Consider the following 113,553-nt stretch of genomic DNA (forward strand, 5'->3'; position numbering starts at 1 on the left):
TCGTCACTGAACAGCTGGTCGAACGGCAGCCCCGAGGCGAGCACCGGGACCTCCCGGTCGTACAGCCGGTCGGCCAGCACCACCAGGCGCAGCGCGGTCGACTGGTCGGGCACCGCCGTGACCCCGGTCAGGCAGACCGCGCCGATGTCGTCGGTCAGCGCGCCGTACCTGCTCGGATGGACCCGTGCCAGGTGGTCCAGCAGCCCGGGGAAGTCGTCGAGGGACGCGCCCGGCGTGGCGTACGCGGCCCGGGTGACCTGCTCGTCGTCGTACGGCGGCGGGGCCTCGGGCAGACCGCGGTGCCGGTAGTCCTCGCCGTCGATGCGCAGCGGGCGGAAGTGCGCGGACAGCCCCTGGATCTCGCGCAGGAAGTCGGCGGCGGCGAACCGGCCCTCACCGAGCTTGCCCGGCAGCGTGTTCGAGGTCGCGGCGAGCGCCACCCCGGCCTCCACGAGCCGGCTGAGCAGCGAGGACACCAGCACGGTGTCGCCCGGGTCGTCCAGCTCGAACTCGTCGATGCACAGGAGCCGGTGCCCGCTGAGGGTCCGTACGGTCTGCTGGAAGCCGAGGGCGCCGACCAGGTTCGTCAGCTCCACGAACGTGCCGAACGCCTTCAGCGACGGCTCGGCGGGCGTGGCGTGCCAGAGGGAGGCCAGCAGGTGGGTCTTGCCGACGCCGTAGCCGCCGTCGAGATACACCCCGCGCGGCCCGGTCGGGGCGGCCGGCTTCCTGCCGAACCACTTGCGGCGCCCGGAACCCGTCGCGTGGGCCCCGCCGAGACCGGCGGCGAAGTCCGCCAGGACCGTGACCGCCTCGCTCTGGCTGGGCTGGTTCGGGTCGGGGACGTACGTGTCGAAGCGCACCGAGTCGAAGCGCGGCGGCGGCACCATCTCGGCGACCAGACGGTCTGCGGGGACGTGCGGTTCGCGGGCGCACAGGGACAGCGGGGCCGCTTCGGCAAGGGGGCTCTGCCCCGGAAACGCGGTGGATGACGACACAACGGTCCACCCTAAGGCCCATGCCAGACTGCATCCCATGCGAAGCCTGTTCCCTGTGACGGACCTGACAACGACGAACCCGGCGGGCGCCCCCGGCGGCGAGGTCCGCACCGGCCCGCCGGCCGACCGCGAGTGGAGCCTCGACGAGCTCGCGGACGCCTACGCCTACCCGGTCGGCCCCAAGGCCGGCGCCCCTTGGCTGCGCGCCAACATGGTCTCCACCCTCGACGGGGCAGCCCAGCACGACGGCCGCTCGCAGGGCATCTCCTGCGCGGCGGACATGCGGATCTTCGGCACCCTGCGGGGCCTGGCCGACGTGGTGATCGCCGGGGCCGAGACCGTACGCCTGGAGGGGTACCGTCCGGCCCGCGCCCGGGAGGCGTTCGCCGCGCGGCGGGCGGGAGCCGGGCAGGGCCCCGCCGCCGCCGTGGCGGTGGTGACGGGCTCCCTGGACCTCGACTTCTCGCTGCCGCTGTTCACCGAACCGGTCGTCCCGACCCTCGTGGTGACCGGGGCCGGGGCCCCCGCCGACCGGATCGAGGCTGCCCGGAAGGCGGGCGCCGAGGTGGTGATCGCGGGCGAGGGCGCCCGGGTGGACCCGGCCCGTGCCGTGCGGGAGCTGGCGGACCGGGGGCTGACCCGGCAGCTCACCGAGGGCGGGCCCCGGCTGCTCGGCCAGTTCGTGGCGGCCGGTGTGCTGGACGAGCTGTGCCTGACCGTCTCCCCGATGCTGACCGCCGGCGGCGCCCAGCGGATTGCGGGGGGCCCCGGGGTCGCGGTGCCGGAACGTTTTTTCCTGGCATCGCTGCTGGAAGAGGCCGGGTTCCTCTTCACTCGGTACCGTCGGACCGACAGTTAGCGGAATTTCCCGTTCCGCTTAGCTCCGGCTGGGCACACTTATCCCTGCAGTCCCCGTGGAACCACGGGGAAGGATGGTTTCAGCAAACGACCGTCGACGGTCGAGCCGGCAGTCGACGAGACGAAGAAGCGGAAGGGCGCCTGTCGTGTTCACAAGCGTTTTGATGATCGAGAAGCCGCTCACTCCCGAGGACGTGGAATTCGTCACCACCCTCCACGGCGAGGAGCGGATCTCGTTCGTCGTTCTGTTGCAGCCGCGCGGCGACCAGGCCGATGTCCTGCTGCGCGCGATCGACGACGTGGCGATGGGGGAACTGAAGGAAGCGGTCCGCGAGGCGGAGAAGCCGGAAGGCAAGGAGGCCCGCGAACCCGCCGAGATCGGTCTTGAGTACTCTCTACGGGCCCTGCGCGAGGCGGGCTCCGAAGCGGTCGGACAAGTGATCGAGGATCACCCTCTGGACAAACTGACGACCGTCGTCGAGGAGGCCGGCGCGGACGAGGTCATCGTCCTGACCGCCCCGCACTACGTGGAGGAGTTCTTCCACCGCGACTGGGCCTCCCGCGCCCGGCACAAGGTCGGCGTCCCGGTGCTCAAGCTCTTCGCGCACAGCGAATAGGCTGGGCGCGCGGTCCGGGTCGGCCCCCGGCCGCACGTCCGAACCGCAGCGACCACGCAGGAGCACAGATGGCACCCGGCATTCCCGCCGCCATGGAACGACCCCACTTCATCGGCATCGGCGGCGCCGGAATGTCGGGCATCGCGAAGATCCTCGCCCAGCGCGGAGCGAAGGTGGCGGGCAGCGACGCGAAGGAGTCCGCCACCGCCGAGTCCCTGCGGGCGCTGGGGGCGACCGTGCACATCGGACACGCCGCGGCCCACCTGGCCGACGACGCGTCCTGCGTGGTCGTCTCCAGCGCCATCCGCGCGGACAACCCGGAGCTGCTCCGGGCGAACGAGCTGTCGATCCCCGTGGTGCACCGCTCCGACGCGCTGGCCTCCCTGATGAACGGCCTGCGCGCCATCGCGGTCGCCGGCACCCACGGCAAGACGACCACGACGTCGATGCTGGCCGTCGCCCTCTCCTCGCTGGGCCTGTCCCCCTCCTACGCCATCGGCGGCGACCTGGAGGGCCCCGGCACCAACGCCACCCACGGTGAAGGGCCCATCTTCGTCGCGGAGGCGGACGAGAGCGACCGCAGCTTCCAGAAGTACGACCCCGAGGTCGCGATCGTCCTCAACGTCGAGCTGGACCACCACGCGAACTACGCCTCGATGGACGAGATCTACGACTCCTTCGAGACCTTCGTCGGCAAAGTCGTCCCCGGCGGCACCCTGGTCGTCTCCGCCGACCAGCCCGGCGCGGTCGAGCTGACCCGCCGGGTCCGCGACCTCTCCGACCTCAAGGTCGTCACCTACGGCTCCGCCGAGGACGCCGACGTCCGCGTGCACAAGGTCACCCCGCGCGGCCTGACCAGCGAGGTCACGGTCCTGCTGAACGGGAAGCTCCTCACGTTCACCGTCTCCGTACCCGGCAGCCACTACGCCCACAACGCCGTCGCCGCACTCGCCGCCGGGGTCGCCCTCGGCATCCCGGCCCACAACCTGGCCTCCGCGATCGGCAGCTACACCGGGGTCAAGCGCCGCCTCCAGCTCAAGGGCGAGGCGGCGGGCGTGCAGGTCATCGACTCCTACGCCCACCACCCCACTGAGATGGCCGCCGACCTGGAGGCCATGCGCGGCGCCGCCGCGGACGCCCGCATCCTGGTCGTCTTCCAGCCGCACCTGTTCTCCCGGACCCAGGAGCTGGGCACCGAGATGGGCCAGGCCCTCGCGCTGGCCGACTCCTCCGTCGTCCTGGACATCTACCCGGCCCGCGAGGACCCGATCCCCGGCATCACCAGCGCCCTGATCATCGACGCGGCGAAGGCGGCGGGCGCCGAGGTCACCGCCGTCCACGACCAGGCCGACGTCCCCGCCGCCGTCGCGGGAATGGCGAAGCCCGGCGATCTCGTTCTCACCATGGGAGCGGGCGACGTCACCGACCTCGGCCCGCGCATCCTGGACCACCTGTCGAGCTGAGGAGCGGGACGTGTCGTACGACGTCGAGAAGCCGGACGAACAGTGGCGGGCCGAGCTGAGCCCCGCCGAGTACGCGGTGCTGCGCCAGGCCGGAACCGAACCCGCGTTCAGGGGTGAGTACACCGACACCAGGACGGCGGGCGTCTACTCCTGCCGGGCCTGCGGGTCGGAGCTGTTCCGCTCCGACACCAAATTCGAGTCCCACTGCGGCTGGCCGTCCTTCTACGACCCGAAGGACACCGACGCGGTCGAACTGGTCGAGGACCGTGCCCACGGGATGGTCCGCACCGAGGTGCGCTGCGCCCGCTGCGGCTCGCACCTGGGCCACGTCTTCGAGGGCGAGGGCTACCCGACGCCCACGGACCAGCGCTACTGCATCAACTCGATCTCGCTGACGCTGGCGCCGGACGAGAGCTGAGCCCGGACGGCAGCGTGCCCCCGCCCCGGAACACAGGGCGGGGGCACGCTGCCGTCCGGGGGCGCGGCCACCGGACGGTCACCCCTCGCCGTCGCCGCTCCCGGCCGCCTCGGAGCGCAGGAGCGGGTGGATCACGCCGGGGAAGACCCTGGCCCGTACGACCTCCTCGGCCGACCCGCCCCGCACGACGGTCTCGGCGACCCCCCAGGGCCGCCCGGCCAGGTGGACGGTCAGGGTGTAGAAGGCGGAGCAGCCGGTGCACTCGTAGCGGTCGGCCCAGGTCTCGACCTCGGTGGTGGAGCCCGGGTAGCGCTTCACATGGCGGTGGGTCGCGTGACACCGGTCGCAGGTCTCGCCCGGCTCACAGGTCCCGCCGCACGGACAGGGAACGTCGAAGGAGTCCGCGGGCGTCCAGCGCTGGACGAGGACGGCCTCGCGGGTCGCGCCCATGTCCTTCATGGCCTTGAGGTTGCGGGCGGCGACGACGTAGGACTCGCCGGTGGCGGTCATCCGGTCACGGATGACGTCCTTGCGTCCACGGTTGGTCGTCATGTTGCTCCTCCTGGGTTCACGCAGCCCGCCAGGAGGCCCATGAGTCAATCAGTCAGTACCTCTTTACGTTACCCGCCCGGCACCGGCGCACCGACCGGGCCTTCCGCCGGTCGGTGCGAGCTTCGAAGCGCGTCGAGGTTCATGGCGACGGGGACGGCGTGGGACCCGGCTTCGCGGGGTGCGCGCCGTCCGGGAAGACGTGGCCGGGCGCGGCGGGGCGGGATCGGCGGGGCCCGCGCTGGCTCGGCCGACGCCGAGGACGGAGCCGTACGCGCCGCTGGCCCCAGCGCGCGATGGTGGCACTGGTGTACTGCGCGAGCGCACCACACCCGGGGACTGGCTGACCGTCCTCTGTCTGCCAGGCAGGCATACGCACCCGACCTCACCCCGCCGAAGGCATCTGCTCCCCATTGCGTCGCGGCCGGCTCTCCGACGACACCACGAGCCGAACCTCAGTGGTCGGCGCAGATGTCCTCGACGGGAAGACTTGCGCGTTCCGTGCCCGGCTCGTGGATCCCCGCCACTGGCCTGGCGTACAGGCCCTCATACTGGGGCAAGCTGTCCCAGCGGCACATGGCGTCGGCCCAACGGTCGGCCCACTTCTGCAGCTCCTGGAGCTTGGTGGCCTCGGCGAGCTCGGTAAGGCGCTTTACGTGGACCGAGTGATACACGTTGGTGTTCTTGCCGTCGATCTTCTTGACGAAGTTCGTCGGGTAGACAGTTTTGTTCACCACGTCCCAGGGGACCTGAAGATCAGGAGAGTCCGGGCCTACCTGTCCGATCTCAATCCACTCGCCCTTCACAGGGGACGACGACAAGGGATCGTACTCTCCGACGTATGCCTCGACGGCAGTGCTTTTCGAGACGTCGATCGACAGGGTGTTCTTCTTCGGGAAGGATGCCTTTGACAAGACCAGGTTGACCTGCCGTTTATCAACGCGATGGTTCTGCCACCGTGACGGCTCCTTCGCAGAGGCGAGACCGAAATCGCCTTCTCCTGGCACGGAAACGGTGACATCCTCAAGATCGCTGCCCACTGTGCGGACGTAGAGGAACCCGGTCAGACCGTACCGGGAATTCGCCACGTCTGGCGCATCGTAGAGCGGCAGTAGTTTCGCCATGGTCCGGGAGGACTCCAGGACGAGATCACGTGCGCGTTCGTCTCCGGAAGCGAGCCAGTACTGCCAGGAGGAGGCCAGTGCTGACTGCCACCCGTTGAGGATATAGCTGTTGGGTTGCTGCGGTACCTCGGCGATGGAGACACCATGCGAGTCCCGGTACAGCACGCCGTCTTTCTCTGCCGGGACGGTGAGCGCAAGGAATGCCTTCTCCGCCGCGTCCAGCAGTTCCTGGTCCTTCAGGAGTGCGCCGACATCGTGCAGGCGGTTGGCGTAGTAGCCCTGAGTGAGCGCGGAGTAGTGGCGCTCGTAGAGTCGGCTGCCGCCTCCCGGTTCATACCAGAATACAAGGGAATTCTCGTGCGGCACCATTCTTTCCACGGCAGCGTGGGCGACTGTGCTGAGAGCCTTCTTGAGGGCGGGTGTGGGATTGTCCTGATACTGCTTCAGGTAATCCTGGAGCACGTAGGTCGGGTAGATCGGGTGCTCGTAGACAGTTCCGTCGCCCGCATCCTTGCCCGGGTATCCGTCTTCTGTCCAGGCGATCTTGTAAAAATCCTTAGCCATGTAGGAAAAGCCGTCCGAGAAGGCTGGCATTGCCTTTTCGCGACTCGCTGAGATAGAGGTGCCGGCTTCCTCGGGTGCCGTGTCCCCCATGGTGCAGCCGGACGCAATCATAAGTGCAGCCACCGCTGTTGCGGCGAATCTCGTACGTATCATGCGGCTCCGCCTTTTTTGAGGAGAATTCATATGTAGCTGCCGTGTTCCTTGAGGGTCCTCCATCTTAGCCTCGATCTTGCGTGAGGATCCGCAGACGGAACGGGTGGTCCTTTCGCTTTCCGGGGCCGGTGGTGGGAAGGCCGGCGGCCCGGGCGGCCCGGATCCGGTCCTCCGTGCGGGCCCGTAGCCGGTGACGGGGCTGGAGCTCGGCGATCGGCCGGACGGGGCTGTTGGTCAGGAAGCGGGTGATCCGTATACCGTCCGTGTCCGTGTTCCCCAACTGGGCCCCGGAGTGGGGGTGTTCCTTTCGGGCGAGCAGTCGCATGCGGAGGGCCTTGTCGGGATCGTGGACGCCCCACGGCTTCCGCCACGGGCTCCATGCCTGGGACATGGTCCGGTCGAGGGCGGTCTCACGGACCGCTTCGATCAGCAGGACCGCCCCGGCCTGCGAGACGACACGGCGGCTGTCGTCCTGGCGCGGACACGGGGTCGGTCCAGGCATGGCTGCCGGGAACGGTCGCCTCTGATGCCGACCCGAGTGGGTCGGACCGTTTCGCCGAGGACCTTGCGGCCTTCATCGCAATACTGTGGGACGCCGAGACGTGGGGGCGGCGTTTTTGTGGCGAGAACCGTGGCGGCGTTCCCGCTCACCACGACGATGGGACGGCGAAGACCTTCGAGGAGAGTGTGGGGCTGCTCGACGTGCCCAGGCTGCACCGAGTATGCGGTAAACGCCGGGAGTTGCCACGCACGGCCGCCAACGTGATGAGCCATGGTGACTTGATTCCCGGCAACGTACTGGTCACGGGAGAGCGGCTCAGCGGCGTACTCGACACCGGCGACTTCGGCCCGGCCGGCCCTGCGCCGGATCTGACCAGCGCCTGGCACCTGTTGCAACCGGGCCCACGGGAAGTGCTCCGGCGGGCGCCGGCATGCGACGATCTGGAGTGGGAGCGTGGCAACGCATGGGCCTTCGCGCAGGCGACGGGTCTTGTCCGGTACTACGTCGAGAGCGATCCGACGATGAGCAGAATGGGGCGCCGGACACTCGACCGCATTGCTGCACCATCTCCATGCCATGACAACGAGGGCCCCGGCCGGCCGTGGGCAGGGGATGTGGCCGATGCCGGCATGGACGTCTTTCCCGTACGCATCATCGAGGGGCTATGACCGATTACCTGCAGGCTGTCTTCGCCATGCTCGGGCCGGGAGCGGAACGCTTCGCCGACCCTGCGGCCTGGCTCAGTCTGGAGGAGGAACTCGGCAGGAAGCTTCCGGCGGACTACAAGCAGATCGTCGACGCCTACGCACCCGTGCAGATCAACGGACACCTCTGCCTTTCGCATCCGGCGTCCGAGTGGTGGAATCTGGGCGAGGAGATCCGCCGGGCGTCAAAGTCCTGGTCGGAGAGTGCATGGGAGTCCCACGTGACGGGGCCTGACGACGATCCACGCGTCTTCTGCCATCTCCCACAACTCAGCTTCGGCACCGCCGAGGGCCTGGTCCTCCTCGCCGCCACCGATCAGGGAGCCGCAGTCTTCGGAGCCCGGCAGGTCCACGGGTCCTCAAACGGTGTGGTGGTACAGGGAGAAGAAGGCGACTGGGCCGGGCACTCCATGACCTTCGCCGAGTGGCTGTACCGCTACCTGATCGGCGAGGAGATGACCGGCTGGGGCAGCGCGACCTTCTACCCAGGGCCCGTCCTGCTGGAGTACCCGTCGACCGGGCCGGGCCAGCACACCCGCGACGCCCACGGCCCGGAGCGCGGCATGTGAGCGGCACACCGCACGAGACGACCTCCTACGGGACAGCCATCAGCATGGGGCAGACGTGGCTCAGTCCCTGCGGTTGATGCTCTCGTCGCCGCCGGTCCCACCATCGCCTCCGCGCCGATCGTCGGCCCCTTCGGCCGGACCTTCACCCTTGCCGACTCCGACGGCTGCCAGGTGACGCTCCACGACCGCGCCCGAAGTGCCGGTCGAGCAGAGATGCGCGGACGGCGGAGGCCCGGCCCGGCCGGCGCCGCCGCCCCGCCGTGCGGCCGGTCCCGGCGGTCCTGGGCGGGTCAGCGCGTTGAGCGGGCGGCGTGGGCGGCGTCGAGGAGCTGGCGCAGGCGCAGGCCGTCCGCGGCGACGGCGGTGACGAGCGCGGCGGGGCCCGCGAGGGGGGTGAGGATCGCCAGTCCGTCCTGCGAGGCGTCGGCGAGGACCTGGGCAGCGCGTGGTTCCGCGTCGAGGGCGGGGTCCACGACGAGGACCTGGCCGGTCGCCCGGTGTCGGCCGAGCACCGCCGGGCCGTCCCAGCCGACGGCCCCCGGCCCGTAGTCCGCCTCCTGGTCGAGGAGTACGTCTCCGCCGCGACGGACGGTGAGCCGGGTGGTCACGCGGCCGGGTGGCTCGCCCGTGCGTCCGAGCACCTGCTCCTCGCGCAGGACGAGCCGTGCGGTGGGGGCGAGGTCGATCGTCCAGCTCTGCCGCAGATTGCTGCCGGCGGCGCTGATCAGGGGTTTGGGCAGCCAGCGGAGTTCCGCGTGGTCCGCCACGGTCAGGTGTACGTCATAGGTGGCGGGCGCGGCGGTGGGGCCTCTCAGGGCGAGGGTCGCCGCCGCGGAGGTGACGTGCAGGGAGGCGCCCTGCTGGGCGGTGGCTTCGATGCGCAGCCGGTCGCCGCCGAGCGGGGCGCTCATGGCCCCGACGACGCACACCCGCGCTTCGGAGCCTCGTGAACGCAGACGCCGGAGCTCGAAGGGACCGTCGCCGTCGAGGACGGGCAGGACGGTGCCGCCGCCCCTCGCGGCGGCCGTGATGCGGGCCGTGGCCCGTACGCCGATGGCGGCTGCGACGGGGTCCGTCGGCGCGGAGGGTGCGGTGGCGAGGGTCATGCGGAGCCTGCGGCCCAGCCGGTGAGCCGCTCGCGGACCCAGTCGGCGACGGGCTTCACACCGCCCTCCTCCTTGAGCGAGGTGAAGGCGACCGGGAGGCCGCCGCGCTGGGCCTCGGCGTCGCGCGCCATGGCTTCCACGTCGGAGCCGACGTAGGGGGCGAGGTCGGTCTTGTTGACGACGAGGAGATCGGCGGTGGTGACGCCGGGGCCGCCCTTGCGGGGGATGTCGTCGCCGCCGGCCACGTCGATGATGAAGATCTGGGCGTCGGCCAGGCCCTTGGAGAAGGTGGCGGTGAGGTTGTCCCCTCCCGACTCCACCAGGATCAGGTCGAGGGCGCCGACCGTCTCCTCCAGTTCCTCGACGGCTTCGAGGTTGGCGGAGATGTCGTCGCGGATCGCGGTGTGCGGGCAGGCCCCCGTCTCGACGGCCTGGATGCGCTCGGGCGGCAGGACCGCCTGCCGGAGCAGGAAGTCGGCGTCCTCACGGGTGTAGATGTCGTTGGTGACCACGGCGATGGACACTTCGGTGCGCAGGGCCCGGCAGAGGGCGGCGACGGTGGCGGTCTTGCCGGAGCCGACAGGGCCGCCGAGGCCGATGCGCAGGGCACGGCGGGTGCCGTCGGGGCGCTCGGGGGAGGGGGCGCTGTAGGTGTGGCGGTGCGGGTACTTCGCGTCGAGGTCGTGGTCGAGGTGCATCCGGATTCCTTGGGTGATGTCTCGTGTCGCGTCGGGTGGGGTCAGGAGGCGAAGAGGCGTGCGGGCCGGGTGGCGTGCGACTGGGCGCTGATGTCCAGCAGCGGCGCTGAGGCCGCGGGCAGGGCGTCGATTCCGTCCGCCGGGACGCGTCGGGCCGCGGCGGTGGCGGCCGCGGCGACGCGGTCGAGTTCCGGAGCCAGGCGGGCCAGCACCGTAGTGGCGTCGAACGGGTCCAGGCTCAGCAGCCGGACCGTCGCGGTGGCCGGCCCGCTGACGGTCTCGTACACCGCCGCGTAGGCGGCGTCCCCCGGTTCGAGTCCGGCCGACCGGGCGGCCACGCCCAGCACCACCGGCTGGTGTGCGCCCCGGGGGCGGGCCGCCGCGAGCGCGTCGAGTTCGGCCGACGGCCATGTGGCGCGGGCCGCCCGCATCATCTGCCGGCCCAGCTTGCGGGCGGTGTTCCGCAGAGCGGCCACAGGAGTGCGGGCGTCGGCCGCCCGGTCCAGGGCCACGGGATCGTGCCCGGCGGCGGCCGCGGCGGCCAGTGCCGCCGCGACTAGCCCGGTGGTGTGCAGACGCCCCCGGCAGAACTCCTCCAGCGTGCCGGCGTCCTTGATCCGGCCGGCCGTCACCGCTGGTTCGGCTCCGCCCGAGTGGGCGTGACCGCCGGCGGGGAACCGCCCGTCGGCCAGGATGAGCAGCGCGGCGCGGTTCATGCTTCATTCCTCTGGTTGACGGCTCGCCTCCTGGCTCCGGGAGGCGCGGTACTCCTGTGCCGCGGAAGGCTCAGAAGAGGAAGTAACGCTGAGCCATGGGGAGTTCGGTGACATAGGAGCGGTCGACGATGTGGCCGTCGACGAAGGTCGTCACGTCGGTCACCTTCGCTCCGCCGATGACGACCTCATAGGTGTCGGGATCGATGCGGACGTGCGGAGTGGCGTGGTTCTCCTTCATGTCCGCCTTCTTGACGTCGCGCGTACCGGTGATCGCCTTGAACCGCTTGTTGAGCTTGGAGCCCTCGGCCAGGCCGTTCCCGATGGCCCGTTCGGTGACGAAGTTGTAGGAGAGGGAACCGGGCGCCAGGCCGGTGGCCCCCCACACGGGGCGGGGGAGGACGGGCTGAGGGGTGGGGATGGACGCGTTGGCGTCGCCCACCTGCGCATAGGCGATCTGGCCGCCCTTGATGACCAGGTGGGGCTTGACTCCGAAGAACTTCGGTTCCCACAGGACCAGGTCGGCCAGTTTCCCGGTCTCCACGGAGCCGACGACGGCGTCGATGCCCTGGGCGAGCGCCGGGTTGATGGTGTATTTCGCGACGTACCTGCGGGCGCGCCGGTTGTCCGCCAGGGGCGGCCGGGGCTCCGGGGTGGTGTCCGCCGCCGTTGCGTCCCGCGCCGCCTCGGCCTTCGGGGCGGTCTCCGGCTCGTCCCGGGGCTGGTCTTCTTCGAGGAAGCCGCGGCGGACCTTCATGACGTGGGCGGTCTGCCAGGTACGCATGACCATTTCACCGATGCGGCCCATCGCCTGGGCGTCCGAGGACATGATCGAGATGGCGCCGAGGTCGTGGAGGATGTCCTCGGCGGCCATCGTGGAGGGCCGGATGCGGGAGTCCGCGAAGGCGAGGTCCTCCTCGACCTTCGGGTTGAGGTGATGGCAGACCATCACCATGTCGAAGTGTTCCTTGACCGTGTTGACGGTCAGGGGGCGGGTGGGGTTGGTGGAGGCGGGCAGTACGTTCGGCTCGCTCACCATCTTGATCATGTCGGGAGCGTGGCCGCCTCCGGCGCCTTCGACGTGGAAGACGTGGATGGAGCGGCCGTCGATGGCGCCGATGGTGTCCTGGACGAACCCGGCCTCGTTCAGCGAGTCGGCGTGCAGGGCGAGCTGCACCCCGGTCTCCTCGCACACCTCCAGGCACCGTTCGATGACCGCCGGCGTGGCGCCCCAGTCCTCGTGGATCTTCAGGCCGAGGACACCGGCGTCGATCTGGGCGAGCATCGACTCCTTCGACATGGTGGCGCCCTTGCCGAGCAGTCCGATGTTGACCGGTGCGCTATCCAGCGCCTCGAACATACGGCTGACGTGCCACGCGCCGGGAGTGACCGTGGTCGCCGTGCTGCCCTCCGCCGGGCCCGTGCCGCCGCCGATGAGCGTGGTGACACCCGCCGCCAGTGCCTCGCGGACCTGGTCGGGGCAGATGAAGTGGACGTGGGTGTCGATCCCGCCGGCGGTGAGGATTCTGCCCTTGCCCGAGATGACCTCGGTGTCCGGGCCGACGACGAAGTCGGTGGGCCGGGGGCCGATGCCGTTGTGCGGCTCCGCGCCCTCGTGGAGGGGGTTCATGGTCTCGGGGTTGTACGCCTTGCCCAGGGCGACGATGTTCCCGTCGCGGAGGGCGACGTCCGTCTTGACGATGCCCCAGTGGTCCAGCACGACCACGCCCGTGATGACCGTGTCCGGAGGGCCGGCCATCGCGGGGCCGGCCGGCTTCCCGGACGGGGCCGTCATCGGGTCGCGCGGCACGACGGACTGCCCCATCGACTCGCGGATCACCTTGCCCCCGCCGAAGACCATCTCGTTCCCGCTGCGTCCGGGGCCGCCCGACCAGTCGTCCTCGATCTTGATGCTCAGCGCCGTGTCGGCGAGACGGATACGGTCACGGGTCGTCGGCCCGAACCGGTCCGCGTAAGCCGGGCGCGTCAGCGGATCGAAGGCCGTCGGCTCCTCCCGGCAGCAGGAGCAGTCCGGGCACTGCGCGGTGGTACTCACACCTGCTCCTTGGAGAACGAACCCTTGACCTTGTCGAGCGAGCCGTTGACCTTCTCGGGCAGGCCCTCGACCCTGCCGCGCAGACCGTGGACCACACGGGCGCCTTCGATGGGGACGAGCTGGACCTTCTCGGTGATGCCGGGCTCGAAACGCACCGAACTGCCGGCGGGGACGTTCAGACGCCTGCCCCACGCCTCCTTGCGGACGAACGACAACCCGTCGTTGGCCTCGGCGAAGTGGTAGTGGGAGCCGACCTGGATGGGCCGGTCGGTCGGATTGGCGACCATCAGCTCCGTCACCCGGCCCTGCTGCCTGCTGCGCTCGTTGAAGATCACCACCTCGTCCTCCTTCGCGGGGGAGAAGCCGACCTTCCCCGGCCAGGTGGCAGGCTCCTCGTCCTGGCCCGCCTCCGGGAACGGGCCGTGAACAGTGACCAGCTTCGTCCCGTCGGGGAACGTGGCCTCCACCTGGACGTTCTCGATCATCTCGGGGACGCCCTCCATGACCTCCTCCCGCGACAGCACCTTGCGGCCGGACGACATCAGCTCGGCCACGGTCCTGCCGTCCCGCGCCCCTTCGAGCACATGCACGATCAACAGCGCCATGGTCTCGGGGTAGTTGAGCAGCACGCCGCGGGCCCGGCGCTTCTCCGCCACGTCGGCGGCCACGTGCATCATCAGGCGTTCTTGTTCGTGTGGGGTGAGGTGCACAGATAAGTCCCTGCATCGGCTTCCGCCCAGGACTCCTGTCCTGGGCCGCGAGTAGGAGACGCGGCCCCACGCGCAACCACTGCCCGGGAGGCTCCACGGCCTTGTTTCCGGTGCTCCGGACGCGGCGCGGCGCGGATGCCATCCCTGACTGTCCTTGGCCGTCCTGGCCGTTCAGCCCCGACTCGACGTGGGTCCATCATGATCACGCGGACAGTGCCGAAACCACGTACGGCGCATGGGGCACCCGAACGAGTGACTGGCGGGGTGGGGGAGTTGACGGCAGAGGGCGGCAGGGCCGGGGGCCGTCCGGCCGTTCCGCCCGCGTGGTCGGGGACCGTCCGGCCGGCGATGCGGGCGGGACGGCCGGCCATGGGCCGCCCGCCCGGAAGGGTCTTGTCCGGCCGGACGGCCCGGCCGGTTCGCGGCACACCGGGCCGACGGTGTCCATCCCTCCTGGGTGGCACCGGGTTCCGGACAACCGTCTTCCCGGACGCGGGCTCACCGGCCCGGCGGAGCGGAGGCGCCATCGAATCAAACATCGCTTTTCAGATGATCTGGGTTGCTGATCGGGATATTGAACCGTTTGGGACGTCTTCCCGCCCGCCAAATACCTCCTTGCAACATCCGGCAAGAAGAACGGGTTCGACATGGCTGAGTGGAAGCAGATCTCCGGGTCGCTGAAGGCGATCGACGCCGGGTCCCGGACCAGCGTGTGGGGCGTCAACTCCGGTGACGGGATCTACAGTCACACCAACAACGACAGCAAGCCGTGGGTCTCCGTCCCCGGCGCTCTGAGCGATATCGGGGCCGGGACCGACGGCACCGTGTGGGGTGTCAACGCCGGCGGGAACATCTACCGCTACACCGGCGACCAGAGCGCCACCCACTGGAAGCTGATCAGCGGTTCGCTGGCCCGCATCGCTGTCGGTTCACGGACCAACGTGTGGGGCGTGAACTCCGGCGGCGGGATCTATCGGTACACCAACAACGACGCCGCACCCTGGGTGAACATCCCCGGGTCCCTCAGCGACATCGGTGTCGCGGCGGACGGCACCGTGTGGGGCGTGAACGCCGGCGGGAACATCTACCGCTACACCGGCGACCAGAGCGCCACCCACTGGAAGCAGATCAGCGGCTCGCTGTCCCGGATCTCCGTGGGCTCCCGGACCGCTGTCTGGGGCGTGAACTCCGGCGGCGGGATCTATCGGTACACCAACAACGACGCCGACCCGTGGGAGAACGTCGCCGGGTCCCTCAGCGACATCGGCGCGGCCGCCGACGGCACCGTGTGGGGCGTGAACTCCGGCGGGAACATCTACCGCTACACCGGCGACCAGCCCAGCTGACCGCCTCGCCGGGCGGCGGTGCCCGGCAGGAGCACTGCCGAGGCTCCGCCGCGCTGCCGGGCCCGGCGGGCGGACCGTGCGCTCCCGACCGGGCGCCCGCGCACCTTGTCCAGCGGCGAACGCCTGCGTCCGCTTCCCCACCGCTTCGCCCGGTCGGGCCATCAGGATCTTCTCGGCGTACGCGAAGGATGTGTGGGCGCCCGCCCGTCGCAGAGCTCAGCGCTTCGCCCCGCCCCCCGCCGCTCCCGGCCCGTCCCCCTATCCGGCCCGGCCCGGTCCGGCCCACCCTCGATCCGGCCAGGCCCGCCCCTTCCGGCGCCCGTCCCCGATCACCCGCCGCGACCGCGCCCGCTCACCCCCGCCGCACCCGCCCGGCGATCCGGCGGCCCAGCCGGCCCAGGGCGCTGACGCGGTTCCAGTCCCGAAAGGCGTCGGCCCGGCCGCTGCTGCCCGTGCGGCCCACCGTCTCCGCCACCTCCGCGACGGCCTGCGCCGTCATCCCGCGTACGGCGGGGCGCAGCACCTCGTCCAGGAGGGCGGCGGCCGTGGTCGTCCAGGCGGCTCCGGCGTGCGGATGGGCCGTCCAGACGGTGAAGCAGTCCGCCGCGTAGGCCGGCTGGGTGCGCAGTCGGGTTCGCACCGCTTCCGCGCGGGCGGTGCGGTCGTAGGCGGCGATGAGTTCGGCGTCCGCGCCGTGGACGAAGTCGTACAGCTCGGCCCCGGGGCGGTCGGGAGCCAGCAGCCGCTCGACCAGCGCGGCGTACGCCCGCTCCCGCAGCGCCGGTTCGACCGGCTCCGCCTGGGCGCACAGGGTGCGGACCCGCTCCGCCCAGCCGGGCTCCGGCGCCCCCGTGCGCAGTTCGCGGACGAGGTCCAGCAGGAGGAGGCCGGCCCGTTCGCGGCCGTCGATCTCCGCGGGGAAACCGCGCAGCAGGTCGTGGGCGAGCCCGGCCGCCTCGTCCGTGGCGGCGGCGGGCGCGCTGAGTGCCGCGTCGACCAGGCGCGCCCAGGTTCCGGCCGCCCGGTGCGCGTCCGAGGTGGCCGCGTCCAGCAGCAGCCGGGCCTCCTCGACCGTCGGGGCCCGGTCCTCCCAGACCAGGCCGGCCGCCGTGCGCAGCACGAGGGGCTCGGCGAAGGGTGAGATGCCGGCCGCGCGCAACACCCGGTGCCACACCGCCGCCCGGTCACCGCCCAGCGTGGCCATCGCCCCCGGCACCTCGGCGCACATCCGCAGCTGCGGCAGCGTCTGCGTCCCCGTGAACGGCAGCGGAACCCGCTCCAGGAACCGGGCCACCGCCCCGGGGTCCCGCGGCGCGGTCCTGTCCAGCGCACCGAGCAGCGCCGTCCGCACCTCGAACTGCTCGTCGAGCAGCTCCAGCAGGGCCGGTGCGAACGCCGGAGGCCCCGCGGGCCCCGCCGACGGCTCCGTGTCGCCGGCCGCGGCCTCCGCCAGGAGCGCGGGAGCCAGCCTGGCCGTGACGTCCGGCAGCAGCTCCGTGACGTCCACGTCCAACAGGCGGGCCACGCGCAGAAGTTGCACGGTCCGGGCCACCGAACGGGAGTCCGCCGGTTCGCTCAGCTCGGTCAGGGCCTCCGGCCCGAGCACCGCGGCGACCTCCGCCCCCTCCGGCCCCGTGAACGCGTCCCGGCGCGGAAGTTCCAAGGAGCCGTTGCCGCCCCGTACCGCCTCCGTGACCAGCATCGCCGCGAGCGGGGCCGTCACGGACGCCGGGCAGCGGCCCTCCAGCGCGCCGAACAACCGCCCCAACGCGTCGAATTCGAGGCCCGTACGGTCGTCGATCCCGGGGGAGGCGAGAGCCTCCACCAACTGGCCCGTCCGCTGGGCGTCCAGTGCGTACGGCCGTTCGGCGGCCCAGCCGGCCGCCGCCGCGCGCCCGCCGGGCCCGAGTGTGATCCCCGCGCACAGCGCCGTCACCGCCAACGGACCCGCGGCGAAAGGGGGTCCGGGGAGTTCGCGCGCCTGCCGGAAAAGCTCCGGCGACCGGCTCCGCCAGACCCGCGCCGCCGTCGTCGCCCACAGGTCTTCCGTGCCGCCCACCGGGGCCCGGCCCGCGCAGGTGTGCACCCGCAGCCCCGCGGCCCGTGCGGCCTCCGCGTCCTCGGGCAGCACCCCCGCCACCCGGGCGCCCGAACTCCCCGGCCGCCGGGTGTACGTGGTGAACGTCAGCCGCTCCGCGCTCTCCCTCGGCAGGGTGACGGAAGCGAGACCCAGCCACCGTGCCACGTCCGCGCACCGCCGCTCCACCAGCACCACAGGCAGCCCGTCGGCCCCCTCCGCGTCGCTCGCCCGGCGCAGATCCGCCAGGACGGCCGCGAGCCAGGGGCCGCGCGAGACGGCGAAGTCGTCGAGACCCTCGGAGACCGCCGCCGGACCCGGCGGCAGCGCCAGCGGGTCCGGTATCGCCCCGCCGGGCGTCACCGCCACCCAGTGCGGCGACCGCCACGCCTCGACCGGCAGCCGGCCGCCCGGCATCGGAACCCCCGGCGGCAGACGCACCGCGTGCGCGTGGAACCCGACGCGCCCCGCGCCGGCGACCCGCACCGGGACCGACCGGCACACCAGCCTGCTGCCGTCGGACAGTACGGCGGAGAGGAACATCTGCGGCAGGGAGCGCAGTTCGCCGTCGGACGGCCGGTCGGGGACGCCCTCGGGAAGCTCGTAGCGCACCAAGGGCTCGATCTCCGCCAACAGGGCCCCGGACACCCCCGGGCCGACCGCCGTGAACCGGCCCGCCGTGTCCCCGTCCCCCGGCGCGGCGGAGGTGTAGTGCACCTGTGCAAGGCTCATCTGTCGGCCCTCTTCGTCCTGCCGCGCCCGGTCCCCGTGCCCACCCCGTACGGCTGGGGTCGGGGGAGAAGTCCGCAGCCGCTGGGCGACGTTATCAAGGACGGGGGCCCAATCCCTACGCTGCGTCAAGCGCTGCCCCGAGGACCCTCGCCCTGCGTTGACCGCATGAGCGACGTGAGGCTGTCCGCGGGGGTGATCGAGCACCACGACACCGGTGGCGGCGGGCCCGCCGTCGTCCTCCCGCACGGGTGGCCATGGGCGGCTCGCCGCACGCTGACCCCTCGGGACCGGCCGGACGCCCTCGTCGAGCACATCGGCGCCTTCCCGGCGGAAACCGCCCGACGCCCGGCCCGGCGCCCCGGGAGGCGGCGCCGCCCATGTCCCGACGAGGTAACAGTCCCCCCGACGACCCCTGCCCGCCACGCCGCTCAAACCTATGATCGATGCGGCGTCGAGGAAGAACGGGGAAACGCTGTGACCTGTCATATGCCGTTAGGAGGGGCCCGGTTCGCGTTGCCCCTGGCCCTGGCGACCGTACTGCTCGCCGGCTGCTCCGGCACGTCGGACGAACCCGGCGGAGTGGAGAAGGGCGACGCTTCGGCGAGCGCGAGTCCCGGCCCCGGCGGCAAGGGGCCCGGGCCCTCGGCCAGTGACCAGGACGCATCCGAGCCCGACCCCGCCCGGCTCCCGAAGACCCGGGCCGAGGCACGCGACCTCATCGGCCGCGTCATCGCCGGCCCGGACAGCTTCGGGCCCGGCGTGGTGAAGCGGAATCCGTACGAGAGCGACCCGGCCACCTGGCCCGTGCTCGGGACCGACTGTGTCTGGCAGCAGCGGAAGCCCGGCCACAGCGTCCTGGCCACTCTCACCCGGTCGTTCGAGGCGCCCGCGGAGCCGGGCAAGGGGCCCGTGCGCCTCGCCGCCGTCGTCACCGTGCACCGCACCCGCGAGGACGCGACCTGGGAGATGGCCGAGTCGATCGAGGAGACCATGCGCTGCCCCACCCAGCAACTGCGCAAGGGCGAGACGATCGGATCCATGGTCGCCGCGGCGCTCCTCGGCGGTGAGAGCGCCCAGGACCACTCCGAGGACTTTCTCAGCGAGGTCGGGGAATTCCGGAGCGCCGAGCTGGGCGGGCCGCACTACTACGCCTGGCAGCAGGCGCAGACACTCCAGTTCACCGTCGCCGTGACCGGCAAGGGAGCGAAGGGCCGTACCGAGGACGAGATCGACACCTTCGTCAGCGAAGCCCAGGGCACCATGCTGTCCCGGCTCGAAAACGCCGTCGAGAAGCAGAGTTGAGGCCGGCGATGGACGACCTGCGATCCACTGATCCCGCCCGCATCGGCGGACACCGGCTCCTGGGCCGCCTCGGAGCGGGCGGCATGGGCGTCGTCTACCTCGGGCGCACCGACGCCGGCGCGCTCGCCGCCGTCAAGGTGATCCTGCCCGAATTCGCGGGGGACGAGGACTTCCGGACCCGCTTCCGACGCGAGGCGGAGGCCGCCCGCCAGGTCGACAGCCCCTGGGCCGTGCCCGTCACCGGCGCCGACACCGAGGGCGAACGCCCGTGGCTCGCCACGGAGTTCGTGCCCGGGCCGACACTGTCAGACGTCGTCGCCCGACGCGGACCGCTGCCCGTACGCAGTGTCACGGTGCTCGGCAGGCTGCTGTCCCGGGCCCTGGCCGCCGTGCACGCCGCCGGACTCGTCCACCGCGACGTCAAACCCGGCAACGTCCTGCTGACCGCCGACGGCCCCCGGCTGATCGACTTCGGGATCGCCCGCGCCGCCGACGCCACCGCCCTGACCGCCACCGGACTCGTGGTCGGCACCCCCGGCTTCCTCCCGCCCGAGCAGGCGTCCGGGAACACCGCCGGGCCCGCCGGCGACGTCTTCTCGCTCGGCTGCCTCCTCGCGTACGCGGCCACGGGCCGGCCGCCCTTCGGCAGCGGAGCCGTCGACGCCCTGCTCTACCGCACCGTCCACGACGCGCCCGACCTCGACGGCATAGCGGAGCCCGGGCTGCGCGCACTGCTGGAACGCTGCCTCGCCAAGGACCCGGCCGCCCGCCCGGAGGCCGCCGACCTCGACAGGCTGATCACCGAGGAGGCGCCGGCCGCGGAGGGAACCGACTGGCTGCCCGAGGACGTCGTCCTGGTCATCGCGGACAAGACCGCCGCCGTGCTGGCCCTGCCCGGCATCGACGCCACCGTCACCGAGGAGGCCGGCCCGCCGGAGCCCGCCCCCGGACGACGGCGGTTCCTGCTGTTCGCGGCCGGCGGCGCGGTGGCCCTCGGCGCGAGCGCCTTCGCCGCCGTACGGATCGGCGCCGAGGGGTCCGGCGGCGACGGCTCGGACGGCGCCCCCGGCGGCCGTCGCTGGATCATCGGCGTGCACGCCGACCTGACGGGGCCCCGGAGCGCCGCCGGACGCGCACAGGAGCGCGGTGTCCGGCTCGCCGTCGACCGCTTCAACGCCCAGGAGGGCCGGCCCTTCAGGCTCGCCGTGAAGGTCCTCGACGACGCGGGGGACGCCACCCGCTCCGCCCGAGTCGCCGAGGAGTTCGCCCGCGATCCGGAAGTGGCCGCGGTCGTCGGTCCCACGGACAACGCCACGACCGGGGCGGCGCTGGCCACGTACGACGACGCCGTCCTGCCGGTGCTGACGGTGTCGGCCCTGCAGATCACCTTCCCGCCACGGGCCAACGGCTCCTTCTTCCAGGCCGGTCCCTCCTACGCCTCCCTCTCGGCCCCCATCATCCACCGCCTCCTGCTGCGCCCCGACGTCGAGCGGCTGGGCATCCTGATCGACCGGTCCGGCGGGCAGGCGGCCTACCAGGCGGGCTATGCGACCAACCTGATGACCCCCAACCTCACCACCGGCACCACCCACCCCCGCGTGGTGCCCGCCGGGACGACCGAATTCGACCCCGTCGTCACCGACCTCCTCTCCCACCGCAGCGACGCCCTCTTCTACGCCGGTGACGCGGCCGGAGCCGCCCGGGTCGCCCGCGTCACGGCCGACCTCTCCTTCCCCGGACCCCGCATGGCCCAGCACACCGTCATGGGACCGGAGTTCCTGGAGCGGGCGGGCCCGGCGGCCGAGGGCTGGGAGTTCATCACACCCTTCACCGACGCCGGGGCCCCCGCCGCCGCGACGTTCGCCGCCGCCCACCGCAAACGCTTCGGCGCCGCGCCCGCCGCCTGGTCGGCCGAGGCGTACGACGTCGCCGGGCTCGTCGCCCGCGAACTGGCCGCCCTGGCCGAGCCGGCGGCGAAGAGCGCGAAGCCGGGCGCCGGGCCCTCGGGAAGCGGTCGCCCCACCCGTGCGCAACTCACCGCCGCGATCGCCGCCTCCCAGTACGAAGGCGTCTCCCGCACCTACGCCTTCGACAAGGATCGGCAGCAACTCGTGGGACAGGACGCCCACATGTACCGGGTGAAGGGCGGACGGTTCCGCTACCTCGGCGCGGCCCCGAAGCCGAAGGGCTGACGTGCGCCCCCTCATCACCGAAGACCCCCGTGCCGTCGGCCCGTACCGCACGCTCGCCCGGCTCGGCGCGGGCGGCATGGGAGTGGTCTATCTGGGGCGTTCGACGGGCGGGGCGCTCGCCGCGGTCAAGGTGATCCGCGCCGAGCACGCCGCCGACCCGGGGTTCCGGGCCCGCTTCCGCCGTGAGGCCGAGGCCGCCGCCCGGATCACCGGCCCGTGGGTGGTCCCGGTGCTCGGCGCGGACACCGAGGCCCGTGAGCCGTGGCTGGCGACCGCCTTCGTCCCCGGGCCCTCGCTGGCCGAGGTGGTCGCAGCCGGGGGCGGGCTGCGGCCCGCCACGGTGCGGGCGCTCGGGAGCCGGCTCGCCGCCGCGCTCGCCGCGGTGCACACGACCGGGCTGATCCACCGTGATGTGAAGCCCGGCAACGTGCTCCTCGCCCTCGACGGGCCCCGCCTCATCGACTTCGGGATCGCCCGCGACGCGGGCGCCACCGCTCTCACCGCCACCGACGCGGTGATCGGCACGCCCGGCTACCTCGCCCCCGAACAGGCGTCGGCCGGGCCGGTGGGACCGGCGTGCGACGTGTTCTCGCTCGGCTGCGTCCTGGTGTACGCGGCGACGGGCCGGCGGCCCTTCGGGGAGGGCGGCGGGGCAGGCGTCCTGTTCCGTACGGTCCACGAGGAGCCGGACCTGACGGGTGTGCCGGCCGCGCTGCTGCCCCTCATCGCTGCCTGCCTCCGCAAGGACCCGGCCACCCGGCCGCCGGCGAGCCGGATCGGCGACGCCCTGGAGGCGGCCGGGGCGGCGGATCGCGGCGGTCCCGGGCCGAGCGCGGGGCCGGCCGGCTTGCGGGCACCGGACCCGCGTGCGGCCTGGGCTCCCCGGCCGGCCTCGGCCGGGGAGCCCCGGGCGGCTCCCGCCGGAGTTCCTCACCGGGACCCCGGCGCGGACCGGGACCGGGGCCCCGGCGGGCCCCCCGGCCGGGACCGGGCCGTGGAGCCGGACGCCGCGCCCCCGGGCTCGTGGCCCGCCCCGCCCGGACTCGCCGCGCTGATCGCCGAACGTTCCGCCGCCGCCCTCGCACTGCCGGACCCCGAGCCGCTGCCCGTCACGCTGGTCCCGGACGACGAAGCGGCGGCCCCGGCGGCCGGCCTCACCCGGCGACGGCTCCTGACCGCCGGGGCCGTCGGGGCCGTCCTCGTCACCGGCGGATCCACCGCGGCGTGGTTCGCCGGGCGGCGGTCCGCCGGGAGCGGCGGCTCCCCGTCCGGCTCCGGCGAGCCGCCCACGTACACGATCGGCCTCCACGCCGACCTCAGCGGGCCCGGCCGGGGCACCGGCCTGGCGCACGAGCGCGGTGTCCGGCTCGCGGTCGCCGACCACAACGCGCGTACCGACCCGGCGTTCCGCCTCGACGTGCGGATCGAGGACGACGCCGGGGACCCGCGGCAGGCGCTGCGGGCCGCCGGACGACTGGGGGCCGACCCCGGCGTCATCGCCGCGATCGGACCGACCGGCGACGTGCTGGCAGCGGACGTCGTCCAGCGGTACGGCCAGGAGCGGCTCGCCCTCGTCGTCGTCGCGGCAGGCTCCACCACGCTGTCCGAAACACCCCGCCACCTCTGTGTGACCCGCCCGTTCGACCGCCTGCTCGCCACGGGCCTCGTCGGCTACGTCGTCCGCGCCCGCCCCGCCGCCGACCGCGTTCTCCTCGTCCAGGACAGGGGCGGCACCGGCCTGGGCGCAGAACTCGGAAGCGCGTTCCGCGACGCCCCACCGGTCGGCACCACGCTCATCGAGCACGCCCTCCCACGGGGCGACGCCGGTTACGGGGCGGCGGCCCGCAAGGCCGTCAGGAGCAGGGCGGACACCCTGGTCCTCGCCGGCGGCGACGCGTCTCGGACCGCCCGCCTGGCCACCGCGCTCGCCGACGAGGGCTTCACCGGCTCCCGGGTCGCCGCCGGCCCCGCCCTGGGCCCCGCCTTCCTCAACGGTGCCGGCCGGGCCGCCGAGGGCTGGGTCTTCGCCGAGGCGTACGCCGACCCCGCGGCCATCGACTCGGCCAGATCGTTCACCGCCGCCCACCGCAAGCGCTTCCGGGCGCCACCGGCCACCTGGGCCGCCGAGGCGTACGACGCGGTCGGGCTGATCGCCCGCGCCGCCGGGTCCGCCGGGGCCGTCGGCGCCCGGGAACAGGTGCGCGGCGGCATGGCCCGGCACCTCCTGCGTACCGAACACCGGGGGATCGTGCGCCCGCTCGCCTTCCGGCCCTCGATCCGCCAGGTGCGCTACGAGAACGGGATCTTCCTCTACCGGATCGAGAAGGGCCGCCCCCGCTTCCTGGGCCCCTTCGGCGAGGTGTGAGCTCTCCGTGTGAAGCCGCGGACCGCAGCGCGCGGTGAAGCCACGGCCAGGTGTGAAGATCTCCTGCTGCGGCGCTTAAGAAATCCTCGATGGACCCGGGACCTCGCCGTACGGCAGCCTTCTGCGTGAGGGCCGTGGACGGCGCGTGGAGCCTCACGAGATGCCCCGTCCCGCCCCGCCGAACCCCCACCATGGGGGGTGCCCCGAAGATTCCACCCGGGCCGCAGGGTCCATCAGCCCTGCCCCGAGGCCCGGGGCACCCACTCGCGTACCGACGTCAGGGAGCCACAGCCGTGAAGGCACTCGTCAAGCAGAAGGCCGAACCCGGGCTGTGGCTCATGGACGTGCCGGAGCCGGAATACGGCCCCACCGACGTCCTGATCAAGGTCCTGCGGACCGGCATCTGCGGCACCGACCTGCACATCCGTGCCTATGACGGCTGGGCCCAGCAGGCGGTCACCACCCCGCTGGTCCTCGGCCACGAGTTCGTCGGCGAGGTCGCCGCGACCGGCTCCGACGTCGCGGACATCGCGGCCGGCGACCTGGTCAGCGGCGAGGGCCACCTCGTCTGCGGCAAGTGCCGCAACTGTCTCGCCGGCCGCCGCCACCTCTGCCGCTCCACCGTCGGCCTCGGCGTCGGCCGGGACGGGGCCTTCGCCGAGTACGTCGTCCTGCCCGCCTCCAACGTGTGGGTGCACCGGACCCCCGTCGACCTCGACATCGCGGCGATCTTCGACCCGTTCGGCAACGCCGTGCACACCGCCCTGTCCTTCCCGCTGGTCGGCGAGGACGTCCTGATCACCGGCGCCGGACCGATCGGCATCATGGCCGCCGCCGTCGCCCGGCACGCCGGGGCCCGCAACGTCGTCATCACCGACGTCAGCGAGGCCCGCCTCGCCCTCGCCCGCAAGGTCGGCGTCAGCCTCGCCCTCAACGTCGCCGACCGGACCATCGCGGACGGACAGCGCGAACTCGGCCTGCGCGAGGGCTTCGACATCGGCCTGGAGATGTCCGGCCGCCCCGAGGCGATGCGCGACATGGTCGCGAACATGACGCACGGCGGCCGGATCGCGATGCTCGGCCTGCCCGCCGAGGAGTTCGCCGTCGACTGGTCCCGCATCGTCACCTCGATGATCACCGTCAAGGGGATCTACGGCCGCGAGATGTACGAGACCTGGTACGCCATGTCCGTCCTGCTGGAGGGCGGTCTCGACCTGGCCCCCGTGATCACCGGCCGGTACGGCTTCCGCGACTTCGAGGCGGCCTTCGACGACGCCGCGAGCGGCCTCGGCGGCAAGGTCATCCTCGACTGGACCGTCTGACCCTCCGACCGCACCTCTTAAGGAATCCCGCATGTTCGACTCCGTACGCGACGACCTGCGCACCACCCTCGACGAGATCCGCGCCGCCGGGCTGCACAAGCCCGAGCGCGTCATCGGCACCCCGCAGTCCGCGACCGTGGCCGTCACCTCCGGCGGACGCGCCGGCGAGGTCCTCAACTTCTGCGCCAACAACTACCTGGGCCTCGCCGACCACCCCGAGGTCGTCGCCGCCGCCCACGAGGCGCTGGACCGCTGGGGCTACGGGATGGCCTCGGTCCGCTTCATCTGCGGCACCCAGGAGGTCCACAAGGAGCTGGAGCAGCGGCTCTCGGCCTTCCTCGGCCAGGAGGACACGATCCTCTACTCCTCCTGCTTCGACGCCAACGGCGGAGTCTTCGAGACGCTGCTGGGCCCCGAGGACGCGGTCATCTCCGACGCCCTCAACCACGCCTCCATCATCGACGGCATCCGGCTCTCCAAGGCGAAGCGCCACCGCTACGCCAACCGCGACATGGCCGACCTGGAGACGCAGCTGAAGGAGGCGTCCGGGGCCCGCCGCCGACTGATCGTCACCGACGGCGTCTTCTCCATGGACGGCTACGTCGCTCCGCTCCAGGAGATCTGCGACCTGGCCGACCGCTACGACGCCATGGTCATGGTCGACGACTCCCACGCCGTCGGCTTCGTCGGCCCCGGCGGACGGGGCACGCCCGAACTGCACGGCGTCATGGACCGGGTCGACATCATCACCGGAACCCTCGGCAAGGCGCTCGGCGGAGCCTCCGGCGGCTATGTCGCGGCCCGCGCGGAGATCGTCGCCCTGCTGCGCCAGCGCTCGCGCCCGTACCTCTTCTCCAACTCCCTCGCCCCGGTCATCGCCGCCGCCTCCCTCAAGGTCATCGACCTGCTGGAGTCCGCCGGAGACCTGCGCGAGCAGCTCAACGCCAACACCGCGCTCTTCCGCACCCGGATGACCGAGGAGGGCTTCGACGTCCTGCCCGGCGACCACGCCATCGCCCCCGTCATGATCGGCGACGCGGGCAGGGCGGGCCGGATGGCGGAGCTGCTCCTGGAGCGCGGGGTGTACGTGATCGGGTTCTCCTACCCGGTCGTCCCGCAGGACGCGGCCCGCATCCGGGTCCAGCTCTCGGCCGCGCACTCCACGGCCGACGTGAACCGTGCCGTGGACGCGTTCGTCGACGCCCGGGCGGCGCTGGAGGCTTAGCACCGCTCACCGGGCCGGGCCTCGGCCGGGACCTGGGACAATGGGTACATGATCGATGCTCGGCGGCTGCGAATCCTCCGTGCGGTGGCCGACCACCGCACCGTGACCGCGGCCGCCGCCGCGTTGTACCTGACGCCCTCCGCCGTCTCCCAGCAGCTCGCCGCCCTGGAGCAGGAGACCGGCCACCGCCTCGTCGAACGCGGCGCGCGCGGCGCCCGGCTCACGGCCGCCGGGGAGATCCTGCTGAGCCACACCAATCTGGTCCTGGCCCAGCTGGAACGGGCCGAGGCGGAGCTGGCCGACTACAGCGCGGGCGTCGCCGGCACGGTCACGGTCGCCGCGTTCGCCACCGGCATCGGCCTCGTCCTGGCCCCCGCCCTCATGGAGCTGGCCCGCACCGCGCCCGGTATCCGGGTCAAGGTCCAGGACGCGGAGGGCGACGCGAGCGTGCCGATGGTGCTGGACCGGCAGGTCGATGTGGCGGTGGCCGTCGAATACCGGGGCGCACCCGCCGAGGACGATCGCCGGCTGACCCGCGTCCCGCTGTACTCGGAGCCGTTCGACGCGGTGCTCCCGGTGGACCACCGCCTCGCGGACCAGGCCCAGGTGGCGGTCGCCGACCTCGCCAAGGACCCGTGGATCGGCCCCTACCCGGGCAACCCCTGCCACGACGTGGTGGTGCTGGCCTGCGAGTTCGCCGGGTTCGCCCCCAGCCTCGAACACTCCTCGGACGACTTCCGCGCCGTGGTCGCCCTGGCCGGGGCGGACGCCGGGGTGGCCCTGGTGCCCCGCTCCGCGCTGCGCGGCATGGAGCTGACCGGGGTGGTGGTCCGCCCCGTCGAGGGCAGCGCGCCCACCCGCCGCGTCTTCGCGGCCGTACGGCAGGGAGCCGAGGGCCATCCGCTGATCCGGCCGGTGCTCGACGCGATGGAGGCGGTGGCCGTACGGGAAGCGGGCCTGGCACGCACGTGAGCGCCTCCCCCGCACGGACGGTGCGGGGGAGGCGCGCGCCCGAAGCCGGGGCCGGCCTGCCTGGAGGGCCGCGGCGGGTGCTGAGCGGCGCCGGGGACCGGAGATTCAGACGGCCGGCTGGAGCAGGTCCCAGCGGTTGCCGTACAGGTCCTCGAAGACCGCGACCGAGCCGTACGTCTCGTGCCGGGGCTCCTCCAGGAACCGCACCCCGGCCGCACGCATCCGCTCGTGGTCGGCCGCGAAGTCCTCGGTGTGCAGGAAGAAGCCGACCCGGCCGCCCGTCTGCGCCCCGACGGCCGTGGCCTGCGCCTCGTCCTTCGCCCGGGCCAGCAGCAGCCCCGTGCCGGGAGCGGCGCCGCGCGGGCGCACCACCAGCCAGCGGGTGCCGTCGCCCCGGTCGGTGTCCTCCACCAGCTCGAAGCCGAGCGCGTCGCGGTAGAACGCGAGCGCCTCGTCGTAGTCGCGGACGACCAGGGTGACCAGGGCGATACGGGACATGGCGGGGGAATCCTTCCATCGATGAGGTTATACGTAACACTAACGCCGGAGCCCTCCGCCGCCGCACAATGCCCCGCATGGACATTCTGGACGGCACGAGCACCGGCGGCCTGGCCGCCCTGATCGACCGGGCCCGCGCGCTCGCGGACACCGGAGGGCGACGCGTCCTCGGGGTCGTGGGCCCGCCCGGAGCCGGGAAGTCCACGCTGGCGGACCGGCTGGTCGCGGCCCTCGGCGGGCGCGCCGCCCTCGTCCCGATGGACGGCTTCCATCTCGCCGCCGCCGAGCTGGACCGGCTCGGCCGCGCCGACCGCAAGGGCGCCCCCGACACCTTCGACGCCGCCGGCTACGCGACCCTGCTGCGGCGGCTGCGCGACCCGGACCCGGTGCACACGGTCTACGCCCCGGCCTTCGACCGGTCCCTGGAGGAGCCGGTCGCCGGTGCGCTGCCCGTACCTCCGGGGGTCCCGCTCGTCGTCACCGAGGGCAACTACCTGCTGCTCGACGACGGGCCCTGGGCGCCGGTACGCGGGCTGCTGGACGAGGTGTGGTTCCTGGACCTCGACCCGGACGTCCGGGTGCGCCGGCTCGTCGACCGCCATGTGCGCCACGGCAGACCCCGGTCCGGTGCCGAGGAGTGGGTGGCCCGCTCCGACGAGGCGAACGCCCGGCTGGTGGAGGGCGTCCGCGACCGGGCCGACCTGATCGTGCGCCTCTGACCGGCCGGGTGCTCCCGCCACCCGACGCGCGAGAGAGGCGCCGGACGAGCGACGAAAACGCCCGACACGCTTTGATCAAGCCGGTCGCGTGCGTCCCGCCGGGCGGGCAGGATGCTGTGTGCCGTGTCGCACCGCCAGGAGGCCATGATGACCAGCCCCAGCCCGTCCGCCCAGCACTCCGCCCCGCCCCCGCCCTTCACCGCCGACGACTACCGGGCCCGGATGGAGCGGGCCGCCGAGTCCGCCGCCGAGGCCGGACTCGCCGGGGTGATCGTCGCGCCCGGCCCCGACCTGGTCCACCTCACCGGCTACCGCCCGTCGAACACCGAACGCCTCACCCTCCTCGTACTGCGGGCCGGCGAGGACCCGGTCCTGGTCGTCCCGACCCTGGAGGCCCCCGACGCGGCCGCCGCCACCGGCGCGCCCGCCCTCACCCTGCGGGACTGGACCGACGGCAAGGACCCGTACGCGGTTACCGCCCCGCTGCTCGACGCCCGGGGCCGCTTCGGCGTCAGCGACAACGCCTGGGCGATGCATCTGCTCGGCCTCCAGCGGGAGCTGCCGGGTACCTCCTACACCGCGCTCACCGAGGCGCTCCCGATGCTCCGCGCGGTGAAGGACGCGGCCGAGCTGGAGCTGCTCACCGCCGCCGGCGCCGCTGCGGACGCCACGTACGAGGAAATCCTCAAGGTGCGCTTCTCCGGCCGCCAGGAGGCCGAGGTGGCCGCCGATCTCGCCGCCCTGCTCCGCTCGTTCGGGCACTCCCAGGTGGACTTCGCCATCGTCGGCTCGGGCCCCAACGGGGCCAACCCGCACCACGAGGCGGGGACGCGCACCATCGAACGCGGCGACATGGTCGTTCTCGACTTCGGCGGTCTGAAGCACGGTTACGGCTCCGACACCTCCCGTACCGTCCACGTCGGCGAGCCCACCGCCGAGGAGCAGCGGGTCCACGACATCGTCCGCGAGGCGCAGCAGGCGGGCTGCGCCGCCGTCCGGCCCGGCGTCGCCTGCCAGGAGATCGACCGGGCCGCCCGCGCGGTGATCACCGAATTCGGCTACGGCGACCGGTTCATCCACCGCACCGGCCACGGCATCGGCGTCACCACCCACGAGCCGCCCTACATGATCGAGGGCGAGGAGCAGCCGCTCGTCCCGGGCATGTGCTTCTCCGTGGAGCCGGGCATCTACCTGCCGGGCCGCTTCGGCGTCCGCATCGAGGACATCGTGGCCGTCACCGAGGACGGCGGACGGCGGCTCAACACCACCGCCCGCGAACTCGCCGTCGTGGAGTAGCGGCCGCGGGGCAGCCCTCGCCGGGCCGCCCCCGACCCAGCCGTCGTGATCCTCCCGGGTCGCGCCGGCCCGGTCGCCAAGGCCCTCCCGGGGTCCGCCCGGCTCAGTCGTCGGCCAGCACCACGCACGACTCCGGCGGCAGCCGCAGCACGCCGTCCGCACCCGGCGCCTCCACCGGCTCCCAGGCCGCCACCACCCGTCCGACCGCCCGCCGGTGACGGCCGGAGCCCAGCGGGACGGCGGCCGGCCGGTCCGCCAGGTTCACCGCGATCCGCAGATCGCCCCTGCGGTAGGCCAGCCAGCGCGCGTCCTCGTCGAACGCGGTCTTCACCGAGGCCAGGTCGGGATCGTGCAGATCCGGCAACGTACGCCGCAGAGCGATCAGTTGGCGGTGCCAGGCGAGCAGCCGCGCGTGCGGTTCGCGCTCCGGTTCGGTCCAGTCGAGGCACGAACGGTCCCGGGTCGCGCGGTCCTGCGGGTCCGGGACGTCCTCCTCCGCCCAGCCGTGGGCCCCGAACTCCCGCCGCCTGCCGGTGCGTACGGCCTCGGCCAGCTCCGGGTCCGTGTGATCGGTGAAGAACTGCCAGGGGGTGCGCGCCCCCCACTCCTCGCCCATGAACAGCATCGGGGTGAAGGGGCCCGTCAGCACGAGGGTGGCGGCGCACGCCTGGAGACCGGGGGAGAGGGAGGAGGCGAGCCGGTCTCCCTGGGCCCGGTTGCCGATCTGGTCGTGCGTCTGCGCGTAGCCGACGAAGCGGTGCGCCGCGCTGCGCGTGACGTCGACCGGGCGGCCGTGGGTGCGGCCCCGGAAGGTGGAGTAGGTCCCGTTGTGGAAGAAGACGGACGTCACCGTCTTGGCGAGCGCGGCGAGCGGGGCGCGGGCGAAGTCGGCGTAGTAGCCCTGCGACTCGCCGGTGAGCGCCGTGTGCAGGGCGTGGTGGAAGTCGTCGTTCCACTGGGCGTGCAGCCCGAGGCCGCCCGCCGTGCGCGGGGTGGTGGTGCGCGGGTCGCAGAGGTCGGACTCGGCGATCAGCCCCAGCGGCCGGCCCACCTCGACGGCCAGCGTGTCGACCGCCGCCGAAAGCTCCTCCAGGAAGGTGAGCGCCCTGGTGTCGGCGAGCGCGTGCACCGCGTCGAGCCGCAGCCCGTCGAGCCGGTAGTCGCGCAGCCAGGCCAGGGCGCTGCCCAGAAGGAAGGCCCGTACCTCGTCGGAGCCCGGAGCGTCCAGATTGACCGCCGCGCCCCACGGGGTGTGGTGGGTGTCGGTGAAGTACGGACCGAACGCGGGCAGGTGGTTCCCGGACGGGCCCAGATGGTTGTGGACGACGTCCAGGACCACCCCGAGCCCCAGCCCGTGTGCCGTGTCGACAAAGCGCTTCAGCCCCTCGGGGCCGCCGTACGGCTCGTGCACCGCCCACAGGGAGACGCCCTCGTACCCCCACCCGTGGACGCCGGGGAACGGGCAGACCGGCATCAGCGACACATGGGTGACGCCCAGCTCGGCCAGGTGGCCCAGCCGCGCCGCCGCCGCGTCGAAGGTGCCCTCGGCCGTGTACGTCCCCACGTGCAGCTCGTACAGCACCGCGCGGTTCAGCCGCCGCCCCGCCCACGCGTCGCGCCAGGCGTACGCCCCCTGATCGACCACCGCGCTCAAGCCGTCGGGCCCGTCCGGCTGTCGCCGCGAACGGGGATCGGGCAGCAGCGGGCCGTCGTTCAGCCGGAAGCCGTACCGGTCCCCGTCAACGACCTCCGCCTCCGCCGTCCACCAGCCCTCGCGCCCCACGGCACGCTCCATGGGGACCCGGACGTCCGCCGCCTCCAGCACGACCGAGTCCGCCTCGGGGGCCCACACCTCGAACTGCATCCACCACTCCTCGTCCCTGGGCGGGGCGCGCGGCAGCCCGGGGGCGGGCTCCACGATCCACGCGACGGGCTCTGTTGCCGCCCGCCACCGGCGATTAAGGTCTGGTCCTGATCATTGCCCGGCCGGGTTCCCGCTCATACAGGTTTTGCTCACACGTACTGGTTCCGCTCACACGTACGGCTGCTGGAGGCCGCGATGACCCTGCCGATGTTCCCGCCCGGCTTCCTCTGGGGAGCCTCCGCCTCCGCCTTCCAGACCGAGGGGGCGGTGGACGCGGACGGCAAGGGCCCCTCGGGATGGGACGCCTTCGCCGCCCGGCCGGGCCGCATCAAGGACGGCACCGACACCACCCGGGGCACCGGCTTCCACGCCCGCTACCGCGAGGACGTGGCACTGCTGGCCGGCCTCGGGGCCGACGCCTTCCGCTTCTCCGTCAGCTGGCCCCGCGTGGTGCCCGGCGGCAGCGGAGCCGTCAACGCCGACGGGCTCGACTTCTACGACCGGCTCGTCGACGCCCTCTGCGCGCACGGCATCACCCCCGCCCCGACCCTCTACCACTGGGACACCCCGCTCCCGCTGGAGGAGGCGGGCGGCTGGCTCGACCGGGACACCGCCTACCGCTTCGCCGAGTACGCCGGCATCGTCGCCGAACGCCTCGCCGACCGGGTCCCGATGTGGATCACGATCAACGAGCCGGCCGAGGTCACGATGCTCGGCTACGCGCTGGGCGAGCACGCCCCCGGCCGCACCCTGCTCTTCGACGCCCTGCCCGCCGCCCACCACCAGCTCCTCGCCCACGGCCTCGCCGTCCGCGCCCTGCGCGCGGCGGGCGCGGACAACATCGGCGCCGCCCTCTCGCACGCCCCGGTCTGGACGGCCGGGGACACCGACGAGGACCGCTTCGGCGCGGAGCTGTACGACACGCTCACCAACTGGCTCTTCGCCGATCCCGTCCTTACCGGCCGCTACCCGGACGAGAACCTCGCCGCCCTGATGCCGGGCCCGGTCGCCGACGACCTGAAGGTCATCTCCACCCCGCTCGACTGGTACGGCGTCAACTACTACAACCCGACTCTCGTCGGAGCACCCAGGCCCGAGGCCCTGGACACCTTCTCCGGCTTCACGATGCCCGCCGGACTCCCCTTCGGCATACGGGAGATCGAGGGGTACGAGAAGACCGGCTTCGGCTGGCCCGTCGTCCCCGAGGGGCTGACCGAGATCGTCACCGCGCTCCACGCCCGCTACGGCGACCGCCTCCCGCCGCTGTACATCACCGAGAACGGCTGCGCCCTGGACGAACCGCACGCCGACGACCGCCGCATCGCCTACCTGGAGAGCCATCTGACCGCCCTGCGCGCGGCGATGGACGCGGGGGCGGACGTGCGCGGCTACTTCACCTGGTCGCTCACCGACAACGTCGAGTGGACGGAGGGCGCCTCGCAGCGCTTCGGCCTGGTCCACATCGACTACGAGACGCTGACCCGGACGCCCAAGCGGTCCTACGCCTGGTACCGGGACCTGATCCGCGCACAGAAGCGGCAGACGGGGAACGAAGCGGTCTGAGGGGCTTACGCGGCGCCGCCCCGATGATCGATACTTCCCGCCATGGTCGCTTCATGGTGGTCCCGGGCCCAACTGGGGATCTTCGTTCACTGGACACCCGCCTCCGTCCCGGGCTGGGCCCCGCCCTACGTCCCCGCAGCCGAACTCCCGGCGGCGGGCCGGCGCGCTCCACTGGGCTGGACCTCGTACGCGGAGTGGTACGAGAACGCGCTCCGCTTCCCCGGCTCCCCGGTCGCCGCCCACCACCGCGCCACCTACGGCGCCCGCCCCTACACGGACTTCGGCCGCGACTTCGAGGACGGGCTCAGCAGCTGGGACCCGGCCGCCTGGGCCCGCTCCTTCCGGGAGGCGGGGGCCGGGTACGCGGTCCTGGTCACCAAGCACCACGACGGGTTCTGCCTCTGGCCCTCGGAGACGAAGAACCCGCACCGCGGCGGCTGGCACACCACCCGGGACGTGGTGGGCGAGTTCGCCGAAGCCGTACGGGCCGAGGGCCTGCGCTTCGGCGTCTACTACTCCGGCGGACTCGACTGGACCTTCGACGACCGGCCCATCGGCACCGCCGCCGACATGTTCTCCGCCGTCCCGCGCGGCAGCTACCCCGCCTACGCCGACGCGCAGCTGCGGGAGCTGATCCGCCGCTACCGGCCCGACATCCTCTGGAACGACATCGCCTGGCCCGCCTCCGCCGGCGAGATCCGCTCCCTGGTCGACTTCTACCGCTTCACCGTCCCGCACGGGGTCGTCAACGACCGGCTGCTGCCCTACGCCCCGCACTGGCGGGGCCTGGGCCTGCCGGGAGCGAAGGCGCTGTACAACTGGTGGGACCGCCGGACGGTGGCGCAGGGCGAGGGCTTCGTCCCGCGCACACCGCCCGTCTTCGACTTCCGCACCCCGGAGTACGCCCGCTACGAGGGGCCCGACCCGTACGAGATCACCCGGGGCGTCGACCACAGCTTCGGCTACAACCGGGCCTCCGGGCCGGACGCCTTCATCGGCCGCGAGGCGCTGACCTCTCTGGTCCGCGACACGGCAGCCGACGGCGGGAGGGTCCTGCTCAACGTGGGGCCGCGCGGCGAGGACGCGACGATCCCCGCCGAGCAGCGGCTCCGCCTGGAGTGGCTGGCCGAGGAGGCCGGGGCCCTCACACCAGATGGATCCATTCCTGGGTGACCGGATATCCGGCGCGGGCGAACGCGGCGGCCATCGGCACGTTTCCCTGGTCCGTCGCGCCCGCGACGAACTCGGCGCCCTGCTCGACCAGGAAGCGCGTGCACTCCACCAGCAGGTCGTAGCCGTACCCGTGCCCGCGTGCCTCGGGCACGACCCCGATGAAGCCGACGCAGGGCCCCGACGGATTGTGCGCGGGCACCTGGATGCCCGCCACCTCGCCGTCCGGCGTGTACGCGAGCCGCCACCACTCCCTCGGCGAGGGGCACCAGTGGAAGAAGTCCAACTCCTCCCGGGCCGCCGCCTCCAGACCTCCGGGGCCCTCGATGGCCTTGCGCGCGTGGGCGTCCAGCGTGGCGGAGTGGACCCGGCGCAGCACGTCGAGGATGACGGCGTCGTCCGGCTCCGCACGGAAGGTGAGCCGGCCCGTCCGCTCGGGCAGCGGACAGCCGGGCGTCCACCGGTAGCGGTAGCGCTCGACGAGCGGCTTCATGCCGGCCGCCGTCGCGGCGGCGACCCGCTCCTCGACGGCGGCCCGCACCGCCGGGTCGTCCCGCCAGCCGGCGGGCGCGATCAGCTCGTACTCCTGGTCGAACGGGGCGCGGCGCAGGAGTTCGGCGCCCGCCTCCGCCTCCCCGTCCGCGAAGTCGAACCAGTTGAGCACGACGGGCTCGGTGTCGTCCGGCCCGCCCCACCAGGCGGCCCTGGCGACCACGGTGTTCTCGCGCAGGGCGACCCAGGACCACTCGGGGCGGTACTCGCCGCCGTCGGCCGTCGAGGTGTAGCCGTGGCCGAAGGCGGCCCGGCCGACGAGGGTGCTGTCCTGGAACGTGGTGAAGAGTGCGGCGTCGCTCGGCGTGAGCGCGCGGATGACCGTATCGGTCATGGTGATGTCCTCCGGGGCGGAATGCCGCGCTCCCGGTCAGACGAGGTCCGACACCGCCCGGCGGACGGGGCGGGAGCGCGAAGGTGACGTACTGCGGGTGTTGGTGCCGCTGTTCCTGCGCACGATTTCGCCCCCTTCCACGACCGGTGCCGATGTCGGTGCCGACCGTAGCCGCCCTCCGTGCCCGCCGTCCACCGATATTCGCCGGACCTCCCCGGCGGTGCGCCCCGGCCCCCGCCTCTCACCCCTGGCGGCGGCTCCGGCGCCGCAGCGCCTCACGGCGCTTGCGGAGAGGGTGCCCTCCATCACCGGCGCCATCAGCGCGAGCAGCTCCTCCCGGCCGGCGACCGCACGGAACACCAGCCGGCCGGAGTCCTCCGGCACCGGCGGACCGGCCCGCCACTCCAGCCGCAGCCGTTCCACCAGCATCCGGGCCCCGGTCTCCTCCATCACCCGGATCCGCGCCCCGACGACGTCCCGGGCGACCGGGTCCTCGTGCCAGTCCGGCGGCACGACCGCCCGTATCCCGGGCCGCTCGGCGCCGGCGGGCAGCACGGCCGCCGTCTCCAGCAGCCGTACGCCGACCGCGACGCGCTCCGGGGCCGGAAGGGCGTCGTCCAGGTCGAAGAAGTCGAGCGCGAGGGGCTTGTTGCCCGCCGCGTCGGTCCACCAGGCGGCCCTGGCGACGACCCGCTCACCGTCCAGGGCGACCCACATCCACTCCGGGACGCGGCGTCCGGTGGCGAGGTCGTCGGCCAGCTCGTGGCCGAGAACATACGAAAGGCGGCAGAACAGGCCGAGTTCATCGGCCCCGGACAGCGGACGGACCGTCAACCGTGGTGCAGCACAGGTCGCAGAGTCTCCTCGTGATGGATGAGCGCCAGACCCCAGCAAGGGCCCGCGCCGGGGAGCGGCGCAGGTCAGCGAGGGAGGAAACACGGCCTCGTCTGGACACCCCGGGCCCCTCGGCCCGACAATCGACGACGTGACGTCCTCCTTCGAGTTCCACACGTATCCCGCGCGGCTGTCGGACGCCCAGCGCGACCGTGTCCTCGGCGTGCTCAGAGAGGGTGCCGCGCAGGGCAAGCTGTCGCACGACACCTTCATGCGGCGCATGGAGCTCGTCCTCGTCGCCCGCCGCCCCGAGGAGCTGGCGGCCCTCACCTCCGACCTGGAAACCGGCGGACGCTGGTCCCACGGCCTGGTCCGCGCGGTGGGCGGGATCTCCGCCTTCCCGGGGCGGCTGCGCCGGGCCTGGCAGACCGAGCGGCTGCCCAAGCTGCTGCTCCCCGCCCCGGGCCCGTACCCGCTGCTCATCGGCCGCGACCCGGCGAACGGACTGCGCCTCAACCACGAGACCGTGTCCCGGCTGCACGCCGAACTCTCCGCCCGGAACGGCCGCTGGGTACTGCGCGACCTAGGCTCCACCAACGGCACCTGCGTCAACGGCCAGCGGCTCGTCGGCTCCATCCCGGTGCGGGACGGGGACCAGGTGAGCTTCGGCCGGATGAGCTTCCGCCTCACCGCCCCCTCCGTTCGCCCGCCCGAACTGCCGCCGCCCGCGCCCGGATCGTCCGCACGCCCGCCCGAACTGCCGCCGCCCGCGCCCGGGGCGTCCCCCCGCCCACCCGAGCCGCCGCCCCACGCGCCCGGGGCGTCACCCGGCCCGCCCCACGCGCCCGGGGCGTCCCCCCGCCCACCCGAGCCGCCGCCGAGGGGCCCCGGCCTTCCGCCCGCCTGACTCCCCTGCCGCATTCCCCTGTCCGGTCCCGCCGGGGCGGCGCTGCCGGGTCGCTGTGCGGACCGTTCCGGCGGCCCGCACCGAACCGCTCGTCCTCTGCCCGCCGCCGGAGCAGGCCCCCGCAGCCTGCCGCACCCTCACCCGAACGGCCGCACGCCGACTGCGGCGCGCCCCCGGCGGTGGTCCGCTGGGAGGGTGCGCGCCGACAGCCGGCGCACCGATCCCAGGGGGTGCGGGATGCCGGTCGAACGCCCCGACGCCCTGCCGGCCGCCCGCCGCCCGCACCGTCTCGCGGGCGGGCAGCCGGGACTGCTCGCGCCGGGCGCCACGACGGACCCCTACCGGCTGCGCCTCTACCGCCTGCTGCGGACCGACTACCCGCTCGGCTACGACCCCGGCCTCGGCGCCTGGCTGCTGAGCCGCTACGGGGACGTGGCCCTGGCCCTCACCGACCCCCGGTTCACCGGCTACCCGCACGACGGGGCGCCGCGCGGCCTGGCCCCCGTCCCGCTCGGCCTCTGCCGGGGCAGCCTGGTCTGCGTCCCGCCCGCCTCCTCGTGCCGCACCGCCGAACCCGCCGTCGAGCGCACCGCGTACGTCCTGGCCCGCCGGATCGCCGGGCGCGACCGGGCGGACCTGGTCGCCGACTTCTGCCGGTGGCTGCCCGCCGGCGCCGCCGCCGCCCCGGCGGCCGGGCTCCCCTCCCCGGACCCCGGCGCCCCGCGCCGGCCCGCCCGCCACCGGCGGACCGGCGACGAGCCCGGTGACTGCGCCGGGCCCACCGCCCTCCGCGAGCGCGCCCTCGCCTCGTTCCTCGCGAACATGCTGGACGATCCCGATCTGCTGGCCGCCGCGACGGCCGGAGACGTGCCCGGGACGCTGCTCGGGCGGGCCTGGGCCGAGACCCTGCGCCGCGACCCGCCGGTCCAGATCGTGCTGCGCCGCACCCGTACCGAGGTGGTCGTCAGTGGCGGCACACTTCCGGCCGACGCGCCCGTCGCCTGCCTCATCGGCGCGGCGGGCCGCGACCCGGCCCGGTTCGGCGCGCCCGACCGGTTCGACCCGCTGCGCGCCGACGCCGACCCGCTCCTCACCGGCCCCGCCGGCTGCCCCGCCGCGCTCCTCGGCAGGCTGGAGGCCGAGCACGGCCTGCGCGCCCTGCTGACGGCGATGCCCGGCATCCGCTGGGCCGACGGCTTCCGCCCGGTGGCGAGCGGCCTGCTGGTCCGCGGACCGCGCACCCTGCTCGTCCGCCCGTCCTGACGGGCACACCCCCCGAACCGGCCTCATCCCCGCACCCGCCGCAGCAGCGCCACCGGCCGCTCGGCGAACAACTCGGCCGCCGCCACCGCGCCGCCCGTGAACGCCCGGCCGGGCGTGGCCGACAGCAGGTCCCGCCAGGAGCCCGCGTCCGGCAGCTCCAGCACCGTGTCCCGCCAGCCGCCGCCCTCCGCCAGCCGCAGCGACAGCCGGGTCACCGCCGTGACCACCTCGCCCGACCGGCAGAACGCCGGCAGATGGGAGGCGGCCGGGCCACGGGCTGCCAGGGGCGCGTACGTCCCCGACTCCCCGAACACGTCCGGCAGTTCCCGCCGCAGACCCAGCGCGACCGCCGTCAGCGCCTGCTTCTCGTCCGGGACCGCGGGCCGCCGGAACGGCCGCCGGTTGTCCGGGTCGACCAGGGCCAGATACTCGCTCTCCGTGCCCTGGTAGAGGTCCGGCACCCCCGGCATCGTCAACTGCACCAGCGCCGCCCCCAGCACCTGGGCGCGCACATGCGGGGCGAGCGCGTCGGCGAACTCGGCCACCCGGGCCCGGGCCGCCCCCGACCCGCTGCCCGGACCGGCGGCCACGAAGTCCGACACCGCCCGCTCGTACGCCGGATCCGGCTCGGTCCAGCTGGTGAACAGGCCCGCCTCGCGCACGGCCTTCAGCAGTGCCGGCTCCAGCCGCGCGCACAGCTCCCCGGCCGGCAGATCCGCACAGCCGTACGCCGACTGCCAGGCCGCCCATGCCAGTTGCGGGTCCGGGGCCAGGACGGCGGTGGCCGCCGTCAGCTCCGCCACCAACGCCGCCCACCGCCGCGGACACTGGGACAGCACCGCGATCCGGGCCCGCACGTCGGCGCTGCGCTTGGTGTCGTGCGTGGTCAGCACCGTGCCCGTGGCGGGCCAGTCACGGGCGATCCGGGCGGCGAAGGCGTGGAACTCCTCCACGGACACGGCGGGCCGCCCCGGGTCCCCGCCCACCTCGGTCGCCGAGACCAGCGGAACGTACCGGTAGAACGCCGTGTCCTCCACCGACTTGGCGTGCAGCGCGGAGGCGGTCTGCGCGAACCGGGCGCAGAACGCCGTCTGTTCCTCCCCGCCACCGAGCCGCCCGAGCGCCAGCTCCCGCACGACGTCGACGGCCGCCGCCTCCTCCGGCACGGAGAACACCGCCTTCGCGTCCCGTACTGCCTCGTCGGTCCACGTCTCCCGCGCGATCCGCGTCGGCGGCTCGCCCGCCGTGACGTACGGCCGGTAGACGGGGACGCGCACCAGCAGCTCCCGGATCGCCGTCCGCAGCGCCCAGGGCGCGTGGTCGCGCAGCGCCGGGTCCCGCCGGCAGACACCGGCCGCCAGCCGGGTCAGCCAGGCCGTCTCGGCGGCCAGCTCGTGCGTCGCCACCCGGTACGCGGCCCGGCGCACCGTCGCCGTCCAGTCGCCGCCCCGGTCGCCGGGCGGGTCCGCGAACTCCCGGTAGTGGCCGAGCAGCTCCGCCGCCCCGGAGGGGTCGGTGAACAGCCCGTCGATCCGGTGCAGCGCGTCGTAGCCGGTGGTGCCCGCGACGGCCCAGTCCGCCGGGAGGCGCTCGTCGCCGGTGAGGATCTTCTCCACCACCGTCCAGCGGCCCCCGGTGGCCTCGTGCAACCGCTCCAGATAGGCGGCGGGGGCGGCCAGGCCGTCCGGATGGTCGATGCGCAGCCCGTCCAGCACACCGTCGCGCAGCAGTTCGAGGACCTTGGCGTGTGTGGCGTCGAAGACCTCGGGGTGCTCGACGCGCACCGCGATCAGCTCCGAGACGGTGAAGAAGCGCCGGTAGTTCAGCTCGGTGCGGGCCAGCCGCCACCAGCCGAGCCGGTAGTGCTGGGCGTCCAGCAGCTCCGGCAGCGGAAGGCCCGCCGTGCCCGCGCGGAGCGGGAACTCCAGGTCGTGGTAGCGCAGCACCTCCCCGTCCACGACGAGGTCGCCCCGTTCCCGGCCGAGCGGCCCCCCGAGCACGGGCAGCAGGATCTGCCCGCCGCCCGCCTCCCAGTCGACGTCGAACCAGTGGGCGTACGGCGAGGCGGGGCCCTCGCGCAGCACCTCCCACAGCCGCCGGTTGTGCCGGGGCGAGGCCGCCATGTGGTTGGGCACGATGTCCAGGACCAGGCCGAGGCCCTGCTCCCGGGCGGCGGAGGCGAGCGAGCGCAGCCCCTCCTCACCGCCCAGCTCCGCCCGGACCCGGCTGTGGTCGACCACGTCGTAACCGTGCGGGGAGCCGGGCACCGCCTCCAGGACGGGCGACAGATGGAGGTGCGACACACCGAGCGCGGCAAGATACGGCACGGCCTTCTCGGCGGCGGCGAACGGGAAGTCGGGCTGGAGCTGAAGCCGGTACGTGGCGGAGGGCGTCATGGACTCCTACGTACCCCGCCCGGGGCGCTCCGTGTCACCGCCGGCGGAACCTCACTCCCGCCGCCCGCCGCCCGCCGCTCAGGCGGGCCGCTTCAGCACGGTCAGGCTGCGCCCGATCAGCGTGACCCGCTCGCCCTCGGCCACCTTCGCCCCGGTCCCCGGCTCCACCCCGTCCGGCCGCGCGGTGTCGACGACGACCTGCCACTGCTCCCCGTGGCCGACCGGGATCGCGAAGTCCAGCGTCTCGGCGCTCGCGTTGAACATCAGCAGGAAGGAGTCGTCGGCGATCCGCTCGCCGCGCGGCCCCGGCTCCGAGATCGCGTGACCGTTCAGGAACACGGTCATCGCCTTGGCGTGGGCCGCCTGCCAGTCCTGCTGCGTCATCTCCTCGCCCTCCGGGGTGAACCAGGCGATGTCGGACAGCTCGTCGTGGGTGCCCTCCACCGGCCGGCCGTGGAAGAAGCGGCGACGGCGGAAGACCGGATGGTCGCGGCGGAGCCACACCATGGCCCGGGTGAACTCCAGCAGCGCCGAGGCGGGGGCGTCCGCCTCCTCCTCCGGGTCGGGCCAGTGCACCCAGGCCAGCTCGTTGTCCTGGCAGTAGGCGTTGTTGTTGCCCTTCTGCGTACGGGCGAATTCGTCGCCGTGGCTCAGCATCGGCACACCCTGCGAGAGCATCAGCGTGGCGATGAAGTTCCGCATCTGGCGGGCCCGCAGCTCCAGGACCTCCGGGTCGTCGGTCTCGCCCTCCGCGCCGCAGTTCCAGGACCGGTTGTGGCTCTCGCCGTCCCGGTTCTCCTCCCCGTTGGCGTCGTTGCGCTTGTCGTTGTACGAGACCAGGTCGTGCAGGGTGAAGCCGTCGTGGCAGGTGGTGAAGTTGATCGAGGCGAGCGGGCGGCGGCCGTCGTCCTGGTAGAGGTCGGAGGATCCCGTGAGCCGCCCGGCGAACTCCGCCAGGGTGCGCGGCTCGCCCCGCCACAGGTCCCGGACCGTGTCGCGGTACTTGCCGTTCCACTCGGTCCACAGCGGCGGGAAGTTGCCCACCTGGTAGCCGCCCTCGCCGACGTCCCAGGGCTCGGCGATCAGCTTCACCTGGCTGACCACCGGGTCCTGCTGCACCAGGTCGAAGAACGAGGAGAGCCGGTCCACCTCGTGGAACTGCCGGGCGAGCGTCGCCGCGAGATCGAAGCGGAAGCCGTCCACATGCATCTCGGTCACCCAGTACCGCAGCGAGTCCATGATCATCTGGAGGACGTGCGGAGACCGCATGAGCAGGGAGTTCCCGGTGCCCGTGGTGTCCATGTAGTAGCGCTGATCATCGGTCAGGCGGTAGTAGGACGCGTTGTCCAGGCCGCGGAAGGAGAGCGTCGGGCCGAGGTGGTTGCCCTCGGCCGTGTGGTTGTAGACCACGTCGAGGATGACCTCGATGCCCGCCTGGTGCAGCGCCTTCACCGCCTGTTTGAACTCCAGCACCTGTTCGCCGCGGTCGCCCCAGGAGGCGTACGTGTTGTGCGGGGCGAAGAAGCCGATGGTGTTGTAGCCCCAGTAGTTGGCGAGCCCCATGTCCGACAGCCGGTGGTCCTGCACGAACTGGTGGACGGGCATCAGCTCGATCGCGGTGACGCCCAGCTCGGTCAGATGGGCGATCACCTCCGGATGCGCGAGGCCCGCGTAGGTGCCGCGCAGCTCGGGCGGCAGCCCCGGGTGCAGCATCGTCAGGCCCTTCACATGGGCCTCGTAGATCACCGTGCGGTGGTAGTCCGTCCGGGGACGGCGGTCGTCGCCCCAGTCGAAGTATGGGTTGACCACCACCGAGCTCATGGTGTGCGGGGCCGAGTCGAGGTCGTTGCGGGCGTCCGGCCGGCCGAAGGGATAGCCGTACACCGCCTCGCCCCAGTCGATCTTCCCGGCGACCGCACGGGCGTACGGGTCCAGCAGCAGCTTCGCGGAGTTGCACCGCATCCCGCGCTGGGGCTCGTAGGGGCCGTGCACCCTGAAGCCGTACCGCTGCCCGGGCATCACCCCGGGCAGATAGGCGTGGCGCACGAAGGCGTCGGTCTCGCGGAGCTCCACCGCCGTCTCCGAACCGTCGTCGTGCAACAGGCACAACTCGATCCGGTGAGCGGCTTCGGAGAAGACCGCGAAATTGGTGCCGGCGCCGTCGTACGTGGCGCCGAGGGGGTAAGCGTGTCCCGGCCAGACCTGCATGATGAAGACTCTTCCACTTCTGATCCGGGTGCGGTGGCGTTCCTCGGCCCGTTACTCCCCGAATACTCCCCGAAAACGGGGCGCTCACCTAGGACGTCGCGCGGTGCGGCCGGGTCCTGTCGCCCGGTTCGGGCCGGCACCGGTCAACTTCGGACACTCCCGTGCCGCCCCGGACGTGCTTCCGGAACCCGTCACCCGACCGGAGTCCGGTTCCGCACCGGGAGCAGGGCGCCCAATCGCTATGAATCCGCTCACTCCGCCCGATCTCGCCGCAAGGAACAAGCCGCACGCACTGCGGAGTTGAGAAAGTCGCCTGCGCATCTGGCTGCGTCGGATCACGCTCCCGGAGTACCCTTCCTTGATCGTTGGGTGGGGGAGTGGAAGGCGGTACGCGGGTGAGCTCGGGAGGGTTCGAGCTACCCCCAGGTGACGCAGGTCACGAGGGGGAATCGACCGATGCGCCGCCCGGGGCGGTGTCCCTCGCGCAGCCCATGGAGATCGGTGCCGAGCTGGAGTGGGGAGCGGAGGCGTGGGGCGAGGTGCGCACCCGCGCCCAGCGGGCCGGGCGCGCCTATATCTGGCTGAATCTGGTCGAACAGCGTCTGCGGGCCGTCGTCGCCGCGGTGCTCCGGCCGATCTACGAGCCGGTCCACGGCGAGGAGTGGGTGGTGGCCGCGGCCGGACCGGCCGGGCAGGAGTGGGTGCAGCGCGCCGTCGCCGTACGCGAGGTCTCCCGCCGCAAGGGCTACCTGCTGGACCCGGCCGACGACAACGTCCTCAGCTTCCTGACGCTGCCGCAGCTGCGCGAGCTGATGGTCCAGCACTGGCCCTGCTTCGAGCCGTACTTCGACGACCGGCGCGACGTCGAGCTGGCCCTCGACGAGCTGGAGGTCGCGCGCAACGTCGTCTCGCGCAACCGCGCGCTGAACGAGGCGGTCCTCGCCCAGGCCGAACGCGCCTCCGCCCGGCTCCTGGACATCCTCGGCAGCGGTTCCGGGGCGCCCTCGGCCGACCGGCTGCCGGTGGACGCGGTGGAGGAGCTGGTGGGCGACCGGTACGCGGACGTGGTCTCCGTCCACCCCGACCGGGTCCGGCTCCAGCGCCAGCTGCCCGCCGAGGACCTCTTCGGCGGGGCGCGGCGGCTCGACGCCATCGGCATAGGTCTCAACCTCCTCGTCCAGAACTTCTCCGGCCGCCGGCTCGTCCGGCTCGCCGAATCGGGCTGCCGGGTCCGGTTGCTGTTCATCAACCCGGCCAGCAGCGCGGTGCGCCGCCGGGAGCGGGAGCTCGGCCTCAAGAAGGGCGAGCTGAGCCGTTCGGTGGAGATGAACATCCTGCACATGCGCCGGGTGCGCTCCAAGCTCCGCGATCCGGGGGCGTTCGAGATCCAGGTGTTCGACGAGACCCCGCGCTTCACCGCCTACCTGGTGGACGGCGACGGCCCGGACGCCGTGGGCGTCGTCCAGCCCTACCTGCGGCGGGCCCGGGGCATGGAGGCACCGGTGTTGGTGCTGCGCGGCGGGGGCAGGCGCACGGTGGTGCGGGCGGGGCAAGACAGCGAGCACGGCCTCTTCGAGACGTACCGCGAAGAGTTCGAATCGGTCTGGACGGACTCCCGGCCGGTCTCCTGACGGGCCCGCCCGCTCCTGCCGGGCCCGCCCCGGGCTTCTGACGGACTGTGGTGCCACGGACCTCCCCGGGGCTCTGTCAGTGGCCCGTGCGAAGGTGGTCAGCACATGGGGGAGCGCACCACGAAGGAGGTATCGGGATGAGCTGGCACCGGGGAACACTGGTCGGCTTCGACCTGGAGACGACGGGGACCGACGTCGAGAACGACCGGATCGTCACCGCCGCACTCGTCCGGCTGGACGCGGACGGGACGGTCGCCGAGCAGCGGACCTGGCTGCTCGACCCGGGGGTGGTCATACCCGAACAGGCGTCCGCGATCCACGGCATCGGCACCGACCACGCCCGCAAGCACGGGGCGCGGGCCGTCTCCGCGGTCGAGGAGATCGCCCACGCGGTCGCCGAGGTGCTGCGCTCGGGTGTCCCACTGGTGGTGATGAACGCCCGTTACGACCTCTCGCTGCTGGACCGCGAATGCCGCAGGCACGGGCTGCCGTCGGTCGAGGAGCGGGTCGGCGGGGCGCCCTCACCGGTCATCGACCCGCTGGTGATCGACAAGCACGTCGACAAGTACCGCAAGGGCAAGCGGGCCCTCCAGGCACTGTGCGACCACTACGGGGTCACGCTCGACGGAGCGCACGAGGCGAGCGCCGACGCGGTGGCCGCGGTGCGCGTGGTGCGCCGAATGGGAGAGCGGCACCGGCCCGTCGGCACCCTGCCGCCCGCCGAACTGCACGCCCTTCAGATCAGGGCGGCCGCCGAGCAGTCGGCCTCGCTCCAGGCATACCTGCGCCGCTCGGACCCCGCGGCCGTGGTCGAGGCGTCCTGGCCGGTGATCCCCCGCAGCCGCTGAGCCGGGGCCGACGGGCCGGAATCCCTCTCCGCGTCAGTCGGCGGCGGGGGAGGCCGTGTCGTCGGCCTTGATGTCGAAGTTGATCTGACCGCCGTCGACCGAGGTGACGGTCGCCGTCACGCCCAGGGTGCTGCCGTCGCCCGCGGTGAGGGTGCAGCGGGTCTCGGTGCCGACCTTCCCGACGAGGTCCTCGGGGCACGTGACGTCCGGTTCCGGCTGGCCCGTCGTCTCGGCGAGCTTCTTGGCGACCGTGGCGGACAGCTTGTCCTTGGACAGCTTCGACTCGGAACTCCCCACACTGACCGAGGCCGAGCAGCCGACGAGCAGCGCTCCGGCGGCCAGGACCGCGAGGCTCCACGTCACTGCGGTCGAGCGGGCTATGGGCATGGGAAGGATCCGTTTCGCAAGGTGCGGGACAGTCGGCGGAAGCATACGTGGCACCGTGCGGCCGGCAGGCCGCCGGAGGGTGCCGGGGCGCCGATCAGAGCTTGCCGAAGATCACTCCGCGCCAGGTCCAGCCCGACTTGAGGGCGGTGCCCCGCAAGGGGGCTGTCAGCTGCGCGCTGTCGAAGCTGAACGACTCGGTCGCCTCCAGACGGCCGCTCTCCCCCCGCTGGAAGGTGTAGCGGCGAGAGACGGTCCTGCCCCCGCCGCGGCCGTACTCCGCCGAGGTCTGGAGCCGCGGAGGATTTCCGACGCGGGTGACTTCCCAGCTCTCCTCGACGGCACGCACCTCGGGGACGTCCTCGGCCAGCCGCATCCGGATCCGGATGGCGTGCGTCAGCTGGGACCCGATGAAGAAGGTCTGCCAGGCGGGCTCGTCGATCCGCCACTCCGCCACCAGATCGGCTCCCTGCGCCGAGCCGTCGCTGATGACGTAGGGAACATCCGGCCGGTTGAGACCGAGCAGAGCCGCCCGCAACTCCTGGGCCGGACAGGGCGCCAGCCCGGCCTCGGGGTGCTTGGTTCCGGTCAACTTGTCGAATAATCCCATGAGGTCAACCTATGAGTGGTCGGAACAGCGGTGCAAGAAAGGGCCGGTCGCTCCGGCGGGCACTTCCTAGGGCGTCGCGCCGGTGTCCGGGCGGACCGTGCGCACGAAGTCCCGGAAGTCCTCCACGACGTCGCCGTGCTGGGCCGCGGTCACCGTCAGGATCAGCCGGATCACCGCCCGCTTGCTCGGATCGTCGACGTCCAGCGTGGACAGATAGACCTGCGACTGGATGAGGTCGCGGAGCGCTCCCCCGGCGACCGCCGAGATCGCGAGGGTCTGGGTGAAGCCGGGAGCGTCCTCGGAACCGACCTCCCGGCGTTCGGCGACGTCGACCGAGGCGGCGGGCCCGCGCAGGTTCGCCACCGATTCGTCGGCGATCTCGGGGAGCGTCGCCTGGTCCGGGCGGAACGCGCCGTCGACCGTGATGTTCGCGGTGAATCCCGCATCCGGGTGCGGGTGCAGGGCGACGAACGCCGCGCCCGGCGCGCCCACCCCGTCCGGCGGCGTGGCGCGCCAGCCGTCCGGCAGTTCGAACGCGATCGGTGCGGGCAGGGTGGTGGTCATCCCGGTCTCTCCTTACGATAACGGTGTGCTCACGGCAGCGGGTCCGCGCCGGCGTACGTCAGAGCAGGCTGCCGATCCCGTCTCCTACCCAGCTCGCCGCATCGCCCACGGCCCCGGCAGCATCGCCCACCGTATCGACGACCTTCCCCGGGTCGACGGTGAACTCGAAGCCCACGGCGCCGAGCTTGCGAGCTTCTGCTCGCCGCCTTCTCCGGCACCCATGGGCAACCCCCGTTGCAATCGCATCTGTTCGGCCTGACGGCCACGACGCATAGTGCGGAAGGATCACTGGTCGCCGGACTGCGGTCCCCCGGCCGCTCAGAAGGGGTACCACCGGACCTCGGGATCGTCCTCGCGCAGGGACGCCACCCGGCGGCGGAATTCGGCGAGCGCCTTCGGGTTGGCCGGGGCGTGCTGGGAGACCCAGGCGCAGCTGGCCGTCTCGCGGGCGCCGCGCAGCACCGCGCACCCCTCCCACTCCCGGACGTCCCAGCCGTACGCGGAGGTGAAGGCGTCGTAGGCCGCGGGGTCGAGGCCGTAGCGGTCGCGGGAGAGGGCGAGGACGACCAGGTCGTGTTCGCGCAGATCGTCGGAGAAGGTCTCCAGATCGACCAGGACGGGGCCGTCGGGGCCGACGTGGACGTTGCGCGGGAGCGCGTCGCCGTGGATCGGCCCCGGGGGCAGCCGCGGGACGAGCGCGGCGGCCGCGGCCGCGAAGGCGTCGCGGCGCTCCCGGAGGTAGTCGGCGTCCGCCGGGTCGATCGCGTCCCCCGCCAGGCTCAGCCACCGCTCCACGCCGCCCAGGAGTTCGCGGCGCGGCAGGGTGAGGCCGGCCGGGGCGGGCAGCGCGTGCACCAGGGAGAGCAGTGGTGCGAGGTCACGGGGCTCGGCGGGGCGCACGGGGTCGGGAAGCCGGTGCCACAGTGTCACGGGGTGGCCCTCGACCAGGCGCGGCCGGCGTTCGGCCGCGCGGACGGCGGGGACTCCGGACGCGGCGAGCCAGTCGGCGAGGGCCACTTCCCGCTCGGCCCGCGCGCGGAGCTCAGGGTGTCCGGTGGCGTCCCGGCCGACCTTGATCACCAGGCCATCGGCCGCGAAGACCGCGTTCTCGCCCAGCGCGAGCAGTTCCGCCGCGCCGGAGTACCCGGCGGCCGTCAGTACGTCGCGTGCGCGCTTTTCGTCCATGGATGCGATTTTCGCATCCCAGCAGGCCACCTTGACGAACCGATGAGCCGTCAGCACGATGACGGAGGCTTTCCGGGCGGCCAGAACAGGACAGAAGCATATTTTAGACGCATCAGTGAGATAAAAGACGGAGAGGTTCCCTTCGTGACATCGGTGGCCGCGGCGAAGCGGTCCGGACCGGACGGCCCGAACGGTGGGCGCGACGGACGGGACGGGCACGGGGGCTGGCGGACCGGACAGGGCGGCCGGCGCGGACCCGCGGGGAGGCCGCCGCGTCCCGGGCGCCCGGGACGGCCGGAGCGCAAGGCGTTCGGGGACGGGGCCGCCTGGTTCCTGGTGCTGCCCGCGCTCATCCCGATCCTGATCCTCAGCGTCGGACCGCTCCTCTACGGCATCGCCCTCGCCTTCACCGACGCGCAGTCCGGCCGCACCCGCTCCACCCAGTGGATCGGCACCCTGAACTTCCAGGACCTGCTGCACGACACCTTGTTCTGGGACTCGTTCCGGATCGGCCTGCTCTGGGCAGTGGGCGTCACCGTCCCGCAGTTCCTGCTGGCACTCGGCCTCGCCCTGCTGCTCAATCAGAACCTCCGCATGCGCTGGCTGGCCCGGGCGCTGGCGATCATCCCCTGGGCGATGCCCGAGGTCGTCGTCGGCATCATGTGGCGGCTCGTCTACAACCCGGACGCCGGCATCCTCAACGAGACCCTCCGCGACCTCGGACTCGGCGACGGCCGGGACTGGCTGACCGGCCTCGCCACCGCGCTGCCCGCCGTGGTCCTCGTCGGCGTCTGGGCGGGCATGCCGCAGACCACCGTGGCCCTTCTCGCCGGCCTCCAGAACACCCCGCGCGAACTGCACGAGGCGGCAGCCATGGACGGGGCCGGTGCCTGGCGCCGCTTCCGTACGGTCACCTGGCCCGCCCTGAAGCCGATCGCGCTCGCCGTCTCCGCCCTCAACCTGATCTGGAACTTCAACTCCTTCGCCCTGGTCTACGTCCTGACCAGCGGCGGACCCGGTGGCCGGACCCGGCTGCCGATGCTCTTCGCCTACGAGGAGGCATTCCGCTACGGGCAGTTCGGCTACGCGGCGGCGATGGGCTGTGTGATGGTCGCGGTGATCTCCGTGCTCCTCGCCCTCTTCCTCGTCGGCCGGCTCAAGGGAGGCGGGGACCGATGAGGCGGGGACCGACGGGACGAGGGCCGACCGGGCGGCGATCGACGGGGCGCGGGCCGGCGCCGCGTGCGTCGACGGAGCGTGAATCGACGGGGCTGCGCACCGGCAGGCCCGCGCGCGCCGCGCAGTACCTGGCCCTGCTGGCGTACCTGGTCTTCCTGGCGTTCCCGTTCGTGTGGCTGATCTCCACCGCCTTCAAGCCCGCCCGCGAACTGGGATCGCTGCACCCCACCTGGATTCCCGAGCAACCCACCCTGGACAACTTCCGGCAGGCGTTCGACGAGCAGCCGCTGTTCCAGGCCGCCGCCAACTCCCTGACCGCCGCCGTCGGGGCGGCGGTGATCGCCGTCGTGATCGCCACCCCGATGGCCTATGTGATGGCCCGCCACCGAAGCCGCCTCGCCACCGCGGCGACCGGCTGGGTCGTGGTCAGCCAGGCGTTCCCGTTCGTTCTGGTGATCATCCCCCTCTTCCTCGTCCTGAAGAACCTCCATGCGATCAACACCCTGTGGGGGCTGGTCCTCGTCTACGTCGTCTGGTCGCTGCCCTTCGCGCTGTGGATGCTCACCGGATACGTCCGGGCCGTGCCGGTTGAGCTGGAGGAGGCCGCCGCCGTCGACGGCGCGGGCCGGGTGCGGACCCTCGTCTCCGTCGTGGCTCCGCTGCTCGCACCCGGGATCGTCGCCACCGTGCTGTTCGCGTTCATCACCGCGTGGAACGAGTTCTTCTTCGCGCTCGTCCTGCTCAAAACCCCGGAGAAGCAGACCTTGCCGGTCGTCCTCACCCACTTCCTCGGCGCGGAGGGCGTGGCCGACCTCGGCCCGCTCGCCGCGGCCGCGTTCCTCGCCACGCTGCCCTCCCTCGTCCTCTTCGCCCTCATCCAGCGCCGGATCACCGGCGGGATGGCGGCCGGGGCGGTGAAGAGCTGATGCGCGCCCCGATCCGGCGGGCGGCGACCGCGGTCGCCGTACTGGCCCTCCTGCTCACCGGCTGCTCCGGCGGCGGGGACGGGCGGGACGCGGACGGCACGATCCGGCTCCGGTTCCAGTCGCTGGCCTGGCAGAAGGAGTCCGTCGACGCCAACAAGCGACTGGTGAAGGAGTGGAACGCGGCCCACCCCGGCATCCAGGTGGACTACGTCCAGGGCAGTTGGGACAGCGTCCACGACCAGCTGCTCACCTCCTTCGAGGGCGGCGAGGCCCCCGACGTCATCCACGACGCCTCCGACGACCTGGCCGACTTCGCGTACGGGGGATACCTCGCCGACCTCCGCCCGCTGCTCCCCGAGCGGCTCAAGGCCGACATCCCCGAGCGGTCCTGGCGCACCACCACGTTCGGCGAGGGGATCCACGGGGTGCCCTTCCTCCAGGAGCCCCGGGTCCTGATCGCGAACACGAAGCTGCTGGAGGCGTCGGGCGCGCGCGTCCCGACCCCGGAGCGTCCCTGGGGCTGGGAGGAGTTCCGGCGGATCACCGAGGAGCTGACGGGCCGGGGTCGGTACGGGGTCGCCTGGCCGCTCAAGGAACCGGTCTCCGTCACGCTCAACCTGGGCCTGTCCGGCGGCGGGCGGCTCTTCCACCGTGACGAGGACGGCAAGGCGGTCCTGCGCTTCGAGCGGGGCGACGGGGTGGTGGCCGGCACCATCCACGACCAGGTCAACACCGACGAAAGTGCCGCCCGCGGCGCCCTGGGCATGGGCGGGTCGGACGCGCTGCCCGGGTTCTTCGGCGGCAAGTACGCGATGCTTCCGCTCGGGTTCTCCTACCGCCAGCAGGTCATCCAGCAGGCCCCCGAAGGATTCGACTGGACGGTCCTGCCGATGCCGGCGGGCGCGGGCGGCGCGGTCCAGGGCGTGAGCCCGCAGACGCTGTCGGTCGCCGAGGAGAGCCCGCACAAGAAGGAGGCCGTCGCGTTCATCGACTTCCTGCTGCGGCCCGCGAACATGGTGCGCCTGGCCCGGGGTGACTGGATGCTGCCCACGGGAACGGAGGCGCTGGCCGACCCGTCACTGCGCGGCGCCGAGCACGGCTGGGCCGTCGGCACCGCGCTCGCGAAGGGGCTGCGGCCCGCGCCGGCCCAGTCGGTGCGCGGTTATCCCGAGTGGAAGGACAAGGTGGCGACCCCCGCGCTCCAGGAGTACTACAGCGGCGCGATCGGCGCCGACGAACTGCGCGAACGGCTGGTGGACGACGGGAACCGGGTGCTGGCCCGGTACCAGCGCTGAACCGGACCCGATCCGGACGCGACCGCAACCCGATCCAGCAGCGCAAAAACGTTGCACGAGACGTATCGTCTCGCCTACGGTAGGCGGCATGACGGAATCACCGCGTGCCCACATCGCCATGTTCTCCATCGCCGCCCACGGACATGTGAACCCGAGCCTCGACGTCATCCGCGAACTCGTCGACCGTGGGCACCGTGTCAGCTACGCCATCCCGGCCTCCTTCGCCGAGAAGGTCGCCGGAACCGGCGCCCGGCCGGTGATCTACACCTCGACCCTGCCGACCGACGACGACCCCGACGCCTGGGGGACCGAACTGATCGACAACATCGAACCCTTCCTCGACGACGCGCTCCAGGCGCTCCCGCAACTCGCCGAAGCCTTCGCGGGCGACGAGCCCGACCTCGTCCTGCACGACATCACCTCCTATCCCGCCCGCGTCCTCGCCCACCGCTGGGGCGTCCCCGCCGTCTCCCTCTGGCCCAACCTGGTCCCCTGGGAGGGGTACGAGGAGGAGGTCGGGGAGCCGATGACCGCCGAGCTGAAGCAGACCGAACGCGGCAAGGCGTACTACGCGCGCTTCGACGACTGGCTCGCCGAGAACGGCCTCGGCCATGTCTCCAGCGACGACTTCGTCGCCCGCCCGCGCCGCGGACTCGTCCTGATCCCCGAGGCGCTCCAGCCGAACGCGGACCGGGTGAACCGCGAGATGTACACCTTCGTCGGGGCCTGCCAGGGCGACCGGGCCGACCAGGGCGAGTGGACCCGGCCGGCCGGGGCGGAGAAGGTCCTGCTGGTGTCGCTGGGTTCCTCGTTCACCAAACAGCCCGCCTTCTACCGGGCGTGCGTCGACGCCTTCGGCGACCTGCCCGGCTGGCACGTGGTGCTCCAGATCGGCGCGCACGTCGACCCCGCCGAACTCGGTGACGTGCCGGACAGCGTGGAGGTGTGCTCCTGGGTGCCGCAACTGGCGGTCCTCAAGCAGGCCGACGCCTTCATCACCCACGCCGGTGCGGGGGGAAGCCAGGAAGGACTCGCCACCGGCACCCCGATGGTCGCCGTCCCGCAGGCGGTGGACCAGTTCGGCAACGCGGACATGCTCCAGTCGCTGGGCGTGGCCCGGCGCCTTTCGATGGAGGAGGCCGACGCCGCGACCCTGCGCGAGGCGGTGCTCGCCCTGGTGGGCGATCCCGAAGTGGCCGCCCGCTGCGAGCGCCTGAGCGAGCGGACGGTGCGGGAGGGCGGCACCCCGCGGGCCGCCGACCTCATCGAGGCCGAACTGCCCCGCTGAGCGGCACCGCCCGCAACCTGTCCGCTCGTTCTCCCGTCCTGTCCCGCCCCGTCCCGTCCTGTCCCGCCCCGTCCCGTGTGCCGCTCGCAGTGGTTTCCGGGGCGGGACGTCCGTGTTCCGGCTCCGTGAAATCCGTGCCGCGGCGGGCCCGGTCGGCGCATCTGCACGCACCTCCTGGCGATTTCACACCCGGGGCCGGGTGTTCACCCCTCTCGTGCGCACCTTCACCGATCTTCACGAGTCTTCACGCGTCGTCACTCCTGCCCCAGGGGGCGCCGGCGCGGCACGGGCGATGGCCGGGCGGACGGCGGGCACCTGCTCAACGGCCGCTCTGAGCAGGCCGTATGCCCGGTGGGGATGCTCGCGCGGAGCGGCTCGCGACCGGCCGTTCCGGACGGGCCGTACCCCCGGCGGCCCGCCGTGACCGCTGTGACCAGCCATGGCCGGTTTCTTGTTACGCAACCTTGTTGAGCAAGTGGTGCCTCCCGGAGGGGGTTGATCTGTGCTCGTCAATCGGTCAGGGTTTCGAGCCAGCCCCCGGAGATCTTCCGGCCGAGGGCCGATCCCCCCACAAAGAATGACGAGGAGACCCCCTCTTCATGGCCAAGCACCAGCGCACCCGTCGCATCAAGCTGACCGCCGCGACCACCGCCGTGGCGGCCGCCGCCGGCGTCACCCTTCTCGGTACCTCCTACGCGGGAGCCGCACCGGCTCCCGTGGGCACGGTCTACGGCGCGGACGCCGCGACCGCGGTGTCCGGCAGCTACATTGTGATGCTGGACGAGAAGAAGGCCGACAAGTCCGAGCTCGCCAAGGAGTACGGCGGCAAGCTCAAGCGCGACTACACCTCCAGCATCAACGGCTTCTCCGCCAGCGGCCTTTCGGAGACCGAGGCCAAGCGCCTCGCCGCCGACCCGGCCGTCGCCAAGGTGGTGCAGAACAAGAAGTTCAGCATCGACGCCACCCAGGACGACCCGCCGTCCTGGGGCCTGGACCGGATCGACCAGACCGGGACCGCGGGCGACAACGCCTACACCTACCCGGACGCCGGCGGCGAGGGCGTCACCGCGTACGTCATCGACACCGGTGTCCGCGTCACCCACGAGGACTTCGAGGGCCGGGCCACCTCCGGCTTCGACGCCGTGGACGACGACGACGACGCCGACGACGGCAACGGGCACGGCACCCACGTGGCGGGCACCATAGCCGGGGCCGCGCACGGCGTCGCCAAGAAGGCGGACATCGTGGCCGTCCGCGTTCTGGACGACAACGGCTCGGGCACCACCGAGCAGGTCATCGCCGGGATCGACTGGGTCACCGCCAACGCCACGGGCCCGTCCGTCGCCAACATGAGCCTCGGCGGCGGGGCCGACCCGGCGCTCGACGAGGCGGTCCAAAAGGCCATCGCCGCGGGCATCACCTTCGGCGTGGCCGCCGGCAACGAGTCCAGCGACGCCGGGCAGGGCTCGCCCTCGCGCGTCCCCGAGGCGATCACCGTCGCCTCGTCCACGGAGGCCGACGAGCAGTCGTCGTTCTCCAACTACGGCTCGGTCGTGGACATCTACGCCCCGGGCTCGGACATCACGTCCACCTGGAACGACAGCGACACCGGCACCAACACCATCTCCGGTACGTCCATGGCCACCCCGCACGTCGTCGGCGCGGCCGCCGTCTACCTGGCGGGCAACCAGGACGCGACCCCGGAGGCCGTCGCCGCGGCGCTCACCGAGGGAGCCACCCCGGACGCCATCGGCAACGCCACCGGGGGAACGGCGAACAAACTCCTCAAGGTCGTCGAGTAGCACCCGCGTCCGACGGGACGCCGGGCGGCGGTTCTCATGAGCTCCCGCCGCTCGGCCCCGTGCACAGCAGCAGCCGCCGCGCTCTCCCCCACGGGGCACGGCGGCTGCGCCGTTCCCCGGGCGGGTCCGACGCGGTTGTCCAGCGGGGGAAGGCATCTCCGCCCTGCGATGCACCGCCTTCGCCGCCGCGCGCTGATCCACCAGGGACCACGGGCCGGCCCTTAGGGTGGGTGGCCATGACGACGACGTACGCGGCGCTGCTGCGGGGGATCAACGTGAGCGGCGGCAAAAGGGTCCCGATGCCCGAACTGCGCACCGTGCTCACCGAACTGGGACACACCGGCATCGCCACCTATCTGCAGAGCGGCAACGCCGTCTTCCGGAGCGACGGCGACGACGAGGACGCACTGGCCGCCACCCTGGAACAGGCCCTGCACCAGCGGTTCGGATTCGCCGTCGACTGCCTCGTCCGCGACTCCGGCTATCTCGCGGCCGTCGCCGAAGACTGCCCCTTCCCCGCCGCCGAGCTGGAGGGCAAGCAGCTCCACGTCACCTTCTTCGACCGGTCCGTGGACGCGGACCGCTTCGCGGACCTGGGGGCGGAGGACTTCCTTCCGGAGGAGTTCCAACTCGGCGACCGCTGTCTGTACCTGTACGCCCCCGACGGGCTCGGCCGCTCCAAGCTGGCGGTCGCGCTGGGGCGCCCCCGCCACGTCAAGGGCCTCACCGCCACCAGCCGCAACTGGAACACCGTGGTGAAACTCGTGGAGATGACCCGTGGCTGAGCCCTCGCCCGCCGTGGCGGCGGCCATCGAGGGCGAGCTACGCCTGCTGGACCCGGCCGTACGGGCGTCCGCCCAGCTCCTCGCCTCGCTGCTGCACCCGGAGTTCCGGGAGATCGGCACCAGCGGCCGGCTCTGGAGCCGGGAGTCCATCATCGCCTCGCTCACCGCGGACGACGCCCCGCGCCCCGGCCCGCTCACCGCCTCCCGGATGCGAGGCGCTCAGCTCTGCGCCGACGTGGTGCACCTCACCTTCGACACGGAGTCCCGGGGGATCCGCTCGCACCGCAGCTCCCTGTGGCGGCTGACCCCGGAGGGCTGGCGGCTCTACTTCCACCAGGCGACTCCGTTCGACGACGGCCCGCCCGGCAGCAACTTGGACGGCCCCACCGCCGAGGTCTGACCCCCGCCCGGGCGAAACCCGCCGCATGGCCGTGACCGTGACCGGAGCCGCCCGGACCGACCGGCCGGGCACGATGCCGCCCGATGTGCGGCGCACCGGTGGGCCACGCCGAATTGGCCCACCCGGCCGGAGCCCGATTGGACCAGGAGCCGGCGCCAATCACTCCCTAGGGTGAGAGCCATGAGCACCCGCCACACCACCACCGTCGACTTCTACTTCGACCCCGCGTGCCCGTTCGCCTGGATCGCCTCCCGCTGGATGCTGGAGGTCGAGCAGCGGCGCGACCTCGACCTCCGCTTCCGCCCCATGAGCCTCAAGCTGCACAACGAGGGCAACGAAATCCCGGCGTGGTACCGCGACCTGGTCGACCGGTCGATCGGGCCGGTCCGGGTCGCCGTCGCCGCGGCCGCCGCCCACGGCGACGGAATTCTGCGGGACCTCTACACCGCGCTGGGCACCCGCCTCCACCAGCACAAGGAGGAGGACTTCGACGCCGTGATCACCGCCTCGCTCGCCGAACTGGGTCTGCCGGCCGAGCTGGCGCAGGCCGCGCACTCGACGGCGTACGACGCCGACGTCGCACGCCACCACGACGCGGGCAAGGACCCGGAGCAGGGCGGGTACGTGGGCACACCGACGATCCACGTCGACGGCACGGTGTGGTTCGGGCCGGTCCTGAACGCGATTCCGCGCGGCGAGGAAGCGGCCGAACTCTTCGACAGCTTCCGGGTCCTCGCCAACCACCCGGCCTTCTTCGAGCTCAAGCGGGCCCGGTCCGGCGGTCTGTCCTACGCCTGACCCCCCGGGGCCGCCCGGGGACCCGCCCCCGGCCGTCCTTAGGATCGTGGACATGGCGACGGGGGCAGGGCTGTGGGACGCGGGGCTGGACGCCTGGTACGGGCCGGGCACGCCCCTCGTGCAGCGCGTGCGGAGCTACCGCCCGAATCGACGGGGACAGGTCAAGCTCGTGCGCTGGCTTCGGGTCGGCCTCACCCGGGCGGCGGCCCTCCTGATGGTCGTCCTCGCCCTCGGGGTGGCCCTGGACCCGGCTTCCGCCCTGGACTCCGTGGAGCGGGGTCCGATGGGGGCCGCGGCCCTCGCGGCCGCGTCCTTCGTCTGGCGCTGCTCCCTGATCAGGGTGGTGCTGCGCCCCGGTGGGATCGTGCGCCACGGGCTGTGGCGTCACGCCGTGGTGTCCTGCTCCTCGGTGAAGCGGTTCTACCGGCCCGGGGGCCGCTCACCGCTCGTCCTGGAGACCCACGCGGGGGAAGAAGTCGCCTTCTGGTGGTTCGACGGCTCGCTGTGGGACCTGTTCTACGACTTCTCCCGCGTGTGCGCCGACGCCATGCACGCGCATGCCCGCCCGGCCCGATCGAGCCCGGCCCGATCCCGCGGGGCGTCCTCGCGCTCGGCGGCGGTGGAGCGTCGGTACAGCTGGTCGGCGGGGGCGGACCCGATGGCCCTCGGGGCAGTCGTCTGCGCGGTCGCCGGACTGACCGGCTAGAGGGCGCCCCCGGGGGCCTCACGCCGACAGCGAGGCCCCCACCGGCACCCGCGCCTCGTCGTACCGGGTGAGCAGCAGCCGAGCCAACTCCGGTGCGGGCCCCAGCACATCGGCCAGGACGTCTGCCCCGGCGGCCTCGGCGCCGGCCGCGATGCGGTCGGGGAGCCGCCCGGGCGCGATGACGTACGGGGCCACCGCCACCCGCTCCACGCCGTCGGCGCGCAGGGCCCGTACCGCGTCCTCGGTACGGGGAAGGAGTGCGGAGGCGAACGCAGGCCGCACGGCGCACCAACCGGTGTGCCGCAGCTCCCGCGCGATTTCAGCGATCACTGCGATCGCCTCCGGGTCTGTGGACCCCGCCGAGGCCAGGACGAGCCCGGTCCGGGGGAGGTCGCCGGGTCGGACCCCGGCCTCTCGCAGCCGCCGCGCCAGGGTGACTCCCAGCAGCGGGGACGGGCCGAGGACGCCGGCCTGCCGGATGCGCAGCCGCGGCAGCCGGGCCCGGGCCTCGCGCAGGACCGAGGGGATGTCGGTCTTGGCGTGGAACGCCCGGGTGAGCAGCAGCGGGAGGGCGACGACCTCGTCCGCGCCATCGGCGGCCAGGCGCTCCAGCACCCGGGGCACGGACGGCGCGTTGAACTCCAGGAACGCGGTCTGAACGCGCAGCCCCGGCCGCTCGGCCCGTACCCGCTCGGTGAGCGCGTGCACGGTCGCGGCGTGCCGCGGGTCGCGGCTGCCGTGGGCGATGACGAGGAGAACGGGACGGGACATGACGTGACTCAGTTCTTGACGAGGAGACCGCGGCTGCGCAGCACCCACCGCTCCAGCGGACTGAAGACGAGCAGGTCGATCGCGATGCCGACGAACAGGATGAGCAGGATCGACAGGAAGATGCCGGGCATGTCGAAGTTGCTGCGGCCGTTCTCCAGCAGCTGCCCCAGTCCCAGGCCGAGATCGGGGGAGGAGGCGATGATCTCGGCGGCCATCAGCGACCGCCAGGAGAACGCCCAGCCCTGCTTGAGGCCCGCCAGATAGCCGGGCAGAGCCGCCGGGAGCACGATGTGCCAGGTGCCGCGCAGCCCGGTCGCGCCCAGCGTGCGGCCCGCCCGGAGGAACAGCGGCGGCACCTGGTCGACGCCGGAGACCAGCCCGTTGGCGATCGAGGGCACCGCGCCCAGCAGGATCACGGCGAACATCATCCGGTCGTTCAGTCCGAGCCAGATCACCGCCGGGGCCACCCACGCGACCGACGGCAGCGACTGGAGACCGGACAGGATCGGGCCGATCGCGGCCCGGACCAGCTTCACCCGGGCGACCAGCAGTCCCAGCGGCGTACCGATGGCGACCGCGAGCAGGAAACCGAGCAGACCGCGCGAGACGCTGGTCCACACGACGTCCAGCAGCGTGCCCTTGAGCCACATCTCCCGGGCGCTGTCCCACACCGCGGAGGGCGGCGGCAGCTTGTAGACCTCCGTGACCTGGGCACGGACCAGCAGCTCCCAGATGACCAGGACCAGCGCGACGGCCACGACCGGGGGAAGCGCCTTGCGCAGCAGGACCTCCCGCACGGGCGTGCGGCGGATCTGCACGGCGTCCAGGGCGTCGAGACCGGCCTCCAGACCCGCCAGATCGTCGGGTTTCACGTCGTCCCCTCCGGCTGCCCCCTCCGGCCGCTTCCGGCTCGACGCGATGTCAGTGCTGGCCATGTCGGCGGATCTCCCCACGCAGTTCTTCGGTGATCTCGACGGACAGCTCCGCCACGGCGGTGTCCTCGATGCGGCGCGGCTGCTCGATGTCGACCGTCCACTCCCGGGCGATCCGGCCCGGCCGGGACGACAGCAGCACCACGCGCTGCGCGAGCCGTACGGCCTCGCGCACGTTGTGCGTGACGAAGAGGACCGAGGCGTTCGTCTCCCGCCAGATCCGGGTCAGCTCGTCGTGCAGCACATCGCGGGTGATGGCGTCCAGCGCCGCGAACGGCTCGTCCATCAGCAGAAGTCGGCTGTCCTGGGCGAGTGCGCGGGCCATCGCGACACGCTGGCGCATACCGCCGGACAGCTCGTGCACCCGCTTGCCGTACGCCCCGCCGAGCCGGACGAGTTCGAGCAGTCGCTCCGCCTCGCCGCGGCGCTGCGACTTCGGCACCCCGCGCAGCCGCAGGGCCAGCTCGATGTTCTTGCCGGCGGTCAGCCACGGGAAGAGGGCGTGCTCCTGGAACATCAGGGCCGGCCGGCCGCCGGGGGTCTCGATGGACCCCTTGGACGGGCGGTCGAGTCCGGCCACCAGGTTCAGCAGTGTCGACTTTCCGCAGCCGGAGGCCCCCAGCAGGGTGACGAACTCACCCGGAGCGACGTCGAGCGTGATGTCGTCCAGCACGAGCTGCTGACCCGCGGGTCCGGCGAAGGACTTCGAGACGTGCGCGATACGAGCGGCGTGCTCGACCGTCGTACGGTCCTCGGCCTTGGTGAGAGTGGGGGTCGCCATGGTCGTCACCTCCTGGGAGTCCTGCTTCGGGTGGGCGGGCTACTTGACGCCGAGTCCGGCGTCGGCGACCTCGGGCCGCCCCTCGGCCGTGAGGATCTTGTTCAGCGGCCCCAGGTCGTAGACGCCCCGGAGGTCCGGCTCATCGAGCAGGCCGGCCCCCACGGCGTGCTCCGCCTGCGCGTTCAGCGTGGCGGCCAGCGGATCGTCGGTGACCTCGAAGGACTCCCACGCGGGGTCGAGGATCTCCTTCGGCAGCGGCTTGCCGCTCAGGGTCTCCAGCGCCTTGTTGGCGGACGCCTTGGCCTTCTCGGGGTTGGCGTTGATCCACCGGTTGGTGGAGACCGAACCCTTCAGCACCGCCTCCACCACGTCCGGGTGCGCGTCGAGGAACTTCTGCGACACGATGACGTTCGTGATCACGAACTTCCTGTCCGGCCACAGGTCCCTCTCGTCGAGGAGTACCTGCGCGCCCTCGGAGACCAGCTGGGAGGCGGTCGGCTCGGGCACCCAAGCGCCGTCCAGGTCACCGGACTTGTAGGCGCCCGGCGTGACCTTGTTGTCCGAGCGGACCACGGAGACGTCGCCCTTGCCGCTCTGGGAGTCGACCTTCCAGCCCTGCTCGGAGATCCAGTCGAGGAAGGCCACGTCCTGGGTGTTGCCGAGCTGCGGGGTGGCGATCCTCTTGCCCTTGAGGTCGTCCGGGGTCTTGATCCTGTCCGGATCGACGACCAGCTTCACCCCGCCCGAGGCCGATCCGGAGATGATCCGCAGGCCCTTGCCCTGGGACTTGGCGTACCCGTTGATGGAGGGGGAGGGACCGATGAAACCGATGTCGATGGACCCGGCGTTCAGCGCCTCGATCTCGGAGGGGCCCGCGTTGAAGGTGGTCGACTCGACCCGGGTGCCGCCGAGTTCCCTCTGGAAGGTGCCTTCCCGGATACCGACCAGGGCGGTGGCGTGCGTGAGATTCGGGAAGTAGCCGATCCGCACGGTGTCGGCGGAGAGCTTCTTCCCCGTGGCGGCGACCTTCGCCCTCCCCGCGCCGTCCTCGGCCTGGGAGCCGTAGCCGCACGCGGTGGCCGCCAGGGCGAGCAGCGGCAGGGCGGCGACGGCGACGAGGCCGCGGCGAAGGGTGGAACGGGGGGCAGGCACGGGAGGTCTTCCTCTCGTCGGCCCGGCGCGCGTCCCGCTGGCTGGTCAGGGGGGCGCGGCCGGGAGGGCGGCGGGTCTTCGGCGGTGCGGGCGGTGCGGGAGGGCGCGCGAGCGGTGCGCGTACGTCATCACGCACATCGCCCGACCCCGCCCCGACCTCCCCCGAGCTCTCGCATTCGCCCGAGCGGGGGGCGCCCCCTCCCGAGGGCGCCGCTGCCCACCCGGCTGCCCCGCTTCGCGAAGGCGGAGAAGGAGCCGGCGGCCATCAGAAGTCCCACTCGGCGTCGTCGGCGTCGGCCCGGTCGGCGGCTTCGGCGACCGCGGCGAACGAGGCGCCCGCCATCCCGGCGCTCAGCGTCGTACCGTCCGCCGGGTCGATCAGGAGGAACGAACCGGTGCGCCGGGAGTCGGCGTACGTGTCGAGCGCGAGCGGCTCGGCGGTGCGCACGACGACGCGGCCGATGTCGTTGGCGACCAGCTGCCCGGGCGCCGGGTGCTGGGAGAGGTCGTCCAGGGTGAGCCGGGACGGGATGTCCTTGACGATCGCCTTGACCGTGCGGGTGGTGTGCTTGAGCAGCACCCGCTGGCCCACCGAGAGCGGCTGGTCGGCGACGTGGCAGACGGTCGCCTCGACGTCCCGCGTCACGGCCGGGGCGTCGTCCGCGGGGGCGAGCAGATCGCCGCGCGAGATGTCGATGTCGTCGGCCAGCCGGATCGTCACCGACTGCGGCGCCCAGGCGATGTCGACGCTCTCCCCGAGCGCGTCGATGCCCGTGATCGTGGTGGTGCGCCCCGAGGGCAGTACGGAGACGGCCTCGCCGACCCGGAAGACGCCGGCCGCGATCTGACCGGCGTACCCCCGGTAGTCGGGGTGCTCGGCGCTCTGCGGGCGGATCACGTACTGCACCGGGAAGCGGGCGTGGCAGGCGGTGAGGTCGTGGCTGACCGGCACCGTCTCCAGGTGTTCGAGCACGGTCGGCCCGCCGTACCAGTCCATGTGCGCGGACGGCTCCACCACATTGTCCCCGGCCAGGGCCGAGATGGGGATCGCGGTGATCTCGGGGACGCCGAGGGACGCGGCGTACGCGGTGAACTCCTCGGCGATGGCGGCGAAGACGGGCTCCGCGTAGTCGACCAGGTCCATCTTGTTGACCGCCAGCACCACGTGCGGGACCCGCAGCAGGGCGGCGACGGCGGCGTGCCGGCGGGTCTGCTCGACGACCCCGTTGCGGGCGTCGACCAGGACCACGGCCAGCTCGGCCGTGGAGGCGCCGGTCACCATGTTGCGCGTGTACTGCACATGGCCGGGGGTGTCCGCCAGGATGAACCGGCGGCGGGCGGTGGCGAAGTAGCGGTAGGCGACGTCGATGGTGATGCCCTGCTCGCGCTCGGCCCGCAGTCCGTCGGTCAGCAGCGCCAGGTCCGGCGCCTCCTGACCGCGGTTCAGCGAGGCCCGCTCGACCGCCTCCAGCTGGTCGGTGAGGATCGACTTGGAGTCGTGCAGCAGGCGTCCCACGAGGGTGGACTTGCCGTCGTCGACCGAACCCGCCGTGGCGAACCGCAGCAGGGTGGTGGCCGACAACTGCTCGGTGGTCGTGGTCATGTTAGAAATACCCCTCGCGCTTGCGGTCTTCCATCGCGGCCTCGGACATCTTGTCGTCGGCGCGGGTCGCGCCCCGCTCGGTGCGCCGGGAGGCGGCGATCTCGGTGATCACGGCGTCCAGCGTGGTCGCGTCGGAGTCGACGGCCCCGGTGCAGGACATGTCGCCGACCGTGCGGTAGCGCACCAGACGGGTCTCGGTCGACTCGTGCTCCTTGGGCCCGCCCCAGTGCCCGGCGGTCAGCCACATGCCGTTGCGGCTGAACACCTCGCGCTCGTGGGCGAAGTAGATCTGCGGGAGTTCGATGCCCTCGCGCTCGATGTACTGCCAGACGTCCAGTTCGGTCCAGTTGGAGATCGGGAAGACCCGCACGTGCTCACCGGGGGCGTGCCGGCCGTTGTACAGCTGCCACAGCTCGGGGCGCTGGCGGCGCGGGTCCCACTGGGAGAACTCGTCGCGCAGCGAGAAGACCCGCTCCTTGGCGCGCGCCTTCTCCTCGTCGCGCCGGCCGCCGCCGAACACCGCGTCGAAGCGGTGCTGCTGGATGGCCTCGGTGAGCGGAACCGTCTGGAGCGGGTTGCGGGTGCCGTCGGGGCGCTCGCGGAGCTTCCCGGCGTCGATGTACTCCTGCACGGAGGCGACGTGCAGCCGCAGCCCGTGCTTCTCCACCGTACGGTCGCGGTACTCCAGGACCTCGGGGAAGTTGTGCCCGGTGTCCACGTGCAGCAGCGTGAACGGCACGGGCGCGGGCGCGAACGCCTTGAGCGCCAGGTGCAGCATCACGATGGAGTCCTTGCCGCCGGAGAACAGGATCACCGGCCGCTCGAACTCGCCCGCCACCTCGCGGAAGATGTGGACCGCCTCCGACTCCAGGGAGTCCAGGTGGCTGAGTGCGTACGGGTTGACGGTGCCTTCCGGCACGGTGGCGACGGTGCTCACGCCAGGCCCCTCTCGGTGAGCAGCGCGTGGAGCGCCGCTGCGGACTCCTGCACGGTCTGCTGGTGCGACTCGATCCGCAGGTCGGGCGATTCGGGGGCCTCGTAGGGGTCGTCGACCCCGGTGAGACCGCTGATCTCGCCGGCCGCCTGCTTGGCGTACAGCCCCTTCACGTCGCGCACGGAGCAGACCTCGACGGGCGTCGCGACGTGTACTTCCAGGTAGGTGGTGGACTCGGCGGCGTGCCGCTTGCGCACGGCCTCGCGGCTGTCGGCGAACGGGGCGATGACGGGGACCAGCACCTTCACGCCGTTGGCGGCGAGCAGTTCGGCGACGAAGCCGATCCGGGCGACGTTGGTGTGCCGGTCCTCGCGGGAGAAGCCGAGGCCCGCGGAGAGGAACTCACGGATCTCGTCGCCGTCGAGCACCTCCACCCGGTGGCCCTCGGTACGCAGCCGGCCCGCCAGTTCGTAGGCGATGGTGGTCTTGCCCGCGCTCGGCAGACCGGTCAGCCAGATCGTGGCTCCCGTCTCCGTCACGCTCATCGAATTCTCCTGATCAGTCGTCATCAGCCGTGCAGCCCGCATTCGGTCTTGCCCCGCCCGGCCCAGCGTCCGGCCCGTGCGTCCTCGCCCTCCAGCACCCGGCGGGTGCAGGGCGCGCAGCCGACGGAGGCGTAACCGTCCATCAGCAGCGGGTTGGTGAGCACCCCGTGCTCGGCGACGTAGGCGTCCACGTCGTCCTGGGTCCAGCGGGCGATGGGGGAGACCTTCACCTTGCGGCGCTTGGCGTCCCAGCCGACGACCGGGGTGTTCGCCCGGGTCGGGGACTCGTCGCGGCGCAGGCCCGTCGCCCAGGCGGCGTACGCGGTCAGGCCGTCCTCCAACGGCTTCACCTTGCGCAGCGCGCAGCACAGGTCGGGGTCGCGGTCGTGCAGCTTCTCGCCGTGCTCCGCGTCCTGCTCGGCGACGGTCCGCCGGGGGGTGATCGTGATGACGTTGACGTCCATCACCGCGTCCACCGCGTCCCGGGTCCCGATGGTCTCCGGGAAGTGGTAGCCGGTGTCCAGGAACACCACGTCCACGCCCGGCATCACCTGTGACGCCAGGTGCGCGACCACGGCGTCCTCCATCGAGGAGGTGACGCAGAAGCGCGGCCCGAAGGCGCCGGCCGCCCAGGCCAGGATCTCGGTGGCGGAGGCGTCCTCCAGCTCCCGCCCCGCCCGTTCGGCCAGCTCCCGGAGCTCCTCGTCGCTGAGCTCTCCGCTCAACTGAGTGGTCGTCATATCGCGCCCCCCTCGGTGTTGTTCCGCTGAACGCCCCGGGTCAGCAGGCCCAGGAACTTCAGCTGGAACGCACGGTTGCAGGAGGCGCATTCCCAGGCTCCGTGTCCCGTCTCGTTGGGGCGCAGGTCCTCGTCTCCGCAGTACGGGCAGTGGAACGGTGCGGCTCGCTCGCTCATGACAGCGACTCCGCGCCGGCGCGCGCCGCCCAGGTCGCGAAGCGTTCGCCGTCCTCGCGCTCCTCCTGGAAGCGGCCGAGCACCCGCTCGACGTAGTCCGGCAGCTCGGCCGAAGTCACCTTCAGACCGCGGACCTTGCGGCCGAACCCGGCCTCCAGGCCGAGCGCTCCGCCGAGGTGCACCTGGTAGCCCTCGACCTGGTTGCCGTTCTCGTCCAGCATCAACTGGCCCTTGAGTCCGATGTCGGCGACCTGGATGCGGGCGCAGGCGTTCGGGCAGCCATTGATGTTGATGGTGATCGGGTGGTCGAACTCCGGGATGCGGCGCTCCAGTTCGTCGATGAGAGCGGCGCCGCGCGCCTTCGTCTCGACGATGGCCAGCTTGCAGAACTCGATGCCGGTGCAGGCCATCGTGCCGCGCCGGAACGGGGACGGGGCGACCTTGAGGTCGAGCGCCTCCAGGCCGGCGACCAGGGACTCCACCCGCTCCTCGGCCACGTCCAGCACGATCATCTTCTGCTCGGCGGTGGTCCGCACCCGGCCGGAGCCGTGCGCGTCGGCCAGTTCGGCGATCTCGGTGAGGGTGCTGCCGTCGATCCGGCCCACCCGGGCGGCGAAGCCGACGTAGAAGCGGCCGTCCCGCTGCCGGTGCACGCCGAGGTGGTCGCGCCAGGTCTGGGCGGGTTCCTCGGGTGCGGGCCCGTCGGTCAGTTCGCGCCGGAGGTACTCGTCCTGAAGGACCTGGCGGAACTTCTCCGGCCCCCAGTCCGCGACCAGGAACTTCAGCCGGGCGCGGGTGCGCAGCCGCCGGTAGCCGTAGTCACGGAAGATCGCGATGACCCCGCCGAACACGTCGGGCACGTCCTCCAGCGGTACCCAGGCGCCGAGCCGCACACCGAGCTTCGGATTGGTGGAGAGGCCGCCGCCGACCCAGAGGTCGAAGCCGGGGCCGTGCTCCGGGTGGTTCACGCCGACGAAGGCGATGTCGTTGATCTCGTGGGCCACGTCCAGGTGCGGGGAGCCGGAGATCGCCGTCTTGAACTTGCGGGGCAGGTTGGAGAAGTCGGGGTTGCCGATGAACCGGCGCTGGATCTCGTCGATGGCGGGCGTGCCGTCGATGATCTCGTTCTCCGCGACGCCCGCGACGGGGGAGCCGAGGATCGTGCGGGGCGTGTCGCCGCAGGCTTCGGTGGTGGACAGGCCCACCTCTTCGAGCCGCCGCCAGATCTCCGGCACGTCCTCGATGCGGATCCAGTGGTACTGCACGTTCTGCCGGTCGGTGAGGTCGGCGGTGCCGCGTGCGAACTCCTGGGAGATCTCCCCGATCACCCGCAGCTGCCGTGTGGTCAGCCGGCCGCCGTCGATGCGGACGCGCAGCATGAAGTACTCGTCGTCCAGCTCCTCCGGCTCCAGCACGGCCGTCTTGCCGCCGTCGATGCCGGGCTTGCGCTGGGTGTACAGCCCCCACCAGCGCATGCGTCCACGCAGGTCGTTGGGGTCGATGGAGTCGAATCCGCGCTTGGAGTAGATCGTCTCAATACGTGTCCGTACGTTGAGACCGTCGTCGTCCTTCTTGAACTGCTCGTTCCCGTTCAGGGGGGTGTGGTGTCCGACGGCCCACTGACCCTCGCCGCGGTGGCGTCCGGCCTTGCGGCGGGGCGTGGTGGTCGCAGGCTGTTCCGGGGTAGCGGCCATGACAATACGTCCTTCGGGACTGCGGAGGGCGGGTCTGAACGGCACGGAACGGCACACTCGCGCTGAGGCGCGGCGGTGCGCAGGGGTGGTTCAGAGGTAAGAGGGGGCGGCGGGTGCTGGGACTCTCAGCCCGCCGGACAGATGGCGCTGGACATGCGGCCGAGGTCGACGTGGCGTCGACTCACCAAGGCAATTCCAGTTCCAGGCATGACGGAAGCGTGTCACGCGCTTCTCGGGGCAGTCCACCACTATCCGCCATGTGGACGGCTGGGTCTCGAACAGTGAGATGATGTGGCGTCCGTCACGGGATGTCGCCGCCGCAATGCCGACAAACCGCCCACTGGGGCGCCCCCGGAACTCGGGGAGGGCGGCGGAGCGACCGCTCCACCGCCCTCGGGTCACGGGCGATCAGGAGGGGTGCGCCCCCGGCCACGGACCGGGCGTCGCCACCTCCGGCTCCACCTCGGTCCTCGTGTCGAAGAGGCGGAAGCCGCGCCGCAGGTAGTTGTCCATCGCGTGCGGGCCGTCCTTCGAGCAGGTGTGCAGCCACACCCGCTTCGTGCCCGGGCGCTCCGGCCAGCGCTCCGCCAGGTCCCAGGCGCGCGCCACCCCGTAACTGAGGAGGTGGCCGCCGATCCGCCGCCCCCGGAACGCCGGGAGCAGCCCGAAGTACATGATCTCGACCACGCCGTCGTCCTGCGGGTCCAGCTCGACGTACCCGGCCGGCGTCCCGTTCTCGTACGCCACCCAGGTCTCCGCCCCGGGCCGCTCAAGGGCCTCCTGCCACTGGGCGTACGTCATGCCGAGCCGGTCGGTCCACCGGATGTCCCCGCCCACGGCGGTGTAGAGGAACCGGCTGAACTCCGGCGAGGGAACCTCGGACCGGACGACGCGCACATCGCCCTCCGGCGCGGGAGCCGGGCGGAGATCGGCGGGCGAGGTCTGCTCCAGCGACCAGACGGTCACCTCGATGGTCGGCCCTGCGGGCTGCGGGATGTCGCTCATGACGGCCAGCGAACCACGCCGCCACCCGCCCCCGCACGGCGGCCCCTTCTCTCCCCGCCCCGGGCCGCCCCGCGCGGCGGCCCCTCTTCTCCCCGCCCGGGGCCACGCCCGCACGGCGGCCCCTCCTCCGGCCGCCCGCCGATCCCACGCGCACGGCGGCCCCTCCCTCCGCCCCCCGACCGCCCCCGGTGCACGGCGGCGGCCCGCTCTCAGGTGGCCCCGGCCGCCCTGCGGGCCTCGACCACCACCGGCGCCATGGAGTGCGGCAGCAGATCCGCGTGGTGCTCCGGGCGGATCACCTCCACCTCCACGCCGTCCCCGAAGCGGTACGGGCGGTGGGCCAGGACCTCCGCCAGATGACGCCGCAGCCGGGACACCTCGGCCCGGACCGTCACCGTCCGGGTCGCGTCCCCGAAGAGGTCCCGGGCCAGCTCGGAGGCCGTCCGCCCCTGCGGGTGCACCGTCAGCGCGTACAGCAGCTCCGCGTGCCGCGGCGAGAGCCGCTGAGTGCGGCTCCCCAGCGGCCCGGTCAGACGCACGGCGAGCGCCCGGGGCCGGCTCAGGTCCAGCACCACCCGGCGCGGCGCGCCCCCGGCCCCGCCCTCGTCCACCCGCACCAGCCAGCCGCCCGGCAGCGGCTCGACCTGGCACATGCCGAGCGAGGGCAGCCACACCTGGCCCGGCCGCAGCGACTTCGGCAGCGGCAGCCGGTCCACCGGCGGCATCCCGGTCACCGCCGCCAGCCGCCCGTGTACGTCCACCGCCAGCGCCCGCCCGCCGATCCGGCACAGGATCGGCGCGGCCACCGCGCGCAGCCGCTCGATCTCCGCCAGGTGGCGGACGCGGATCTCGCCCTCGGCGAGCCGGGCCACCGAGTCGACCAGGGCCAGCGTCGCCGGATGGAAGGTGGACGCCGGTCCGCTGATGTCCACGATCCCGATCAGCCGGCCGTCGCGCGGATCCCGGACGGGCGCCGCCGCACAGGTCCAGCCGTGCAGCGCCCGGATGAAGTGCTCGGCCGAGTGGACCTGGATGGGAACCCGCGCGGCCAGCGCCGTCCCGATCGCGTTGGTCCCGGTCGCCGCCTCGGCCCAGGCCGCGCCCTCCTCCAGGCAGATGTCGTGGGCCCGGCGCAGCACCCCCGTGTCGCCCTGCCGCCACAGCACCCGGCCCTCGGTGTCGGTCACCACCATGATCTGCTGCGCGGCATCCGCGATCGAGGCCAGTCCGGAGCGCAGCAACGGCATCAGTTCGCCGAGCGCGGTGCTGCGGCGCCGGTGTTCTATCTCGTCAGCCCGGAGCAGTTCGCTCTCCGGCGACTGGTCGGGATCGATGCCGCTGCGCACCACGCGGTCCCAGGACGCGTCGATCTCCGCCCTGGGTGCGACCCCGGACCGCTCGCCCGTCAGCCGCGCCTCGCGCGCCCGGTGCAGCAGCCGGGCCGCCCGGCGCCCGGCGCCCTGGCCCGTGACCACCCGCGCCACCCCCGCTGAACCTGTGTCCTTCATGGTCCCCGTTCCCCCCGAACCCGCTCCGGCCCATCCTGCCGCCCACCGGACCGCGCCGCCGAGCGGCCCGCGTCATGGTTGCAACCCCTTGCAACTCTGGCGATGTCCCGAGGTTCCGTACAAGAGTGACAGGAACGCTGTGCGTCGGGCCTGTCCCGGTCGCCCGGTGTTGCACAAGTATGGAGGGTGGTGCCGTGTCGGCGCAGCACCACCCTCCGTCACTTCCCGCGGGTCGCTACGCGACCACGGGCCGGGCCCGTGCCACCACCGAGGCCAGATCCAGAGTGTGCGGCAGGGTACCGAACGCCGTGCCCCAGTCGCCGCCCAGCCGTGAGGCGCAGAACGCGTCGGACACCTCCGGCGGAGCCCAGCGCACCAGCAGCGAACCCTGGAGCACCAGTGCGATCCGCTCCACCAGACGCCGTGCCCGCGCCTCGACGCCCTCCAGATCGGCCAGCTCCGTCAAGAGGTCCTTGATCGCCGCGTCCAGCCGGTGATCGGCCCCGCGCGCGTGGCCGACCTCGCGCAGGAACGCGTCCAGCGCCTGCGGCTCCCGTTGCAGCGCCCGCAGCACGTCCAGCGCCTGCACGTTGCCCGAGCCCTCCCAGATCGAGTTGAGCGGCGCCTCGCGCAGCAGCCGGGGCATCCCCGACTCCTCCACGTACCCGTTGCCGCCCAGGCACTCCAGCGCCTCGCCCACCACGGCGGTGCACCGCTTGGTGACCCAGTACTTCGCCGCCGGCACCGCGAGCCGCAGGAAGGCACGCTCCTCCTCGGTGTCCGTGTCGTACGCGGAGGCCAGCCGCATCGCCAGCACCGTCGCCGCCTCCGACTCCAGCGCCAGATCCGCCAGCACGTTGCGCATCAGGGGCTTGTCGATCAGCAGCCCGCCGAACGCGCTGCGGTAGGCGCTGTGATGGACCGCCTGCGCCACCGCCTGCCGCATCAGCGCCGCCGAACCCACCACGCAGTCCAGCCGGGTGGCCGCCACCATCTCGATGATGGTGCGCACCCCGCGCCCCTCCTCACCGACCCGGCGGGCCCAGGTCCCGTCGAACTCGACCTCGGCGGACGCGTTGGACCTGTTGCCGAGCTTGTCCTTGAGCCGCTGGATCGCGAAGACGTTGCGCGTGTCGTCCGGCAGCACCCGAGGCACCAGGAAGCAGCTCAGCCCGCCCGGCGCCTGCGCCAGCACCAGGAAACCGTCCGACATCGGCGCCGAACAGAACCACTTGTGGCCGGTGAGCAGATACTCGCCCTCACCGGACAGCGGCTCCGCCCGGGTCGTGTTCGACCGCACGTCGGTGCCGCCCTGCTTCTCGGTCATGCCCATCCCGAAGAGCACCCCGGCCTTCTCCCGCGGCGCCCGCAGTCCCTCCACGTACGTGTGCGAGGTCAGCAGCGGCTCCCACTCCGCCGCCAGCACCGGATCGGTCCGCAGCGCGGGCACCGCGGCATGGGTCATCGACAGCGGGCAGCCGTGCCCCGCCTCGGTCTGCGTCCACACCAGGAACCCCGCCGCGCGGCGGACATGCCCGGCCGGTCGCCCCCAGGCGTCGGTGAGCCCGGCCGACACGGCGTGGCTGAGCAGCCGGTGCCACGACGGATGGAACTCCACCTCGTCGACGCGGTGGCCATAACGGTCATGGGTGCGCAGGACGGGCGGATACGCGTTCGCCCGCGCACCCCAGTCCTGGGCCTGGGCGGAGCCCGCGGACCGGCCGAGCTCCCCGAGCTCCTCCAGCGCCACGGGCAGGACGCCGGGCTCGATGTGCCGCTCGACGGCCTCGGACAGGGCCCGGTCGGCGGCGAAGACGTCATATCCGACCAGCGGCGGAACCTGATTGGTCACGGTGTGGGTGGTGGCTGCCATGCCGATACGGTAAGGAGGTGCAGGCAGCAAAAGAAACACCCGAGCGGCCACCGGGCCGGCTCCACCGGGCGCGAGTGCTCTACGGCAACGTCTCCAAGCGGCGGATGGCGTGGCATTTGCTCAAGGACACCGTCAACTCGTGCATCGAGTACCGCATTCTGGGACTCGCGGCCGAGGCGGCGTTCTTCACCCTGCTCTCGCTGCCCCCGCTGCTGCTCGGCATGATCGGACTGCTCGGATACGTCGACGAGTGGACGACCACCACCACGGTCGCCTCCATCGAGCGCAACATCCTCTCCGCCGCCCAGACGGTGCTGTCCGAGCGCGGGGTCAACGACTTCGCCGAACCGCTGCTCGCCGACGTCACGACCGGGGCCCGCCCCGACATCATCTCCATCGGCTTCGCCATCGCCCTGTGGTCCGGCTCCCGCGCGGTGAACGTCTTCATCGACACCATCACCGTCATGTACGGACTCGACGGCCACCGCGGCATCGTCAAGACCCGGCTGCTCGCCTTCCTGCTGTACGTCGTCGCCCTGCTGCTCGGCGCGGTGGTGCTGCCGCTGCTGGTCGTCGGTCCGGACCGGGTGGTCGAGTTCGTGCCGTGGGGCACCGAGGTCATAGCCGTCCTGTACTGGCCCCTCGTGATCCTGCTGACCGTCGCGTTCCTCACGACGCTCTACCACGTGTCCGTCCCGGTGCGTTCGCCCTGGATCGAGGACGTTCCCGGGGCGCTGGTCGCGCTCGGCATGTGGATCGTCGGCAGCTTCCTGCTCCGCATCTACCTGACCAACACGGTCGAGGGCCCCACCATCTACGGCTCCCTGGCGGCGCCGATCGCCGTCCTGCTGTGGATCGGCATCTCCGCTTTCGCGGTCCTCGTCGGCGCCGCGGTCAACGCGGCCATCGACCGGGTGTGGCCCTCGCTCGCCACCGCCGCCGCCCGCGAGGCCACCGAACGCGCCCGGGCCGCGCAGGCCGCCGAGTTCATCGCCCGGACCCGCTCGTCCGCCTACGCCGGCACGGACGACGAGGACGACGACGAGGACGACGGCCCCGCGTACATGCCCTCCGAATTCCCCGAGCGCTGGTCCCGCTTCCTGCCGCCCGACGACGTGAAGTCACGGCTCCACGCCACGTGGGAGAAGGACCCCAGGGACGCCAGGGACACCAAGGAGGCGAAGGAGACCGGCGACGTCAGGGACCGGCCGTACCCGTGACCCCGCACCGGCGGGGAAGCACGCCCCCGCGACACCAGCGCTACCGGGAACGGCCGTCCCGGCTGGACGGCGCGGTCCTGTGGACCGTGGACGTCCCGCCCGGCCCGCCACAGCCCGCCCGGTCCGTCCTGCCGGACGGATGCATGGACCTGATCTGGACCGCCGGACGCCTGGTCGTCGCCGGGCCCGACACCCGCGCCTTCGAGGTGGACCCGCACGACCGCGGCCCCTGTGCCGCGATCCGGCTCCCGCCCGGAACCGCGCCCGTACTGCTCGGCGTACCGGCGTACGAGCTGCGTGACCGCCGGGTCGAGCTCGCCGCCCTCTGGTCCCGTGCCGCCGTCGGCGCGCTCACGGAGAGCGTCGCCCGCTCCGGCGACCCCGCCGCCGCCCTGGAGGACTTCGCCCTGCGCCGGACCGCCGAGACCGGTCCGCCCGACCCGCTCACGGTGGCCGTCGCCGACCGGCTGCGGCGCGGCGGGAGCGTCGCGGCGACGGCCGCCGAGGTCGGCCTCGGGGCCCGCCAGCTGCACCGGCGCTCCCTGGCCGCATTCGGCTACGGCCCCAAGACCCTGGCCCGGGTCCTGCGTCTCCAGCGCGCCCTGTCGCTCGTCCGCGCCGGCCTGCCGTACGCCGAGGCGGCCTGCGCGGCGGGCTGCGCCGACCAGGCGCACCTGGCCCGGGAGATGCGGGACCTCGCCGGGACGACACTCGGCGCGTACTTCGACGCCGGGGCCCCGGCCCGGGGTACGTGACCGGGACCCCGCCACCGGCGCACGGGGCCTACGCGTCCGCCGCCGCGAACAGGGACACCCCGCAGCCGTCCGGGTCCAGCACGATCGCGTAGCGCTGCCCCCACACCGCGTCCCAGGGCTTGGCGTGACCCGTGTACCCGGCGCCGACGAGGTCCGCGTACACCGCGTCCACCTCCGCCGGGCTGTCGCAGACGAACGCCAGCCCGAGCCGCTCACCGCCCGCGGGCCGCTCCCACGACGGATCGAACGAGGCGATGACCTCCTCCGTGTCCCACAGCAACCGCTGCCCGCCCGGCAGGGTTACTTCGACATGGGGCGAGGACTCCGCCCCGGCCGGGATGTCCAGGCCGAGGCGGCGGTAGAAGGCGAGCGAGGCGGCCAGGTCGGCGGTGATGACGCTGATGGCGTCGAATCGAGGAGTCATGCCCCGACCGTAGGCACCCGGCGCACGGGCCGTCTTGCAGAAATCGGTCGTCCGGGTGCGCCGAGCGCGGCCCTCAGCCCAGGCAGTCCGCGGGTGAGGTCCCCGGATCCGTCAGCGCGAGGCCCAGGGCGGCCCGTTCGCCGATCCACCGCGTCGGCCGGTGCCGCGGGTCGCCCGTCACCGCGTGCAGCGAGCGCTGGAGCTCCAGCATCCTCACGGCCCCGACCCGCTCGCCCCAGGCCAGCGGCCCGGCCGGATAGCCGAGCCCGGTGGTCACCGCGAGATCGATGTCGGCGGGCGCGGCGAGCGAGCGCTCCGCGATCGAGCAGCCGACCGCGACGACGGAGGACAGCAGCCGCTGCGCGACCGAGCCCGCGGTGTCCCGCACCACCGACACCGCGTACGGCTCACCGCCCTCGGCGGCCCGCGCCAGCACCGCCCTCGCGTCCCGGGCGGCCACCGGGTCGCCGGCCGCCGTCACCGCGAGGACCCGCCGCCGCCCCGCCGCGGGCAGCACCTCCACGCCGAACGTACGCTCCCGGGGCAGCGCGCCCTCCGCGACCGCCGCCGACACCGGCGTCCCCCAGACGGGCACCAGCAGCACGGCCTCGGGGGACGGCCCCGGACCGCGCTCCACCCGGGCCCCCGCCGCCTCCAGCGAACCGGCCAGGGCGTCCTCGTACGCGGCGGTCTCCGGCCGCCCGCTCGGGACGAGGAACACCGGCCGCTCCCGGTCCCCGGTGACCGGGCTTTCCGGCACGGGGCCGGGCGCCCCGTCGCCGTACGCGTACCAGCCCCGGCCCGTCTTGCGGCCGTGCAGTCCCGCCACCACTCGGTTCGGGGTCAGGAAGGACGGGCGCAGCCGGTCCTCGTACCGGAAGCCCTGCCAGATCGAGTCGATGACCGCCGCCGTCACGTCGAGACCGGTCAGGTCCATCAGCTCGAAGGGGCCCATCCGCAGCCCCAGGACGTCCCGGGCGATCCGGTCGATCTCCGCCGGGTCCGCCACCGACTCCTCCAGCAGCGCGAGCGCCTCGGTCACCAGCCCCCGCCCGGCGTGGTTGACCAGGAAACCCGGGGTGTCGGCGACGGTCACCGCCCGGTGCCCGCAGCCCTCCACCAGCGCGGTCAGCAGGCCCGGGATCTCCGGGCGGGTGGCCGCGCCCGGCACCACCTCGACGATCCTCATCAACGGCACCGGGTTGAAGAAGTGCAGCCCGGCCAGGCGCGAGGGGTCCTCAAGCGTCGCGGCGATCCGGGTCACCGACAGGGAGGAGGTGTTGGTCGCGAAGACGGCGGAGGAGGGCAGCGCCCGCTCCAGCTTCCCGAACACCTCGGCCTTGGTCTCCAGATCCTCCCGTACGGCCTCGATCACCAGCTCCACCTCGGGGCCCGGCGCCCACGGCTCGGCGAGCGGCACCAGCCGGGCCAGCGCCCCGTCCCGGCCGGCGGCCGGCATCCGGCCCTTGGCGACCGCACGGTCCAGCATCGAGGCGACGAAGCCCAGGGCGTCCGTCACCGCCTCGGGCCGCACGTCCGCGAGTTCGACGGTGTGTCCGGCGCTCGCCGCCCACTGGGCGATGCCGCGGCCCATGGCCCCGGCTCCGACGATCCTGATACGCATGGCGGTGGAGGCCCTTTCGGCGGAGGCACGCACCAAGGCGCCTCACGGGGAGACGGAAGCACATCCGGGTGAGGACGCCCGGCCCGGTGACCGCCGCCCCTGCGACGGCCGTCGTCCGTTCCACCGCGCTCCCCGGCGCCGGTGCACAGGTCGCCCCACCGTGCCAGGGGCCATTGATCGTTGTCCAATACCGAATTAGGGTCGGATTCGGACGCGTGCGGTCTCACACGACGGCATACGCGTCGGGGTACGGAGAACACCACGACGGGGGACCCGCATGGAACTGCGCCAGCTGAGGGCGTTCCTCGCCGTGGCCGAGGAACTGCACTTCGGCCGGGCCGCCAAACGCCTGCAGATGGCGCAGCCGCCCCTGAGCCAGCGGATCCGGCAACTGGAGAAGGAGCTCGGCGTCCAGCTCTTCCGCCGCAACACACGCTCCGTCCGGCTCACCGGCGCGGGGGACGCCTTCCTCGACCCCGTACGGACCGTCCTCGACGACCTCGACACCGCCGTCCGGGCCGCCCGCTCGGCAGGCCGGGGGGAGCACGGCCGGGTGACTATCGGCTTCGCCGGAGCCTCCAGCCACGAGACGCTGCCCCGGCTCACCCGCGCGGTGCGCGCCGCCCACCCCGGGCTCGAACTCGTCATGACCGGCCAGACGTACGCCGACGTCGCGCTGTCCCGGGTCGCCGACGGTTCACTCGACCTGGGATTCGTCCGGCTGCCGGTGACCCGGCCCGGAGTGGAGCACCGGGTGATCGACGAGGAGGAGCTGCTGTGCGCGCTGCCCTGCGACCACCCGCTCGCCCGGCGTGAGGTGGTGCCGCTCGGCGAGCTGGCGGACCAACCGTTCGTCTCCTTTCCCGCCAACAGCGGCTCCACCGTGCGCGACGCGATGACCGAGGCATGCGAGAGCGCCGGGTTCACCCCGCGCGTCGTCCAGGAGGCCCCCGACTCGTACACGATCATGGCGCTCGTCGCCGCCGGCGTCGGCGTCACCCTCACGGTCACCTCCGTGCGGCACATCCAGCAGAGCGGACTGGTCTACCGGCCCCTCACCGGACCGACCATCCGCCTCCGGGCGGCCCTGGCCTGGCGTGCCGACAACCCCTCGGCCGCCCTTGACGCGGTGCTCGCCGTCGCCCGGGACGCCCTGCCGACCCCGGTACCCGGACCGGGCCCGGCGCCGATTGAGATGCCGGGCCTCTCGATACCGGACGCATCCGGTATTGGACCGGCTCAGTCGCCGGATGCGAAGGTCACCCCACCACCCGCGCCCCGCCCGTCGCCCTGAAGGAAGGCCCCGCCGTGCCGCTCGACGTCGTCATCTGCGAACCTCTGCGCACCCCCATCGGCCGCTTCGGCGGGGCCTTCGCCCAGCAGACCCCGGCCGCACTGGCCGCACGCGTCATCGCTGAGATCGTCGCCCGTACCGGCATCGACCCCGACCGGATCGACGAGGTGATCCTCGGTCACGCCTACCCGACCGGCGATGCGCCCGCCATCGGCCGGGTCGCCGCCCTGGACGCCGGGCTGCCGGCCACGGTCACCGGTTCCCAGATCGACCGCCGCTGCGGCTCCGGGCTCCAGGCGGTGCTGGACGCGGCGATGCAGATCCGGGCCGGGTTCAGCGACGTCGTGATCGCGGGCGGCGTCGACGTGATGAGCGCCGCTCCCTACTACACCCACGACGGGCGCTGGGGCATCAAGGGACCAGGTCTCCAGCTCCACGACGCCCTCGCCCGGGGCCGCGTCACCGCCGGAGGCGTCAACCACCCGGTCCCCGGCGGCATGGTGGAGACGGCGGAGAACCTGCGCCGGGAGTACGGCATCAGCCGCGCCGACCAGGACGCCCTGGCCCTGCGCTCGCAACAGCGCGCCGCCCGCGCCGCCGCCGAGGGCCGCTACGACGCCGAGACCGTCCCCGTCACCGTCCGCACCCGCAAGGGCGAGCACGTCGTCACCGCCGACGAGCACCCCAGGCCCGACACCACCGCCGAACAACTCGCCGCGCTCCGGCCGGTGATGGCGAAGTCCGACCCGGACGCCACCGTCACCGCGGGCAACGCCAGCGGTCAGAACGACGCGGCCGCCGCCTGCCTGGTCACCAGCGCCGCCACCGCCGAACGCCTCGGCCTGGCACCGCTCGTCCGCCTGGTCTCCTTCGCCCGGGCAGGGGTTCCCGCCGCGACCATGGGCATCGCCCCCGTCGCCGCCACCCGCACCGCCCTCGACCGGGCGGGCCTCACCCTCGCCGACCTCGACCTGATCGAGCTGAACGAGGCGTTCGCCGTGCAAGTGCTCGCATGCACCGGGGAGCTGGGCCTCGGGGAGAAGGACCACGAGCAGCGGATCAACGTCAACGGCTCGGGCATCTCGCTGGGCCACCCGGTCGGCGCCACCGGAGCCCGTCTCCTCGCCACCCTCACCCGCGAACTGCACCGCCGCGAGGCCCGGTACGGGCTGGAGACGATGTGCATCGGCGGCGGCCAGGGCCTCGCCGCGGTCTTCGAGCGCCTCGCCCCTTGAGGGCGGGCCGCCTGCATCGCGGCGGTTGCGGCCCCGAGCCCTCGCGTGGCGGCGGTTCATCGGCGTTACGAGGCGTTGAGCCGGCCTTCCGCGGACCTGGAGCCCGTAGCCCGTAGCCCGCAGGCGCCGACGGCGCGCACGCAGAAGGTCCGGCCGGGCAGCCCTCGCTGTCCGGCCGGACCTCGTTCTCCCGATGAGCGCTGTCAGTCGCGCGCGTTGCGGGTGCGGCGCATCAGTACCGCACCGCCGAGCAGCAGCGCGGCGCTCGCGCCGGCTGCCAGGCCCAGGTCGGCGGCGCCGGTGTCGGCGAGGTGCGCGTCCGGGGCGTTGGGCCCGGGGTTGTTCGAGCCGGGTGTGTCGGTACCGGGCGTGTCCGTGCCGGGGGTGTCGGTCGGCGGCTCGTTGACGGGCGGCTGGTCCACCGGGGGCTCGTCCACGGGCGGCTGGTCCACCGGGGGCTCGTTCACCGGCGGTTCGTCGACCGGGGGCTCATCGACCGGGGGCTCGTCCACGGGCGGTTCGTCGACCGGGGGCTCGTCCACGGGCGGTTCGTCGACCGGGGGCTCATCGACCGGGGGCTTGTCCACCGGCGGCTTGTCCACCGGCGGGTGGTCGTGCTTCGGGCCGTCGGCGTTCACGCACTTGTTGCCGAAGGCCGGGTTCAGCAGGGCGATCACATTGACGGTGTTGCCGCACACGTTGACCGGGATGTGCACCGGCACCTGCACGGCGTTGCCCGAACCGACCCCCGGTGAACCGACGGCCGCCCCCTCTGCCGACGCGTCGGCGTGCGCGGTGCCGCCGACCGCCGCCAGGAGGCCGGATGCGGCCGCCATGACGATCATGCTTTTGTTCAAGACCTGTCGCATTACTTGCCCTTCCTTAGGACATTCGCGAGGACTTCGCGTGGGTGCTTCGCGCGCGGAGACGGGCAGCCATCGGGCGGAGCCGCTGCACAGCCGGATCCTGCGGGGAAGCCGTGGTGAAAGTGATGAAGACGTGCGCGCTGGACTACTGCCATAACGATTCAGGTCCGGGCGGGAAACTTGGAGTTGCGTGGAAAATGTGTCATCACCCGAACGGGTGGTGACGCCGGACGTCGCGCATCCCGGTTCGCGGAAAGAGAGAAACGATTTTCCCTCAAATGGGTTGAGAACTGTCACTGTTGACCGACGAGGGCCTGTCGTATGCCGTACAGGTCTCGATATCGAGCCGTCCGGTTCCGTCCACCCGATCGGGTGGGGCGCGTCGGGAAGGTCTGCGCGATTCCTTCACGAAACACGGCCGCGCGGACAGGACGGGAGGAGGGCGGTCCCATGTCAGGCATTCGGGTGAATGGGCGGAACCTGACGCCGGGAGCCGAGTTGAGCAGGGGGCTCCGCCACGGGGCGACCAGTACGAGAAGGGTTCATCGTGATCAAGAAGGTTCTGGCTACGGGCGCTGTCGCCGCCTCCATCCTCGGTCTCGGCGCGACGCAGGCCATGGCCATCGCCAACGACGGCGGCACCACCACGGTCAACGGCAACGGCGCCTCGCAGTCGTACGGCAACTCCGAGACCCACGGGGACTGGAGCCCGCAGTTCGCGCTCATCCAGGGCTCGCTGAACAAGCCCTGCATCGCCCTCCCGGCGAAGGCCAACCTCGGCTCCCTCGTCGGCCTCGTGCCGGTCACGGTCCAGGACATCAACGTCCTGTCCTCCCCGCAGAACCAGCAGTGCACCGAGAACTCCACCCAGGCCAAGGGTGACGAGGCTCTGTCGCACATCCTGGAGGACATCCCGATCCTCTCCGGCAACGGCACCGGCAACAACTGATCCGCTGCCGCACAACTCGGGCCCGAGCCCTCGGCGTTCCTCCACCGAGCGGCTCGGGCCCGTCGCCTTTCCCGGAACGCGAGCGGAGGTGCGCGGCCCCCGCTCTCCGCACGGGCCGACGGGCATTGCGGCATTCGGGCGGATATCCAAAAATCCACCTGTCGGACAGTTTCGACCCGGGGTGTTCATCGTTACGTAGGACAGCGCCGGAGTCGCGAGCGATCAGGATCTGGCTCGGGCGGGCACGATCGTCGTGACCGCACGGACTCCGCCGAGGAAAGGGATGAAAAGTGAAGTACACCAAGGTTGCCGCAGTCGCCGCCGGTACGCTCATGGCGATGGGTGTCGCCGCCCCGGCCATGGCCGACTCGGGCGCCGAGGCCGTTGCCGCGCACTCCCCGGGCGTGCTGTCCGGCAACATCCTCCAGGTCCCGATCCACATTCCGGTCAACGTCTGCGGCAACACCGTCAACGTGATCGGTGTGCTGAACCCGGCGTTCGGCAACACCTGCATCAACAAGTGACCCTCTGACCGGCCGGGCCACGTGTCCGCGGCCGGTGGGCCCCGGGCGGCGGATGCCGCCCGGGGCCTTTCCACGGCCCGGCTTCACGGGCCGGAATCGTGAAAGGCGCCGGAGAAAAGCGCCCGCCCGCAGTTTCCCGAGAGCGGTCGGATCGTTGATCAGGGGGAAAGCGGCAGAAGTCACAAGTAAAGAAGGCTTGTGTGCGGCACGGGAACGTGACCGAAACAGATGCCGCGCAGAAGGGAACCAGAAAAGTGAAGTACGCGAAGACCGCCGCCCTCGTTGCCGGTTCCGTGGCTGCCCTCGGAGCGGCAGCCCCCGCCTTCGCCGTTACTACGCCCACGGCCCCCAACTTCAGCCTCGACAGCGGCCTCAACCAGGTGATGGCCAGTGCCCCGCAGGTCGTGGACCCGGTGGTGGACACGGTCGCCGAGGCCACCGAGACGGTCTCGAAGGACGGCACGGTCGGCAAGCTGGCGGGCCAGGCAACCGGTGCGGCCGAGGGCGCCGCTCCGCTGCTCGGCGGAGTTCCCCTCGGCGGCTGACCGTCGCAGCACGACCGTTTCACCTGCTTCTTTCACCGAACCGCATCATTCCCCAGAAGGGCTCTCCCATGTTCAAGAAGATCATGGCCTCGGCGGCTGTCGCCGCCTCGGTCGTCGGTGTCTCCGCCGCTGCCGCCCCGTCCGCCATGGCCATCGCCAACGACGGCGGCACCACCACGGTCAACGGCAACGGCGCCTCGCAGGCATACGGCAACTCCGAGACCCACGGCGACTGGAGCCCGCAGTTCGCGCTCATCCAGGGCTCGCTGAACAAGCCCTGCATCGCCCTCCCGGCGAAGGCCAACCTCGGCTCCCTCGTCGGTCTGGTGCCGATCTCGGTCCAGGACATCAACGTCCTGTCCTCGCCGCAGAACCAGCAGTGCACCGAGAACTCCACCCAGGCCAAGGGTGACGAGGCTCTGTCGCACCTCCTGAACGACATCCCGATCCTCTCCGGCAACGGCGCCGGCAACAACTGAGACCGGGCAGCCCGGGTCCGCACCGCCTGACCCGCTCGGGGCCAGTCCATCCGCACGGCGACCGTTCTTCGCCGGACCGGAGGGGCTGGCCCCTCCGTCGTGTCCGGTGGGCCTCCGGCGGGGCATCCGGCGGGGCATCCGGTTGGGCCGGATGCCGTAACCCCGGCTGACGGCCCCCGCCGGACCGGGTAGGGCCTCTGTATGGATCCGTACGACAGCCAGACCCCGCAGGGCGGAGAGCAGCGGGCCACGCCGGGCGGCACACCGATCTACGACCGGCTCGTCGCCGAGTGGCAGGCGGCCGGAGCCGGCCGTCCCCTCTCGGAACCGCGGTGGGACCCCGCTCCCCGCAGCGGCGGTTTCGTGCCGGCGGCGCGCAGCTCGGACGAGCACCCGGGGCCGGAGGCCACCGGGAGCTGACGCGCGGCGTCGACGTTGCGCCAGAACAAACCCATTTGAGTGGTACTGCGCAACCGATCGGGGGGCGCGGCAGTTGATCAGGGCGTTCCACAACGGGACGCTCCGAAAGGTGAAGTTGATGAAGAAGATGATGGCCGGCGCTGCAGTGGCCGTGTCCCTGCTCGGTCTGTCCGCAGCCGCGGCTCCCACGGCCATGGCGATCGGCAACGACGGTGGCACCACCACGGTCAACGGCAACGGTGCCGAGTCGGAGATCGGCAACGCCGAGACGGAGGGCAACTGGAGCCCGCAGAACCAGCTCGTCCAGGGCACCCTGAACAAGCTCTGCGTCGGCCTGCCCGCCAAGGTCAACGTCGGTTCGCTCGTCGGCATCGTGCCGATCACGGTCCAGGACATCAACGTCCTGTCCAACCCGCAGAACCAGCAGTGCACCGACAACTCCACCCAGGCCAAGGGCGACGAGCCGCTGTCGCACATCCTGGACGACATCCCGGTCCTCTCGGGCAACGGTGTCGGCAACAACTGACGCACCTCAACCTGAGGTGTTGAGTGCGGGCGGTCCGGAGATCACACTCCGGGCCGCCCGTCCCCGTTCGCGGGTGCGGCACGGCCGCACGGATGAGGCCCACCACCCCACGGGGGTGGTGGGCCTCGGGCCTGCCGCCCGGATCAGCCGGACGGGATCGGGGAGAGAGCGGTGCGGGGCGCGCCGCTCAGCCCAGGGAGCGGACCGGGAGCAGGCAGTGCGCGGCGGTGCGGACGACCTCTTCGTTCGCCGCGAAGGCCCGCAGCCGGTCCTCGCTCACCGGCTGCCCGGGAACGGCCTCCGGCCACGGGGCGGTGGCGAACATGCCGTACACCTGACCCTGCGCCAGGGCGGCCGCGAGCCACTCCGGGGGTGCGGGGTACTGCGCCTTGAGGTGAGGCGTCGTCAGGACGGCCTGGCCCGCCTGGACGAGGAGCGTCGCCTGTACGCCGGCGGATTCCGCCGCGTCCTGGATCGGGCCGCCGACATGGAGTCCCGCGCGCTCCAGCGCGGCGTGCATGGCATGGCGGCCGACCTCCGGGCCGTCCTGCCCGTCCCCCAGTGAGTAGGCGAGGAGGTAGGCGGTGTCCTGGTCGGCGTCGGGCTGCCGGCTGCTCCAGCCGATCAGGATCTGGGTGCCCAACTGGGCCGGGATGAACGTGCCGGTGGAGGTCTGGGGTGTGGTCATGCTCGGCACCCTAACGGCCCCGGACCGGGTGCTATGCATGCGTATCACCCGATCGAGGGAGAACAGCGGGTATCTCCGGCGAATACCCGGCGGGCCCCGCCCCGGCCGCCCCGGCACTCCTCCATCGGGGGTGTGGGGAAAAGCCGTTGACGCCGCTCCCGGGGGCCGGGCTAATGTGGCCCTCGTTCCGCAAGCCGCGGTGACGCGTGCGGACCACCACAGGAAGCAGGAGGTGAGGACATTGATGACTGTCGTTGCGATGGGCACTGCCCACAACCGGAAGAGCATCGTCCTCATCTCCGTGGCCACCGGCTGACCGACCTCACTCATTCCCGCGCCGAGCGCGCGTGCCGGGGCCACCCTGTGAAGGGTTTCCCTTGTCTTTCTCGTTTCCTCCCGCTCCTTCCTCCTCGCACCCGCTGACTCCGTACGGCTGGGACGAGGACTGGGCGGCTGTCTTCTCCCCGTACGCCGAGCAGGGGTTCGTGCCGGGACGGGTCGTGCGCGTGGACCGCGGTCGGTGCGACGTGATCACCGCCGACGGCACCGTCCGCGCCGACACCGCGTTCGTCGTGCCCCGTGACCCGATGCGGATCGTCTGCACCGGCGACTGGGTGGCGCTGGACCCGGACGGCGACCCCCGCTTCGTCCGCACACTGCTGCCCCGCCGCACCGCTTTCGTCCGTTCCACCTCCTCGGAACGCTCCGAGGGCCAGGTGCTCGCCACCAACATCGACCACATCGCCATCTGCGTCTCGCTCGCCGTCGAACTGGACCTCGGCCGCCTGGAACGGTTCCTCGCGCTCGCCCTGTCCAGCCACAGCGGCGCCGCGCTGCTCGGCGACGGCCTGGACACGGGCCACCGCCCGGAGCCGGTGGTGCTGCTCACCAAGGCGGACCTGGTGCCCGACGCGGTCACCGTGTCCCACCTCGTCCAGGACGTCGAGGCGATCGCCCCCGGTGTCCAGGTGCTGCCCGTCAGCTCCGCCACGGGCGAGGGGCTCGACGTCCTCGGCGCCCTCGTCTCCGGCGGCACGAGCGTACTGCTCGGCATCTCCGGAGCGGGCAAGTCCACGCTGGCCAACACCCTGCTCGGCGAGGACGTGATGGAGGTGCGGGCCGCCCGTGACGTCGACGGCAAGGGCCGGCACACCACCACGACCCGCAATCTCCTGCTCCTGCCGCACGGTGGCGTCCTCATCGATACCCCGGGCCTCCGCGGGGTCGGCCTCTTCGACGCCGGGGCCGGGGTCGAAGAGGTGTTCTCCGAGATCGAGGAGCTGGCCGCACGGTGCCGGTTCCACGACTGCGCCCACGAGTCCGAACCCGGGTGCGCCGTCCTCGGCGCCCTGGCGGACGGCGTCCTGCCCGAGCGGCGGCTCGACAGCTACCGCAAGCTGATCCGCGAGAACCAGCGGATCGTCGCCAAGACCGACGCCCGGGTGCGCGCCGAGATCCTGCGGGACTGGAAGCGCAAGGGCGCGGAGGGGCGCGCGGCCATGCAGGCCAAGCGCGGCCGGGTGCGGTAGCCCGGGGCACCCGGTTCGACGTCCGAAAACCGCGAGTGCGGCAGCCCCGGCTGCCGCACACTGGACGGTGTGATGGACGAACAAACCCGGTACGAGGCGGTGAGCAGCCGCGACGCGCGGTTCGACGGCGCCTTCTTCTTCGCCGTCACGACCACCGGCATCTACTGTCGACCGAGCTGCCCCGCCGTCACCCCCAAGCGCGTCAACGTGCGCTTCTATCCCACGGCCGCGGCCGCCCAGGCGGGCGGTTTCCGGGCCTGCCGCCGCTGCCGGCCGGACGCCGTGCCCGGCTCCGCCGAGTGGAACGTCCGCGCGGACGTCGTCGGCCGGGCCATGCGGCTGATCGGCGACGGCGTCGTGGACCGCGAGGGCGTCCCCGGACTCGCCGGGCGGCTCGGCTACAGCGCCCGGCAGGTCCAGCGGCAGCTCAACGCGGAGCTGGGCGCGGGCCCCGTCGCCCTCGCCCGGGCCCAGCGCTCCCACACGGCCCGGGTGCTCCTCCAGACCACCGGGCTGCCGGTCACCGAGATCGCCTTCGCCGCCGGATTCGCCAGCGTCCGGCAGTTCAACGACACCATCCGGCAGATCTACGCGCGGACGCCCAGCGCCCTGCGCGCCGAGGCCGGCACGGGTCTCGGCGGCGGACGCCGCGAGGGGGTGCGCGCCGGAATCCCGCTGCGGCTCGCCCATCGGGGCCCGTACGCCACCGCCGCCCTGTTCGACCTGCTGGCCGCCGGGGCGGTCGCCCGGGTCGAGGAGACGGCGGGCCCGCCCGGCCGCCGCACCTACCGCCGCACCCTGCGGCTGCCGTACGGGGCCGGACTCGTCGCGGTCGACGAGGCCGACCCCGGCGGCCCCTGGCTGGAGGCCCGGATCCAGCTCACCGACCTGCGTGACCTGACCACCGCCGTCCAGCGGGTGCGCCGCCTGTTCGACCTCGACGCCGACCCGTACGCCGTGGACGAGGCGCTGGCCGCCGACCACCGGCTCGCCCCGCTGGTCGCCGAGCGTCCCGGGCTGCGCTCGCCGGGCGCGGCCGACCCGGAGGAGGCCGCCGTCCGGGCCCTGGTGGGGCGCGCGGAGGCCGGGGAACTGGTCGAGCGGTACGGGAAGGCGCTGGACGTGCCGTGCGGCGGGCTCACCCATGTGTTCCCGGAGCCGGACGTCCTCGCCGGCTCCGCCGAGGACCCGGCGCTGCGCGCCCTGACCGCCGCGCTCGCCGACGGCCGGCTGCGGCTGGACGCCGGGGCCGACCGGGACGAGGCGGAACGGACCCTCCTGACACTGCCCGGGATCGACCGGCGCGCCGCCGCCCTGATCCGGATGCGGGCGCTCGGCGACCCCGATGTGGACCCGTACGGGACGCCGGGCGCGGAGCGGTGGCGGCCCTGGCGCTCCTACGCCGTACGCCACCTGGAGGCGAGCGCCGTGCGGGCCCGGGGCTGACCGGCCGGGACCGCCCGGCCACGGGTCAGGCCCAGAGCAGCACGCCCAGCCAGGCGCCCGCCACCAGCAGGCAGCAGAACAGCTCCACCAGCACCGCGTAGCCCGTCGCCCGCATCACCGAGCGCACCGACGCCCAGCCCGCGCCGTGACTGCCCAGCCGCAGCCGCTCCGCGCCGAAGATGGCCCCCACGTACCCGAGGACCCCGCCCACCACGGGCACCACGAAGAAACCGACGATCGCCGAGACCCCGCCGATCATCAGGGTCCGCCGGGGCGCGCCGGACTCGCCGGGCCGACGCGGCGGCAGCAGCGGTTTGAGGGCCTGGTTCAGCAGCATCAGCGCCGTCGCGCCGATCAGGACGCCCCAGGCGGTCGGCGTCATGTCCGTCAGCGCCCACCACAGCACGGCCGCCCAGACGATCGCCTGACCCGGCACGCCCGGCACCAACACCCCGACCAGCCCCAGCAGCATGACCAGGCCAACGGCGACGAGCTGCCACACACTCATCTGACCAGCGTGCCGGAGAGTGCCCCGCTCCGCCCGTCAGCGCACCCCGCCGCCTCCGGCCGCCCGCCGGGGCGGCAGCCGCCTCAGGAGGACTCGTTACGGGCCACCCAGCCACGCTCGTACGCGTGCCAGCCCAGCTGGAGCCGCGTCGAGACACCGGCCAGCTCCATCAGGCCCTTCACCCGCCGCTGCACCGTCCGCAGCCCCAGCTCCAGCTGCTTGGCCACACTGGCGTCCGTCAGCCCCGCCAGCAGCAGCGACAGGATCTCCAGGTCCGTCGCATCCGGCCCGGCCCCGTCCTCGCACACGCCGCCGCACCCGTCCAGCCGCAACGGCATCGCCTCGCGCCACACCGCCTCGAAGAGGCCCGTCAGCGACTCCAGCAGACCACTGGCGTGCACGACCAGGGCGGCGGGCTCCGCGCCGCGCCCCGTGAGCGGGACCATCGCGAGGCTCCCGTCGGCGATCACCAGCTTCGTCGGCACCCGGTCCACCACCCGGCACTGCTCGTCCCGGCTCAGCGCCGCCGACAGCTCCAGGATCCCGGACGGCGCCGACAGCACCTCGCGCTCGACCACCACCCGGTAGCTCACCCCGCGCGAGGCCGCCCGCTCCTCGGACTCGTTCTCCGTCCCCGTCACCGCGATCGGCTTGCCCGTCACCAGGGCGCACACCTCGGACGCCGCCCCGAGCTGCAACTGGTGGAAGCGCTGGGCGACGGCGCTCGCCCCCGTCACGACCTCCACCAGATCGTGCACCGCCGGCTCGCCGGCCTCGGCGCGGTACTCCTCCGCGAGCAGCGCGGACGCCAGCTCCGCCTGCTCCAGCTCGTGCCGCTGCTGGATCAGCAGTGCGCCGAGCGCCACACCGGGCGGCGCCGCCACCCAGCGGCCCGGACGGGCCGAGGACTGGGCGGCCAGGCCCTGCTGCTCCAGCCGCCGCAGCACGCGCTCGGCGTCCCGCTCCGGAAGCGCCAGCCGAAGCGCGAGATCGGTGAGCTCCGCGGCCCCCGCCGCGACGAGCACGCGGTACGCGGCTTCCTGTCTCTCGTCGAGACCTATGGCCCCCAGCATTCTCCGACCTCCCCGGACATGGTGATCGCGCATCGCGGCGCCCCTGCGACGGGTCCCCGGTGGCGGGAAAGGGCCACGGCGTAAACCCGCCGCTCACATCATCCCCCGTACCCCTGGCACCTCTGCCACTGTGGCGCCACCGCAGCACCAACAACCTCCGGAATGCGGCCTCTTGGGCTGCTTCATTCCGTATTGACCTGGGGAGAGCGATGCGCCCGATATCGCGTACGGCACTGGGAGCGGCGACCGCCGCCGTGCTCGCCGCCACCGTCGTGGCACCGTCCGTGGCAGCGCCACCGGACGGCAGCGACGCACCGAGACAGATCGCGGGCGGCACGTCCGCCGCCACGGACCAGAAGCCCGTCACGCTGACGCTCGTCACCGGCGACAGGGTGCTGGTGACCACGGACGCCTCGGGGGCGCCCGCCGCCACCGCCCTGCCCCGCGCGGACGGCAGCGTCCCCCTCGTCCAGACCCGGCGGGCCGGCCCGGACCTGTACGTCTACCCCGAGGGCGCCGTCCCCGCGCTTGCCGCGGACACCGTGGACGAGGAGCTGTTCAACGTCACCGGGCTCATCCGCCAGGGCTACGACGACAGCCGCACCGACTCCGTCCCGCTGATCGCCACGTACACCGGCGACACCGCCCGCCGCGCCCTCGCCACCCCGCGCGGGGCCGAGCGCGGAGCGGCACTCGACGTCATCGACGGCCTCGCGCTGAAGGCCGACAAGAAGCGGGCCGCCGACTTCTGGGCCGACCTCACCGCACCCCGCTCTCGGTCGGGCTCCGGCCTCAAGAAGCTCTGGCTCGACCGCAAGGTCCAGGCCAGTCTCGATAGATCGACGAAACAGGTGGGCGCGGACCTGGCCTGGACCGCCGGCTACGACGGCACCGGCGCCAAGGTCGCCGTCCTGGACACCGGGGCCGACGCCGAACATCCCGACCTCAAGGGCCGGATCACCGCCTCGGAGAACTTCACCGACTCCGACAGCACCGACGACCGCCAGGGCCACGGCACCCACGTCGCCTCCACCGTCGGCGGCTCCGGCGCGGCGAGCGACGGGAAGAACAAGGGCGTCGCGCCCGGCGCCGACCTGATGGTCGGCAAGGTCCTCAACGACAGCGGGTCCGGCGCCGCCTCCTGGATCATCGCGGGCATGCAGTGGGCCGTCGACAACAAGGCCGACGTCGTCTCCATGAGCCTCGGCAGCGCCGAGCCCACCGACTGCACCGACCCGATGAGCCTGGCCGCCGAGGAGCTCGGCAAGAACAAGGACACCCTCTTCGTGGTCGCCGCCGGAAACCTCGGCCCGTCCCTGAACACCGTCTCCTCACCCGGCTGCGCACCCGGCGTGCTGACCGTGGGCGCGGTGGACCGCGACGACTCCACCGCGAACTTCTCCAGCCGCGGCCCGGCGATCGTCTCGCACACCCTCAAGCCCGAGATCGCCGCGCCCGGCGTCGCCGTCTCGGCCGCCGCCGCGGGCGGCCGGGGATCCCAGGCGTACCGGTCCATGTCCGGTACGTCGATGGCGACCCCGCATGTCGCGGGCGCGGCTGCCGTGGTGAAGCAGCGCCACCCCGAGTGGACCGCCCAGCAGATCAAGGCGGCCCTCGTCTCCTCCGCCCGCAGCGCCGTCCCCGGCGACGTGCGCGAGACGGGCGGCGGCCGCCTCGACGTCGACCGAGCGGTCCGCACCCCCGTACTCGGCGCACCTGCCGTACAGGGCGGCGCCTTCGACTGGCCGCAGCACAGGAGCGACCGCACGACGGTCGCCGTGCCCTACACCAACACGAGCGGGAAGCCGGTCACCCTCTCGCTGAAGGTCGCGGGCGTCACCGGCAACGACGGCTCGGCCGTCCGCTCCAAGGTCGCCTCGCTCGGCCGGAAGTCCGTCACCGTACCGGCCGGGGAGACCGTCGAGGTCCCCCTGGCCCTCGACCCCGACGCCCGACTGAGGGCCGCCCAGTACGGCGACGTCACCGGTCGCGTCCTCGCCACGGCCTCCGGGGGAGTGCGGATCTCCACCCCGTTCTCCCTGTACGTGGAGCCGGAGACCGTCACTCTGCGCGTCAAGCTCGTCGACCGCACGGGCAAGCCCGCCGACGGGGTCTCCTCGGTCGACCTCATCGGCACCGACACCGCCTCCGGCGAACGCCGCTTCAACGAGGGAGCCACCGACCAGACCTACCGGGTCCGGCCCGGTGCGTACTTCGTCTCCAGCTTCATCGCCTCGCCCGACGCCTCCGACGCGACGAACCGGCTCGTGGGCTCCCTCGGCTATCTGGCGCGCCCCCAGGTGAACATCAGCAAGGACACCACCCTCGTCCTCGACGCGCGTGAGGCCCACCGTCTGAAGGTGAGGACCGAGGACCGGGCCGCCGAGACACGCGGCGCGACCCTCGCCTTCGGCCGTTCCTGGGACGACACGTGGCTGCACTCCGGGTCCATCGCCGGCAACGGGATGATCAAGGACTTCCTGGTCGACGTCCGGGGCAGGGCACGTGACGGGGACTTCGAGTTCGCCTCCCTCTGGCGCGCCTACGCCCCGCAGATCCAGACGTTCTCCCTGACCGGCGGAGCGTCCCTGCACCCCCGGCCCGCCACCACGGGCTCGGTCAACCTGGACGGCACGGGCCGCGCCGAGGTCGTCGACGCCGGCGCCGGCAGCGCCGCCGAACTGGAGGCCGCGGGGGCGAAGGGCCGGATCGCGCTGGTGGAAGTGGGCGACGACTCCTCGGGCGTCCTGGACCAGGCACGGGCCGCACGGGCCGCCGGGGCGGAGGCGCTTGTGGTGCACCGCCCCTCGGCCGGTCTCTGGCAGCCGAGCGTCGGTTACGGGGCGGCGCCCCTTCCGGTCCTCGGCCTGCGGGCGGAGGAGGCCGCCGTGGTCAAGGCGGCCCTCGGCAAGGGCAGGGCGGAGGTCTCCTGGACCGCCACGGCCGTCAGCCCGTTCGTCTACAACCTGTCGTTCCCGGAGAAGGGCCAGATCACCTCGGACCGCACCTACAAGGTCCGCGACCGGAAGCTCGGCTCGGTCGTCTCCACCCACGCCTCCATGGGCGTGGCCACCGACTTCGTCGACACGCTCCTGGTCTCCCGCCCCTACGGCGCGACCTTCAGCGCGTCCGCACTCGCCCTGGTCTCCGCTCCCGGAAAGCGCACCGAGTACTACACGGCGGGGGACACCGTCTGGCGCAAGGCGCTCTCCTCCAGCTTCCCCTGGGGCGAGCTGATGATGGGCAACGCCCGTACCCACGACGCGGGCCGGACCACGACGGAGGAGTGGTACCGGGGCCTGCTGGTCCCCGGAGCCCCGCGCGACGCCGAAGGCGCGGAGCTGCTGGCCGGTGAGCGACAGGACAACGTGATCGGCGTCGCCCCGGCGTTCATGACCGACTCCGAACACGCCGCTCAGCAGGGGTCGTTCGGAGACATCGGCAATATGCGGCTCAAGCGTGGTGGCGAGGTCGTCGGGGAGAGCGGCTATCCCTTCGGCGTCTTCACCGTGCCGGCCGGGGAGGCCGCGTACGAACTCACCATGTCGACCACGAAGATCGGCTCGCCCGCCGCCGTCTGGAAGCGGTCCACGCGGACGGAGACCACCTGGGCGTTCCGTTCCGAGCGGAAGCCGGACGTGGAGTCGCAGGGACTGCCGCTGCTCTTCCCGCGCTACGACGTGCCGGCGGACGGGATGAAGACCGTGCCCGCGAAGAACGGCCAGACGATCGGGCTCGACGCGACCGGGCACGCCGGCTACACCCCCGCCGGGCTCACCGGCGCACGGGTGTCCTTCAGTTACGACGGCGGCGAGACCTGGCACGCGGCCACCACCGCGCGGCGGGACGGCCGGTGGACCGCGACCGTCGACCACGCGGACGCGGGCGGGAAGTCCGTCACCCTGCGGACGGAACTGAGCGACGCCAACGGCAACTCCGTCGTCCAGACCGTCAACGACGCGTACACGGTGCGCTGACGCGACGGCCGCGAAGTCGCTGAACCGGTGATCGGCTGAGCATACGAACGGCTGAAACGCCGGACGCGCCGATCACGCCGACCGGCCCGCCGGGCGTCCTTCCCGTGGGGGGTGGGCCGCCCGGCGGGCCTTGCCCACGGCCCACTTTTTGCCGATGCCCCGTTTCGGAACGCCTCCGCGGTGGACAATAAGGGCATGAGTCAGCAGGGGGAGAAGCCCGCCGCCCATGAGGACGACTGGTGGCGCGAGCTGTACGACGAGACCGCGCCGGACACCGGCCCCAGCAGTGCGGCCGACAGCCTCGACGACCGCTTCGACTCCGTGTCGGACACGGTGGGCAGGCCGGTGGGTGACCACCGGGACGCCGTGCGCGAGACCGTCCGGGACCCCTACGGGGCGGTGTACGAGGACCCGTACGCGGACCGCTACGAGCACCTGGAAACGGACGCCTGCCGGCTGCCGCCTCCGGCGCCGAATCCGCCCGAGGCGGCGCAGCGGGACCCGGCCCCGGCGGGGGCGACGGGACTCACGCCGGACCCGCGGTCGGCCCGGGACCCGTACGAGAAGCGCGGCCCGGAGCCGGAGCCGCCGGGGTCGCCGGGCGAGCGGGGGCCGGAGCCGGAGCCGCCGGGCGAGCGCGGGCCCGCCGCGTCGGCCGTACCGGAGCCGCGGTCGAGGCCGGGAGACTCCGCCGTACCGCCTCCGGCGCCGCCGCGGACCGCGCCCCGCGTCACCGTCCTCCCCGCCCCCTGGGAGGCGCCCGCCGGGCAACCGGGGCCCCGGACGTTCGCCGCGCCGCCCACGCCGGAGCCCCCCGGGGCCGACGTGGAGCCGCCCGGGCCCGGCGCCCACCCGCCGGGCCTCGCCGCGGCGGCCGGCGGCCGGCCGGCCGTCGGGCACCTCGGGGACCGGCCTCCCACCTACGACGCCGACCCCGCCGCCCTGCCCTCCGCCACCTCGGAGAATCTGGACGGCCTCGTGCCCGACACCGTCCTGGACGGCGCGCGGTACGGGACGTACACCCTGCGCGCCGCGTCCGTGCGCGGCGACTCCGCCCGCTTCCGCGGAGAACCCAGGCGCGACGCTCTCCTCACCGCCCGCTTCGGGGCCGCCGAGGGCGCCCTCGTCCTCGTCGCCGTGGCCGGCGGCAGGCGTTCGGGCGACGTGGCCCACCTCGCCGCCGCGGACGCCTGCCGCTGGATCGGCGGGGCCGTCGCCCGCAGCCACGTCCGGCTGTCCGACGACATACGAGCGGGTCGCCGGGGCGACCTGAAGTCCGGGCTGCACCGGCTCACTGACCGTACGTACGGCAAGCTGCGCGCCCGCGCCGCCGAACTCGGCGTCGAACCGGACGCGTACACCGCGAGCCTCCGCTGCCTCCTGCTGTCCGCCGACCCCGACTGCCGCACCCGCGTCTTCTTCGGCGTCGGCAGCGGCGGGCTCTTCCGTCTCCGCGACGGACGCTGGCAGGACTTGGAGCCCCGCGTCGCGGACGGCGGCGCTGCCCGTGCGGGCGAGGAGCCGGAGGAGGGCCCGGACGGGGACCGGCTGACCATGGACCTCCAGATCACCGCGCCGCCGTCCCCGGCCGCCGAGGTTTCCCTCCGCCCGTCCGCCGAGCCGTTCCGCTTCCGGGCCTCCGTCGCGCACCCCGGCGACACGCTGCTGCTGTGCAGCAACGGACTGGCCGGGCCGATGCGGGCGGAGGCCGCACTCCCCGGTGAGCTGGCCGAGCGCTGGGGAGCCTCCGGACCGCCCGGACTGCCCGCATTCCTCGCCGACACCCAGCTCCGGATCAAGGGGTACGCCGACGACCGCACCTGCGCCGCCGTCTGGGAGGCGTAACCGCGCACGCCGTGGGTTGATGGATTCCGGAGCCGGGCGCAGCGGTGTTTCGGGCTCCGGAGTCCGGACAACCGAAGTGCACGGAGCACGGGCAAGGAAGGGTGCGCACCCATGGCCAAGCAGAACGTGGCGGAGCAGTTCGTCGACATCCTCGCCAGGGCAGGCGTCAAACGCCTGTACGGCGTCGTCGGCGACAGCCTGAACCCCGTCGTGGACGCCATCCGGCGTAACCCGGCCGTCGACTGGATCCACGTCCGCCACGAGGAGACCGCCGCCTTCGCGGCCGGCGCGGAAGCGCAGGTCACGGGCTCCCTGGCCGCCTGCGCCGGTTCCTGCGGGCCGGGCAACCTGCACCTCATCAACGGCCTGTACGACGCACATCGCTCCATGGCCCCGGTGCTGGCCCTCGCCTCGCACATCCCTTCCAGCGAGATCGGCCTCGGCTACTTCCAGGAGACCCATCCGGAGCTGCTGTTCCAGGAGTGCAGCCACTACAACGAGATGATCTCCAACCCGGAGCAGATGCCGAGGCTGCTCCAGTCGGCGATCCAGCACGCCATCGGACGTGGCGGCGTCAGCGTCGTCGCGATGCCGGGCGACATCGCCTCCAAGCCCGCCCCCGAGAAGAGCATCGAGCACGCCCTCCTCACCGCGCGGCCGACCGTACGGCCCGGCGACGACGAGATCGACAAGCTCTGCCGCCTGGTGGACGAGGCCAAACGGGTGACACTGTTCTGCGGCAGCGGCACGGCCGGGGCGCACGCCGAGGTGATGGAGTTCGCCGAGAAGGTCAAGTCGCCGGTCGGGCACGCGCTGCGCGGCAAGGAATGGATTCAGTACGACAATCCGTACGACGTCGGGATGAGCGGCCTGCTCGGCTACGGCGCCGCGTACGAGGCGACGCACGAGTGCGATCTCCTCGTCCTGCTGGGCACCGACTTCCCGTACAACGCCTTCCTCCCCGACGATGTGAAGATCGTCCAGGTCGATGTGCGCCCCGAGCGCCTCGGCCGCCGCTCCAAGCTCGACCTCGCGGTCTGGGGCGATGTGCGCGAGACTCTGCGCTGTCTGACGCCCCGGGTGCAGCCCAAGTCCGACCGCAAGTTCCTCGACCGGATGCTGAAGAAGCACGCGAACGCCCTGGAGGGCGTGGTCAAGGCATACACCCGCAAGGTCGAGAAGCACGTCCCGATCCACCCCGAGTACGTCGCCTCGGTGCTGGACGAGATGGCCGACGAGGACGCCGTGTTCACCGTCGACACCGGCATGAACAATGTATGGGCCGCCCGCTATCTGACGCCCAACGGCAGGCGCCGGGTGATCGGTTCGTTCAGTCACGGCTCGATGGCCAACGCACTGCCGCAGGCGATCGGCGCCCAGTTCACCGACCTGAACCGGCAGGTCGTCGCCATGTCCGGCGACGGGGGATTCTCCATGCTGATGGGCGACTTCCTCACCCTCGTCCAGTACGACCTTCCGGTGAAGGTCGTCCTGTTCAACAACTCCTCGCTCGGCATGGTGGAGTTGGAGATGCTCGTCGCGGGACTCCCGTCCTACGGGACGACCAACAAGAACCCCGACTTCGCCGCCATCGCCCGGGCGGCCGGCGCCTACGGCGTACGCGTGGAGAAACCCAAGCAGTTGCAGGGCGCGCTCAAGGATGCCTTCAAGCACAAGGGTCCCGCGCTCGTCGACGTCGTCACCGACCCGAACGCGCTGTCCATCCCCCCGAAGATCAGCGCCGACATGGTCACCGGCTTCGCGCTCTCCGCCAGCAAGATCGTGCTCGACGGCGGGGTGGGCAGGATGCTCCAGATGGCCCGCTCCAACCTCCGTAACGTCCCCCGGCCCTGAGGCCGCAACCGGCCGCCCCCGTCCTGGCGGTCCAGCGGCGCCCGCCCCGGACGCACCGCCGGGGCGCGGGCCGCCAGGGTCGCACCCGGCGCATTTGGGTGGTCACCAGGGTCAATTCGCTTGGTTCGGCGGGGTGTTGACCGGTGCTGCGCCCATGGGGTGATGGCGTGCGCGGGTGCGATGTCGCGTGCGCCCCTCGCCGCTCCTGACCATTCACTTATTGATGAGACGACAAGCGTGACCGTGTGCGTGCAGGGGCATGCATCCCGTGAGGCTGTTCGACGGACAGCTGGATCAGAGGAGGCCGGTGCACTGTGCGGGCGGGGGAAATGGCGAAGCGTCAGAAGAGGACCGTGATCGTCGAGGGGTGCGGCGCCCGGGGCCGGAGACCGGGCGGGGCGCCGCCCCCGGCCAGGATGAGCCGGAGGGTGGGTCACGCCGAGCGGTCGGCGGTGGGGGAAGTGCGGCGGGAGCTGCGGGAGTTCCTCCGGCACCGCTCCGGTCAGGAGCAGGTCGAGGCGGCGGAGCTGCTGGTGAGCGAGCTGGTGACCAACGCCCTCATCCACACCCGGCACGGGGCCGTGGTCACCGCCACGGCGACGTCCGTCCGACTGCGTGTGGAGGTCCAGGACTTCGCGTCGGAGGATCTGCCCGCGCCGTACGTACCGAACGCCGACGACGGTACGCACGGCAGGGGTCTGCTCCTCGTCGGGAGCCTGGCCGACGCCTGGGGCGTGGAGTCACAGGCCCTGGGCAAGGTCGTCTGGTTCGAACTGCACGGCGGGAGGCCCTGAGAGGGCCCCTCCGCCGCGGGCGTGCCCTCAGCCGAACTGCTGCTCCAGATCCTTCAGTTTCTGTTCGAGCGAGTCGAGCCGGGGAAGTGTCTGGGTGTCGTCCTCGGCGGTGAGGTCGACGGTCCGCGGGTCACCTTTCCGGTTCGGCCCGTCCAGGCTCTTCGGGCTCGTACCGTCCGCGCCCTGCTTCGGGCCGACGGCTTGCAGGGATGGCCGGGGTCGCAGAGGCAGCTGACCCGGCTCCGCTATGGCGGGCTCCGCGACGGCCGGCCCCGCGCCGCCCGGAGCCGGGGCGAGGGCGGGCACGTCGACCTGCTGCCCGCCCCGGCCGCCGCGCCCCCAGGCCCGGTTCTGCCGGTTCAGGGCCTTGATGCGGGCCCGGTCCAGCTTCTCCTGGTCGCGTCGGCGCAGCCGGTCCTGCTCGCGCTCCCTGCGGTCCTCCCGCACCTCGTCCACCGCCTCGTCCAGGGTGCGGACGCCCTCCAGGAGCATCAGCGACCAGGCGCCGAAGGTCTCCCGGGGGGCCCGCAGCCAGCGGACGATCCGGATCTGCGGCAACGGACGCGGCACCAGGCCCTGTTCGCGCAGCGCGGCGCGGCGGGTCTGCTTCAGCGCGCGGTCGAAGAGCACCGCGGCCGAGAGGGACATCCCCGCGAAGAAGTGCGGAGCGCCCGCGTGGTCCATGCCCCGGGGGGCGTGCACCCAGTTGAACCAGGCGGCGGCCCCGGCGAACGTCCACACCAGCAGCCGGGAGCCGAGGGCCGCGTCTCCGTGGCTCGCCTCCCGTACGGCCAGCACGGAACAGAACATCGCGGCCCCGTCCAGGCCGAACGGGACGAGGTACTCCCATCCTCCGGTGAGGTTCAGGTTCTGCCGGCCGAAGCCGACGAGCCCGTGGAAGGACAGCGCGGCGGCGACCGCCGCGCAGCAGAACAGCAGGACGTAACTGGCGGTGGCGTACAGCGCTTCCTTGCGTCTGCGTCGCTCCTCGCTGCGTTCCCAGGAGTCGTCGGCCGCGGCCTTGCCGGCGGCACGCTTGCCGCGTGCGACCACCGTCACCGCCGCCATGACCCCCACGAGCAGTACGGCGCCCGGAAGCAGCCAGTCAAGCGATATGTCGGTCAGTCTCATGCGCGGTCCCTTGCGTCACGTAGGGCGTTTCGTGCGCCATCGTGACGGAATTCCCGTCCCGCTCCGGTGGTTTCGGGACAAGAGCACGCCATGGGGGTGGGAGAGGCTATCGATGGGTGGAATCTTCTCGAACGGCCGCCCGGTAGAGCTGAATTGTGTTCGATTTCACGTCATCCGGACGGGCGGTGTGGATCAACGAGCAGCCCTCAGCTTCCGCACCCGGTCCGCGTCACAGGTGCGCGGGCAGGTCACGCAGGTGTCCTCGGGGCGCAGGGTGTAGAAGAGGCAGCAGCTCGCCCGGTCCCGGGTCGGCAGCGACTGCCCGTCGGGCCCGGTCAGCTCGCGGAAGCCGGCGGAGCCGACGTACGGCTTCGTCGTGCCGGGGAGCAGCAGCTCCAGCTCCGTCATGGCGCGGCGCTCCTCGCCCAGCAGGTGCGCGATGTACCAGAGGCTCTCGACGATCTCGTCCGTCGCCATGCCCCACAGGGCCCGCTTCCCGCGCCGCATGCGCGGCCCGAAGCCCTCCAGCACCGGGCCGAGGTGCTCGGTCAGGGCGGCCAGGACCTCGGCCCGCAGCGCCGCCTCGTCCGCGACGACCCGCGCTCCGGGCAGCGTGGCGGCCGGGTCGTCCGGCAGGCAGGCGAATTCCCGGACCCGCACGGTCAGGTGGCCCAGCGCCCGCTGGAAGGCCACGTCCTGGACCGGGATGCGCGGCACCCTGCGCTGCAGGAACCAGGGCACCGTCACGAGCAGGCAGGCGGGCCAGGCGTACCGGTGGAGACCGAAGCTCGCCACCACGTCCGGGCGGGCCTGCCGGCCGTAGTCGCGCAGCACCTGCGCGTTGTCCCAGGCGAGGAAGGCGTCCACGGCGCCGCCGCCGGCCGCCAGCTCCGCCGCGCCGACCCAGCCGGCGCCGGACGGGGCGAGGGCGTCGCCGTCGAGCACGTCGGCCCGGAGCCCGGGGAACACCTCGGTCAGGCGGGTGTACGCGGCGGTCACGGGGGACGTCGCGGCACGGGTGAACGGCGGGGAGAGGGTCATGCAGGGACCACCGAATCGGGATCGTTTGCAGGTAAGGCTTACCTTACCCGATGCCGTCGATGTTTGAACCGCAGCCTGCTCCCTCTATCGTGCACGGGAGGTCCGGCGCACGCGAGTCGGCCCGCGGCAGGCGGAGGAGGTCCGGGTGGAGCAGGGCAGCGCGCATGAGGGCGGCCGTCCGGCGTACGCCCCCGGAGCGTTCCCGCGCACTGCGGCGGAGGGCCGGACTCCGGAAGGCCGGGTGCCGGAACAGGCCCGGAGCGGACCGGCCGGTGGCGCGGACCCCCGTGGAGCGCCGCCCGGGGCCGAGCGGGCCCGTGGCGAGCACACCCACAGTGAGCCGCCCGCACCACGTGCCGTTCAGCGGCACTCCGTCCGCGGGCAGATCCTGGACTCCCTGCGCGCCGCACTCGTCGACGGCGAGCTGGTCCCCGGTCACGTGTACTCCGCCCCGGCGCTCGGCGCCCGCTTCGGGGTCTCCGCGACGCCGGTGCGTGAGGCCATGCAGCGGCTGGCCGTCGAGGGCGCCGTCGAGGTGGTGCCGAACCGCGGTTTCCGGGTCAGCGAACGAGGTCCCCGCGAGCTGGCCGAGCTGGCCGAGGTGCGGGCCCTGATCGAGGTTCCGGTGATGCTGCGCCTGGCCCGTACGGTCCCGGCGCACCGCTGGAGCGTCCTGCGCCCGCTGGCGGAGGCCACGGTCACCGCGGCGGCCGTGGGCGACCGGGCCGCCTACGCCGAGTCGGACCGGGCCTTCCACCGCGCGGTCCTCATGCTGTCGGGCAACGAGCAGCTGGTGGCCGTGGCGGACGAACTGCACCGGCGCTCCCAGTGGCCGCTGGTCTCCGGCCCCGCCGGCCGGCGGGCCGATCTGCTGGCCGACGCCTCCGAGCACACCGCGCTGCTCGACGCCCTCATCGCCCAGGACCTCGCCGTCGTCCGGGCCCTGGTCGGCGAGCACTTCGCCGGTGCGGACGGCTGACCCGGACGGCCCGCACCGGGGGCGAGGGCCACCGCTCGGCGACCGCGCCGCGGCCCGGGGCCACCGGCTCCGCCACCGCCGGAGGCCGAGCCCCGGCTCGGCGACCGCACGGCGGCCCCGGGCTCCGGCTCAGCCCGCCCCGGCCGCGCGCGGGGCCGGCGGGCCCAGGCGCGGGGCCAGCCAGGTGGGTACGCCGCCGAGGAGCCGGAACAGCCGGCCGGCCTCGGCGCGCAGCCGGGCGGCCTCCGGTTCCGGCTCCGCCTCCGCCAGGGAGATCAGGGCAGGGGCCGTACCGACCAGGAACCCCAGCTCCTCCCGGATCCGCAGCGACTCCGCGAAGCCGTGCCGGGCCTCGGCCAGCTCCCCCTCGCGCAGGGCGAGCGCCGCCAGCTGACGCCAGGTGGACGACAGGAGTAACTCGTCGCCCCGCGTCACCGCACCGGCGTGCGCCCGGCGGAACGCGGCGCGCGCCGACTGCGGCGACTCCGCGATGTTCTGGGCGATCAGCCCGCGCCGGTAGTCCAGCAGCGGCCGGGCCGGGGACGCGGGCGCCAGCAGCGCCGCCGACCGGCTCAGCGCCACGCTCGCCTCGTCGGCCCGGTCCCGGACCGCCAGAAGGGTCGAGGCGTACGCCAGATGGCCTCGCTCGGAGGCGGCCGACCCCCGCTCGTCGTCGCTGCGGGCGATGGCCTCCGCCGTGCGCAGGGCGTCCTCGGCGTCGGTCCAGCCCTGTCCGGTGTAGAGGCACCGCTCGGTCAGCAGGGCGGTGCGCTGGAGCGCCGAGGCCGGATCGGTGCTCGCGTGGTGCTCCAGCAGTGCGGCCGCGTCCGTCCAGCAGGCGCGTGACCGCAGCCGCCATACCGCGGTCTGGAGCGGCGGATCGTCATCTGCTGTCGTTCCGGAACCAGACATGGCGGTATGCGCCACATTGCCCTCCCCGAGCGCGCCATTGTGCTGTTGGGTACGGCGCATCTCAGCACGGATTGGCACGCCGGGCCAAGGGTTCCGGACAATGTCAGGTGAAAGATTTCACAATCGGCCGGGCGCGACCGGCCCGCCGGACCCCGTACGCGGCCGCGAGATCAGCTCATGCGCAGGGCGAGGAAGAAGTCGAGCTTGTCCTCCAGACGCGAGAGATCACGTCCCGTCAACTGCTCGATCCGCCCGACGCGATAGCGCAGCGTGTTGACGTGCAGGTGCAGCCGGGCCGCGCAGCGGGTCCAGGACCCGTCGCAGTCCAGGAACGCCTCCAGCGTCTCGATCAGCTCCGCCCGGTGGCGCCGGTCGTAGTCGCGCAGCGGATCCAGCAGCCGGGCCGTGAAGGCGCGCCGGACGTCGTCCGGGACGAACGGCAGCAGCAGCACGTGCGACGCCAGCTCGTGGTGGCCGGCAGCGCAGACCCGCCCCGGCCGCGCCGCGGCCACCCGGCGGGCGTGCCGGGCCTCCTCCAGCGCGCCGCGCAGCCCTTCGGCGGAATGCACCGCCGCACTGACACCGAGTGTCAGCCGGCCGTCGTCGGCGAGTCCCGCCGAGAGCGGTTCGCGTACGGAGGCGAGCAGCGCGTCGGCGTGCAGCCCGAGGTCCCCGCCCGGTGCGTCGGCGCCCTCCGCGCCCGCCTCCGCGGCGTCGCCCCCCGCCGCGCCGTCCGCTCCGTCCCCGGGCCCGGTGGCGAGCGTGGGCAGCGGCACCAGGGCGATGGCCTCCTCGCCCGTGTGGGCGACGGCGATCCGGTCGGCGGAGTCGGGGCCGCCGACCGCCGGGTCGACGAGGACCTCCTCCAGCAGCGCCTGCGCCACCGGACCGCTCGTGAGGCCGCCCGGGGCGGCTGCCTGGCCCGAGGCGCTCCAGTCGACCCGGGCCACCACCACCTGCCACTGCGGGGCCACGCCGAGGCCGGGCAGCAGGACCGGCGCGGCGACCCGCAGCCGGGCCGCGATCTCGGCGGGGGCGGCGCCCGTCTGGACCAGCTCCAGGACTTCCTGGGCGAGCCGGCGGCGTACCGTGCGGGCCGCGTCGCGGCGGTCGCGCTCGACCGCGATCAGCTGGGTGACGCCCTGGAGCAGGTCGAGCCGCGCGGTGGGCCAGTCCGAGGCGTCCGCCTCGACCGCCAGCAGCCAGTCGGAGAGCACCGACTCCCGTACGTCGCGGGCGGCCGGCACCGCGCCCCGGCCGGTGTTCCGGATCGGGAACAGCGCGTACGTCGTGCCGCCGACCGCGGCCCGGTGCGGACCCCGGCGGCCGGTACGGGTCGCCGCCAGGTGCTGCCCGGCCAGTGCCGCGCCCAGCGGTCCGGGCAGGGGCGCGCCCGCCCCCGCGATCTGGCGGCCGGTGGGGGACAGGACCCAGGCCCGCAGGTCCAGGTCGGAGGTGAGGAGGTCCAGGACCACCTCGGGGCCGCCGCCCGCCGGGCCCGAGGTCATCAGCCGCCGGTGCCGGTCCACCACGGCCGCCAGATCGCCCGCCCGCTCGCCGGAGACCTGGCGTACGACGTACTCGGTGATCGTCGCGAAGGCCACGGTCTCGTGGACGGCGAAGAGGGGGAGGCGGTGGCGTCGGCACGCCTCGACCAGATCGGCCGGGACGTCGCCGAGCTCCGCCTCGCCGGCCGCGAGACCGGCCACCCCGGCGCCGGCCAGGATGCGGACGAACGGCTCGGAGTCCGCCGCGTCGCGGTGCCAGGCGAGGCCCGTGAGCACCAGTTCGCCGCCGGAGAGGTAGCGGCTGGGATCGCGCAGGTCGGTCGTCATGACGCCCCGGACCGCGCGGTCCAGCTCGTCCTCGCCGCCGAGCAGCCGCAGGCCCAGCGCGTCGGTCTCCAGCAGTGCGCGCAGCCGCATCTCGTCGCCGCCGATCTTTCCGTGGAAGGGGAGTGGATGAAGGAGGAGGGTGGGTGGGGAAGGAGGTGGGTGAACGATGTCGTGGGGTGGGGGAGCCGTGAGGCGAACGGGTACCGGTGCATTGAGGTGAGGCCACCGGTCTCCGCTATTCGTTCGAATCTACAAGACGAGCGAGGAGACCAGCCAACTCCTTCGGTGCTTCGGTGACTGCACCGGCGGGAGCGGGGCTTGTGTACTGGGCCACACACCACGTGAACACCACATGAACGAGCCAGTCGAGGGCCGGCCGTCCCCAGCCCCAGCGAACGACCCGATTGAGAAGAAGAGAGCCACTCATGGACTTCCTTCGCCCCGCCAGCTGGGAGGAGGCGCTCGCCGCCAAGGCCGAGCACCCCACGGCTGTGCCCATCGCGGGCGGCACGGATGTGATGGTCGAGATCAACTTCGACCACCGGCGGCCCGAGTACCTCCTGGACCTGAACCGCATCGGTGAACTGGCCGAGTGGGAGGTGGGCCGGGAGAGCGTGCGGCTCGGGGCCTCCGTGCCGTACAGCGACATCATGGAGCACCTGCGCGCCGAGCTGCCCGGCCTGGCGCTCGCCTCGCACACCGTCGCCTCCCCGCAGATCCGCAACCGCGGCGGCGTCGGCGGCAACCTCGGCACCGCCTCGCCGGCCGGTGACGCCCACCCGGCCCTGCTCGCGGCGGGCTGCGAGGTCGAGGCCGAGTCCGTACGCGGGACGCGGCTGATTCCCATCGACGCGTTCTACACCGGCGTCAAGCGCAACGCCCTGGAGCCGGACGAGCTGATCCGGGCCGTGCACATCAGGAAGGCCGACGGACCCCAGCAGTACTCCAAGGTCGGCACGCGCAACGCCATGGTCATCGCCGTCTGCGCCTTCGGCATCGCACTGCACCCCGAGACCCGCACCGTGCGCACCGGCATCGGCTCCGCCGCCCCGACGCCCATCCGGGCCAAGGAGGCCGAGGAGTTCCTGAACGCCGCGCTCGAAGAAGGCGGGTTCTGGGAGAACGGAAAGATCATCACCCCCGCGATCGCCCAGCAGTTCGCCGCCCTCGCGTCCGGCGCCTGCAATCCGATCGACGACGTACGCGGCACGGCGAAGTACCGCAGACACGCGGTCGGCATCATGGCCCGCCGCACGCTCGGCTGGACCTGGGAGCAGTACCGCGGCGCGGGCCGCACGCTGGAAGGAGCTGCGTAACCATGCGAGTCAATTTCACGGTCAACGGCCGTCAGCAGGAAGCCGACGACGTGTGGGAGGGCGAGTCCCTCCTGTACGTCCTGCGTGAGCGCATGGGCCTGCCCGGCTCCAAGAACGCCTGCGAGCAGGGCGAGTGCGGTTCCTGCACGGTCCGCCTGGACGGCGTCCCGGTCTGCGCCTGCCTGGTCGCCGCCGGTCAGGTCGAGGGCCGCGAGGTCGTCACCGTCGAGGGCCTGGCCGACTACGCCAGGCACCGCGAGGACGCCCACCCCGGCGGCGGCTGCGCCTCCGGCGCCTGCGGCACCACCCTGGACGCCGCGCGGCGTTGGCAGTCCAGGCCCACCGACGGCCGGACCGGCGAGGCCGTCGAACTGTCCCCGATCCAGCAGGCGTTCATCGACGCCGGAGCCGTCCAGTGCGGCTTCTGCACCCCGGGCCTGCTGGTCGCCGCCGACGAACTGCTGGAGAACACTCCCTCGCCGTCCGACCAGGACATCCGCGAGGCGCTCTCCGGCAACCTGTGCCGCTGCACCGGTTACGAGAAGATCCTCGACGCGGTCCGCCTCGCGGCCGCCCGTCAGGAAGAGGCGGTCCAGTCATGACGACGCCCCCGAAGGCCGCCGCCGAACCGGCCGGCACGCCCACCAAGATCACCCAGGGTTCGCCCACCAAGGGCGGCATCGGCGAGTCCACGCTCCGCCCCGACGGCACCCTCAAGGTCACCGGCGAGTTCGCGTACTCCTCCGACATGTGGCACGAGGACATGCTGTGGGGCCAGACGCTGCGCTCCACCGTCGCACACGCCGAGATCGTGTCCATCGACACCTCCGAGGCGCTGGCGACGTCCGGTGTCTACGCCGTGATGACCTACGACGACCTGCCCGCCGAGATGAAGAACTACGGCCTGGAGATCCAGGACACCCCCGTTCTCGCCCACGGCAAGGTCCGGCACCACGGTGAGCCGGTCGCCATCGTGGCCGCCGACCACCCGGAGACCGCGCGCCGCGCCGCCGCCAAGATCAGGATCGAGTACCGGGAGCTGCCGGTCGTCACCGACGAGACCTCGGCGACCGCTCCGGACGCCGTGCTCGTGCACGAGGGCCGCGACGACCACCACATCGGCCACGTCCCGCACCCCAACATCGTGCACCGTCAGCCGATCATCCGCGGCGACGCCGACGAGGCCGCGAAGCGCGCCGACGTCGTCGTCCGGGGCGAGTACACCTTCGGCATGCAGGACCAGGCGTTCCTCGGCCCCGAGTCCGGCCTGGCGGTGCCCTCCGAGGACGGCGGCGTCGAACTGTACGTCGCCACCCAGTGGCTGCACTCGGACCTCAGCCAGATCGCCCCCGTCCTCGGCCTGCCCGAGGAGAAGGTCCGCATGACGCTCTCCGGCGTCGGCGGGGCCTTCGGCGGCCGCGAGGACATCTCGATGCAGATCCACGCGTGCCTGCTGGCACTCCGCACCGGCAAGCCCGTCAAGATCGTCTACAACCGCTTCGAGTCCTTCTTCGGGCACGTCCACCGGCACCCGGCGAAGCTCTCCTACGAGCACGGCGCCACCAAGGACGGCAAGCTCACGCACATGAAGTGCCGCATCGTCCTGGACGGCGGCGCCTACGCCTCCGCCTCCCCGGCGGTCGTCGGCAACGCCTCCTCGCTCTCCGTCGGCCCGTACGCCGTCGAGGACGTCGACATCGAGGCGATCGCGCTCTACACCAACAACCCGCCCTGCGGCGCGATGCGCGGCTTCGGCGCGGTCCAGGCGTGCTTCGCCTACGAGGCGCAGATGGACAAGCTCGCCGCGAAGCTTGACATGGACCCGGTGGAGTTCCGGCAGCTCAACGCCATGGAACAGGGCACCCTGCTGCCCACCGGACAGCCCTGCGACTCGCCGGCCCCGGTCGCCGAACTGCTGCGCCGGGTCAAGTCCCGGCCGCTGCCGCCCGAGCAGGAATGGCTGTCGGCGGGCAGCGAAGGCACCTCCGTCGACATCCGGGCGCTGCCCGGCGGGCTCTCCAACACCACCCACGGCGAAGGCGTGGTACGAGGCGTCGGCTACGCGGTGGGCCTGAAGAACGTCGGCTTCTCCGAGGGCTTCGACGACTACTCCACCGCACGCGTCCGGATGGAGGTCATCAACGGCGCGCCGGTCGCCACCGTGCACACCGCGATGGCCGAGGTCGGCCAGGGCGGCGTCACCGTCCACGCCCAGATCGCCCGTACCGAACTGGGCGTCAACCAGGTCACCATCCACCCCGCCGACACGCGGGTCGGCTCCGCGGGGTCCACCTCCGCCTCCCGCCAGACGTACGTCACCGGCGGCGCGGTCAAGAACAGCTGCGAAGCCGTACGGGAGAAGGTCCTGGAGCTGGGGCGCGCCAAGTTCGGCACCTACCACCCCGCCTGGGCCACCGCCGAACTCCTCCTGGAGGGCGGCAAGGTCGTCACCGACGGCGGCGAGGTGCTGGCCGACCTCGCCGACGTCCTGGAGGACGAGGCGATCGACATCGAGCTGGAGTGGCGCCACCGGCCCACCGAGGCGTTCGACCTGCGCACCGGGCAGGGCAACGGCCACGTCCAGTACTCCTTCGCCGCCCACCGCGCGGTCGTCGAGGTCGACACCGAACTGGGCCTGGTGAAGGTCATCGAACTGGCCTGCGCCCAGGACGTCGGCAAGGCGCTCAACCCGCTCTCCGTCCTCGGCCAGATCCAGGGCGGCACCCTCCAGGGCATGGGGGTCGCCGTGATGGAGGAGATCATCGTCGACCCGAAGACCGCGAAGGTACGCAACCCGTCCTTCACGGACTACCTCCTGCCCACCATCCTCGACACGCCGGCGATCCCGGTCGATGTGCTCGAACTCGCCGACGAGAACGCCCCGTACGGGCTGCGCGGCGTCGGTGAAGCGCCCACCCTGTCGTCCACCCCGGCGGTCCTCGCGGCGATCCGGAACGCGACGGGTCTGGAGCTCGACCGGACACCGGTGCGGCCCGAGCACCTCACCAGCACCTGAGAGCCCGCCGGGCGACCCCCCACCGGCCGTCGCCCGGCGGCCTCCGAGCGGTCCCCCCCGAACCCTCCGGGCGGTGCGCAGCGCCGAGAACGTCACACCTTTTCCGCACCCCGCACCGCCCGGAGACACCAAGTACCGCACCGCTCGCGGTTCTTCGCCGTGCCGAGCGCACGGCACCGCCTCACGGACCATCCGTGCCGCCGGCACATCCGTTCTGCCTCACAGTCCGTCCCGGCCGTCCCCGGGTCGTGCAGCCGACGCAGTCATCCCAAATCCCGCATTCAGGAATCTCCAAGCGGGTGCCCCTGTGAACCTTGGGAGTCAGGCATCATGACCCAGCAGTCAGTGGAACCGAAAACCAGCCCGGAAGGCGCGGGCCCCGGCTCGCGCGTCCCCGCCGGCAGATCATGGCTCGACCGGTACTTCCACATATCCGAACGAGGATCCACCGTCGCGCGTGAGCTGCGCGGCGGCGTCACGACCTTCATGGCCATGGCGTACATCCTCCTGCTCAACCCGCTGATCCTGGGCGGGGAGGACGTCGACGGCAACCTCCTCAGCCAGCCCGGCCTGATCACCGCGACCGCCTTCGCGGCGGCCGCGACGACCCTGCTCATGGGCTTCGTCGGGAAGGTGCCCCTGGCGCTCGCCGCCGGGCTCAGCGTCTCCGGTGTGCTCGCCTCGCAGGTCGCGCCCAACATGACCTGGCCGCAGGCCATGGGCATGTGTGTGATCTACGGTGTGGTGATCTGCCTCCTGGTGGTCACCGGCCTCCGCGAGCTGATCATGAACGCGATCCCGCTCGCGCTCAAGCACGGCATCACCATGGGCATCGGGCTCTTCATCGCCCTCATCGGCCTCTACAAGGCCGGATTCGTCCACCAGGGCGTGGCGACCCCGGTCTCCCTCGGCCCGGCCGGTGAACTCGCCGGCTGGCCCGTCCTGATCTTCTGCGTGACGCTTCTGCTCATCTTCATGCTCCAGGCGCGCAACATCCCCGGCGCGATCCTGATCGGCATCGCCGTCGGCACCGTCGTCGCGATCGTCATCAACGCGATCGTCGACATCGACCCCGAAAAGTGGAGCAGCGGCCCGCCGGAGCTGGAGGGCAGCGCGGTCTCCGCCCCCGACTTCTCGCTCTTCGGGAACGTCGAGTTCGGCGGCTGGGGCGACGTCGGTGTGATGACGGTCGGCATGATCGTCTTCACTCTGGTGCTGGCCGGGTTCTTCGACGCGATGGCCACCATCATCGGCGTCGGCACCGAGGCCAAGCTCGCCGACGACAAGGGCCGCATGCCGGGCCTGTCCAAGGCGCTGTTCATCGACGGCGCCGGCGGCGTCATCGGGGGTGTCGCCTCGGGCTCCGGCCAGACGGTCTTCGTGGAGTCGGCCACCGGCGTGGGCGAAGGGGCCCGGACCGGGCTCGCCTCCGCCGTCACCGGCCTCTTCTTCGCCGCCTGCCTCTTCTTCACTCCGCTCACCGCGATCGTGCCGACCGAGGTGGCCTCCGCCGCCCTCGTCGTCATCGGCGCGATGATGATGCAGAACGCCCGGCACGTGGACTGGGGCGACCGCTCGGTCGCCATCCCGGTCTTCCTGACCGTGGTCCTGATGCCCTTCACGTACACCATCACCACCGGTGTGGCCGCGGGCGTCATCGCGTACAGCGCCATCAAGCTCGCCCAGGGCCGGGCCCGCGAGGTCGGGGCCTTCATGTGGGGACTGACGGTGATCTTCATCGTCTTCTTCGCCCTCAACCCGATCGAGAGCTGGCTGGGCGTCCACTGACCCCCGAGCCCCCTTCACACCCGAGGAGACACGCCATGCTGGACATCGCCGAAGAACTGCACCGGTGGGTCTCGCGGGGGCGCGAGTTCGCCGTCGCCACCGTGGTGGCGGTCGGCGGCAGCGCGCCCCGGCAGCCGGGCGCCGCCCTGGCGGTCGACCGCGACGGCACGGCCATCGGGTCGGTGTCCGGCGGATGTGTGGAGGGGGCGGTCTACGAACTGTGCCGACAGGCCCTCAAGGACGGGAAGTCCGTCCGCGAGCGGTTCGGCTACAGCGACGAGGACGCCTTCGCGGTCGGCCTGACCTGCGGCGGCGTCATCGACATCCTGGTGACACCGGTACGGGCGGACGACCCCGCCCGCCCGGTGTTCGCCGCCGCGCTAGCGGCCGCCGCCGAGGGGAGGGCCGCCGCGCTGGCCCGGGTCACGGACGGGCCCGACGATTTGCTCGGACTCCCGCTCCTGGTCCGCGCCGACGGCAGCCACGAGGGCGGACTCGGCGGCCACCCGGCGCTCGACCGGACCGCCGCCGCCGAGGCCCGCGCACTGCTGGACGCGGGCCGCACCGGACCGCTCGCCATCGGCGCGGAGGGGTCCCGCTGCGGCCGGCCCGTCGAGCTGCTGGTCGAGTCCAGCGTTCCGCCGCCCCGCATGATCGTGTTCGGCGCCATCGACTTCGCCGCCGCGCTGGTCCGGGCCGGGAAGTTCCTCGGCTACCGGGTCACCGTCTGCGACGCCCGCCCGGTGTTCGCCACCGCGGCACGGTTCCCCGAGGCCGACGAGATCGTCGTCGACTGGCCCCACCGCTACCTCGCCGGGACCACGACCGACGCCCGCACGGTCCTCTGCGTCCTCACCCACGACGCCAAGTTCGACGTACCCCTGCTGGAGGCCGCCCTGCGCCTCCCGGTCGCCTACGTCGGCGCGATGGGCTCCCGCCGCACCCACCTGGAGCGCGAGGACCGGCTCCGCGAGGTCGGCCTCACCGACCGCGAACTGGCCCGGCTGCACTCGCCGATCGGCCTGGACCTCGGCGCCCGTACGCCGGAGGAGACGGCCCTGTCCATCGCCGCGGAGATCGTCGCGGTCCGGCGCGGCGGCAGCGGCGTACCGCTCACCGGCGCCCACACCCCCATCCACCACGACAGCGGCGGACACCCGCTCGCCTCGGTGGCCTGAACACGCCAGGCTCCCCCTTCCGTTCCGGTTGCGGCCTCGGACGCCGGACGGACGGCGGGCCCGGCCGGACGCGTGCGGCCGTGCGGTTGGATGTGACCATGAGCGTTCACGACGTGGCCCGCAGGCTGCCGGGCATATCCGTCCTCACCGATCTCTGCCGCTCCCTGGCGGTGCTCGACGCGATCCTGTGTCCCGAGTGGGACCACCGCTGGCACAGCTTCGACACACGGTGGTCGCCGACGGAGGCCCTGGCCTCGATGCGGGACGGGTCGGGCGGGGAGTACTCCGTGGTCTTCTCCGCCGACGGGGCGTACGCGCGCGGCTTCGACCACGAGTCGCCGATGAGCCCGTACGTGGACGGCGGCCCCTGGCCGGGGGTGCTCGACGACGTGCCCGCCGTGTTCCGCCGTTACGTGGACGAGCCGTTGTTCTCCGATGAGTCCGGCCTTCCCTTGGTCACCGCCTGTCTCTGGCGCGCGGGGGACGACGACCGCTGGCGGGCGGGCAGCATCGACTTCCCGGAGGACGGTGAGGACTCCGATGGCGCGGACTGGCTGTTCTCGCTCCTCGTCACCGGCACCCCCGAGTCGTATCGGGAGTGGGCCGAGGACTATTTCGAGACCGCCGTCGACCTCGAAGCCGTACGCCACGTCTACGCGCTGCGACCGCTCACCGACGAGGTGATCACCGCACTCAACCCCGAGCGGATTCCGAACGAACTGGCCGAGGACGTGAGGGAGATCGGGTACCCGGCCGGCCCGGGGGAGTGACGCGCGGTCAGTCCGCCTCCGGGCCGGCCGGATCGCGCCGGGCCAGCGTCTCGGCCACCGGCAGACCGGTCCGCGTCGCCACGGCCAGGCGGGCCCGGACCTCCGCACGGGTGCGCGGGCGGAAGCGCGGCTGCTTGCCGCAGCCGCACGGCTCCAGCCCCTCGTAGCGCAGGCCCGCCCCAAGGACGGCCGCCACCGCGCCCCAGGCCGCGGTGTCACGGCGCGGCGGGGGAGCGAAGTCGTGGCCCGCGCGGACGAGGGCGCGGCCGCAGTTCGGGCAGGGCTGCTCCCGGTCGCCCGCGGGGTGCCGCTTGAAGCTGACACGGCAGGGAACGCAGGCGTGGTGCAGCTTGTACCGGGTCATCGCGTAATGGCACACGGGACGACGTTACCGGGTGGGTGCACCGCCGGGGCCCCGGGCCACTCCTCGGAGGGAGCGGCCCGGAGCCCGTGCTCAGCGGGCGTACCGCGTTCAGCGTCCCGCCTGCAGGGCGCCCCACGTGGCCGGGCCGACCATGCCGTCGACCGAGAGCTTGCGGCCGGTCTGGTAGCTGCGCACCGCCGTCTCCGTGGCGGGGCCGAAGCTGCCGTCCACGCTCACCGTGGTTCCCAGTGCGGCCGTCAGGGCCCGCTGGAGCCGCTTCACCGCGTCGCCCGAAGCACCCCGCTCCAGGGCCGGGGTGGCGCCCGCGGACAGCAGGGCCGTCCAGGTCTTCGGGCCGACCACCCCGTCGGCGACGAGCGAACGGGCCCGCTGGAAGGACTGCACCGCGCTCTGAGTGGTGGGTCCGAAGCTGCCGTCCGCCCTGCCCGCCTCGTAACCCTGTGCGTTGAGCAGGGTCTGGACGGCCTTCACCTGGGGGCCGGTGGAGCCGGACCGCTGGGTCGTGTACGTGGGAAAGGTCAGCCCGTCGCCCCCGTTGCCCGGGTCACCGCCGACCAGTTCCATATAGCGGTTCCAGTCCCAGTGCACGCCCGGGTCGGTGTGGTCGTTGCCCGGCACTTCGCTGTGGCCGACGATGTGCGCCCGGTCCTTCGGGATGCCGAACTTCGCGCTGAGGTGGGAGGTCAGCGCGGCGGACGAGCGGTACATCGTGTCGGTGAACCAGGCCGGGTTGTCGACCCACCCCTCGTGCTCGATCCCGACGGACGAGGCGTTGGCGCTGCGCGCGTGCCACGCCGTGTCCTTGTCCCGGACCGTCTGGGTGACCTCGCCGTCCGATGAGCGGATCACGTAGTGGGCGCTGACCTGGGAGGCCGGGTTCTGGAACCAGCTGATGGAGCCGGCGTACGAGCCCTGGGTGACGTGCAGGACCACCTTGTCGACGGCGGCGGTGCGGCCGGTGGCGAAGTTGGCGGAGCTGGCCGGCACCCAGCGCGCCGAGGGGTAGTCCGTGCTCTGCGCGTAGACGTCGGACGCCGCCGCGCCCTTCTCCGGGTCGACCGGCCGGGAGGGCACGAGCACTTCCTCGCCGCCGGACACCGTCGCGGCCACGCCCTCGGCGAGGAACGTGTAGACCGCGTCCGCGTAGAGCGCGGCGGCGGGCCCGTCCGCGGCGCTGTAGCGGGCCACCGCGGGATACCAGGAGTCCACGTCGCGGCGCTCGGAGGCGTCCAGGCCCAGCGCGTCGGCGTGGTCGCGCAGGACGGCCGCGCCGCCGAGGATGTTGGCGGTCGTGTCCCGGCGCAGCCGGGCCGTGCTCTCGCCGGTCAGCTCGGACGCCTTCTCCAGGGAGCGGTTGACCGGGTTGCTCGCCAGGTGCATCACGCCGTAGCCGTTCGCCTGGCTGGGTGTGCCCGCGTGGCCGTCGAGACGTGTCTCGCCGTAGCCGACGGCGGCCAGCAGATCGCGTGGCACGCCGTACTCGTGGGCCGCCTCGGCGAAGGCGCGGTTCATCGGGTCGGTCGCGTCCGCTCGCGGGGCGGCGGTCGCCGGGTGCCCGGTCGCGAGGAGGGCCGTGGCGGTGAGGGCCGCCACGGCACAGGCGCGGGCCCGGTTCCGGGCGGCGGTGCGTAGGGGCATGGGGGCTCCTGCTCTGTGGGGAGAACGTGATGGACGGGGTGGGTGAGCCCGTGAAGGGGCCGCACGGACGAGGCGCGGCACTTCGCGGGCGCACTGCGCGGCGAAGAGAGAGAAGCCCTCGGGCCCGGGGTGGGCCGGAGGGGCGCCGGAACACGGCCAGGCTATCTACATGATCAGTGCATGACAACGAGTGATGTGGTGGATCCGGCTGGCAACTTCCTGCAAACGCACGCGCGTTGAAGACTCTGCTGGGCCTGTCGGGTGACGTCGAGCGTCACCCGACAGGGGAGACGGTGCCGGTTGACGCCGGTTCGGCCGCTACCAGCGGTCGCGGTGGACGACGTCCGCGACCGGACGCCGCCGGACGGGGCCGAAACGGCCCGCGGGCCATCCCACCGGAACCGCGGCGAACGTCGCCATCTCCTGGGGGATGCCCAGCTCCCGCTTCCACTCCTGCTCCAGCATCAGATGCCAGATGGTGATGTTCGCCGCCAGCCCCAGCCCCCGGGCCGCGAGCAGCAGGTTCTGCACCCCCGGATAGACGCAGGAGCCCTCGGCCAGCGCCTGGAAGCGCGTCTGTGTCGTCATCATGTGCTCCGTTCCCGCCGGACCGAGCGCCCGCGCCGAGGCGGCGAGGCCCTCCTCGTCCAGGCGCGGCTCGGGGAACCGGTAGCACGGCACGATCAGCACCGGGGTCTCGGCGAAGTGGTCGCGCTGGTGCTCGATCGCCGCCACCATCCGGCGGTACGCCGCCTCGTCCATGCCCGCCGGGGCGTGCTTCCCGGTCGTCGCCAGATACGCGTCCACGCACCGCTTCCACAGCGGGGCGAGCCGCGCCATCACCTCGCGGTCGGTCACCACCACGTACTCGTAGCACTGCATGTTGCCGCCGCTGGGCCCCCAGACGGCGGCCTGGATCAGCTGCTCGACCATCTCGTCCGGCACCGGATCCGGCTTGAGGCGGCGCATCGCCCGCATGGTGGACATGGTGTCGAAGAGAGCGGGGCCGCCGAGGGCGGACGGGTCGGGCCGAACCGTTTCCATGGTCATGATCACGGAGTTTACGGTCCGGACCGGCGCACCATAAGGGCTCCGGCCGGCCTTGCCACGGCGACCTGGCTCCGCCGTTCACCCCGCCTTCGCCCGGCCGTCGCCTCAGCGCCGCGTCAGCCGGACGACCGGGATGTCCCGCTCGGTACCCGCCTGGTACTGCCCGTAGCGCGGGAACAGCTCCACCAGCCCCGGCCAGACCCGCGCCTTCTCCTCGGCCGGGAGTGTCGTCGCGAGGGCCCCGAACCGTTCGGTGTTCACCCTGAGTTCGACCTCCGGATTCTCCAGAAGGTTCAGGTACCACAGCGGCGGCCGGTCCGAGCCGCCGTTGGACGCCACGATCAGATAGTCCTCGCCGTCCCGCCCGTACATCAGCACCGTGCGCCGCACCGTCCCGCTGCGCCGCCCCACGTAGTCCATCAGCAGACAGGGCACACCGAGCTGCGTCGTGCCCTTCGTGCCCCCGGAGGACTCGTAGAGCTCGGCCTGCCGGGCGACCCAGTCGGCGGGGCTCAGCGCGACCTCCGCATTGCCGTCCCGCTCCACCGTCATCGGTTTCTCCCTCAGTCGTGCCGCCCCGTACGGGCTGCGCCTCCATCCTGGCATCCCTCCGTACCGCCCCTCGGATTCGTACACCTGGACGGCACTCCCACCGCACGGGGGAACGCGGGCCGGGAACCCGCCCGCGAAGGCGTATAAAGGGTTTTTCCGGAGCAGCCGGCGTCCCCCGATGGCCCCTCCCCTCACCTCCCTCACGCGGCCGGCGTCACCGCGTCACCGATCCCAGGAGCGCCAATGAGCACTTCGGAAGAGATCAGCGCCCTGCTGGTAGCGAAGTTCGGAACCGACCCCGGGGCCATCCGGCCCGAGGTTCCCCTGCACCGG

The 113,553-nt window shown here is 72.8% G+C and carries 98 protein-coding genes and 5 pseudogenes (2 of these 103 running past the window's edge); 55 read left to right on the top strand and 48 right to left on the bottom strand.

The window, feature by feature from the left end:
- On the bottom strand, window positions 1-998 hold the 5' portion of the coding sequence (zapE, locus tag ACIQMU_RS18450) for a cell division protein ZapE (RefSeq protein WP_352240598.1). 94 nt of this gene lie to the left of the window's left edge; 998 of the gene's 1,092 nt are visible here — the first part of the coding sequence; the start codon lies at window positions 996-998; the stop codon falls past the left edge of the window.
- Window positions 999-1,035: 37 nt separating this feature from the next.
- Here zapE and ACIQMU_RS18455 point away from each other — a divergent pair, with 37 nt between their 5' ends.
- The 4 genes from ACIQMU_RS18455 to msrB all read left to right on the top strand — a co-directional run bounded on the left by ACIQMU_RS18455 (window position 1,036) and on the right by msrB (window position 4,354).
- Window positions 1,036-1,857 carry a pyrimidine reductase family protein gene (locus tag ACIQMU_RS18455; protein ID WP_352240599.1) on the top strand — a complete coding sequence of 274 codons (822 nt, stop codon included), beginning with the start codon at window positions 1,036-1,038 and terminating at the stop codon, window positions 1,855-1,857.
- 163 nt (window positions 1,858-2,020) lie between these two features.
- Complete coding sequence (locus tag ACIQMU_RS18460) at window positions 2,021-2,473, top strand: indole-3-glycerol phosphate synthase (protein WP_352240600.1); 453 nt, start codon at window positions 2,021-2,023, stop codon at window positions 2,471-2,473.
- 68 nt (window positions 2,474-2,541) lie between these two features.
- Window positions 2,542-3,936 carry a UDP-N-acetylmuramate--L-alanine ligase gene (murC, locus tag ACIQMU_RS18465; RefSeq protein WP_402689234.1) on the top strand — a complete coding sequence of 465 codons (1,395 nt, stop codon included), beginning with the start codon at window positions 2,542-2,544 and terminating at the stop codon, window positions 3,934-3,936.
- Between the two features lie 10 nt (window positions 3,937-3,946).
- Window positions 3,947-4,354 carry a peptide-methionine (R)-S-oxide reductase MsrB gene (msrB, locus tag ACIQMU_RS18470; protein WP_352240602.1) on the top strand — a complete coding sequence of 136 codons (408 nt, stop codon included), beginning with the start codon at window positions 3,947-3,949 and terminating at the stop codon, window positions 4,352-4,354.
- Window positions 4,355-4,432: 78 nt separating this feature from the next.
- Here msrB and ACIQMU_RS18475 read toward each other — a convergent pair whose 3' ends face one another.
- From ACIQMU_RS18475 to ACIQMU_RS18485, 3 genes and pseudogenes are all read right to left on the bottom strand, one after another.
- Window positions 4,433-4,906, bottom strand: coding sequence for a hypothetical protein (locus ACIQMU_RS18475; RefSeq protein WP_352240603.1), 474 nt, complete (start codon window positions 4,904-4,906; stop codon window positions 4,433-4,435).
- A gap of 452 nt (window positions 4,907-5,358) precedes the next feature.
- Entirely contained in the window at window positions 5,359-6,744 is a 1,386-nt protein-coding gene (locus ACIQMU_RS18480; RefSeq protein ID WP_352240604.1) for a D-glucuronyl C5-epimerase family protein, read from the bottom strand.
- A 136-nt stretch (window positions 6,745-6,880) separates the two neighbouring features.
- A pseudogene (locus ACIQMU_RS18485) lies at window positions 6,881-7,069 on the bottom strand (IS1380 family transposase); the annotation flags it as partial.
- A 143-nt stretch (window positions 7,070-7,212) separates the two neighbouring features.
- Between ACIQMU_RS18485 and ACIQMU_RS18490 the strand changes: the two are divergent.
- From ACIQMU_RS18490 to ACIQMU_RS18500, 3 genes and pseudogenes are all read left to right on the top strand, one after another.
- Window positions 7,213-7,803: pseudogene (locus tag ACIQMU_RS18490) on the top strand (phosphotransferase); the annotation flags it as partial.
- 107 nt (window positions 7,804-7,910) lie between these two features.
- Window positions 7,911-8,519 carry a hypothetical protein gene (locus ACIQMU_RS18495; RefSeq protein ID WP_402689235.1) on the top strand — a complete coding sequence of 203 codons (609 nt, stop codon included), beginning with the start codon at window positions 7,911-7,913 and terminating at the stop codon, window positions 8,517-8,519.
- A gap of 69 nt (window positions 8,520-8,588) precedes the next feature.
- Window positions 8,589-8,711, top strand: a pseudogene (locus ACIQMU_RS18500) (VOC family protein); the annotation flags it as partial.
- Between the two features lie 98 nt (window positions 8,712-8,809).
- Here the strand turns inward: ACIQMU_RS18500 and ACIQMU_RS18505 are convergent.
- The 5 genes from ACIQMU_RS18505 to ACIQMU_RS18525 all read right to left on the bottom strand — a co-directional run bounded on the left by ACIQMU_RS18505 (window position 8,810) and on the right by ACIQMU_RS18525 (window position 13,802).
- A complete protein-coding gene (locus ACIQMU_RS18505; RefSeq protein WP_352240607.1) occupies window positions 8,810-9,625 on the bottom strand; it encodes an urease accessory protein UreD in 816 nt (271 codons plus the stop codon).
- Window positions 9,622-10,323: an urease accessory protein UreG gene (ureG, locus tag ACIQMU_RS18510; RefSeq protein ID WP_352240608.1), complete on the bottom strand. Its 702-nt coding sequence runs from the start codon at window positions 10,321-10,323 to the stop codon at window positions 9,622-9,624. The genes ACIQMU_RS18505 and ureG overlap by 4 nt, the downstream gene beginning before the upstream one ends.
- 41 nt (window positions 10,324-10,364) lie before the next feature.
- Window positions 10,365-11,039: an urease accessory UreF family protein gene (locus ACIQMU_RS18515; RefSeq protein ID WP_352240609.1), complete on the bottom strand. Its 675-nt coding sequence runs from the start codon at window positions 11,037-11,039 to the stop codon at window positions 10,365-10,367.
- Between the two features lie 70 nt (window positions 11,040-11,109).
- Entirely contained in the window at window positions 11,110-13,026 is a 1,917-nt protein-coding gene (locus tag ACIQMU_RS18520; RefSeq protein ID WP_402689287.1) for an urease subunit alpha, read from the bottom strand.
- Window positions 13,027-13,088: 62 nt separating this feature from the next.
- A complete protein-coding gene (locus ACIQMU_RS18525; RefSeq protein ID WP_352240610.1) occupies window positions 13,089-13,802 on the bottom strand; it encodes an urease subunit gamma in 714 nt (237 codons plus the stop codon).
- Window positions 13,803-14,449: 647 nt separating this feature from the next.
- Here ACIQMU_RS18525 and ACIQMU_RS18530 point away from each other — a divergent pair.
- Entirely contained in the window at window positions 14,450-15,148 is a 699-nt protein-coding gene (locus ACIQMU_RS18530) for a tectonin domain-containing protein (RefSeq protein WP_352240611.1), read from the top strand.
- 352 nt (window positions 15,149-15,500) lie between these two features.
- Here ACIQMU_RS18530 and ACIQMU_RS18535 read toward each other — a convergent pair whose 3' ends face one another.
- Complete coding sequence (locus ACIQMU_RS18535) at window positions 15,501-17,957, bottom strand: GTPase-associated protein 1-related protein (protein ID WP_402689236.1); 2,457 nt, start codon at window positions 17,955-17,957, stop codon at window positions 15,501-15,503.
- Window positions 17,958-18,443: 486 nt separating this feature from the next.
- Between ACIQMU_RS18535 and ACIQMU_RS18540 the strand changes: the two genes are divergently transcribed.
- From ACIQMU_RS18540 to ACIQMU_RS18565, 6 genes are all read left to right on the top strand, one after another.
- On the top strand, window positions 18,444-19,259 hold the full coding sequence (locus tag ACIQMU_RS18540) for a hypothetical protein (protein ID WP_402689237.1): 816 nt from the start codon (window positions 18,444-18,446) through the stop codon (window positions 19,257-19,259).
- 8 nt (window positions 19,260-19,267) lie between these two features.
- A complete protein-coding gene (locus ACIQMU_RS18545; protein WP_402689238.1) occupies window positions 19,268-21,451 on the top strand; it encodes a bifunctional serine/threonine-protein kinase/ABC transporter substrate-binding protein in 2,184 nt (727 codons plus the stop codon).
- 1 nt (window position 21,452) lies between these two features.
- A complete protein-coding gene (locus ACIQMU_RS18550; RefSeq protein WP_402689239.1) occupies window positions 21,453-23,816 on the top strand; it encodes an ABC transporter substrate-binding protein in 2,364 nt (787 codons plus the stop codon).
- Between the two features lie 293 nt (window positions 23,817-24,109).
- Complete coding sequence (gene tdh / locus ACIQMU_RS18555; protein WP_352240616.1) at window positions 24,110-25,138, top strand: L-threonine 3-dehydrogenase; 1,029 nt, start codon at window positions 24,110-24,112, stop codon at window positions 25,136-25,138.
- A 31-nt stretch (window positions 25,139-25,169) separates the two neighbouring features.
- Window positions 25,170-26,363, top strand: coding sequence for a glycine C-acetyltransferase (locus ACIQMU_RS18560; RefSeq protein WP_352240617.1), 1,194 nt, complete (start codon window positions 25,170-25,172; stop codon window positions 26,361-26,363).
- A 48-nt stretch (window positions 26,364-26,411) separates the two neighbouring features.
- A complete protein-coding gene (locus ACIQMU_RS18565; RefSeq protein ID WP_352240618.1) occupies window positions 26,412-27,335 on the top strand; it encodes a LysR family transcriptional regulator in 924 nt (307 codons plus the stop codon).
- A gap of 105 nt (window positions 27,336-27,440) precedes the next feature.
- Here ACIQMU_RS18565 and ACIQMU_RS18570 read toward each other — a convergent pair whose 3' ends face one another.
- Window positions 27,441-27,833: a VOC family protein gene (locus tag ACIQMU_RS18570; protein WP_352240620.1), complete on the bottom strand. Its 393-nt coding sequence runs from the start codon at window positions 27,831-27,833 to the stop codon at window positions 27,441-27,443.
- A 77-nt stretch (window positions 27,834-27,910) separates the two neighbouring features.
- Between ACIQMU_RS18570 and ACIQMU_RS18575 the strand changes: the two genes are divergently transcribed.
- Both ACIQMU_RS18575 and ACIQMU_RS18580 read left to right on the top strand, forming a co-directional pair.
- Complete coding sequence (locus ACIQMU_RS18575) at window positions 27,911-28,552, top strand: nucleoside/nucleotide kinase family protein (RefSeq protein WP_352240621.1); 642 nt, start codon at window positions 27,911-27,913, stop codon at window positions 28,550-28,552.
- A 147-nt stretch (window positions 28,553-28,699) separates the two neighbouring features.
- Window positions 28,700-29,848 carry an aminopeptidase P family protein gene (locus ACIQMU_RS18580; protein WP_352240795.1) on the top strand — a complete coding sequence of 383 codons (1,149 nt, stop codon included), beginning with the start codon at window positions 28,700-28,702 and terminating at the stop codon, window positions 29,846-29,848.
- 103 nt (window positions 29,849-29,951) lie between these two features.
- Here the strand turns inward: ACIQMU_RS18580 and treZ are convergent, their stop codons facing one another.
- Complete coding sequence (treZ, locus tag ACIQMU_RS18585; RefSeq protein WP_402689240.1) at window positions 29,952-31,712, bottom strand: malto-oligosyltrehalose trehalohydrolase; 1,761 nt, start codon at window positions 31,710-31,712, stop codon at window positions 29,952-29,954.
- A 195-nt stretch (window positions 31,713-31,907) separates the two neighbouring features.
- Here treZ and ACIQMU_RS18590 point away from each other — a divergent pair, with 195 nt between their 5' ends.
- Both ACIQMU_RS18590 and ACIQMU_RS18595 read left to right on the top strand, forming a co-directional pair.
- Window positions 31,908-33,275, top strand: coding sequence for a GH1 family beta-glucosidase (locus tag ACIQMU_RS18590; RefSeq protein WP_352240623.1), 1,368 nt, complete (start codon window positions 31,908-31,910; stop codon window positions 33,273-33,275).
- A 42-nt stretch (window positions 33,276-33,317) separates the two neighbouring features.
- Entirely contained in the window at window positions 33,318-34,448 is a 1,131-nt protein-coding gene (locus ACIQMU_RS18595; protein ID WP_352240624.1) for an alpha-L-fucosidase, read from the top strand.
- Here ACIQMU_RS18595 and ACIQMU_RS18600 read toward each other — a convergent pair.
- Window positions 34,420-35,331, bottom strand: coding sequence for a GNAT family N-acetyltransferase (locus tag ACIQMU_RS18600; protein ID WP_352240625.1), 912 nt, complete (start codon window positions 35,329-35,331; stop codon window positions 34,420-34,422). The two genes, ACIQMU_RS18595 and ACIQMU_RS18600, sit on opposite strands and share 29 nt — an antisense overlap.
- 36 nt (window positions 35,332-35,367) lie before the next feature.
- Window positions 35,368-36,165 carry a hypothetical protein gene (locus ACIQMU_RS18605; protein ID WP_352240626.1) on the bottom strand — a complete coding sequence of 266 codons (798 nt, stop codon included), beginning with the start codon at window positions 36,163-36,165 and terminating at the stop codon, window positions 35,368-35,370.
- A gap of 151 nt (window positions 36,166-36,316) precedes the next feature.
- Here ACIQMU_RS18605 and ACIQMU_RS18610 point away from each other — a divergent pair, with 151 nt between their 5' ends.
- Window positions 36,317-37,072, top strand: a complete 756-nt coding sequence (locus ACIQMU_RS18610; protein ID WP_352240627.1) for a DUF1707 and FHA domain-containing protein — start codon at window positions 36,317-36,319, stop codon at window positions 37,070-37,072.
- A gap of 237 nt (window positions 37,073-37,309) precedes the next feature.
- A complete protein-coding gene (locus ACIQMU_RS18615; protein WP_402689241.1) occupies window positions 37,310-38,335 on the top strand; it encodes a cytochrome P450 in 1,026 nt (341 codons plus the stop codon).
- A 23-nt stretch (window positions 38,336-38,358) separates the two neighbouring features.
- On the opposite strand, the gene treY is transcribed toward ACIQMU_RS18615, so the two are convergent.
- The gene (gene treY / locus ACIQMU_RS18620) at window positions 38,359-40,731 is read right to left on the bottom strand and encodes a malto-oligosyltrehalose synthase (RefSeq protein WP_402689242.1); all 2,373 of its coding nucleotides are present in this window, start codon (window positions 40,729-40,731) and stop codon (window positions 38,359-38,361) included.
- Window positions 40,732-40,809: 78 nt separating this feature from the next.
- Window positions 40,810-42,939 (bottom strand): glycogen debranching protein GlgX, encoded by a 2,130-nt coding sequence (gene glgX / locus ACIQMU_RS18625; protein ID WP_352240630.1) that lies wholly within the window; start codon window positions 42,937-42,939, stop codon window positions 40,810-40,812.
- A 395-nt stretch (window positions 42,940-43,334) separates the two neighbouring features.
- Here glgX and ACIQMU_RS18630 point away from each other — a divergent pair, with 395 nt between their 5' ends.
- Window positions 43,335-44,570 (top strand): SAV2148 family HEPN domain-containing protein, encoded by a 1,236-nt coding sequence (locus ACIQMU_RS18630; protein WP_352240632.1) that lies wholly within the window; start codon window positions 43,335-43,337, stop codon window positions 44,568-44,570.
- 137 nt (window positions 44,571-44,707) lie between these two features.
- Window positions 44,708-45,418 carry a 3'-5' exonuclease gene (locus ACIQMU_RS18635; protein WP_352240634.1) on the top strand — a complete coding sequence of 237 codons (711 nt, stop codon included), beginning with the start codon at window positions 44,708-44,710 and terminating at the stop codon, window positions 45,416-45,418.
- Between the two features lie 33 nt (window positions 45,419-45,451).
- On the opposite strand, the gene ACIQMU_RS18640 is transcribed toward ACIQMU_RS18635, so the two are convergent.
- The 4 genes from ACIQMU_RS18640 to ACIQMU_RS18655 all read right to left on the bottom strand — a co-directional run bounded on the left by ACIQMU_RS18640 (window position 45,452) and on the right by ACIQMU_RS18655 (window position 48,161).
- Window positions 45,452-45,805, bottom strand: a complete 354-nt coding sequence (locus tag ACIQMU_RS18640) for a DUF4333 domain-containing protein (protein WP_352240635.1) — start codon at window positions 45,803-45,805, stop codon at window positions 45,452-45,454.
- A 94-nt stretch (window positions 45,806-45,899) separates the two neighbouring features.
- A complete protein-coding gene (locus tag ACIQMU_RS18645; RefSeq protein WP_402689243.1) occupies window positions 45,900-46,412 on the bottom strand; it encodes a hypothetical protein in 513 nt (170 codons plus the stop codon).
- Between the two features lie 66 nt (window positions 46,413-46,478).
- Window positions 46,479-46,976: a hypothetical protein gene (locus ACIQMU_RS18650; RefSeq protein WP_402689244.1), complete on the bottom strand. Its 498-nt coding sequence runs from the start codon at window positions 46,974-46,976 to the stop codon at window positions 46,479-46,481.
- Between the two features lie 318 nt (window positions 46,977-47,294).
- Window positions 47,295-48,161, bottom strand: coding sequence for an aminoglycoside phosphotransferase family protein (locus ACIQMU_RS18655; protein WP_352240638.1), 867 nt, complete (start codon window positions 48,159-48,161; stop codon window positions 47,295-47,297).
- A gap of 144 nt (window positions 48,162-48,305) precedes the next feature.
- On the opposite strand from ACIQMU_RS18655, the gene ACIQMU_RS18660 reads away from it, so the two are divergent.
- From ACIQMU_RS18660 to ACIQMU_RS18700, 9 genes and pseudogenes are all read left to right on the top strand, one after another.
- Entirely contained in the window at window positions 48,306-49,340 is a 1,035-nt protein-coding gene (locus ACIQMU_RS18660; RefSeq protein WP_402689245.1) for a carbohydrate ABC transporter permease, read from the top strand.
- On the top strand, window positions 49,337-50,266 hold the full coding sequence (locus ACIQMU_RS18665; protein ID WP_352240640.1) for a carbohydrate ABC transporter permease: 930 nt from the start codon (window positions 49,337-49,339) through the stop codon (window positions 50,264-50,266). The genes ACIQMU_RS18660 and ACIQMU_RS18665 overlap by 4 nt, the downstream gene beginning before the upstream one ends.
- Window positions 50,266-51,561: a sugar ABC transporter substrate-binding protein gene (locus tag ACIQMU_RS18670; protein WP_352240641.1), complete on the top strand. Its 1,296-nt coding sequence runs from the start codon at window positions 50,266-50,268 to the stop codon at window positions 51,559-51,561. Before ACIQMU_RS18665 ends, ACIQMU_RS18670 begins: the two co-directional genes overlap by 1 nt.
- A 51-nt stretch (window positions 51,562-51,612) precedes the next feature.
- Window positions 51,613-52,849: pseudogene (mgt, locus tag ACIQMU_RS18675) on the top strand (macrolide-inactivating glycosyltransferase).
- Window positions 52,850-53,448: 599 nt separating this feature from the next.
- A complete protein-coding gene (locus ACIQMU_RS18680; RefSeq protein ID WP_402689246.1) occupies window positions 53,449-54,651 on the top strand; it encodes a S8 family serine peptidase in 1,203 nt (400 codons plus the stop codon).
- A 236-nt stretch (window positions 54,652-54,887) separates the two neighbouring features.
- Complete coding sequence (locus tag ACIQMU_RS18685) at window positions 54,888-55,436, top strand: DUF1697 domain-containing protein (RefSeq protein ID WP_352240644.1); 549 nt, start codon at window positions 54,888-54,890, stop codon at window positions 55,434-55,436.
- Window positions 55,429-55,836, top strand: coding sequence for a nuclear transport factor 2 family protein (locus tag ACIQMU_RS18690; RefSeq protein WP_352240645.1), 408 nt, complete (start codon window positions 55,429-55,431; stop codon window positions 55,834-55,836). Before ACIQMU_RS18685 ends, ACIQMU_RS18690 begins: the two co-directional genes overlap by 8 nt.
- A gap of 180 nt (window positions 55,837-56,016) precedes the next feature.
- Window positions 56,017-56,634, top strand: a complete 618-nt coding sequence (locus tag ACIQMU_RS18695) for a DsbA family protein (RefSeq protein ID WP_352240646.1) — start codon at window positions 56,017-56,019, stop codon at window positions 56,632-56,634.
- A 52-nt stretch (window positions 56,635-56,686) separates the two neighbouring features.
- Window positions 56,687-57,340, top strand: coding sequence for a hypothetical protein (locus tag ACIQMU_RS18700; protein WP_352240647.1), 654 nt, complete (start codon window positions 56,687-56,689; stop codon window positions 57,338-57,340).
- Window positions 57,341-57,358: 18 nt separating this feature from the next.
- Here the strand turns inward: ACIQMU_RS18700 and ACIQMU_RS18705 are convergent, their stop codons facing one another.
- The 14 genes from ACIQMU_RS18705 to ACIQMU_RS18770 form a co-directional block, all read right to left on the bottom strand.
- Window positions 57,359-58,111 (bottom strand): sirohydrochlorin chelatase, encoded by a 753-nt coding sequence (locus tag ACIQMU_RS18705; RefSeq protein ID WP_352240648.1) that lies wholly within the window; start codon window positions 58,109-58,111, stop codon window positions 57,359-57,361.
- Window positions 58,112-58,119: 8 nt separating this feature from the next.
- The gene (locus tag ACIQMU_RS18710) at window positions 58,120-59,046 is read right to left on the bottom strand and encodes an ABC transporter permease (RefSeq protein WP_352240649.1); all 927 of its coding nucleotides are present in this window, start codon (window positions 59,044-59,046) and stop codon (window positions 58,120-58,122) included.
- Window positions 59,033-59,824 (bottom strand): ABC transporter ATP-binding protein, encoded by a 792-nt coding sequence (locus ACIQMU_RS18715; RefSeq protein WP_352240650.1) that lies wholly within the window; start codon window positions 59,822-59,824, stop codon window positions 59,033-59,035. The genes ACIQMU_RS18710 and ACIQMU_RS18715 overlap by 14 nt, the downstream gene beginning before the upstream one ends.
- A gap of 39 nt (window positions 59,825-59,863) precedes the next feature.
- A complete protein-coding gene (locus ACIQMU_RS18720; protein WP_352240651.1) occupies window positions 59,864-60,976 on the bottom strand; it encodes an aliphatic sulfonate ABC transporter substrate-binding protein in 1,113 nt (370 codons plus the stop codon).
- Window positions 60,977-61,241: 265 nt separating this feature from the next.
- Window positions 61,242-62,579 (bottom strand): sulfate adenylyltransferase subunit 1, encoded by a 1,338-nt coding sequence (locus tag ACIQMU_RS18725; RefSeq protein WP_402689247.1) that lies wholly within the window; start codon window positions 62,577-62,579, stop codon window positions 61,242-61,244.
- A 1-nt stretch (window position 62,580) separates the two neighbouring features.
- Window positions 62,581-63,516: a sulfate adenylyltransferase subunit CysD gene (gene cysD / locus ACIQMU_RS18730; protein ID WP_352240654.1), complete on the bottom strand. Its 936-nt coding sequence runs from the start codon at window positions 63,514-63,516 to the stop codon at window positions 62,581-62,583.
- Window positions 63,513-64,082, bottom strand: a complete 570-nt coding sequence (cysC, locus tag ACIQMU_RS18735) for an adenylyl-sulfate kinase (protein ID WP_352240655.1) — start codon at window positions 64,080-64,082, stop codon at window positions 63,513-63,515. Before cysC ends, cysD begins: the two co-directional genes overlap by 4 nt.
- Window positions 64,082-64,798, bottom strand: a complete 717-nt coding sequence (locus tag ACIQMU_RS18740; protein WP_352240656.1) for a phosphoadenylyl-sulfate reductase — start codon at window positions 64,796-64,798, stop codon at window positions 64,082-64,084. The genes cysC and ACIQMU_RS18740 overlap by 1 nt, the downstream gene beginning before the upstream one ends.
- Window positions 64,795-64,974 (bottom strand): hypothetical protein, encoded by a 180-nt coding sequence (locus ACIQMU_RS18745; RefSeq protein WP_402689248.1) that lies wholly within the window; start codon window positions 64,972-64,974, stop codon window positions 64,795-64,797. The genes ACIQMU_RS18740 and ACIQMU_RS18745 overlap by 4 nt, the downstream gene beginning before the upstream one ends.
- Entirely contained in the window at window positions 64,971-66,668 is a 1,698-nt protein-coding gene (locus ACIQMU_RS18750) for a nitrite/sulfite reductase (RefSeq protein WP_352240659.1), read from the bottom strand. Before ACIQMU_RS18750 ends, ACIQMU_RS18745 begins: the two co-directional genes overlap by 4 nt.
- A gap of 125 nt (window positions 66,669-66,793) precedes the next feature.
- Window positions 66,794-66,877, bottom strand: a complete 84-nt coding sequence (locus tag ACIQMU_RS18755) for a putative leader peptide (protein WP_316248393.1) — start codon at window positions 66,875-66,877, stop codon at window positions 66,794-66,796.
- A 199-nt stretch (window positions 66,878-67,076) separates the two neighbouring features.
- Window positions 67,077-67,673, bottom strand: a complete 597-nt coding sequence (locus ACIQMU_RS18760) for a GNAT family N-acetyltransferase (RefSeq protein ID WP_352240660.1) — start codon at window positions 67,671-67,673, stop codon at window positions 67,077-67,079.
- Between the two features lie 209 nt (window positions 67,674-67,882).
- Window positions 67,883-69,181: a GAF domain-containing protein gene (locus ACIQMU_RS18765; RefSeq protein WP_352240661.1), complete on the bottom strand. Its 1,299-nt coding sequence runs from the start codon at window positions 69,179-69,181 to the stop codon at window positions 67,883-67,885.
- Window positions 69,182-69,416: 235 nt separating this feature from the next.
- The gene (locus ACIQMU_RS18770; RefSeq protein WP_352240662.1) at window positions 69,417-71,054 is read right to left on the bottom strand and encodes an acyl-CoA dehydrogenase family protein; all 1,638 of its coding nucleotides are present in this window, start codon (window positions 71,052-71,054) and stop codon (window positions 69,417-69,419) included.
- A 74-nt stretch (window positions 71,055-71,128) separates the two neighbouring features.
- On the opposite strand from ACIQMU_RS18770, the gene ACIQMU_RS18775 reads away from it, so the two are divergent.
- Window positions 71,129-72,274 carry a YihY/virulence factor BrkB family protein gene (locus ACIQMU_RS18775; protein ID WP_352240796.1) on the top strand — a complete coding sequence of 382 codons (1,146 nt, stop codon included), beginning with the start codon at window positions 71,129-71,131 and terminating at the stop codon, window positions 72,272-72,274.
- Window positions 72,271-73,121, top strand: a pseudogene (locus ACIQMU_RS18780) (DUF6597 domain-containing transcriptional factor). Before ACIQMU_RS18775 ends, ACIQMU_RS18780 begins: the two are co-directional and overlap by 4 nt.
- Here ACIQMU_RS18780 and ACIQMU_RS18785 read toward each other — a convergent pair.
- Window positions 73,058-73,453: a VOC family protein gene (locus ACIQMU_RS18785; RefSeq protein WP_402689249.1), complete on the bottom strand. Its 396-nt coding sequence runs from the start codon at window positions 73,451-73,453 to the stop codon at window positions 73,058-73,060. The pseudogene ACIQMU_RS18780 and the gene ACIQMU_RS18785 overlap by 64 nt on opposite strands.
- 73 nt (window positions 73,454-73,526) lie before the next feature.
- Entirely contained in the window at window positions 73,527-75,077 is a 1,551-nt protein-coding gene (locus ACIQMU_RS18790) for a 3-hydroxyacyl-CoA dehydrogenase NAD-binding domain-containing protein (RefSeq protein WP_402689250.1), read from the bottom strand.
- A 277-nt stretch (window positions 75,078-75,354) separates the two neighbouring features.
- On the opposite strand from ACIQMU_RS18790, the gene ACIQMU_RS18795 reads away from it, so the two are divergent.
- Together ACIQMU_RS18795 and ACIQMU_RS18800 are read left to right on the top strand one after the other, a co-directional pair.
- A complete protein-coding gene (locus ACIQMU_RS18795) occupies window positions 75,355-76,371 on the top strand; it encodes a LysR family transcriptional regulator (protein WP_402689251.1) in 1,017 nt (338 codons plus the stop codon).
- Between the two features lie 14 nt (window positions 76,372-76,385).
- Window positions 76,386-77,606, top strand: a complete 1,221-nt coding sequence (locus ACIQMU_RS18800; protein WP_352240667.1) for an acetyl-CoA C-acetyltransferase — start codon at window positions 76,386-76,388, stop codon at window positions 77,604-77,606.
- A gap of 203 nt (window positions 77,607-77,809) precedes the next feature.
- Here the strand turns inward: ACIQMU_RS18800 and ACIQMU_RS18805 are convergent, their stop codons facing one another.
- On the bottom strand, window positions 77,810-78,475 hold the full coding sequence (locus ACIQMU_RS18805; protein WP_352240668.1) for a chaplin family protein: 666 nt from the start codon (window positions 78,473-78,475) through the stop codon (window positions 77,810-77,812).
- 544 nt (window positions 78,476-79,019) lie between these two features.
- Here ACIQMU_RS18805 and ACIQMU_RS18810 point away from each other — a divergent pair.
- The 6 genes from ACIQMU_RS18810 (at window position 79,020) to ACIQMU_RS18835 (ending at window position 81,915) form a co-directional block, all read left to right on the top strand.
- The gene (locus ACIQMU_RS18810; protein ID WP_352240669.1) at window positions 79,020-79,421 is read left to right on the top strand and encodes a rodlin; all 402 of its coding nucleotides are present in this window, start codon (window positions 79,020-79,022) and stop codon (window positions 79,419-79,421) included.
- A gap of 290 nt (window positions 79,422-79,711) precedes the next feature.
- Entirely contained in the window at window positions 79,712-79,945 is a 234-nt protein-coding gene (locus ACIQMU_RS18815; RefSeq protein WP_352240670.1) for a chaplin, read from the top strand.
- 254 nt (window positions 79,946-80,199) lie between these two features.
- Window positions 80,200-80,490 (top strand): hypothetical protein, encoded by a 291-nt coding sequence (locus tag ACIQMU_RS18820; RefSeq protein ID WP_352240671.1) that lies wholly within the window; start codon window positions 80,200-80,202, stop codon window positions 80,488-80,490.
- Window positions 80,491-80,558: 68 nt separating this feature from the next.
- Entirely contained in the window at window positions 80,559-80,969 is a 411-nt protein-coding gene (locus ACIQMU_RS18825; protein ID WP_274034432.1) for a rodlin, read from the top strand.
- A 201-nt stretch (window positions 80,970-81,170) separates the two neighbouring features.
- On the top strand, window positions 81,171-81,389 hold the full coding sequence (locus ACIQMU_RS18830) for a hypothetical protein (RefSeq protein ID WP_352240672.1): 219 nt from the start codon (window positions 81,171-81,173) through the stop codon (window positions 81,387-81,389).
- A gap of 118 nt (window positions 81,390-81,507) precedes the next feature.
- The gene (locus ACIQMU_RS18835; protein WP_352240673.1) at window positions 81,508-81,915 is read left to right on the top strand and encodes a rodlin; all 408 of its coding nucleotides are present in this window, start codon (window positions 81,508-81,510) and stop codon (window positions 81,913-81,915) included.
- Between the two features lie 187 nt (window positions 81,916-82,102).
- Here ACIQMU_RS18835 and ACIQMU_RS18840 read toward each other — a convergent pair whose 3' ends face one another.
- Window positions 82,103-82,603: a DUF5949 family protein gene (locus ACIQMU_RS18840; protein ID WP_352240674.1), complete on the bottom strand. Its 501-nt coding sequence runs from the start codon at window positions 82,601-82,603 to the stop codon at window positions 82,103-82,105.
- Between the two features lie 377 nt (window positions 82,604-82,980).
- On the opposite strand from ACIQMU_RS18840, the gene rsgA reads away from it, so the two are divergent.
- Window positions 82,981-84,132, top strand: a complete 1,152-nt coding sequence (gene rsgA, locus ACIQMU_RS18845) for a ribosome small subunit-dependent GTPase A (protein WP_352240676.1) — start codon at window positions 82,981-82,983, stop codon at window positions 84,130-84,132.
- Between the two features lie 72 nt (window positions 84,133-84,204).
- A complete protein-coding gene (locus ACIQMU_RS18850) occupies window positions 84,205-85,578 on the top strand; it encodes an AlkA N-terminal domain-containing protein (RefSeq protein WP_352240797.1) in 1,374 nt (457 codons plus the stop codon).
- Between the two features lie 25 nt (window positions 85,579-85,603).
- On the opposite strand, the gene ACIQMU_RS18855 is transcribed toward ACIQMU_RS18850, so the two are convergent.
- Window positions 85,604-86,086: a DUF456 domain-containing protein gene (locus ACIQMU_RS18855; protein WP_352240677.1), complete on the bottom strand. Its 483-nt coding sequence runs from the start codon at window positions 86,084-86,086 to the stop codon at window positions 85,604-85,606.
- Between the two features lie 83 nt (window positions 86,087-86,169).
- Window positions 86,170-87,159, bottom strand: a complete 990-nt coding sequence (locus tag ACIQMU_RS18860; RefSeq protein ID WP_402689252.1) for a helix-turn-helix domain-containing protein — start codon at window positions 87,157-87,159, stop codon at window positions 86,170-86,172.
- A gap of 209 nt (window positions 87,160-87,368) precedes the next feature.
- Between ACIQMU_RS18860 and ACIQMU_RS18865 the strand changes: the two genes are divergently transcribed.
- From ACIQMU_RS18865 to ACIQMU_RS18880, 4 genes are all read left to right on the top strand, one after another.
- Window positions 87,369-91,136: a S8 family serine peptidase gene (locus tag ACIQMU_RS18865; RefSeq protein ID WP_352240679.1), complete on the top strand. Its 3,768-nt coding sequence runs from the start codon at window positions 87,369-87,371 to the stop codon at window positions 91,134-91,136.
- A 195-nt stretch (window positions 91,137-91,331) separates the two neighbouring features.
- Window positions 91,332-92,981, top strand: coding sequence for a protein phosphatase 2C domain-containing protein (locus ACIQMU_RS18870; RefSeq protein WP_352240680.1), 1,650 nt, complete (start codon window positions 91,332-91,334; stop codon window positions 92,979-92,981).
- A gap of 111 nt (window positions 92,982-93,092) precedes the next feature.
- Complete coding sequence (locus ACIQMU_RS18875; RefSeq protein ID WP_352240682.1) at window positions 93,093-94,835, top strand: pyruvate dehydrogenase; 1,743 nt, start codon at window positions 93,093-93,095, stop codon at window positions 94,833-94,835.
- A gap of 428 nt (window positions 94,836-95,263) precedes the next feature.
- Window positions 95,264-95,629, top strand: a complete 366-nt coding sequence (locus ACIQMU_RS18880) for an ATP-binding protein (protein WP_352240683.1) — start codon at window positions 95,264-95,266, stop codon at window positions 95,627-95,629.
- Window positions 95,630-95,656: 27 nt separating this feature from the next.
- On the opposite strand, the gene ACIQMU_RS18885 is transcribed toward ACIQMU_RS18880, so the two are convergent.
- Both ACIQMU_RS18885 and ACIQMU_RS18890 read right to left on the bottom strand, forming a co-directional pair.
- The gene (locus tag ACIQMU_RS18885; RefSeq protein ID WP_352240684.1) at window positions 95,657-96,760 is read right to left on the bottom strand and encodes a DUF2637 domain-containing protein; all 1,104 of its coding nucleotides are present in this window, start codon (window positions 96,758-96,760) and stop codon (window positions 95,657-95,659) included.
- Between the two features lie 192 nt (window positions 96,761-96,952).
- Complete coding sequence (locus tag ACIQMU_RS18890) at window positions 96,953-97,801, bottom strand: (2Fe-2S)-binding protein (RefSeq protein WP_352240685.1); 849 nt, start codon at window positions 97,799-97,801, stop codon at window positions 96,953-96,955.
- A 145-nt stretch (window positions 97,802-97,946) separates the two neighbouring features.
- Here ACIQMU_RS18890 and ACIQMU_RS18895 point away from each other — a divergent pair, with 145 nt between their 5' ends.
- Window positions 97,947-98,780, top strand: coding sequence for a GntR family transcriptional regulator (locus ACIQMU_RS18895; RefSeq protein ID WP_402689253.1), 834 nt, complete (start codon window positions 97,947-97,949; stop codon window positions 98,778-98,780).
- 129 nt (window positions 98,781-98,909) lie between these two features.
- On the opposite strand, the gene ACIQMU_RS18900 is transcribed toward ACIQMU_RS18895, so the two are convergent.
- On the bottom strand, window positions 98,910-99,692 hold the full coding sequence (locus tag ACIQMU_RS18900; protein ID WP_352240688.1) for a hypothetical protein: 783 nt from the start codon (window positions 99,690-99,692) through the stop codon (window positions 98,910-98,912).
- Window positions 99,693-99,862: 170 nt separating this feature from the next.
- Window positions 99,863-101,617 (bottom strand): PucR family transcriptional regulator ligand-binding domain-containing protein, encoded by a 1,755-nt coding sequence (locus tag ACIQMU_RS18905; protein ID WP_352240689.1) that lies wholly within the window; start codon window positions 101,615-101,617, stop codon window positions 99,863-99,865.
- A 335-nt stretch (window positions 101,618-101,952) separates the two neighbouring features.
- Between ACIQMU_RS18905 and ACIQMU_RS18910 the strand changes: the two genes are divergently transcribed.
- The 6 genes from ACIQMU_RS18910 to ACIQMU_RS18935 all read left to right on the top strand — a co-directional run bounded on the left by ACIQMU_RS18910 (window position 101,953) and on the right by ACIQMU_RS18935 (window position 109,595).
- Window positions 101,953-102,843, top strand: coding sequence for a xanthine dehydrogenase family protein subunit M (locus ACIQMU_RS18910; protein WP_352240690.1), 891 nt, complete (start codon window positions 101,953-101,955; stop codon window positions 102,841-102,843).
- Between the two features lie 2 nt (window positions 102,844-102,845).
- On the top strand, window positions 102,846-103,445 hold the full coding sequence (locus ACIQMU_RS18915; protein WP_352240691.1) for a (2Fe-2S)-binding protein: 600 nt from the start codon (window positions 102,846-102,848) through the stop codon (window positions 103,443-103,445).
- Window positions 103,442-105,859 carry a xanthine dehydrogenase subunit D gene (pucD, locus tag ACIQMU_RS18920; protein WP_352240692.1) on the top strand — a complete coding sequence of 806 codons (2,418 nt, stop codon included), beginning with the start codon at window positions 103,442-103,444 and terminating at the stop codon, window positions 105,857-105,859. Before ACIQMU_RS18915 ends, pucD begins: the two co-directional genes overlap by 4 nt.
- Window positions 105,860-106,189: 330 nt before the next feature.
- Window positions 106,190-107,647 (top strand): NCS2 family permease, encoded by a 1,458-nt coding sequence (locus ACIQMU_RS18925; RefSeq protein WP_352240693.1) that lies wholly within the window; start codon window positions 106,190-106,192, stop codon window positions 107,645-107,647.
- Between the two features lie 35 nt (window positions 107,648-107,682).
- On the top strand, window positions 107,683-108,825 hold the full coding sequence (locus ACIQMU_RS18930; RefSeq protein WP_352240694.1) for an XdhC/CoxI family protein: 1,143 nt from the start codon (window positions 107,683-107,685) through the stop codon (window positions 108,823-108,825).
- Between the two features lie 98 nt (window positions 108,826-108,923).
- Window positions 108,924-109,595 (top strand): hypothetical protein, encoded by a 672-nt coding sequence (locus ACIQMU_RS18935; protein ID WP_402689254.1) that lies wholly within the window; start codon window positions 108,924-108,926, stop codon window positions 109,593-109,595.
- 7 nt (window positions 109,596-109,602) lie between these two features.
- On the opposite strand, the gene ACIQMU_RS18940 is transcribed toward ACIQMU_RS18935, so the two are convergent.
- The 4 genes from ACIQMU_RS18940 to ACIQMU_RS18955 all read right to left on the bottom strand — a co-directional run bounded on the left by ACIQMU_RS18940 (window position 109,603) and on the right by ACIQMU_RS18955 (window position 113,220).
- The gene (locus ACIQMU_RS18940; RefSeq protein WP_352240696.1) at window positions 109,603-109,974 is read right to left on the bottom strand and encodes a hypothetical protein; all 372 of its coding nucleotides are present in this window, start codon (window positions 109,972-109,974) and stop codon (window positions 109,603-109,605) included.
- A 93-nt stretch (window positions 109,975-110,067) separates the two neighbouring features.
- On the bottom strand, window positions 110,068-111,618 hold the full coding sequence (locus ACIQMU_RS18945; protein WP_402689255.1) for a peptidoglycan-binding protein: 1,551 nt from the start codon (window positions 111,616-111,618) through the stop codon (window positions 110,068-110,070).
- Window positions 111,619-111,936: 318 nt separating this feature from the next.
- Window positions 111,937-112,668 carry a nitroreductase family protein gene (locus ACIQMU_RS18950; RefSeq protein WP_352240698.1) on the bottom strand — a complete coding sequence of 244 codons (732 nt, stop codon included), beginning with the start codon at window positions 112,666-112,668 and terminating at the stop codon, window positions 111,937-111,939.
- A 105-nt stretch (window positions 112,669-112,773) separates the two neighbouring features.
- Window positions 112,774-113,220, bottom strand: a complete 447-nt coding sequence (locus ACIQMU_RS18955) for a nitroreductase family deazaflavin-dependent oxidoreductase (RefSeq protein ID WP_352240699.1) — start codon at window positions 113,218-113,220, stop codon at window positions 112,774-112,776.
- A gap of 243 nt (window positions 113,221-113,463) precedes the next feature.
- On the opposite strand from ACIQMU_RS18955, the gene ACIQMU_RS18960 reads away from it, so the two are divergent.
- Window positions 113,464-113,553: the beginning of an acyl carrier protein gene (locus ACIQMU_RS18960; protein WP_352240700.1), read on the top strand. It continues 144 nt past the right edge of the window; 90 of the gene's 234 nt are visible here — the first part of the coding sequence; its start codon is at window positions 113,464-113,466; the stop codon falls past the right edge of the window.

It is taken from the genome of Streptomyces sp. NPDC091649, assembly GCF_044756785.1.
Classification (GTDB): domain Bacteria; phylum Actinomycetota; class Actinomycetes; order Streptomycetales; family Streptomycetaceae; genus Streptomyces.

Excerpts from the sequence above, each read along its gene's own strand:
- ACIQMU_RS18865 (WP_352240679.1), top strand. The coding sequence starts at position 87,369 with ATGCGCCCGATATCGCGTACGGCACTGGGAGCGGCGACCGCCGCCGTG.
- ACIQMU_RS18685 (WP_352240644.1), top strand. The coding sequence starts at position 54,888 with ATGACGACGACGTACGCGGCGCTGCTGCGGGGGATCAACGTGAGCGGC.
- ACIQMU_RS18535 (WP_402689236.1), bottom strand. The coding sequence starts at position 17,957 with ATGAGCCTTGCACAGGTGCACTACACCTCCGCCGCGCCGGGGGACGGG.
- ACIQMU_RS18595 (WP_352240624.1), top strand. The coding sequence starts at position 33,318 with ATGGTCGCTTCATGGTGGTCCCGGGCCCAACTGGGGATCTTCGTTCAC.
- ACIQMU_RS18915 (WP_352240691.1), top strand. The coding sequence starts at position 102,846 with ATGCGAGTCAATTTCACGGTCAACGGCCGTCAGCAGGAAGCCGACGAC.
- ACIQMU_RS18715 (WP_352240650.1), bottom strand. The coding sequence starts at position 59,824 with ATGGCGACCCCCACTCTCACCAAGGCCGAGGACCGTACGACGGTCGAG.
- ACIQMU_RS18455 (WP_352240599.1), top strand. The coding sequence starts at position 1,036 with ATGCGAAGCCTGTTCCCTGTGACGGACCTGACAACGACGAACCCGGCG.
- ACIQMU_RS18765 (WP_352240661.1), bottom strand. The coding sequence starts at position 69,181 with ATGAAGGACACAGGTTCAGCGGGGGTGGCGCGGGTGGTCACGGGCCAG.
- murC (WP_402689234.1), top strand. The coding sequence starts at position 2,542 with ATGGCACCCGGCATTCCCGCCGCCATGGAACGACCCCACTTCATCGGC.
- ACIQMU_RS18635 (WP_352240634.1), top strand. The coding sequence starts at position 44,708 with ATGAGCTGGCACCGGGGAACACTGGTCGGCTTCGACCTGGAGACGACG.
- ACIQMU_RS18930 (WP_352240694.1), top strand. The coding sequence starts at position 107,683 with ATGCTGGACATCGCCGAAGAACTGCACCGGTGGGTCTCGCGGGGGCGC.
- ACIQMU_RS18760 (WP_352240660.1), bottom strand. The coding sequence starts at position 67,673 with ATGAGCGACATCCCGCAGCCCGCAGGGCCGACCATCGAGGTGACCGTC.
- ACIQMU_RS18650 (WP_402689244.1), bottom strand. The coding sequence starts at position 46,976 with ATGACCACCACCCTGCCCGCACCGATCGCGTTCGAACTGCCGGACGGC.
- ACIQMU_RS18955 (WP_352240699.1), bottom strand. The coding sequence starts at position 113,220 with ATGACGGTGGAGCGGGACGGCAATGCGGAGGTCGCGCTGAGCCCCGCC.
- treY (WP_402689242.1), bottom strand. The coding sequence starts at position 40,731 with ATGACGCCCTCCGCCACGTACCGGCTTCAGCTCCAGCCCGACTTCCCG.
- ACIQMU_RS18750 (WP_352240659.1), bottom strand. The coding sequence starts at position 66,668 with ATGGCCGCTACCCCGGAACAGCCTGCGACCACCACGCCCCGCCGCAAG.
- ACIQMU_RS18710 (WP_352240649.1), bottom strand. The coding sequence starts at position 59,046 with ATGGCCAGCACTGACATCGCGTCGAGCCGGAAGCGGCCGGAGGGGGCA.
- ACIQMU_RS18945 (WP_402689255.1), bottom strand. The coding sequence starts at position 111,618 with ATGCCCCTACGCACCGCCGCCCGGAACCGGGCCCGCGCCTGTGCCGTG.
- ACIQMU_RS18600 (WP_352240625.1), bottom strand. The coding sequence starts at position 35,331 with ATGACCGATACGGTCATCCGCGCGCTCACGCCGAGCGACGCCGCACTC.
- ACIQMU_RS18950 (WP_352240698.1), bottom strand. The coding sequence starts at position 112,668 with ATGACCATGGAAACGGTTCGGCCCGACCCGTCCGCCCTCGGCGGCCCC.
- ACIQMU_RS18785 (WP_402689249.1), bottom strand. The coding sequence starts at position 73,453 with ATGACTCCTCGATTCGACGCCATCAGCGTCATCACCGCCGACCTGGCC.
- ureG (WP_352240608.1), bottom strand. The coding sequence starts at position 10,323 with ATGCACCTCGACCACGACCTCGACGCGAAGTACCCGCACCGCCACACC.
- ACIQMU_RS18580 (WP_352240795.1), top strand. The coding sequence starts at position 28,700 with ATGACCAGCCCCAGCCCGTCCGCCCAGCACTCCGCCCCGCCCCCGCCC.
- ACIQMU_RS18770 (WP_352240662.1), bottom strand. The coding sequence starts at position 71,054 with ATGGCAGCCACCACCCACACCGTGACCAATCAGGTTCCGCCGCTGGTC.
- ACIQMU_RS18655 (WP_352240638.1), bottom strand. The coding sequence starts at position 48,161 with ATGGACGAAAAGCGCGCACGCGACGTACTGACGGCCGCCGGGTACTCC.
- ACIQMU_RS18565 (WP_352240618.1), top strand. The coding sequence starts at position 26,412 with ATGATCGATGCTCGGCGGCTGCGAATCCTCCGTGCGGTGGCCGACCAC.
- ACIQMU_RS18540 (WP_402689237.1), top strand. The coding sequence starts at position 18,444 with ATGCCGTTAGGAGGGGCCCGGTTCGCGTTGCCCCTGGCCCTGGCGACC.
- ACIQMU_RS18530 (WP_352240611.1), top strand. The coding sequence starts at position 14,450 with ATGGCTGAGTGGAAGCAGATCTCCGGGTCGCTGAAGGCGATCGACGCC.
- ACIQMU_RS18460 (WP_352240600.1), top strand. The coding sequence starts at position 2,021 with ATGATCGAGAAGCCGCTCACTCCCGAGGACGTGGAATTCGTCACCACC.
- ACIQMU_RS18475 (WP_352240603.1), bottom strand. The coding sequence starts at position 4,906 with ATGACGACCAACCGTGGACGCAAGGACGTCATCCGTGACCGGATGACC.
- ACIQMU_RS18790 (WP_402689250.1), bottom strand. The coding sequence starts at position 75,077 with ATGCGTATCAGGATCGTCGGAGCCGGGGCCATGGGCCGCGGCATCGCC.
- ACIQMU_RS18935 (WP_402689254.1), top strand. The coding sequence starts at position 108,924 with ATGAGCGTTCACGACGTGGCCCGCAGGCTGCCGGGCATATCCGTCCTC.
- ACIQMU_RS18830 (WP_352240672.1), top strand. The coding sequence starts at position 81,171 with ATGGATCCGTACGACAGCCAGACCCCGCAGGGCGGAGAGCAGCGGGCC.
- ACIQMU_RS18590 (WP_352240623.1), top strand. The coding sequence starts at position 31,908 with ATGACCCTGCCGATGTTCCCGCCCGGCTTCCTCTGGGGAGCCTCCGCC.
- ACIQMU_RS18615 (WP_402689241.1), top strand. The coding sequence starts at position 37,310 with ATGCCGGTCGAACGCCCCGACGCCCTGCCGGCCGCCCGCCGCCCGCAC.
- ACIQMU_RS18855 (WP_352240677.1), bottom strand. The coding sequence starts at position 86,086 with ATGAGTGTGTGGCAGCTCGTCGCCGTTGGCCTGGTCATGCTGCTGGGG.
- ACIQMU_RS18695 (WP_352240646.1), top strand. The coding sequence starts at position 56,017 with ATGAGCACCCGCCACACCACCACCGTCGACTTCTACTTCGACCCCGCG.
- ACIQMU_RS18795 (WP_402689251.1), top strand. The coding sequence starts at position 75,355 with ATGGAACTGCGCCAGCTGAGGGCGTTCCTCGCCGTGGCCGAGGAACTG.
- ACIQMU_RS18900 (WP_352240688.1), bottom strand. The coding sequence starts at position 99,692 with ATGTCTGGTTCCGGAACGACAGCAGATGACGATCCGCCGCTCCAGACC.
- ACIQMU_RS18890 (WP_352240685.1), bottom strand. The coding sequence starts at position 97,801 with ATGACCCTCTCCCCGCCGTTCACCCGTGCCGCGACGTCCCCCGTGACC.
- ACIQMU_RS18910 (WP_352240690.1), top strand. The coding sequence starts at position 101,953 with ATGGACTTCCTTCGCCCCGCCAGCTGGGAGGAGGCGCTCGCCGCCAAG.
- ACIQMU_RS18885 (WP_352240684.1), bottom strand. The coding sequence starts at position 96,760 with ATGAGACTGACCGACATATCGCTTGACTGGCTGCTTCCGGGCGCCGTA.
- ACIQMU_RS18840 (WP_352240674.1), bottom strand. The coding sequence starts at position 82,603 with ATGACCACACCCCAGACCTCCACCGGCACGTTCATCCCGGCCCAGTTG.
- ACIQMU_RS18850 (WP_352240797.1), top strand. The coding sequence starts at position 84,205 with ATGGACGAACAAACCCGGTACGAGGCGGTGAGCAGCCGCGACGCGCGG.
- ACIQMU_RS18670 (WP_352240641.1), top strand. The coding sequence starts at position 50,266 with ATGCGCGCCCCGATCCGGCGGGCGGCGACCGCGGTCGCCGTACTGGCC.
- ACIQMU_RS18755 (WP_316248393.1), bottom strand. The coding sequence starts at position 66,877 with ATGCCTGGAACTGGAATTGCCTTGGTGAGTCGACGCCACGTCGACCTC.
- ACIQMU_RS18745 (WP_402689248.1), bottom strand. The coding sequence starts at position 64,974 with ATGAGCGAGCGAGCCGCACCGTTCCACTGCCCGTACTGCGGAGACGAG.
- ACIQMU_RS18860 (WP_402689252.1), bottom strand. The coding sequence starts at position 87,159 with ATGCTGGGGGCCATAGGTCTCGACGAGAGACAGGAAGCCGCGTACCGC.
- ACIQMU_RS18505 (WP_352240607.1), bottom strand. The coding sequence starts at position 9,625 with ATGACCCTCGCCACCGCACCCTCCGCGCCGACGGACCCCGTCGCAGCC.
- ACIQMU_RS18835 (WP_352240673.1), top strand. The coding sequence starts at position 81,508 with ATGAAGAAGATGATGGCCGGCGCTGCAGTGGCCGTGTCCCTGCTCGGT.
- ACIQMU_RS18875 (WP_352240682.1), top strand. The coding sequence starts at position 93,093 with ATGGCCAAGCAGAACGTGGCGGAGCAGTTCGTCGACATCCTCGCCAGG.
- ACIQMU_RS18700 (WP_352240647.1), top strand. The coding sequence starts at position 56,687 with ATGGCGACGGGGGCAGGGCTGTGGGACGCGGGGCTGGACGCCTGGTAC.
- ACIQMU_RS18560 (WP_352240617.1), top strand. The coding sequence starts at position 25,170 with ATGTTCGACTCCGTACGCGACGACCTGCGCACCACCCTCGACGAGATC.
- ACIQMU_RS18925 (WP_352240693.1), top strand. The coding sequence starts at position 106,190 with ATGACCCAGCAGTCAGTGGAACCGAAAACCAGCCCGGAAGGCGCGGGC.
- ACIQMU_RS18515 (WP_352240609.1), bottom strand. The coding sequence starts at position 11,039 with ATGAACCGCGCCGCGCTGCTCATCCTGGCCGACGGGCGGTTCCCCGCC.
- pucD (WP_352240692.1), top strand. The coding sequence starts at position 103,442 with ATGACGACGCCCCCGAAGGCCGCCGCCGAACCGGCCGGCACGCCCACC.
- ACIQMU_RS18575 (WP_352240621.1), top strand. The coding sequence starts at position 27,911 with ATGGACATTCTGGACGGCACGAGCACCGGCGGCCTGGCCGCCCTGATC.
- ACIQMU_RS18495 (WP_402689235.1), top strand. The coding sequence starts at position 7,911 with ATGACCGATTACCTGCAGGCTGTCTTCGCCATGCTCGGGCCGGGAGCG.
- ACIQMU_RS18905 (WP_352240689.1), bottom strand. The coding sequence starts at position 101,617 with ATGCGGCTGCGCGCACTGCTGGAGACCGACGCGCTGGGCCTGCGGCTG.
- ACIQMU_RS18480 (WP_352240604.1), bottom strand. The coding sequence starts at position 6,744 with ATGATACGTACGAGATTCGCCGCAACAGCGGTGGCTGCACTTATGATT.
- ACIQMU_RS18870 (WP_352240680.1), top strand. The coding sequence starts at position 91,332 with ATGAGTCAGCAGGGGGAGAAGCCCGCCGCCCATGAGGACGACTGGTGG.
- treZ (WP_402689240.1), bottom strand. The coding sequence starts at position 31,712 with ATGCAGTTCGAGGTGTGGGCCCCCGAGGCGGACTCGGTCGTGCTGGAG.
- ACIQMU_RS18665 (WP_352240640.1), top strand. The coding sequence starts at position 49,337 with ATGAGGCGGGGACCGACGGGACGAGGGCCGACCGGGCGGCGATCGACG.
- ACIQMU_RS18805 (WP_352240668.1), bottom strand. The coding sequence starts at position 78,475 with ATGCGACAGGTCTTGAACAAAAGCATGATCGTCATGGCGGCCGCATCC.
- ACIQMU_RS18705 (WP_352240648.1), bottom strand. The coding sequence starts at position 58,111 with ATGTCCCGTCCCGTTCTCCTCGTCATCGCCCACGGCAGCCGCGACCCG.
- ACIQMU_RS18725 (WP_402689247.1), bottom strand. The coding sequence starts at position 62,579 with ATGACCACGACCACCGAGCAGTTGTCGGCCACCACCCTGCTGCGGTTC.
- ACIQMU_RS18640 (WP_352240635.1), bottom strand. The coding sequence starts at position 45,805 with ATGCCCATAGCCCGCTCGACCGCAGTGACGTGGAGCCTCGCGGTCCTG.
- ACIQMU_RS18545 (WP_402689238.1), top strand. The coding sequence starts at position 19,268 with ATGGACGACCTGCGATCCACTGATCCCGCCCGCATCGGCGGACACCGG.
- ACIQMU_RS18740 (WP_352240656.1), bottom strand. The coding sequence starts at position 64,798 with ATGACGACCACTCAGTTGAGCGGAGAGCTCAGCGACGAGGAGCTCCGG.
- ACIQMU_RS18680 (WP_402689246.1), top strand. The coding sequence starts at position 53,449 with ATGGCCAAGCACCAGCGCACCCGTCGCATCAAGCTGACCGCCGCGACC.
- ACIQMU_RS18570 (WP_352240620.1), bottom strand. The coding sequence starts at position 27,833 with ATGTCCCGTATCGCCCTGGTCACCCTGGTCGTCCGCGACTACGACGAG.
- ACIQMU_RS18645 (WP_402689243.1), bottom strand. The coding sequence starts at position 46,412 with ATGGGATTATTCGACAAGTTGACCGGAACCAAGCACCCCGAGGCCGGG.
- cysC (WP_352240655.1), bottom strand. The coding sequence starts at position 64,082 with ATGACGACTGATCAGGAGAATTCGATGAGCGTGACGGAGACGGGAGCC.
- ACIQMU_RS18825 (WP_274034432.1), top strand. The coding sequence starts at position 80,559 with ATGTTCAAGAAGATCATGGCCTCGGCGGCTGTCGCCGCCTCGGTCGTC.
- glgX (WP_352240630.1), bottom strand. The coding sequence starts at position 42,939 with ATGCAGGTCTGGCCGGGACACGCTTACCCCCTCGGCGCCACGTACGAC.